Genomic DNA, 113,396 nt, shown 5'->3' with positions numbered 1-113,396 from the left:
CTCCCGCCCTCGAGCAGCAGCGAGGCGTCGATCATATGCTCCAGCACCTTGGGCCCGGCCAGGGTGCCATCCTTGGTCACGTGGCCCACCAGCAGCAGCACGGTGTTGCTCTGCTTGGCAAAGCGCGTCAGCGCTGCCGCGGATTCACGCACCTGCGCCACCCCACCCGGCGCCGACCCGATATCCTCCAGATGCATGGTCTGAATGGAGTCGATGATCAGCACTTCGGGGCGTTCACGCTCGACCACCGCGAGCAGCGTCTCGACGCTGGTCTCGGCGAGCATCTTGAGCCCCTGGGTGGGCAGCTGCAGCCGGTGGGCGCGCATCGCTACCTGCGACAGCGACTCTTCGCCGGTCACATAGAGTACCCGCTTGCTCTGGGCCAGGCGGCAGGCGGTCTGCAGCAGCAGCGTCGACTTGCCGGCGCCGGGATGCCCCCCGAGCAGTACCGCCGAGCCGGGCACCAGGCCACCGCCGAGGACACGGTCGAACTCTTCGAAGGTGGAGCTGAAACGCGGCACCTCGGTGAGATCGACGCCGGAGAGATCGACCACCTCCTTGGTCAATGCGCCGGCATAGCCGCCGCGCCCGGCGCCGCCCGAAGCCGCCGCGGCGCCGGGGCGTGCGCTGGTCAGCCGGATCTCGCTCAAGGTGTTCCATTCGCGGCAGTTGCTGCACTGCCCCTGCCACTTGCTGTACTCCGCACCGCACTCGGTACAGACAAAGGCACTCTTCGCTTTGGCCACGCGCGGGAATCTCCGTCATCGCGATGAAAATCGTCACGCCCATGGTGCCACAGCGGCCCCGGATCGCAGAGCCGAGGCGCCCCGCTCTGGAAGAACATCGGCATGATATCTGTCACCCGTGGGGGCGAGCGGACACAAAAAAGGCGGCCCGCAGGCCGCCTTGGCGATCGGTGCGAGTCGCTTACTGCTTGGTCAGGCGCAGCATCTGGCCGTTTTCGAATTGACGGCGCTGCGGGTCGATCAGCTCGAGGGTGTTGGGATCGATCTTCTGGAAGTAGTAGATCTGCCCCTCACCGTTGGGCGTCAGCTCGTAGACGGTGGCCTTGGGATCGGCGGCGGTCCCGGTCATCACGTCCCACTGGCCCTGATACTGCTCCGGCCCCGGGTTCTGCGGGTGGTTGATGTAGTCGGCTTCGAGCGTGAAGGTGCGCTCCGGCGCCGGCGACGACTCGCTGCCGCTGAGGTTGACGGTCAGGTCGATACCGTCGCAGCTACGGCAGGGCAGCGTGCCCTCGTAGGTCGTGGTGGTGGCGGAGGCGCCGGTGTCGGCCGCGCCAGACTGGGTCTGCGAGCCACCGCTGGCGCAACCTGCCAGCAAGGCTACCGTGGCGGCGCTGGCCAGCAACGTCCTGATCTGCATTTGGGTTCTCCTTACACTTCTGGGCCAAGCGGACCGCAGGGGCGGCCGCGTCACTACAGCGTGGTTGCTCTAATGTAGTCGCTACACCATAGCGGCTAGACGGCGATCACTAAAGTGTGGACGCCACCGCATCGCCGCTATCGGCGTATCGCCTAAGAATAGCGGCAAGCGCGCCGTGTGGCACCCCATCGGCACCACACGACCCCGCGTCAGTCGAGCGTGGGGTAATCGGTATAGCCCTCGGCGCCGCCCCCATAGAAGGTATTCGGATCAGGCTCGTTGAGCGCGGCATCGCGTCGGAAGCGCTCGACCAGATCCGGGTTGGCGATATAGGGCCGCCCATAGGCCGCGGCATCGCCCAGGCCGGCGTCGATCAGCGCCTCGCCACGCTCGGCGGTGTAGTGGCCGCAGTAGATCAGGGTGCCGCGGAAGCGCTCGCGCAGATCGCGGCGGAAAGCGTCACTCAACTGGGGGCCTTCGCCGGTCCAGTCCGGCTCGTTGATATGCAGATAAGCAATGCCCCGGCGGCCCAGCTCGTCGGCGAGGTAACGCATCATCGCCTCCGGCTCGTCGTCGGAGAGCCCGAAGATCTCGATGAACGGCGACAGCCGCACGCCGACACGCCCGGCGCCCAGCTCTGCGCTCACCGCATCGACCACCTCGAGCAGCAGTCGCGCGCGGTTGACCACGTTGCCGCCATAGCGGTCGCTGCGCTGGTTGCTGCCGGTGGCGAGGAACTGCTGCAGCAGATAGGCATTGGCGGCATGCACTTCGACCATGTCGAAACCGGCACGCTTGGCACGCTTGGCGGCTTGCCGATAATCCTCGATCAGCCCGGGGATCTCGTCGGTCTCCAGGGCTCGGGGCGTACTGGTCGGATGCTGGCCGGAGCTGCCATCGGCGAACTCGACGAAGCAGTTGGCACCCTCGGCGCGCAGTGCGCTCGGCGCCACCGGCTGCTGGCCTTCCGGCTGCACCATCTCGTGCGAGACGCGCCCCACGTGCCACAGCTGCAGGGCCATCTTGCCGCCCGCGCTGTGTACGGCCTCGACCACCTGGCGCCAGCCCGCCTCCTGGGCGTCGGTCCAGATACCCGGGGTGTAGACATAGCCACGCGCCGTGGGCGAGATATTGGTCGCCTCGCTGATGATCAAGCCGGCGCCGGCGCGCTGGGCGTAGTACTCCGCCTGCAGGCGGCCGGGAATGCTGTCCGGGGTGCGAGCGCGCGTCAGCGGCGCCATCAGCACCCGGTTGGCGAGTTCGATATCTCCGATCTGGAGCGGAGAGAGCAGTTTTTCGTAGGGCATGATGATCCTTATCACTCGATGCGAGTTCTCTAAGGAGATGAGGTCATTAGAGGACTAATCAACCCCTTGTGACGCCGCCGCCCCAGACTTGCGCCGTCCTGCGACAGCGGTCACTATGACAGGCGCCGCAGCGCCGAGTGCGCCAACGCTGGGTGCCCCGGCCCCGGAACCGCTCCACCCCCCTATCGCCAACCGCTTCCCGACACCGCCCAGACCCATCGCGAGAAATCATGAGCCAACTCTGGAGTCCTGCCGTCCGCGCCCTGACGCCCTACGTACCCGGCGAGCAGCCGCGTGAGAAACTGGTCAAGCTCAATACCAACGAAAATCCCTATCCGCCGTCGCCTGCGGTGGCCCAGGTGCTTCGCGATATCGACACCGAGCAACTGCGCCGCTATCCCGACCCCGACTCCCGCGCACTGCGCGAAGCGCTGGCCGAGGTTCATGGTGTGGCACCGGAACAGGTGTTCGTCGGCAACGGTTCGGACGAAGTGCTCGCGTTCGCCTTCCAGGCTTTCTTCTGCCAACCCCAGCCGCTGCTGATGCCGGCGATCAGCTACAGCTTCTATCCGGTCTACTGCAAGCTCTATGACATCGCCTATCGCACCGTGGCGCTGGATGACCGCTGGGAGATCGCCCTCGACGCCTTCGACGGCGACAACGGCGGCGTGGTCTTCGCCAACCCCAACGCCCCCACGGGGCATGGCCATCCGCGTGCCGAGATCGCGCGGCTGCTATCGCGTATTCAGGACAGCGTGGTGCTGGTCGACGAAGCCTACGTCGACTTCGGCGGCGAGAGCGCGGTGCCGCTGGTCGCGAATCACCCCAACCTGCTGGTCACCGGCACGCTCTCCAAGTCACGCAGCCTGGCAGGGTTGCGGCTGGGCTATGCGATCGGCTCACAGGAACTGATCGAGGGGCTGGAGCGGGTCAAGAACTCATTCAACTCCTATCCGGTCGACATGCTCGCCAGCGCGGTAGCGATCGCGGCGCTGAACGACCGTGAATACTTTAAGCGTTGCTGCCAGCAGGTAATGGCCACCCGCGAAGAGACACGTCGCTCACTGGTCGAGCTCGGCTTCGAGGTGCTGCCGTCGCAGACCAACTTCCTGTTCACCCGGCACCCGCGCTTCAATGGCGAGACGCTGTTTGCCGGGCTGCGTGAACGCGGGATTCTGGTACGTCACTTCAATCGCGATGGCCTCAGCGATTTCCTGCGCATCTCCATCGGTACCGATGAAGAGATGCGAGGGCTGATCGGCGCGCTCGAAGCGCTGATCTAGGGGACGCTTTCACCACGGCACAGGCTTGCCTGCCCAATCCCAGAAGGTGCCGCTCTCCTCGGGGCGGCGCTCACTGATCACCGTCAGCAGGCGCTCGGCGACGTACTCGGGGCTGAACAGCTTGCCCTCGGGCACGCGCCGTTGGAACGGTTGAGAGAGCGCGGTATCCGTCGTGCCCGGATGCAGGCAGAGCACGATCGCCCGCTTGTTGTAGCGCGCCAGCTCGATGGCCGCCGTCCGCAGCAGCATGTTGTGTGCCGCCTTGCTCGCCCGATAGCCGTACCAGCCGCCGAAGCCGTTGTCCTCGATCGAACCGACCCGCGCCGACAGACTCGCCACCAGCGTCGGATGTTGCCCCTTCAGTGACCCCAGCACAGCCTTGAGCAGCAGCGCCGGGGTGATCGCATTGACATGGAACAGCGTCGCCAGGGTATCGGCATCGAGCTCCTCGAGCCGCTTCTCCGGCGCAATGTCGCGCGCCGCGTCGTGCAGCATGCCCAGAGTATTGAACAGCAGATGCAGCGGCGCCCCGTCGAGTCGCTCGCCCAGACGCACCAGGCCCGCTTCCTGAGTGAGATCGGCTTCCAGTGTCTCGACCCGATCGTCACCGAAGGCCAGCGGCTGACGTGATACTGCCACGATGCGCCCCACCTGCGATGTTTCCAGCAGGCAGCGCACGACGGCCTGACCGATCCCACCACCGGCCCCGGTTACCACAGCAGTAAAATCGTCGGGTAATCGCTCCAGCATACCGCCCTCTCCCGTCATGATCGCTGGCTAGGCACTAAAGCCTTCCCGTCTCGACAGACTAGTTCAGCAGCAGGCCTGGCGCGCTCTACACCCACACACAAAAAGCCCCGGCGCGGGGGCGGGCCGGGGAAGTGGAGGTGTGAGGTCTGGCGCTCGCGGCTCCGGATGTTTTGAGAGAAGCGCCTCCTGAGAGTGGCGTCTTCTGTCCGTGGCGCCTTGTTTACGAGATGTCTGCTGGGAAAGGCACGAGCGCGACTCGTGCCGGGGCTCAGCGGTGCTCAGTCGAGGCTGGCGAAGCTCACCTCGACGCTGCCCTGATGACCAGCGTTGACGTTCTGCAGCGCCTGGGCGGCGGCGACGCTGTGCCCCTGGCCGACCAGGTCGGCGTCACCGGCGCGCAGATGGGTGCCGCGCTGGGTCTGCTCGGCGACCTGAACCAGCGCCTGATTGGCCGCGGTGCTATGACCACCGCTGACCGTATCGACGCTGTAGCGGGTCGGCAGCGCCTGGTAGTCGCTGACCACCTGGGTATTCAGCGGCTGGTGCAGCGAAGCGAAGGCAGCGTTCTCGGCGGCGCTGTTGGCCTGGGCCACGGCCGGCAGGGCGACGATCAGAGCGATGGCGGTAAGAAGACGAGTTTTCATGGTGAACCTCCAGTGACTGTCGGGTCTATCGATTCGAGGGTTGGGTCTTGGCCTCAACCGTTGATGACAGTATGGGGGCGTCACTGTTAGCGGGCTAATCGAATGCGCCGAAGGCGACTATCACGTGCATCGATGTATCAACGTCTCGATGCGTCATGCCAGACGAGGCAGAGACGGAGCACAGGCAGGACACCGGCCAACTATCCACAGGCGGTCACTGCGGACTCTCGATAAAGGGGGTGGGGATAAGTTAAGGGCAGCATGCCTGAGCCGCGTAGCGGGGAAAGGTTTCGAAGGACTCAGGTCCCAGAAACGAGTGAACCCCAGCCTCTGTCGAGACTGGGGTTCGGTGTAGGTGCCTGACGATGACCTACTCTCACATGGGGAGACCCCACACTACCATCGGCGCTAAGCGGTTTCACTTCTGAGTTCGGCATGGAATCAGGTGGTTCCCACTCGCTATGGTCGTCAGGCAAAACTGACGTCGACATGAACCTGTGACACGCTTTCACGCACCGGCTTCACATCGACCAATCTGGATCATGCTGATGATACGTCTCTTGCCTATCCGGCCATTGTCGCGATGTGATCGCCCGACCCAGACCCCTTGGGGTTATATGGTCAAGCCTCACGGGGCATTAGTACACGTTAGCTCAACGCCTTGCAGCGCTTCCACACCGTGCCTATCAACCAGCTCGTCTTGCTGGACCCTTTAGGAGACTCGAAGTCTCAGGGAGATCTCATCTTGAAGGGGGCTTCCCGCTTAGATGCCTTCAGCGGTTATCCCGTCCGCACATAGCTACCCGGCAGTGCCACTGGCGTGACAACCGGAACACCAGAGGTGCGTCCACTCCGGTCCTCTCGTACTAGGAGCAGCGCTTCTCAAATCTCCAACGCCCACGGCAGATAGGGACCGAACTGTCTCACGACGTTCTAAACCCAGCTCGCGTACCACTTTAAATGGCGAACAGCCATACCCTTGGGACCGACTTCAGCCCCAGGATGTGATGAGCCGACATCGAGGTGCCAAACACCGCCGTCGATGTGAACTCTTGGGCGGTATCAGCCTGTTATCCCCGGAGTACCTTTTATCCGTTGAGCGATGGCCCTTCCATACAGAACCACCGGATCACTAGAACCTACTTTCGTACCTGCTCGACGTGTCTGTCTCGCAGTTAAGCACCCTTATGCTCTTGCACTCAATGCACGATTTCCAACCGTGCTGAGGGTACCTTCGTGCTCCTCCGTTACTCTTTCGGAGGAGACCGCCCCAGTCAAACTACCCACCACACACTGTCCTTACACCGGATCACGGTGCGAAGTTAGAACGCCAATGATGCCAGGCTGGTATTTCAAGGTTGGCTCCACCGCAACTGGCGTCACGGTTTCCAAGCCTCCCAGCTATCCTACACAAGCAACATCAGCGTCCAGTGTGAAGCTATAGTAAAGGTTCACGGGGTCTTTCCGTCTAGCCGCGGGTACACAGCATCTTCACTGCGATTTCAATTTCACTGAGTCTCGGGTGGAGACAGCGTGGCCATCATTACGCCATTCGTGCAGGTCGGAACTTACCCGACAAGGAATTTCGCTACCTTAGGACCGTTATAGTTACGGCCGCCGTTTACCGGGGCTTCGATCAGGAGCTTCGCTTGCGCTAACACCATCAATTAACCTTCCGGCACCGGGCAGGCGTCACACCCTATACGTCCGCTTACGCGTTAGCAGAGTGCTGTGTTTTTAATAAACAGTTGCAGCCACCTGGTATCTTCGACCGGTTCGCGCTAGGAGAGCGAGTCTCTTCACGCTACGCCGGCGCACCTTCTCCCGAAGTTACGGTGCCATTTTGCCTAGTTCCTTCACCCGAGTTCTCTCAAGCGCCTTGGGATTCTCACCCTGACCACCTGTGTCGGTTTGGGGTACGGTCGCATGTGATCTGAAGCTTAGAGGCTTTTCCTGGAAGCGTGGCATCGATGACTTCCGGACCGTAGTCCGTTCGTCTCGTCTCTCGGCCTTGAGAGCCCGGATTTGCCTAAGCTCTCAGCCTACTGACTTTCACCAGGACAACCAACGCCTGGCTCACCTAGCCTTCTTCGTCCCCCCATCGCAATCACATCCGGTACGGGAATATTGACCCGTTTCCCATCGACTACGCTTTTCAGCCTCGCCTTAGGGGCCGACTCACTCTGCTCCGATTGACGTAGAACAGAAACCCTTGGTCTTCCGGCGGGGGAGGTTTTCACTCCCCTTGTCGTTACTCATGTCAGCATTCGCACTCGTGATACCTCCAGCATGCTTCTCAACACACCTTCGCAGGCTTACACGACGCTCCTCTACCGCTCATCCTGAGGATGAACCCGTAGCTTCGGCATCTGGTTTGAGCCCCGTTACATCTTCCGCGCAGGCCGACTCGACTAGTGAGCTATTACGCTTTCTTTAAAGGATGGCTGCTTCTAAGCCAACCTCCTAGCTGTCTATGCCTTCCCACATCGTTTCCCACTTAACCAGAATTTGGGGGCCTTAGCTGACGGTCTGGGTTGTTTCCCTTTTCACGACGGACGTTAGCACCCGCCGTGTGTCTCCCACGCTCTACTCACCGGTATTCGGAGTTTGCCTCGGGTTGGTAACCCGGGATGGGCCCCTAGCCGAAACAGTGCTCTACCCCCGGCGGTAATACGTGAGGCGCTACCTAAATAGCTTTCGAGGAGAACCAGCTATCTCCGAGCTTGATTAGCCTTTCACTCCGATCCACAGCTCATCCGAATCTTTTTCAACAGATCCCGGTTCGGGCCTCCAGTCAGTGTTACCTGACCTTCACCCTGGCCATGGATAGATCGCCCGGTTTCGGGTCTATATCCAGCGACTGGTCGCCCAGTTAAGACTCGATTTCTCTACGCCTCCCCTATACGGTTAAGCTCGCCACTGAATATAAGTCGCTGACCCATTATACAAAAGGTACGCGGTCACAGAACGTGTCTGCTCCCACTGCTTGTACGCACACGGTTTCAGGATCTATTTCACTCCCCTCTCCGGGGTTCTTTTCGCCTTTCCCTCACGGTACTGGTTCACTATCGGTCAGCCAGGAGTATTTAGCCTTGGAGGATGGTCCCCCCATGTTCAGTCAAGGTTTCACGTGCCCCGACCTACTCGATTTCACAGGATCAGGTTTTCGACTACGGGGCTATCACCCGCTATGGCCGGACTTTCCAGACCGTTCGTCTAACCAGTCACCTGCTTAAGGGCTACTCCCCGTTCGCTCGCCGCTACTGGGGGAATCTCGGTTGATTTCTTTTCCTCGGGGTACTTAGATGTTTCAGTTCCCCCGGTTCGCTTCCCAACACCTATGGATTCAGTGTGGGATACCCAGCTTATGCTGGGTGGGTTTCCCCATTCGGACATGCCCGGGTCACAGGTTGTTTGCCACCTCACCGAGCCTTTTCGCAGGCTACAACGTCCTTCATCGCCTCTGGCTGCCAAGGCATCCACCGTGTGCGCTTAATCGCTTGACCATATAACCCGAAGGAGTCTGGTCGCGCGATCACAACGACAATTGCCGGATACGCTTGAGACGTATCACTTTTCGTTCCTCTCTTGCGAGAAGAACTGTCAGCATGATCCACATTGTTAAAGAGCGTTTAGAGCAGAAGCTCTAAGCGATCGACTCGGTCGCAGTGTTAGCGACGAAGCGGATGGCTTAGAACTTGGTGACTGTGTGGCGTGTGCCAACGGGGAAAGATTTGGTGGAGCCAAGCGGGATCGAACCGCTGACCTCCTGCGTGCAAGGCAGGCGCTCTCCCAGCTGAGCTATGGCCCCAGATAATCCAGTTATCTGGATAATTTTCGTCATGACAAGGCGCTTTTTGCCGACGTGTAACCTGCTACACGAGGTGAAAAGCAACACGGTATCTGGCGAAATTCGTGGGTCTGGGCCGATTCGAAAAACCCCGCGACCTCACCCTCTCTTTCGACACCCCGGGGGTGCGCTCTAACCAACTGAGCTCGAGATGGTGGGTCTGGGCCGATTTGAACGGCCGACCTCACCCTTATCAGGGGTGCGCTCTAACCAACTGAGCTACAGACCCGTTGGTCACTGGGCGGCTTTCGAGAGCCTTTCCACAGTCTTTGCTCTTGGTCGATCAGGTAATTGATTGTGAGCGTTTATCTCGCGATCCGCTAATCGTTTAAGGAGGTGATCCAGCCGCAGGTTCCCCTACGGCTACCTTGTTACGACTTCACCCCAGTCATGAACCACACCGTGGTGATCGCTCCCCCGAAGGTTAAGCTAACCACTTCTGGTGCAGTCCACTCCCATGGTGTGACGGGCGGTGTGTACAAGGCCCGGGAACGTATTCACCGTGACATTCTGATTCACGATTACTAGCGATTCCGACTTCACGGAGTCGAGTTGCAGACTCCGATCCGGACTGAGGCCGGCTTTCTGGGATTCGCTCCACCTCGCGGTCTCGCAACCCTTTGTACCGGCCATTGTAGCACGTGTGTAGCCCTACCCGTAAGGGCCATGATGACTTGACGTCGTCCCCACCTTCCTCCGGTTTGTCACCGGCAGTCTCCCTAGAGTTCCCGACCGAATCGCTGGCAAATAGGGACAAGGGTTGCGCTCGTTACGGGACTTAACCCAACATTTCACAACACGAGCTGACGACAGCCATGCAGCACCTGTCTCAGAGTTCCCGAAGGCACCAAGGCATCTCTGCCAAGTTCTCTGGATGTCAAGGGTAGGTAAGGTTCTTCGCGTTGCATCGAATTAAACCACATGCTCCACCGCTTGTGCGGGCCCCCGTCAATTCATTTGAGTTTTAACCTTGCGGCCGTACTCCCCAGGCGGTCGACTTATCGCGTTAACTGCGCCACTAAGTCCTTAAAGGTCCCAACGGCTAGTCGACATCGTTTACGGCGTGGACTACCAGGGTATCTAATCCTGTTTGCTACCCACGCTTTCGCACCTCAGTGTCAGTGTCAGGCCAGAAGGCCGCCTTCGCCACTGGTATTCCTCCCGATCTCTACGCATTTCACCGCTACACCGGGAATTCTACCTTCCTCTCCTGCACTCTAGTCTGGCCGTTCCGGATGCCGTTCCCAGGTTGAGCCCGGGGCTTTCACAACCGGCGTGCCAAACCACCTACGCGCGCTTTACGCCCAGTAATTCCGATTAACGCTCGCACCCTCCGTATTACCGCGGCTGCTGGCACGGAGTTAGCCGGTGCTTCTTCTGCGAGTGATGTCCTTCTTGACGGGTATTAGCCGTCAAGCCTTCTTCCTCGCTGAAAGTGCTTTACAACCCGAGGGCCTTCTTCACACACGCGGCATGGCTGGATCAGGCTTGCGCCCATTGTCCAATATTCCCCACTGCTGCCTCCCGTAGGAGTCTGGGCCGTGTCTCAGTCCCAGTGTGGCTGATCATCCTCTCAGACCAGCTACGGATCGTCGCCTTGGTGAGCCATTACCTCACCAACCAGCTAATCCGACATAGGCTCATCCGATAGCGCAAGGTCCGAAGAGCCCCTGCTTTCTCCCGTAGGACGTATGCGGTATTAGCCTGGGTTTCCCCAGGTTATCCCCCACTACCGGGCAGATTCCTATGCATTACTCACCCGTCCGCCGCTCGCCACCAGGGAGCAAGCTCCCCGTGCTGCCGCTCGACTTGCATGTGTTAGGCCTGCCGCCAGCGTTCAATCTGAGCCATGATCAAACTCTTCAGTTAAAAGTCTGATAGTCCTTACCTCTTCTCTGCCCGAAGACAGAAGAAGCGAAGCGGACCAAACTTGGTTCAAGGTCAAACGAATCTTAGACGAGTCGCTTGCCTTGATATGCTGTGACTGGCGTCACGCAAGACAAGCGCCCACATCAATTACCTGATCGATTGTTAAAGAGCGTCCTTACTTGAAGTCTCGTCTCACGCAGAGTGTCGAGCCTTCTGCCGTGACCCGAAAGTGACTCAAGTGCTTGTCAGCGCTTGCTTTCTGGGTCGCCGTAAGGAGAGGCGTATTTTAAGGATCTTGGCGAAGATGTCAACGTCTTTCTTGTCGACCCTTGCCCGGTTCACGTTGCCGCCTGAGAACCGATCCTGGAAAAGCGAGGCGCGTATTCTGCTACCTCCGCGGCTAAGTGTCAATCGATTTTTTTCAATCTTTTCAACAGCTTAGCTAGCTTTTCCACCAACCCCGAGAACCTGTCTCGGCGTCAGCGGATGCGTACTTTACGGATCTACCCCGGACTTGGCAAGGGGAAATGTCGAAAAAGTGTCGCCGCGTTCCGACGCCGACGCTAGAGGCCACGTATGGCGGGACTTCTGAGGGCAAACCCATCCGGCCAGATACACCGACGCCCGCACGAGGCGGGCGTCGGTAGGCGTCGATGGCAGTCCTGCCTCAGTCGTCCTGGGCCTGCTGGTCACCAGAGGCACTGCGGCGCTTGTCCCGGCGCGCCTTGTTGAGCCGCCCCAGCGCGAACAGCGGCCCCGATACCACGTAGCAGCCAAAGAGCGCCAGCAGCATCACCGAGGGTTCGATCGAGATCAGCACGAACAGCAGCACGATCACCAGCAGGAAGACGAAGGGGACGGGGCCCTTGAAGTCGATCTCCTTGAAGCTGTGGTAGCGCACGTTGCTCACCATCAGTACGCCGGCGGCGGCGACGACGACCGTCATCAGTACCTTGAAGCCGATGGACTCGGCATCGAAGGTGTGGAAGACCCAGACGCAGCCGGCGACCACTGCGGCGGCCGAGGGGCTGGGCAGGCCGACGAACCACTTCTTGTCGGTACTGCCGATCTGCACGTTGAAGCGTGCCAGCCGCAGCGCCGCCCCGGAGACGAAGATGAAGGCAGCGATCCAGCCGATCTTGCCGATATCCTGGAGAATCCAGGTGAAGGCGACCAGCGCCGGCGCCATGCCGAAAGAGACCATGTCGGCGAGGCTGTCGAATTCGGCGCCGAAGGCGCTCTGGGTATTGGTCAGGCGCGCCACCCGGCCATCCAGACCGTCGAGCACCATGGCGATGAAGATCGCGATCGCGGCCTTGGCGTAGTCACCGTTGATCGCCGCGACGATCGAGTAGAAGCCGGCGAACAGCGCCGAGAGGGTGAACAGATTGGGCAGCAGATAGATGCCGCGACGGCGGATGCGCTTGCCGTTCTCCACCGTCTCCTCGATCACCTCGTCCTCGTCGTCGAACAGCGGCGAGGTCGCGCCGATGGTGATGGTTTCGGGCTCCTGCTCGTGGTGGCGTTCTTCCTGCGTCATGGCGGCGAGTCCTTTGATATCGAGAGCGTTCCGGTATGCAAGCCGGGCAATTCTACCCACAGCCTAGCGGCAATCGCGACACATACCCTACCCGAGCGAGCAAACTCTCACCCGGGCAGACAAGCGGACATACACGCAAAAGGGGCGCGACCTCGGTCGCGCCCCTCGTTGCATACCGCGTTTGATGCGGTTCAGTTCTTGCTCTTGTCGACCAGCTGATTGGCGGTGATCCACGGCATCATGCCGCGCAGCTTCTCACCCACCTGCTCGATCGGGTGCTCGGCGGTCTGGCGCCGGCGGGCGTTGAGCGAGGCGTAGTTGCATGCGCCTTCGGCGATGAACATCTTGGCGTATTCGCCATCCTGGATGCGCTTGAGCGCCTTGCGCATCGCTTCTTTCGAGCTCTCGTTGATGATCTCGCGGCCGGTCACGTACTCACCGTACTCGGCGTTATTGGAGATCGAGTAGTTCATGTTGGCGATGCCGCCTTCGTACATCAGGTCGACGATCAGCTTGAGCTCGTGGAGACACTCGAAGTAGGCCATCTCGGGGGCGTAGCCCGCTTCGGTCAGGGTCTCGAAGCCAGCCTTGACCAGCTCGACCGCGCCGCCGCAGAGAACCGCCTGCTCGCCGAACAGGTCGGTTTCGGTCTCGTCCTTGAAGGTGGTCTCGATGATCCCGCTGCGGCCACCGCCGATCGCCGCGGCGTAGGAGAGTGCGATCTCCTTGGCCTGGCCGGAGGCGTTCTGGTGGATCGCGATCAGGTCGGGGATACCACCGCCACGCACGAACTCGGAACGTACGGTATGGCCCGGCGCCTTGGGTGCCACCATGATCACGTCGAGATCGGCACGCGGCTGGACCTGGCTGTAGTGGATGTTGAAGCCGTGGGCGAAGGCAACGGTGGCGCCCTCTTTCAGGTTCGGCTCGATCTCCTGCTCGTAGATCACCTTCTGGTTCTCGTCCGGCGCCAGGATCATGACCACGTCGGCGCTCTTGCACGCCTCGGCGACGCTGGCCACCTTGAGGCCGGCACCTTCGGCCTTGGCGGCGGAAGAGGAACCCTTGCGCAGCGCCACGGTCACGTCGACACCGGACTCCTTGAGGTTATTGGCGTGGGCGTGGCCCTGGGAGCCATAACCCACGATGGTGACCTGCTTGGATTGGATCAGCGCGAGGTCACAGTCCTTGTCGTAATACACGTGCATGGCAAACTCCGATATCGATGCGAGCAGTCTGAAAAGTGTCGGGGCGGCGTAGCGATCGCGCCGGCCGCCGGAGCGGGCGGTGATCGTCGAACCGTGCAGCCACGATAAGGCAAGCGTCTCGTTGCGTAAAACGCTATATTTGCAATGCGACATTTCACATTCAGCAACGAGCACGCTCCATGGACTATCGCCCGCTCACCCACTTTCTGGCCCTGGCCGACCATCTCCACTTCGGCCGCGCCAGCGACGCCTGCCATGTCAGCCCCTCGACCCTGAGCCGCTCTCTGCGCCAGCTCGAGGAGAGCCTGGGCGTGACCCTGTTCGAGCGCGACAATCGCCATGTCGAGCTGACCCGTGAGGGGCAGCTTTTCCACACCTATGCGCGGGAGACGCTGGAGCAGTGGCAGACGCTGCAGCGCGAGCTGATGGCAGAGACTCGGGAGCTTGCCGGCGAGCTCAGCATCTACTGTTCGGTCACCGCCAGCTACAGCTTCCTTTACCGCCTGCTGAGCGAATTCCGTCAGCGCCATCCGCGCATCGAGATCAAGTTGCACACCGGCGACCCGGCGGATGCGATTGCCCGGGTCCAGGCCGAGCAGGAGGAGATGGCGATCACCGCGCGCCCGCGCAGCCTGCCGGACGCGGTGGCGTTCAAGCCGCTGGCGACGTCGCCGCTGGTGTTCATCGCCCCGCGTGACGGCGCCGCCTGGCTGCCGGCGACACCGGAGGTGCCAACGCCTGCCCAGTGGCGCGACGTGCCGATGATCCTGTCGGAGTCGGGGCTCTCCCGCGATCATGCCGACACCTGGTTCCGCGCCCTCGGGGTACGCCCGCGCATCTACGCCCAGGTCGCCGGCAACGAAGCGATCGTCAGCATGGTCGGGCTCGGCTTCGGCGTGGGCATCGTGCCGCGCATCGTGCTCGACAACAGCCCGCTGCTCGACCGTATCGCCATTCTGCCGGTCAAGCCCGAGCTGCCCCACTACGACGTTGGCCTGTGCGTGCTCAAGCGCCGCCTCAAGAGCGCCCTGATCGAAGCGCTCTGGACGCAATTGCCGGGCTGAACCACGTTCTACCGTGCCACTCCGGCGCGCCCCGCGAGCCACGCCACCATGAAAAAATGAAAAACGCCCGGCGGAATCGCTTCCGCCGGGCGTCATACCGTTGCCGTCGACGTGGCTACAGCGACAGCAGCTTGTCGCCGCGAGCGATACCGGAAACCCCGGTCCGCGCCACTTCAAGAATGCCGATCGGCGCCATCGCCTGGACGAAGGCGTCGAGCTTGCCGGCATCCCCGGTGATCTGCACGGTATAGACGCTCGGCGTCACGTCCACGATCTGCGCCCGGAAGATGTCCGCGGTGCGCTTGACCTCGTCACGGCTGGCGCCCAGCGCCTTGACCTTGACCAGCATCAGCTCGCGCTCGATATGGTTGCCCTCGGTCAGGTCGACCAGCTTGACCACGTCGATCAGCTTGTTGAGGTGCTTGGTGATCTGCTCGATCACCCGGTCGTCGCCCACCGTGGTGACGGTCAGCCGCGACAGCGAGGGATCTTCCGTCGGCGCCACGTTCAGCGTTTCGATGTTGAAGTTGCGCTGGGAGAACAGCCCCACCACGCGGGACAGGGCGCCGGGTTCGTTTTCCAGCAGAATCGAGATGATATGGCGCATCAGGTCCGCTCCGTCTTCGACAGCAACATGTCACGCATGGAGCCCAGCGGCACCTGCATCGGATAGACGTGTTCGAAAGGATCGACGTAGATATCGAGGAACACGAGCTCATTGGTGTCGGCGAAGGCACGCTCCAGCGCCGGCTCCAGCTCATCGAAGGTCGTCACCTTGATCGCGGTGAAGCCGTAGGCCTCGATCAACTTGGCGAAGTCCGGCAGCGACTCCATGTAGGAGTGGGCGTGGCGAGACTTGTAGTTGAGATCCTGCCACTGGCGCACCATGCCCAGCGACTGGTTGTTGAGGTTGACGATCTTGACCCCGACATCGAACTGCTTACACGTCGACAGCTCCTGCATCATCATCTGGAAGCTGCCTTCACCGGTGAAGCAGACCACGTCGTCCTGCGGGAAATTGAGCTTGACGCCCATCGCCGCCGGGAAGCCGAAGCCCATGGTGCCGAGGCCACCGGAGGTGATGAACCGGTTGGGCTTGGCGAACTTGTAATACTGGGCCGCGAACATCTGGTGCTGCCCCACGTCGGTGGTGACGAAGGCTTCGCCGCGGGTGGCGCGGTAGACCGCCTCGATCACCTCCTGCGGCTTGAGCGCCTCGCCCGGCTTCGACGGCTCGTAGAGCTTGCCTTCGCGCTCGGCGCGCCAGCCGTCGATGGTTTTCCACCACTCGGTAAGCGCATCGGGGCTGGCCGGCTCGCGGTCCTGCAGCAGGCTGATCATCTCGTCGATCACGCTGCCTGCGGCACCGACGATGGGCACGTCCGCGCGCACCGTCTTGGAGATCGAGCTGGGGTCGATATCGACATGCACGATCTTGGCGGTGGGGCAGAACTTCGAGGTGTTGTTGGTGACGCGGTCATCGAAGCGCGCGCCGATGGCGATGATCAGATCGGCGTGGTGCATCGCCATGTTGGCTTCATAGCTGCCATGCATGCCGAGCCAGCCGAGGGAGCAGCGATCACCCTGGGGGAAGCCGCCGATCCCCATCAGCGTGGTGGTGATCGGAAAGCCCAGACGCTGCACCAGATCGGTCAGCGCTTCGGAGGCGCGCCCGGTGATGATGCCACCGCCGGTATAGAACACCGGTCGCCGCGCCTTGAGCATCATGTCGACCGCTTTCTTGATCTGGCCGGTATGCCCGCGCGTGACCGGATTGTAGGAGCGGATCTTGACCTTCTTCGGATAGACGTACTCGTAGCGCTCGGTGGGCGCCGTCATGTCCTTGGGAATGTCCACCAGCACCGGGCCGGGGCGTCCGGTGGCGGCGAGGTAGAACGCCTTCTTCAGCACCTCGGGGATCTCGCTCGGGTGCTTGATCGAGAAGCTGTGCTTCACCACCGGGCGCGTCACGCCGACGATATCGGTCTCCTGGAAGGCGTCCTCGCCGATCAGGTGGCTCATCACCTGGCCGCACAGCACCACCATGGGAATCGAGTCCATGTAGGCGGTGGCGATGCCGGTGACGGCATTGGTGGCGCCGGGGCCGGAGGTGACCAGCACCACGCCGGGCTTGCCGGTGGCACGGGCATAGCCGTCGGCGGCGTGGGTCGCGGCCTGTTCGTGGCGAACGAGAATGTGCTTGACGCTATCCTGGCGAAAGAGGGCATCGTAGATGTGCAATGCCGCACCGCCCGGGTAGCCGTAGATATGCTCCACCCCTTCGTCTTTCAGGAAGCGGGCGATCATATCGGCGCCGGAAAGTAATTCCACTGGTGAGTCTCCCCTGGAGGTTCGAGTGCCACTGCGCGATTTCCGCGATCGCGTAGCGTTAATGCGGCGGTACGCCGCTACCGACATGCCGTCGGCGCCTGATGCCATAATCCTGGCTATGGGCCCTGGGTGGGGACCCGCACTCATGGGAACCGTCACGACCGGCAGGTCGACGCGGCTCCCGGCACGGCAGATCGCCGTGTGGGGTTGGCGGGGACGAGCGGGTGGCCCGTTCCCCTCTTTCCTGAGAAAGAGTTCCTTCGACAGGCGGGTAGAGGTCACGCAGAACCTACCCTTCACGCAGCGGCCAGGGGTCGCCCGACAATGGCTGCGCCCGCAATCAGGAGTCGCCTAGATTCTCCCAGCGCTCCCGGAGTGTCAACCTTGGCGGGCACCCGGCGTCAGCACCGGCCATCGGCGCCCGACACGCGCCCCCTCCGTTTACCGAAGCGCGACGAAAGTCTACCGACGAACGCTCGCATCTGCGTCGATCCCTTGCTGTAATGCGCAAGCTGAATCGATTCATCTCATGCATACCGCGTCGCTCGACCCGGAGAAGGAGGAGTTCCATGTCGCGTATCGTCCAGTGGTCGATCACGGTAGCCCTGGCCGGGTTTCTATTCGGCTTCGATACCGCGGTCATCTCCGGCGCCGACAAGCCCATCCAGGCGCTGTGGGGGCTGAGCGACCTGCAGCACGGCCTGCTGGTGATGTCGATGGCGCTGTGGGGCACGGTGATCGGCGCCATCTGGGGCAACTACCCCACTGACCGCCTGGGCCGGCGCGCCACCCTGCTGCTGATCGGCGGGCTCTATATGGTCTCGGCGGTGGGCTCGGCGCTGGCCAGCGACCCTTACTGGTTCTCGTTCTTCCGCCTGATCGGCGGTATCGGCGTCGGCGTCTCCTCGGTGGCGGCCCCCACCTATATTTCCGAGATCGCGCCGAGCGAGCGCCGTGGCCTGCTGGTGGGGCTCTATCAGTTCAACGTGGTGTTCGGCATCCTGATGGCGTTCGTTTCCAACTATGTGATCGGCGCGCTGGTCGACGGCCAGGCGTGGCGCTGGATGCTCGGCGTCGAGGCACTCCCGGCGCTGATCTATACCCTGATGGTGCTGCGCATTCCGCGTAGCCCGCGCTGGCTGATCCTGCACCGCAACGACCCTCAGGGGGCCGCCGCGGTACTGCGTCAGCTCGACCCGCAGGCCGACGTCGACGCCCAGGTCGCCGCCATTCGCGCCGCCGACGACAGCGACGGTCAGCAGGCACGGCCGGCGTTCTTCTCCGGGCGCTATCGCCTGCCGATCCTGCTGGCGTTCCTGATTGCTTTCTTCAATCAGCTCTCGGGCATCAACTTCATCATCTACTACGCCCCACGGGTGCTCGAAGCGGCCCAGCTCGGCAGCAGCGCGGCCCTGCTCTCGACCGTGGGCATCGGGGTGATCAACCTGCTGTTCACCATGCTCGGCATGGCGCTGATCGACCGCCTGGGACGGCGCACCCTGCTTTATATCGGCTCGGTGGGGTATATCGTCTCGCTGGTGCTGATCTCACGCGCCTTCTTCTCGAATGATCTGGGCGGCCTCGACGTGCCCCTGCTGCTGTGCCTGTTCATCGCCGCCCACGCCATCAGCCAGGGGGCGATCATCTGGGTCTTCATCGCCGAAATCTTCCCCAATCAGGTACGCGCCCGCGGCCAGTCCTTCGGCAGCTCGGTGCACTGGATCTGTGCTGCCTGCATTGCGCTAGTGATGCCCACGGTGTTGGGGCACTTCAACGGCGGGCCGGTATTCGCCTTCTTCGCCGTGATGATGGTGCTGCAGGTGCTGTTCGTGATGTTCCTGATGCCCGAGACCAAGGGCGTCTCGCTGGAGGCGCTGCAGCGCCGCCTGGTGCGCGGCGCGAGCGACCCGACGGCGCCCCGGCGCCAGCCCGCCCGCGCCTGAGCAACCTGGGCTCCCGGAAAGCCCCACCCCAGAAAAGACAAGAGCCCCGCCTGTCGGCGGGGCTCTGTCATGGTCACTCACCGTACAGCGAACGTCCGGCGAGGTCAGGTCTCGAACACCAGGTGGTCGCCCTCGGCGCGGACCCGGATGGTGTCGCCCGGAGCAAAGCGCCCCGCCAGCAGATCCTGGGCCAGCGGGTTCTCGATCCGGTTCTGGATCGCGCGCTTGAGCGGACGCGCTCCGTAGACCGGATCGAAGCCCACCACCGCCAGCTGGGCCATGGCGTCGCTGCTGACCTCGAGCCCGAGATCGCGCTCGGCGAGCCGCCGGCGCAGACGCTCGAGCTGGATCGAGGCGATCGCCTGGATCTGCTCCTGGCCGAGGGCGTGGAAAACCACCACTTCGTCGATGCGGTTGATCAGCTCGGGGCGGAAGTGGTTGCCCACCACGGCCATCACCGCATCGCGCATCGCCGCGTAGTCGGACTCCTCGCCGCCCATGCGCTGGATCACATCGGAGCCCAGGTTGGAGGTCATCACGATCACGGTGTTGCGGAAATCCACCGTGCGCCCCTGGCCATCGGTCAGGCGCCCATCCTCGAGTACCTGCAGCAGGATGTTGAAGACATCCGGATGCGCCTTCTCGACCTCGTCGAGCAGCAGCACCGAGTAGGGCTTGCGGCGAACGGCCTCGGTCAGGTAGCCGCCCTCTTCGTAGCCGACGTAGCCCGGCGGCGCCCCGATCAGCCGCGCCACCGAGTGCTTCTCCATGAACTCGGACATGTCGATGCGCACCATCGCTTCCTCGGTGTCGAAGAGGAAACTGGCCAGCGACTTGCACAGCTCGGTCTTGCCCACCCCGGTGGGACCGAGGAACAGGAACGAACCGTTGGGCCGGTTGGGATCGGAGAGCCCGGCCCGCGAACGGCGCACGGCGTTGGCCACCGCAGTGACCGCTTCGTCCTGGCCGATCACCCGCTCGTGCAGCGCCTCCTCCATGCGCAGCAGCTTTTCACGCTCACCCTCGAGCATCTTGGCCACCGGAATCCCGGTCCAGCGCGACACCACTTCGGCAATCTCCTCCTCGGTCACGTTGGAGCGCAGGAGCTGGTGCTCCGCCACGCCGCTGGCCTCGCTCTCGCTGCTCTCGGCGATCTGCTGCTCCAGCTTGGGGATGACCCCGTACTGCAGCTCGGACATGCGTCCGAGATCGCCCTGCCGCCGCGCCGCTTCGAGGTCGATACGCGCCTGTTCGAGATCGGCCTTGTACTGGGCCGCACCCTGGATGCTGGCCTTCTCCGCCTTCCACACCTGCTCGAGGTCGGCGTATTCGCGCTCGAGCTCATCGATCAGGCTTTCGAGATTCTCCAGGCGCTTGCGCGAGGCCTCGTCGGTCTCCTTCTTCAGCGCCTCACGCTCCATCTTGAGCTGGATCAGACGCCGTTCGAGACGATCCATCTCCTCCGGCTTGGAGTCGAGCTCCATGCGGATGCGCGAGGCAGCCTCGTCGATCAGGTCGATCGCCTTGTCGGGCAGCTGACGGTCGGTGATGTAGCGGGTCGAGAGCTTGGCCGCGGCGATGATCGCGCCGTCGGTGATGTCGACCCCGTGGTGGACCTCGTAGCGCTCCTTGAGCCCGCGCAGGATGGCGACGGTGTCCTCTTCGCTGGGCTCGTCCACCAGCACCTTCTGGAAGCGCCGCTCCAGCGCCGCATCCTTCTCGATGTACTGGCGGTACTCGTCGAGGGTGGTCGCCCCCACGCAGTGCAGCTCACCGCGGGCCAGCGCCGGCTTGAGCATGTTGCCGGCATCCATCGAGCCCTCGGCCTTGCCCGCGCCGACCATGGTGTGCAGCTCGTCGATGAACAGGATCACCCGGCCCTCTTCCTTGGCCAGCTCGTTGAGCACCGCCTTGAGCCGCTCCTCGAAGTCGCCGCGGAACTTGGCACCGGCCAGCAGCGCGCCCATGTCCAGCGACAGCACGCGCTTCTCCTTGAGCCCCTCCGGCACCTCGCCATTGACGATGCGCTGAGCCAGCCCTTCGACGATCGCGGTCTTGCCCACGCCCGGCTCGCCGATCAGCACCGGGTTGTTCTTGGTCCGCCGCTGCAGTACCTGGATGGTGCGGCGAATCTCGTCGTCGCGCCCGATCACCGGATCGAGCTTGCCGTCGCTGGCACGAGCGGTCAGATCGAGGGTGTACTTTTCCAGCGCCTCGCGCTTCTCTTCGGCGTTGGCGTCGTCGACCTGAGCGCCACCGCGCACCTCGCTGATCGCCGTGGCCAGACGCTTGCGCTCCAGCCCGGCCTGGGTCAGTACCTTGGCCACGCCGCCCTTGAGATCGAGCGCGGCGAGCAGCACCAGCTCGATCGCGATGTAGTGGTCACCGCGGCTCTGGGCCTCGCGGTCGGCCAGATTGAACAGCCGCCCCAAGTCCTGGCTCATGCTGACGTTGCCGTCGAACTGGCCGACTTCGGGCAGCTTGTCGAGATAGCTCGTCAGCCCCTCGCGCAGACGGCTGACGTCGCCGCCTGCCTTCTGCACCAGGCCCTTGACGCCGCTGTCGCGCATCTCCAGCAGCGCCATCAGCAGATGGCCCGGGTCGAGCTGGTTGTGGCCGCGGCCAACCGCCAGCGATTGCGCCTCGGCCAGGGCGTTCTGCAACTTCGTGGTCATGCGATCCATACGCATCGGATTCCCTCCAGAGCCGGCCGACCGGGTCGGCGGCGAATCAGTTCATCAGTTGACAGCTAGATGGAGGTATGTTTGCACAATTCAAGCGCTGCGCATGAAAAATTCGCCTGCGCCAAATGGACGCAGACGAATCTCATTCATGTGAGAGTCTGATACTGGGGAGCAGGAAAGCGCGCCTCAGCGCAGCCAGATCACGCTGGCCATATGCCCGGTGCGGCCCTGATCACGGCGGTAGGAGTAGAAGCGGGTCTCGTCGCAGGCGGTGCAGAAGTGACCACCGCTGATCGAGTGGATGCCCAGGCGTTCGAGACGCAGGCGCGCCAGCTTGTAGAGATCGGCCATATGGTGGCCGAGCCGGTAGGGGCTGCGATCGAAGGCGCTCTCGGCCTCCGGCTGGACCGCGACGAAGGCTTCGAACACTTCCGGGCCGACCTCGAACTGGGCATTCGAGATCGCCGGCCCGAACCACACCAGGATCTCGCTCGGATCGACGCCCAGCGCGGCCACGCTGGCCTCCAGCACGCCACCGGCGAGCCCGCGCCAGCCGGCGTGGGCCACGCCCACCCGGGTCCCCGCACGATCACAGAAGAACACCGGCAGGCAGTCGGCGGTGAGCACCACGCAGGCGTAGTCACGCCCGCTGGTGACCGCCGCATCGGCCTCGGGCGGCGTCTCTCGGTACTCGGGCTGATAGCTCTGCATCACCCGCGCCCCGTGGACCTGCTTGAGCCAGAACAGCGGGCGCCCATCGCCCACCTCCAGCGATAGCAGCTCACGGCAGCGCGCCACCGTCTGCGGGTCGTCGCCCTTGAAGCCCTGGGGATTGAAGGCGGCGAAGTGGCCGCGGCTGGGGCCGGTCTGGCGCGTGGTGACAAAGGCACCGACGGTGCTCGGCGCCGCCCAGTCAGGCAGGATCAGCGTCGGCGCGTCGCTGGCCGGCGGGGTCATGCCCGGCAATCCGGCATCTTCGCTCAGACTCATGCCTCACCCTCCCGGTCCTGACGCAGCGCATCCAGCAGCAGGAACATGTCATCGGGCAGCGGCGCGCGGCACTCCACCGGCTCGCCGCTGACGGGATGCGTGAAGCGCAGCTTGTGCGCATGCAGCGCCTGGCGCGGGAAATCGCGCAGCAGCGTCTTGAGCGACTCGCCGGCGCCGGCGGGCAGCTTGAGCCGCCCGCCGTAGACCGGGTCCCCGACCAGCGGATAGCGCACGTGGGCCAGATGCACGCGGATCTGGTGGGTGCGTCCGGTCTCCAGCCGACAGCGCACGTGGGTGTGCCCGCGGAAGCGCTCCTGGACCCGATAGTGGGTCACCGCCGGCTTGCCCCCCGCGGTGACCGCCTGACGCTGACGATCCTTGGGGTGGCGCCCGATCGGCGCATCCACGGTGCCGCCGGCGGTCATGGTGCCGACCACGATGGCGTCGTACTCCCGCGACACGCTGCGCGCCTGCAGCTGCTCGACCAGCGCAGTCTGGGCCTCCAGCGTCTTGGCCACCATCATCAGCCCGGTGGTGTCCTTGTCGAGACGGTGCACGATGCCGGCACGGGGGATGCCGGCCAGCGCCGGAAAGTGGTGCAGCAGGGCATTGAGCAGGGTGCCGTCGGGGTTGCCGGCGGCGGGGTGTACCACCAGCCCGGCGGGCTTGTCGATCACCACCACCGCGTCGTCCTCGTGGACGATGGTCAGCGGGATATCCTGCGCCTCCCAGCGGGTCTCGGCTTCCAGCTGCGCGTCGAGCGCCAGCCGCTCACCGCCGAACACCTTGTCCTTGGGCCGCGCCGTGCGCCCGTCGAGGCTCAGCTCGCCCTGCTGGATCCAGCTCTTGAGCCGCTCGCGGGAGAACTCGGGGAACATTTCGGCCGCCGCCTGGTCCAGACGTCGTCCGGCCAAATGCTCGGGTATGCGCTCGTCACGCTTGAGGATGTCGGCCATACGTCGGGAAGGGTTCCGTTTCGCCGGTACATTTCGCCGCTACCGGGGTTTGCTTTATAGTGAGCGGATTCGGCGGATTCTATCACGGCCGCCAGGGATTGGTTGATACGAGGATGACGATGCGATTTTCAGCGCGATTTCCCGCACTGGGCGCCCTGCTGATGTCGGGCGCGCTGCTCGCCGGGTGCGCCAGTAACGAGCCCGCCCCCGATCTGCAGGAGCAGGAGCTCTACCAGCAGGCCCAGAGCTCGCTCGATGCCGGCCGTTTCTCTACCGCGGTGACCCAGCTGGAAGCGCTCGATACCCGTTTCCCCTTCGGTCGCTACGCCGAGCAGGCACAGTTGGAGCAGATCTACGCCTACTACAAGGTGGAGAACTGGGAGCAGGCGCGCGCCGCCGCCAGCCGCTTCATTCGCCTGCATCCGGATCATCCGCAGGTCGACTACGCCTACTACATGCGTGGGCTGGCCGCCTATCAGGCGGGCCGCTTCAGCCTCGAAGGGCTGGAGCTGATCGACATCTCCAAGCGCGACCTGGGCGCCTCGCGTGACGCCTACGTCGACTTCGGCGAGCTGGTTCGGCGCTTCCCCGACAGCGCCTACGCCCCGGACGCGCGCCAGCGCATCATCTATCTGCGCAACGTGATGGCGCGCCACGAGCTGCAGGTGGCCGACTTCTACCTGCGCAAGGGCGCCTATGTCGCCGCGATCGAGCGCGGGCGCTGGGTGATCGAGCACTACCCCAAGTCCACCGCGACCCGCGATGCCCTGGCGGTGATGGTCGAGGGCTACCTGGGTCTGGACATGCGCGGTCGCGCCCAGAGCGTGCTCAAGACGCTGATCGCCAACGACCCCGACAACGCCCAGCTCGATGGAAACACTTTCGAGCCCAGGCACGTCAAGGTGAACCCGCCGCTCACCGCCAACGGCTGAGCCGGGACCCAAAAAAACCGCGACCCCGTCGCGGTTTTTTTATGCCTTGAATTGGCCTAATCAGAGGCCTGACTAGGCGCCGGGCTGCCACCCATTGACGATCGGATAGCGCCGGTCGCGGCCGAAGCCACGCAGCGTCACCCGCACGCCCACCGGCGCCTGGCGCCGCTTGTACTCGTTGCGGTCGACCAGCTTGACCACCTTGTAGACGTCGTCGCGATCATAACCGGCGGCGATGATCGCCTCGGCGCTCATGTCGCCTTCGATATAGCGTTCGAGAATGGCGTCGAGCACGTCGTAGCCCGGCAGTGAGTCGCTGTCCTGCTGGTCGGGGGCCAGCTCGGCGGAAGGCGGTCGGGTGATCACCCGCTCGGGGATCGCCGGGGACTGGGCATTACGCCACTTGGCCAGCCGATAGACCCAGGTCTTGTAGACATCCTTGAGCGCGTTGTAGCCGCCGACCATGTCACCGTAGAGCGTGGCGTAGCCCACCGCCATCTCGCTCTTGTTGCCGGTGGTCTGAACCATCAGCCCCTTCTTGTTGGAGATCGCCATCAGCAGCACACCGCGCACCCGCGACTGCAGATTCTCCTCAGTGGTATCCGCCCCCAGGCCGCTGAAGCTCTCGGCCAGGGTGGCGCTGAATGCCTCGACCATCGGCGCGATCGGCATCACCTCGTAGCCGACACCGAGCAGTCGGGCCTGTTCGGCGGCGTCGGCGCGGGAGATCTCGGCGGTGTAGTGATACGGCATCATCACCGCATGCACCCGTTCGGGGCCAAGCGCATCGACCGCGATCGCCAGCGACAGCGCCGAGTCGATGCCCCCGGAGAGCCCCATCACCACGCCCTGGAAGCCGCTCTTGTTGACGTAGTCGCGCAGCCCGGTGACCAGCGCGCAGTAGAGATTCTCCTCGCTCTCCGGCAGCGCCTCGCGCTCACCCGACTCGGGGTGCCAGCCGGCGTCTGCGGCGACGAAGCGCACCGGCATCAGCCCGGCCTGCCAGAACGGTGCGCGTACCGCGACCTCACCCCGAGCATCCAGCACCAGCGAGCCGCCGTCGAACACCAGCTCGTCCTGACCGCCGATGGCGTTGACGTAGACCACCGGCCGGCCCGCCTCGCGGGCGCGGGTGGCGAACAGCCGCTCGCGCTCGGCAGGCTTGTCGAGATGGAACGGCGAGGCGTTGAGCGTGATCAGGATATCTGCACCGGCCTGCGCCGACTGCCGGACCGGGGCGCCGTCCCACAGGTCCTCGCAGATCAGGATGCCGAGGCGCGCACCGGCATGCTCGATCACCAGCGGCTGGGTGCCGGGTTCGAAGTAGCGATCCTCGTCGAACACCTGGTAGTTGGGCAGCGCCTGCTTGGCGTACTCGCCGCGCCACTCGCCCCCCAGCAGCACGCCGGCGAGATTGTAACGCTTGCCGTCGCGCAGGCCGGGATACCCCATCACCACCAGGGTCTGCGGCGCGAACTTGGCGATCTTCTGCGCCATCTCCGCCAGCGCCTCGGCCAGGCGCGGCTCCATCGCCTCGCGCAGCAGCAGGTCTTCGGGTGGATAACCGGTGAGATAGAGCTCGCTGAACACCACCACGTCGGCGTCGTGCTCGAGCTTCGCCTCGCGCACGGCCTCGATCGCCGCTGCGGTATTGCCGGCGATATCGCCGACCAGCGGGTCGAGCTGTGCCATTACCAGGGTCAGGTCTTGCATGGGTCCACTCTTCTCCAGACAGCTACGACAGGGTTGGCTGGCGCCGCACAACCGGCCTCGGCGACGTCACGATCATTTTCGCCCATGGTCGCGGCCAGGGCAAAATCCGCACTCAGCGCGGCAGGTAAGGGGTCGGGTCGACGATCGGCGCGCAGCCGATCAGCTGATCCACCAGCAGCCGGGTCGAGGCCGGCGCCAGCACCAAGCCGTTGCGGTAGTGTCCGGCATTGATATGCAGCCCGTCGAACCCCGGCACCGCACCGATGGTCGGTATGCCCTCGGGCGAGCCGGGGCGCAGCCCGGCCCAGTGGTGCTCGACCTCGCACTCGGCCAACGCCGGCACGATACTGCAGGCGCTGGCGTGCAGCGAATCGAACGCCGCGGCCGTGGTCTGCTTGTCGAAGCCCACCTCTTCGAGGGTCGAGCCGGCCAGCACGCGGCCATCGGCGCGCGGAATGACGTAGCGGCCATCCTTGAGTACCACCCGCTCGACCAGCCCCGGTGGCGCCTTGAACAGAATCATCTGCCCGCGCACCGGGCGCACCGCCAGGGTAACGCCGACCGACGCCAGCAGCGCGCTCGACCAGGCCCCGGCGCAGACCACGGTGTGACCGGCGTGCAGCCCGCCGGTGTCGGTCTCGACCCCGCGGATGGCCGCGCCCTGGCGGATCAGCCCGCGCACCTCACGCCCCTCGTGCAGCGTGACCCCAGGGCTGGCGGCGAGGCGCGCGCGCAGCGCCTGGCCCAGGCGCGGGTTGCGAATGCTGCCCAGGGTCGGCATCCACAGTGCACCGTCGAATCCCGGTGCCGCCTGCGGCTCCTTGGCATACAGGGTCGCGGCATCGATGCGCGACAGCGGCTTGGCCACCTCGCGCGCCCAGTCGAGGGCGGCGGCGACATCCTCGACGCGCAGGTAGAGCAGCCCCTTCTGGCGGAACTCGGGGTCGATGCCGGTCTCTTCGAGCAGCCGCCCGGCGAGCTCCGGGTAGCGCCCCTCGGACCAGCTCGACAGCGCCGAGATCGGCCGCGAATAGCGCCAGGGGTAGAGCGGCGAGACGATGCCACCGCCGGCCCAGGATGCCTCGCGGCCGCAGCGGCCGCGCTCCACCAGCGCCACCGAGTGCCCGGCATCGGCCATCTGCAGCGCCGTCAGCATGCCGATGACGCCCCCGCCCACGATCAAGAAATCCTGCTGCATGTCGATATCCCGACAAAAGCCCGATGTTACCATCCGCACCGCCGCCCGTGCCCGACCTCGCCCGAGGAGATACCGCTATCGCCCCGCGTACCGCTCACCGCCCGTCGCGTGCGCCCACCGCCTCATCCCGATCGAGCGGCAGCCGCCAGGGCGGTTTTACCCTGATCGAGCTGCTGGTCACCCTGGTGATCATCGGCATACTCGCCGGTATCGCGATCTCCACCAGTGGCTGGCTGGAGCGCCGCCGCCTGGCCAGCGAGACCGAGGCCCTGCACCAGCGGCTGGAGGCGCTGCAGCAGCTCGCCATCGCCACGCGCCAGCCGTGGCAGCTCTGTGCCCTCGGCCCTGCCGGCGCCAGTGGCCAGTGCGGCAAGAATTGGAACCGGGGTTATCAGTGGGCTCAGGCCGACGGTGGCGGAGGGCGCCTGGCGGGGGAGCATCCGCTGACGGGCATCAGCCTGAGCTGGAATCGCGGCAGCCGGCTCACTTTTCCCAGTACACCGTGGCGCTTCAATACGTCACTCGGCAGCTTCTGGGTCTGCACGGCCAGTGACGGCAACAAGCTGACGCTCAACGATGCCGGCCGGGTGACGCTGACCCATGGTGAGCGCAGCGGCTGTCCTCCCTGAGCCGCCCGGACACGGCTCAGCGTGGGGCGCTGCGATCCGCGGCACGCGCCTGGGCACTGGGGAAGATCTGCCGCGCGCCGATACAGCGCTCGACCTGGCGCCCCTCACCGGGGGCTTCGTGATCGAGGAAACGTTGCAGCGCACGCTGGGCCTCACGCATCTCGTCGATCTCGATCCAGCGGATGCGCAGGGTGCCGTCGGCCTGACGCACCGCACACTTGGCCACCTCGCGCTCATCCGCCAACGCAGGTGACCACAGGCCGAGCAGACAGAGCCCGAGCCCCGCCAGTCCCGCGACCGGTTTCATTGTCTGCATGCCCTTGACTCGCATCACCATGCCCCCTGCTCGGTGCCATTCAGCCGCCGCCCGGTATTGCCCTGGGAGTCGATCCACAGCACGCCATCGCCCTGCTGCGGACTGCCCGCCTGGGGCGTCGCGGTCATGCGCACATACTGGCCCGCCGGCGGCGTCTGGCCCGAGCCCCCGCCGCTGCAACCCGCCTGATTGCCGCAGACCGCCAGCTGATAGTCGCTGTTGCCCAGGGTGCCGCCCCCGGTTAGGGTCGCCACGTCGGGAGCGTATTGCAGAAACTGGCCGTAGTAGCTCTCCTGGCGCGCCATCGCGCTCTGCAGCAGCGCCTCGCCGTCGCCGCGCCGAGAACGCTCGACATACTGCTGATAGCTGGGAATGGCGATCGCGGCGAGGATGCCGACGATCGCCACCACGATCATCAGCTCGATCAGGGTGAAACCACGCTGGCGCTGAGTCATGAAATCTCCGTTCGCGGACTGGTAGGAAAAAGAGGTAGGAAAAAGAGAGTGCCGTCGCGATCGACGGCGGTTCGGGACTAACGCCAGCGGGATCACGGGACCGGTTCATACCAGTAGGTGCGGCGCACGCGGTAAGGCAGCTGCATGCCACCACCGGCGCTCCCGGCCCCCGCTTTTACCAGCCCCGCCAGAGAGGCGGCACCGATCCCCTGGAGGTAGAGTTCGTCGCCACGCACCAGTACCGCCGGACGCCCCAGCAGATATTCACCCGCCACCACCGCACGCCGCCCCTTCTTTAGCTCGGCATCGCTCTCATCGGCACCACCGATGCCCAGGCCGGTGAGCAGATCGATGCCGAACAGGTAGCTGCGCCCCACCACCGGCACGCAGATCGAGTCGGGCTTGTCGGGCACATAGGCGGAGAAGTAGACGCCACCATCGAGAGTGACGCTCGGCGAGAGCACCTTGGCCCCGGTCAGCGGCAGACTATAGCCGCGATCGAGATAGAGCACCCAGCCCGCTCCGGATTGCCACGCCGGCAGGCAGGCCCGTGCGTCGTCACCGCGCTTGTCGGCACCCGCCTCGGCGCTGTCGGCCTGGGGATCGCAGAAGCGCTGGTCGCTGATATCGGTCAACTGATCGAGGCTGACCGGCTTGATCTTCCCCCCCTCCGCCGCCGCCACGCTGACCGGGTCACGCACGGCGAAGAAGGCATCATTCACCGCCGGCGCCTGGCTGCCCTCCCCGCCCGCCTTGGGGTTGGCGCGATCACCGCTGCCCAGCAGCAGCAGGTCCTGGCGGCGGCCCTCGACGTCGAGCCCGACGAAATCCACGCTGGTGAAAAAACGTCGATTATCCTGCCCCGTACCACCGAGTGCCGCAATCTTGCGCACCCGCCAGTCATCGGGATCGCTGCCGGCGAGATCGAGCCGCCACAGATTGCCGCCCACGTCGGCGAGATAGATACGATCGGCGACGCCATCGTTGTTGCTGTCGACCACCCGCGGCGCGGCGGGCAGCGCCTGGCGAAACGTCTCGCCGCCGACGAAGCGTCCGGACGTGCTGGGGTCGGCACGATAGACGAGCTCGCCGCTCAGGGCATCGACGATATAGAGCGCACGCCCCTGACCATCCGCCTGGCTGGCATCGCGTTCGGGGTCGTCACGCCCGGGGTCGTAGCCACCGCTGATTACGAACACCGGGTTGGCGTGGCCGGGCACCCGCGCCGGGATCGGCGCCGCCCAGCTCTGGCCGAGTTCGGCGAAGTCACCGCTGGCGCTCAGCTGCCAGGCCAGGCGCGGCTTCGCCGGGTCGGTGACGTCGAGCGCATAGTAGTCACGCCCGCCGCGGCGCAGCCCGAAGGCCAGCAGCATACGGTCGCCGCCACCGGGTGTGATGCGCCCGTCACGATCGGCATCGATGCGCACGAAGGCGGCCGGACCATCGACACCGTAGGGGTGACGCGGCTCATCATCGGTCGCCTCCTGGTTATCACGCAGCGTCGGCTGCAGCGGGGCCAGGGGGCGCGGCATGAAGGCCCACTGCTCCTGGCCACTGTCACCGTCGATGAAGTGGAGGAAGCCGGCGTTGGTGCCGAAGGCGAGATAGAGTTTCTCCCGGGTCTCACCACGATCGGCACCGTCGAGACGGCCGTAGTTCAGCGCAATGGGGTCGCTGTGCAGGATATCGCCGAGAATCCACGGGCGTGCCTGGTTGCGCACGCCGTCACCATTTTCATCGTCGATGTCCACACCACGCGCCCAGGCGATCAGCCGGGCGATCTCGGTCTCCGAGGTCTGCGGCGGCAATCCCCAGCTGGCCGGATCGTTCATCCAGGCGGGTTGCGACGTGAGCGCCAGCGGACGCAACGCGCCCTGCGCCTGGGTAAAGACGTGACGCCCGTCAGCGCCCGTTTCCTCGGCGAGCGAGCGTCCCACGGCCTGACGTAGCAGTGCCCCCACGCCGCCGGCCTCGACTGTGTTGCCATCCGGCGCATCGAGATCGAGCATGTCACTGCCGGACCACCAGGTGTAGGCACTCTTGCGGATATCGCCGGTCTGGGTGTCGAACGCCTGATTGCCGCGTACGTCCTCCCAGTGCTGCTGCGAGACGAAGCGGAGCCGCTTGACGTTGCCGCTCCAGCGCGGCGTGTTGCGCGGCAGAAAGCGCGGCAGGTAGAGCCGGTCCAGGCTCTGGGTGTTATTGGTGAAGGCCGCGGAGACCGCCGGCGCCGAGAAGGTGGTGCTGCGCGAGAGCACGTCGTCGATCGCGCCCTGGAAGGCGGCGTAGAGCTGGGCCGAATTGGCCGCGGTGAAATAGCCCACACAGGCGTCGCGGCCATGGTAACGGGTGTCCCGGCGCGGCGTGGGGCAGGTCTGGCCCGGCGCCAGGTTGAGCGGGCTGGCGCTGTCGACCAGCAGCCGCTGGTCGGTATCGAAGCCGATGGTATAGGTGGTCACCGGCCCGCGCGGGGTCTCGCCCTGGCTGAAAGTCTCCAGTTGCTGCATATAGTAGGCCAGCTCCGGCATGCAGTTGCGCTCGTGCGTTGGCCGCGAGAAGTCGTCGATCGCAGCGTAGTCATCGCAGCCGTGATAGAAGCCGCTGCCGGCCACCAGCCGGGCAATGGCGGCATTGGCAGCGGTATCGTGCTGCGGCACACCGTCGGTCATGTAGATCAGATAGAGCGGCTCACACGGGCGCAGCGGCGAGCGATACGGCGAGTAGCGGCCGTTGCCCTCGAGTGCGTCGCGGCTGTAGGGCGGGTTGCTGTCATAGTAGGCGCGTGGCTGAGTGCCGTAGAGCGGCCGATCGCCGTTCAGGTAGCGGAATATCTCGTAGTAGGTCTCGCACAGAGGCGTCGAGGTCACCGGGTCGAGATCACCCAGCGTTTGCCGTAGCGCCGAGCGCTGCTCGTCGCCCCCGCTCATTCCCCTGCCGGGCAGCGGATAGATGACCCGCCCACCGTCCGGCGAATAGGCGTTGTAGTTGAAGATCGTCAGCCCGAAATCGACCTGGGGATTGTTGCGCACCAGCGCGTCGATCACCGTCTTGGCGATGTTGATCTTGCTGCCGTTGCCGCCGCTGCTGGCGACCACGTCGTTCATGCTGCCGGAGGTGTCGAACAGGATCATCACCTGCGGCTTGGTACCGCGCGACTCGATATCGTAGAGACTGCGGTAGATATCGGTATCGTCGGCGCCTGCCGGCAGCGCCAGACACAGCGCGGTCAGCATCACCCAGCACAGCGCCCGCCGTGCCAGCGTCGCCGCGCCGGACCGGCTGCGAATGGCATGCTTAGAAGATACCGGCACGGCCATCCCCTCCCGATGTCACATCCACTGTCTCGATCCGCAGCCCCAGCACCTGGCGGGCGTTGACCTCGGAGGCGCCGCGGGTGCCGCTGGCGTCGAGCTCCAGCGGCAGGCAGCTACCGCTGGAGTAGCCGGGCACCAGGCAGGTATGGGCGGCGCGCAGCAGTTCGACCCCGAGCCGGTCACCCGTGGGGAGAGTAGGGTGACTGCCCTGCCATGCCTGCGGCGTGCCGGGCTGGGCGCTCTGGGACTGCGCGCGTAGCGCTGCCTGCTCGTGGCTGGCCGCGTCGAGCACACCGTGCAGTGACTGAAACAGCACTCGCGCCTGCTGATGCGCCACGCCTAGACGGTTCTGGGTGGCCAGGGTCTCGGCCAGCGCCGCCGCCACGATCGCCAGCAGCAGCAGAAAGATCAGACTCATGAGCAACACCACGCCGCGCTGATGGTGGGGTCCGCAACGCTCAGCCATTGCCGCCTCCCGGCCGATGCATCTCCAGCGGCACCACGAAGGCGAGTTCCCGATAGCGCCGGCCGCGTGCAGGCGCGACCTGAGTGCCGTCGCTCAGCGTGTACTGGCGCGAATCCTGATAGGTGGCGCGGGTGGCCACCGAGACCACCGCTTCGATCTGTGCCGCCTGGATTCGCGACACCATCGCCGCGTTCAGATCGGCGCTGCTCTGCCAGCTCCCCCCACTCCCACCGACGTTGGCCACGTACCAGCGGTAGGCCAGCGCCTCGACCCCCTCCAGCACCTCCTGGTTACTCAAACGCGAACCGGAGAGTCGCAGCCGCCGCAGCGCGGTGTCGCCATCGTTTTGGCTGAGGTAGTAGAGACTGCCGCCATAGCGCCACAGGTCATTGGCATCTCCGCGCGCCGGCTCGGCGGGCGGCGTGCCGCTGAAGAAACTCGCGAAAGGGTCGAAACTCTTCAGCCCCGGACCACCGCAGCCAGCGGCCGCGCACGGCTCGGCGGCGTAGCGGATGACCACAAAGGTCTGGTTGGCCAGCGGGTGCTGCAGCGAGCAGTCCGAGGGCGGCGTGGTCGACGCCCACACCCCCAGCGGCCGGTCGGACGCGGCCTGGGCACTGCGTCCGAAGGCGAAGTCGCCGCCGCAGTCGCCGCCCAGGGTGAGCGTGCCCCGGCGCTCGGCGTCGGCAGGCACGCGCCCCCAGAAGTCGGCGCGGCGGAACTCGGTGTTGAAGCGCTCCTGGAGCAGGCGCGCCTTGTCCATCAGGCTGGCCTGCGCGGTCGCGTCACGGGCGCTTTCGGCGCTGGCGAGATAGACCCGCGTCAGCGCCAGGATCATCACCAGGCCGATCGCCATCGCAATCATCAGCTCGATCAGCGTCGCCCCGGCCTGACGCCTCGCGCCGCCACGTCTTTCGCCAGGCCACGCCATCAGGCGCTCACCCAGGCCGCGAGTGTCACCCAGCGCTGATGGTTTCGGTCGCCCCGCGCGCTGACACACGCCGGTAGCTGTGACGGCGCGGTCAGCGCGGTACGCGAGTACCACACCAGGGTGACGGCGACGTCGCCGGCGGCCCCCGCCGCCGGCGCGCTGACACACACACGCGGGTCGGGCAGCGCGGCGCGTGGCGTCCAGGCCGCCATCCAGGACTGGAGGCCGGCGGGCACCGCGTTCTGCTGAGTACTCCCGCTGGGGTTGCCCGGCTCATAGCTACCTGCGAAGCGCTGGTTGCGGTCCGGGTCGAGCTTGGCACGTTCGAGCAGGTCCTCCGCCATGATCGTCGCCATGGCGCGATGGCTGGCCTCCTGCCCCAGCCGCTGCTGCTGTGCCAACAGCTGCGCGGTCCCCAGCAGACCGATGCTGAAGACCAGCATGGCGACGAGGACTTCGATGAGCGATAGGCCGCGCTGTTGGCGCAAGCCGTGAGGACACTGGGACACACCCGGCTCCGCGGAGAGCCGTCGGACAAGCGACGGCCGAAAGGGTAACGACCACCGGCACTGCCAGTGGTTACATTTGTTTACCCTGTATCGGCCAGAAAGAGAGGGAGTTTAGGGCGTGATCACGCTTCGCTGACGATGACCTGCTCGCGCAGCTCGCGCGGCATGGAGAAAGTGATGGTCTCGGCGCGCCCGTCGAGCTCCTCGGGCGGTGCGGCACCGAGCTCGGTGAGGCGCTCGATGACCCCCTTCACCAGCACCTCGGGTGCGCTGGCGCCGGCGGTGATGCCGATACTCGCCACGCCCTCGAGCCAGGCGGCATCGATCTGGCTGGCGTCATCGATCAGATGCGCCGGGGTACCCATGCGCTCGGCCAGCTCGCGTAGACGGTTGGAGTTGGAGCTGTTGACGCTGCCCACCACCAGTACCAGTTCACTGCCCTGGGCCAATTCACGCACCGCGTCCTGTCGGTTCTGGGTGGCGTAGCAGATGTCATCCTTGCGCGGCCCCTGGATCTCGGGGAAGCGCTCGCGCAGGGCATCGATCACCTTGGCGGTATCGTCCATCGACAGCGTGGTCTGGGTGACGAAGGCCAGCCGCGAGGGGTCGCGCACCGGCAGCTCGCGTACGTCCTGCTCGTCCTCGACCAGATAGATGGCACCGCCGTAACGGGTGTCGTAGCGCCCCATGGTGCCCTCGACCTCGGGGTGGCCGGCGTGACCGATCAGAATGCACTCCTGGCCACGCTTGGCGTAGCGCAGCACTTCCATGTGCACCTTGGTCACCAGCGGGCAAGTGGCATCGAACACCTTGAGTCCGCGCTGCTCGGCCTCCTGCTGTACCGCCCGTGATACCCCGTGGGCGGAGAAGATCACGATCACATCGTCGGGCACCTCATGGAGCTCCTCGACGAAGATCGCCCCGCGCTCACGCAGGCTGTCGACCACAAAGCGATTGTGAACCACCTCGTGGCGCACGTAGATCGGCGGCCCGAACACGTCGAGTGCGCGATTGACGATATCGATGGCACGGTCGACCCCGGCGCAGAACCCGCGGGGATTGGCCAGCTTGATCTGCAGCGGGGGCCGCGCCGATGGCTGGGTAGTGGGCTGATCCTGTGTCATGGAAACCTCGCGCCGGAGCGCTGACTCGGGGGTAACACCGGCCGCCCGCGATCGGACGCGCCGGGCTGCCTCAATGGGTGGTGGCCGGACGCACGTCGAGGATCTCGACGTCGAAGGTCAGGGTACGCCCCGCCAGCGGATGATTGAAGTCCACCTCGACATGGCGCTCGTCGACACTGGCGATCACCCCCGGCAGCTCGCCGCCGGCGGGATCGGCGAAAGACATCACCATGCCCGGCTCGACCGCCTCCTCGAAGCTGTCGCGGGCCAGACGCTGGACGTTCTGCGGATTGTGCTGGCCGAAGGCGTGCTCCGGCGACACCGTATAGCTGCCGCTCTCGCCCGCCGCCAGCCCGCTCATCGGCGCCTCGAAGCCCGGCGGCAGGTTGCCGTCGCCGACCTGGAAGGTCGCCGGCTGCTTGTCGCGGGTGGAGTCGACCACCTGGCCATCCTCGAGCTTCACCGTGAAGTGCAGGGTCACTTCCATGCCCTCGCCGACCCGGTAACGGCCGTCGGCAGGCTGATCATCGCGTGTCATCGGGTGTTCTCCTCGTCGGTCCCCGCCGCGCCCGCCTTGGCCCCGCGCCGGGATTCGAACAGCGACTGCAGGATCAGGCCGATGGCGCCGAGGGTGATGGCGCTGTCGGCCAGGTTGAAAGCCGGAAAGTAGTAGCCGCCCCAGTGGAACGACAGATAGTCGACCACGTAGCCGTGGACCAAGCGGTCGTAGAGGTTGCCGATGGCGCCACCGATCACCAGCGCCAGCGAGATCGCGGTGAGCGTCTCGTCACGCTTGAGCCGGGTCAGCCACAGCGTCAGGCCGACGCTGGCGCCGATCGCGATCAGCGCGAACAGCCAGCGCTGCCAGCCGGCGTGCTCGGCGAGAAAGCTGAAGGCGGCGCCGGTGTTGTGCAGAAGCGTCAGGTTGAATACCGGCAGCACCTTGAGCGGCCGGCCGTAGTCGAGGTGCGCCGTGGCCAGCGCCTTGACGCCCAGGTCGAGCACGATGACCAGCAGCGACAGCCACAGCCAGCGCAGCGGACGCCGCATGCGCGCGGCGTCGGCGCTATGACCGGAACGGGAGGTAGCGTTGACGTCAGGCAAAACGGCGTACCTCACCCGGGCCACCCGGCAGGTTGGCGATGGAGCGGGCCGAGAGCGTCGGGTGCTCAGGATCGGCCCCCACGTCGGGACGCCGCTCCCAGCTGCGCTCGTCCTTGTCGTAAGGGCTCAGACGCACCGCCAGCTTGAGCCCGTCGAGCTCGGTCGGCTGGGCATCGCCACCTTCGACCAGCGGCGCCAGGGTCGCCTCGGAAGTGATCAGCACGAAACGCAGCTCGTCCTCGAAGCGCGACAGCAGCGCATGCAGCGCGTCGTCAACGTAGAGCGTCACCTCGCTGTCCAGAGCGCCCTTGATCACGCCCTCGTTGCGCGCCGCTTCGAGCTGCTTGTTGACCGCCTGCTTGACCTGGATCACCCGCTCCCAGAAGTCGCGGTCCATCCCCGCCTGCTCGGACGGCAGATTGGCGGCGTCCGCCGGCAGCGTGAACAGGCCGCTGTAGTAGGTCTCCAGATGCACGCTCTCGCCGCGGGCGCCGGGGATGTTCTCGTAGATCTCCTCGGCGGTGAAGGCGAGGATCGGCGCGATCCAGCGCGCCAGCGCCTCGACGATATGGTAGAGCGCGGTCTGGCAGCTGCGCCGTGCCAGCGAGTCGGGCTGGGTGGTGTACTGGCGATCCTTGATGATGTCGAGATAGAAGCCGCCCATGTCACGCGCACAGAAGTCGTGCACCTGCTGGTAGACGTCACGGAAACGGTACTCGGCATAGGCGCGCTCGATGCGTGCCTGCAGCACCGCGGCGCGGTCCACCGCCCAGCGGTCGAGCGCCAGCATGGCATCGCTTTCGACCGCGTGTTCCGCCGGATCGAAGCCATTCAAGTTGGCCAGCAGGAAGCGCGAGGTATTGCGGATACGCCGGTAGACGTCGGCGGTGCGCTTGAGGATCTCGTCGGAGACCGCCATCTCGCCGGAGTAGTCGGTGGAAGCGACCCACAGGCGCAGGATATCGGCGCCCAGCTTGTCCATCACCTGCTGCGGCGCGACCACGTTGCCCAGCGACTTGGACATCTTGCGGCCCTTCTCGTCGACGGTGAAGCCGTGGGTCAGCAGCGCCTTGTAGGGGGCGTGGCCGTCGATGGCACTGCCGGTGAGCAGCGACGAATGGAACCAGCCGCGGTGCTGATCCGACCCTTCGAGATAGAGATCCGCCCGCGGCCCTTGATCGTGGCCGAGCGGGTGCGAGCCGCGCAGCACGTGCCAGTGGGTGGTACCGGAGTCGAACCACACGTCGAGCGTGTCAGTGACCTTGTCGTAGTCGGCGGCCTCGTCACCCAGCAGCTCACTGGGGTCGAGCTTGAACCAGGCATCGATCCCCTCGACCTCGACACGGCTTGCCACCGCCTCCATCAGCTCGACGGTACGCGGGTGCAGCTCACCGCTCGCCTTGTGCAGGAAGAACGGGATCGGCACGCCCCAGTTGCGCTGGCGCGAGATGCACCAGTCGGGGCGGTTGGCGATCATGCTATGCAGCCGCGCCTTGCCCCAGGCGGGAATGAAATCGGTCGCCTCGACGCCCGCCAGCGCCGTTTCGCGCAGCGTGCGGCCGTCAGGCCCCTGGCGATCCATGCCGACGAACCACTGCGCCGTGGCGCGGTAGATCACCGGCGTCTTGTGGCGCCAGCAGTGCATGTAGCTGTGGGTGATCTTCTCGTGGCCGAGGAGCGCGCCCGCCTCATCGAGGGCGGTGACGATCTGCGGATTGGCCTTCCAGATCATCTGGCCGCCGAACAGCGCGAGATCATCGACATAGACGCCGTTGCTCTGCACCGGATTGAGAATCTCGTCGAATGCCATGCCGTAGGCGCGGCAGGTGACGAAGTCATCCTCACCGTAGGCCGGCGCCGAGTGCACGATACCGGTGCCCGCGCCCAGCTCGACGTAGTCGGCCAGATAGAGCGGCGAGCGGCGCGCATAGCCTGCGTCGACCGCGGCCAGCGGATGCTCGAAGGCGATGTTTTCCAGGCTCGCCCCGGGCGCGGTGGCGAGCGTCTCGCCCGCGAGCGCATAGCGCGCCAGGCAGCTCTCCACCAGCTCCTCGGCCAGCAGCAGCAGGCGCTCACCGGTATCGACCAGGGCGTAGGTGAACTCCGGGTGCACGTTCAGTGCCTGGTTGGCCGGGATGGTCCAGGGCGTGGTGGTCCAGATCACCGCGCTGGCCGGCTTGGGCAGCGCGTCGAGGCCGAAGGCCGCGGCCAGCGCCTCGGGCTGGGCGCAGGGGAAAGCGACGTCGATCGCATCGGACTGCTTGTCCTGATACTCGACCTCCGCCTCGGCCAGCGCCGAACCGCAGTCGAAGCACCAGTTGACCGGCTTGAGCCCCTTGAACACATAGCCCCCCTTGACCATCTCGGCCAGGGCGCGGATCTCGCCCGCCTCGTTGGCGAAGTTCATGGTCAGGTAGGGGTGGTCCCAGTCGCCCTGGACGCCCAGGCGCACGAAGCCCTCCTTCTGCACCTCGACCTGTGCCGCGGCATACTCGCGGCACAGCGCGCGGGCCTGATCGGCGGGCAGATGCTTGCCGTGGGTGGTCTCGACCTTGTGCTCGATGGGCAGGCCGTGGCAATCCCAGCCGGGCACGTAGGGGGCGTCGAAACCGGCCAGGTTCTTCGATCTGACGATGAAATCCTTGAGCAGCTTGTTGACCGCATGACCGATATGAATGCTGCCGTTGGCGTAGGGAGGGCCATCGTGGAGCACGAAGCGCTCGCGGCCGCGGCGCGCTTCACGCAGCTTGGCGTAGAGGCGCAGATCGTTCCACTGCGCGATACGAGTCGGCTCGCGGGCCGGCAGATTGCCGCGCATGGGGAAGTCGGTCGAGGGCAGATTCAGCGTGTGCTTGTAGTCGCTCATGGTGTTTTCGGTTCGCTCAGGGCTGTGTGCGTGTCGCTCGGGCTGTTTTCATACCGCTCAGGGCTGTGTCTATACCGCTCAGGGCTGTTTTCATACCGCTCAAGGCTGTCTCTATACCGCTCAAGATCGTCGCCGTACCGCTGGGATGACGGGCCGTTCACTCATCCGTGCGCGTATCGCGGCTCGGGCCCGGGGGCGAATCGGCTGCCGCGGTTTCGTGGGGCAGCGGCGCCGAGGCCAGCGGGAAGCGTGCCGGCGGCGGTGCCAGACTGGCCAGACCGCCGCTGACGCTTGACGTATCGCCCGGGTTTTCCGTCGTCGCCGTCTGCAGCGCATCCGGCGCGGCGGGCGCCTGGATAGCTGGCGCGGCCTCGGGCGCCTGATCGCTAGCTGGCGCGGTTTCGGGCGCCTGAAAATAGCGCCGCGCCTGGTCCAGGTCATGATGAATCTGTGTCACCAAGGTGTCGAAGTCGGCGAACTTGGTCTCGCCGCGCAGCCGCGCGCAGGGCACCACGCTGAGCGACTCGCCGTAGAGTTCGAGCTGGCGATCGAGCACATGGACCTCGAGCATCGGCTGATGGGCGCCAACGGTCGGCCGCCAGCCGATATTGGCCACACTCGGCACCCAGCTGCCGTCGGGCAGCCGGGTGGCGCAGGCGAACACCCCGCGCAGCGCCAGCGGGCGCCGGGTCAGCGGGATGTTGGCGGTGGGCACGCCGATGGTGCGACCGAGCTGCCGGTCACGCACCACCCGCCCCTGAAAGGCAAAGGGACGCCCCAGCATGCGCGCCGCCTGGCAGAAGTTGCCGCTGGCCAGCAGGGTGCGCACGCGGGTGCTCGAGACGCGCTCGTCGTCGAGGGTGAAGGTGCGGGTATGCTCGACGGCAAAGCCGCGCTCGCGCCCGACCGCTTCGAGCAGGGCGAAATCGCCGGCCCGGTCGCAGCCGAAGCGGAAGTCGTCCCCCACCACCAGATGGCGTACGCACAGCCCCTCGATCAGCACGCGTTCGATGAACTGACGCGCGGTGAGGCTGCGCAGGGCGTCGTTGAACGGCAGGCAGAGGATGCGATCGGCGCCGTGGGCAGCCAGCAGCTCGACCTTGTCGCGCAGCCGGGTCAGCCGCGGCGGCGCCTGGTCACCGGCGAAGTACTCCCGCGGCTGGGGCTCGAAGATCACCACCGTGACCGGCAGCCCGGCACTGCGCGACAGCGACTTCAGCTGCTCGAGAATCGCCTGGTGGCCGCGGTGCACGCCATCGAAGTTGCCGATGGTGGCGACACACTCGCGCGGCGCCCCGCTGCGGGTGGCGCCCCCGGCGGGCAGATTGTGCAAGCCTCGAATCAGTTCCATAGAGTCCCTTCCCGTGTCAACGCGGGCCGCGCGGCGGCGGTATGCGACAGCGCGCCGGCCGCCGACGCCAGGCGCTTCATTATACCCGCCCCGCGCCGGCCCATCAGCCGCGCAGCCGGAAGTGTCTCAGGCGCACGCCGGTCAGCGCCAGCCACACGAAGTAGAGCGTCGCACCGCCGCCCACCAGGGCCAGCAGACAGCCCACGCGACGCGGCGCATGCCAGGCGGTCCACTGGTGCCAATCGGGGGTCAGCCACCATAGCCCGAGTGCCATCAGCGTGCAGCCACCGACCACCTGGAACGCGTAGCGTCCCCAGCCCGGCTGGAAGCGCAGCACGCCCTGGCGGTGTAGACCACGCCCCAGCAGCCCGGCGTTGAGAAACGCCGACAGCGCCGTGGCCAGCGCCAGCCCGGCATGCGCCAGCGGCACGATCAGGGCCAGGTTCATCACCATGTTGGCGACCATCGCCACGATCCCGATCTTGACCGGGGTCTTGGTATCCTGGCGGGCAAAGTAGCCCGGCGCGAGCACCTTGATCAGCATGAACGCAAGCAGCCCCAGGGCGTAGGCGCGCAGGCTACGCGCCGCCATCACCACGTCGTGATCGGTCATCGCCCCGTAGTGAAACAGGCTCACCAGCAGCGGTTCGGCCAGCAGCACCAGCGCCAGCGCCGCCGGCAGCCCGATCAGCAGCACCATGCGCAGCGCCCAGTCGAGCATGCGCGCGAAGTGCTCGCGCGACTCCTCGGCGTGGCGCTTGGAGAGCGCCGGCAGGATCACCGTGGCGATGGCAATGCCGAACACCCCCAGCGGCAGCTCCACCAGGCGGTCAGAGTAGTAGAGCCAGGAGACGCTGCCGGAGACCAGGAAGGAGGCCAGCACGGTATCCAGCAGCAGATTGATCTGCGACACCGAGACCCCGAACAGCGCCGGTGTCATCAGCCGCAGGATGCGCCGGACCCCGGGGTGACGAAAGCCCAGCCGCGGCCGTGGCATCAGCCCCAGCCGGAACAGGAACGGCAGTTGGAACAGCAGCTGCGCGGCGCCGGCGATCAGTACCCCCCAGGCCAACCCCAGCGCCGGGTCGCTCATCCATGGCGTCAGCCACAGCGCGGCGCCGATCAGACACAGGTTGAGCAGTACCGGGGTGAAGGCGGGGACCGCGAAGCGCTCCCAGGTGTTGAGCACGCTGCCGGCGAAGGCGGTCAGCGAGATCAGCAGCAGATAAGGAAAGGTCAGCCGCAGCATCTCAGCGGTGAGCGCGAGCTTGCCCGGGTCGGCCTTGAAGCCCGGTGCGAACAGCCACACCAGCCAGGGCGCGGCAGCGATCGCCAGTGCAGTGATCAGCGCCAGCACCACGCTCAGACTGCCGGACACCGCATCCAGCAGCTCGCGCACCTCGGCCCGGGTACGCTGGGTGGCATACTCCGAGAGCACCGGCACGAAGGCCTGGTTGAAGGCGCCCTCGGCGAACAGCCGGCGCATGAAGTTGGGGATCTTGAAGGCGACGAAGAACGCATCCGCCCCGCTACCGGCCCCCAGCAGCGTGGCGATCACCACGTCGCGCACCAGCCCCAGCACCCGGGAGAGCAGTGTCATCACGCTCACCACCATCCCCGAGCGCAGCAGGCCACCGCGGGTGACCGGCGTGGCCGTGCCGGCGGTGGCCGCTTCCGCCAGCGCCTCGGATTCACGCTTGCGCGTCTGTCTACTCATGCCGCCTCGTCATGCGCTCGCGCCCGTGATATTCACCCTATCCAGCCACCGCGACGGCCCGCAGGGTGACCGCCAGGATGGCCGGTCACTGCAAACTGCCGGGAGCCGGTTGCGACGTCGCTCCGCGACGGCCCGAAGGGTGACCGCCAGGGATGGCCGGTCACAAAAAAACCGGCCGAAGCCGGTTTTTTTCATCAAGCGCGTCCGGCTCAGGCAGCCAGCGCCTTAATTCGCTTGTTCAAGCGGCTCTTGATGCGCGCAGCCTTCTTCTTGGAGAAGGCGTCCTTGTCGGCGATGCGGTCGATGACCGGCTGTGCGGCCTTGAACTCGCTGTTGGCCTGTGCCTGGTCGCCGGCCTGGATCGCCTTGATCACGCGCTTGATGTAAGTGCGGACCATGGAACGCTGACTGGCGTTGTGCTTGCGGCGGTCTTCCGCCTGACGTGCGCGCTTGCGCGCTTGCTTGGTATTCGCCACCGTCGACTCCTTGGAGATGTTGACAGTCAATTCTGTAAGTAGATCACCCAGGACAGCCTCGAAACCGCTTCAGGCAATCCTGAATGAGTCGGCCGAATCTTGCTGCTGCGCTTCGTGAGAAGCGAAGCCGACCGTCGTTTCCGACAGTCTTTCACGGGCCATGTCTGAGAGGATGCGGGATTCTATCACAACGACTTTGCGTGACACCAGCCTCACAGCACCACGAGATTGTCGCGGTGAATCAGCTCCGGGGCCTCGACATAGCCCAGAATCTCGCCGATGCGCTGGCTCGGCTGGCCCACCAGACGCTGGGCGTCGTCGCTTGCGTAGTTGACCAGGCCCTTGGCCACCCGCGCGCCCTGCTCATCGACGCAGACCACCATGTCACCGCGCCGGAACTGGCCCTCGACCCGCTTCACCCCCACCGGCAGCAGGCTCGAACCGTGGCTGCGCAGCACCTTGACCGCACCGGCATCGAGGGTCAGCGTGCCGCGCACCTGCAGCTGCCCGGCGAGCCAACGCTTGCGCGCCGCCAGCGGCGCATGCAGCGGCTTGAGCAGCGTGCCCAGCGCTTCGCCCTCGAGCAGCCGGGTCAGCACCTGCGGCTGGCGCCCGCTGGCAATGGCGGTCACCGCGCCGGAGCGCGCCGCCAGCCGCGCCGCGCGCAGCTTGGTCGCCATGCCGCCGCGCCCCAGCACGCCGCCACCGCCAGCCACCGCATCGAGCGCGGCGTCGTCGGCCTCGGCCTCGGCGATCAGCCGGGCTGAGGGATCGTGGCGCGGATCGGCATCGTAGAGCCCCTCCTGATCGGTCAGGATCAGGAGCGCATCGGCCTCGAGCAGATTGGCGACCAGCGCCCCCAGGGTGTCGTTGTCACCGAAACGGATCTCGTCGGTGACAACGGTGTCGTTCTCGTTGATCACCGGAACCACGTCGAGCGCCACCAGGGTGCGCAGCGCCGAGCGCGCATTGAGATAGCGCTTGCGGTTGGAGAGGTCGTCATGGGTCAGCAACACCTGGGCGCTGCGCAGGCCGTGGCGGGCAAAGTGGTTCTCGTAGCACTGCGACAGCCCGCTCTGCCCCACCGCGGCGGCGGCCTGCAGCTCGTGCACCGCGCTCGGCCGGGTATGCCAGCCGAGCCGCACCATCCCCTCGGCGATCGAGCCCGAAGAGACCAGCACCACCTCGACCCCGCGCTGGTGCAGCGCAGCCATCTGGTCGACCCAGCCACCGATGGCGGCATCGTCGAGGCCACGCCCGTCGTTGGTCAGCAGGGCGCTGCCGATCTTGACCACGACCCGCCGCGCCGTCGCCAGCGATGCTCGCCCCAGTTCCCGCTCCGCCGCCATCACTTCGCCCTCCGACTCTCGTTGGCAACACGCCGCATGCCCGCTCAGCGGGTGTATTCGACCTCGACGTCATAGTCGTCATCGTCGAAGTCGTCATCCTCGGCGGCGACTTCGCCGCGCTTGACCCGCAGCCGCGCCTGGTGCGCCTCGACCCGCGCCACCGACTCCGCTTCCATGCGTGCGCGCATCTCGCGCTCGCGCTCAGCGACCGCTTCGTCCTCGTGCTCCAGCTGGCGCTGCTCGGTGAGCCAGCGGTGGGCCGCCTGCACCAGCGCATCGGTGCCTTCACCAGCGATCGCCGCGATGCGGTATACCGGCCCCTGCCACGCCAGCCGCGCGAGAATGTCTTCGACGCGCGCCTCACGCTCGGCCTCGGGCAGCAGATCGAGCTTGTTGATCACCAGCCAGCGCGGCAGCTCCGACAGGGCCGGCGAGAAACGTTCGAGCTCCTCGGCGATCGCCGTCACCGCCGCCACCGGATCGGACTCGTCGAACGGCGCCGCATCCACCACGTGCAGCAGCAGCCGCGTGCGGGTGAGGTGCTTGAGGAAGCGCAGGCCCAGCCCGGCACCGTCCGAGGCGCCCTCGATCAACCCGGGCACGTCGGCCATCACGAAATGCTCGTGAGTCCCCAGCTTGACCACCCCCAGATTGGGCACCAGGGTGGTGAAGGGGTAGTCGGCGACCTTGGGCTTGGCCGCCGAGACCGAGCGGATCAGGGTCGACTTGCCGGCATTGGGCATGCCCAGCAGGCCGACGTCGGCCATCACCTTCATTTCCAGGCGCAGCTTGCGCCGCTCACCCTCGGTCCCCGGCGTGGTGCGCCGCGGAGCGCGGTTGGTGGAGGACTTGAAGTGAATATTGCCGAGCCCGCGCCGGCCACCCTGGGCGACCAGCACCACCTGCCCCTCGGCGGTCACGTCGGCGATCACCTCGAGGGTGTCCTCGTCGATCACCGTGGTCCCCACCGGCACCTTGACGTGCAGATCCTCGCCCGCCTTGCCGCTCATCTGGCGGCCCTGACCGGGCTGGCCGTTCTGCGCCTTGTAGAAGCGCTGGAACTTGAAGTCGATCAGGGTGTTGAGCGACTCGTCGCCGATCAGGTAGACGCTGCCGCCGTGACCGCCATCGCCGCCGTCGGGGCCACCCTTGGGCACGAACTTCTCACGCCGGAAGCTGAGGCAGCCGTTGCCCCCCTTGCCAGCCTCGACGGTGATCGATGTCTCGTCGACGAATTGCATGATTCTCTCCCGGCGACGACCTGCCGCCTCTTATGTCCCGAACGCGCTTACCACTGCGAACACCCTGGTCGCTGCCGATACCGAGACGCCTCGACGCCCTGAACGACCCGACAGGTGCCGCCATTGCCGGCAGGGATACAAAAAAGCCCCGCCTGAGCGGGGCTTTTTCAGCAGCGTTCGTGAGGTCTCAGGCGGAGACTACGCTCACGAACTTGCGGTTCTTCGGGCCTTTCTGTTCGAACTTGATCACACCATCGGTGAGCGCGAACAGGGTGTGGTCCTTACCGATGCCCACACCGGTACCGGCGTGGAACTTGGTGCCGCGCTGGCGCACGATGATGTTGCCGGGGGTGGCTTTCTGCCCGCCGAACAGCTTGACGCCCAGGCGTTTCGATTCTGAATCGCGACCGTTACGCGTACTACCAGCGGCCTTTTTATGTGCCATGGTGAATACCTCTCTCTGGGGGAACGATCCGCTTAGGCGGAGATTCCGGTGATCTTGACTTCAGTGAACCACTGACGGTGGCCCTGACGCTTCATGTGGTGCTTGCGGCGACGGAACTTGATGATGTGAACCTTCTCGCCGCGGCCGTGGGAGACGATCTCCGCGGCCACCTTGGCACCCTCGACCAGCGGCGCGCCAACCTTGACGTCGTCGCCGTCGGCGACCAGCAGAACCTGGTCGAACTCCAGGGTCTCGCCAGTTGCGATCTCGAGCTTCTCGAGCTTCAGCGTCTGGCCTTCCTGGACGCGGTATTGCTTACCGCCACTCTTGATTACAGCGTACATGGAATCTCTCCGGGGCCCGCGTCGGGCTAACAGCGCAGTCGGGCTACAAACTTCGGTCCGGCCCCAACCGTTGGGCCAAGTGCGTCGACTCGTCGAAGACAGTGGTGAAACCGTGTCCTCACCAGCGGCTCATCGCGGACGGGCACATGACCCATGAACGTGAAACCGGTGCTCTTCGAGACCTGCGTCGAGTGGTGCCCCTTCCGGCAACCATCTAACAGGGAGCGTGACGAGTCGGGTCGCGGATTATAGCGATTGCCCGTGCCTGGGGCAAGCACCCGCCCGGGCGCGGCTTGACGCACTTCGGGGCGCCACCTAGCATAGCCGCTCACGTCGCCTCTCGGCCCCGGGGCTTCGAGCGGCCCACCCGAATCCCCCTGTGACAAGCCGACCATGCAATCCAACGCTGCATCCATTCATGCGGCGGTGGCTGAGGACTTCGCCGCCGTCAACCGCACGATCCTCAGTCAGCTGGCATCGCGCATCCCGCTGGTCGAGACCATCGGCCAGTACATCATCGAGAGCGGTGGCAAGCGCCTGCGCCCGCTGTTAGTGCTGCTCGCGGCACGCGCCCTCGACTACCGCGGCGACCGCCACATCACCCTGGCCACCCTGATCGAGTTCATGCACACCTCGACCCTGCTGCACGACGACGTGGTCGATGAGTCGAGCCGGCGGCGCGGCAAGGCCACCGCCAACGAGACCTGGGGCAACGCACCTTCGGTGCTGGTCGGCGACTTCCTCTATTCGCGCTCGTTCCAGATGATGGTGGAAGTCGGTTCGATGCGCATCATGCAGGTGCTCTCCGGGGCGACCTGCGTGATCGCCGAGGGCGAAGTCCAGCAGCTCACCAATATCGGCAACGCCGACATCGAGGAGTCGGACTACTTCGATACCATTCAGGGCAAGACCGCCATGCTGTTCGAGGCCGCCTCCCACAGCGGCGCGATCCTGGCCGAAGCGGACCCCGACGCCGAACGCGCGCTCAAGCTCTACGGCCGCTATCTCGGGCTGGCCTTCCAGTTGATCGACGACCTGCTCGACTACCAGGGCGATGCCGAGACCATGGGCAAGAACGTCGGCGACGATCTCGCCGAGGGCAAGCCGACACTGCCGCTGATCCACGCCATGCGCCAGGGCACCCCGGCACAGGCGGCTCTGATTCGTCAGGCAATCACCGATGGCGGCCTCGAGCGGCTCGACGAGGTGCTGGCGATCGTGCGCGAGACCGGCGCACTCGAATACACCCAGCGCCGTGCCGAAGAGATGGCCGCCAAGGCCCGCGATCAGCTCGCACTGCTCGCGCCCAGCCCCTACCGCGAGAGCATGGAGACGTTGACCCGCATCGCCGTCGAACGCCAGGTATGATCCGCCCGCTTCGAGGGAGCGTGACCCGCCGCTGCGGCGGCCGTTAGCACCCGTTCGTCGCTCCCTCGGCGGGCGTCTGGAAAGACAGCGGTGAACGCCGTGATCGTGCCAGAGAGAGTTGCAAAAGAAGGGGTTGCGCACGCGCCACGGATGCGTATAATTCAGCTCCGTCGAGTTTGGCTCGACGCAGAAGTCGGAGTGTAGCTCAGCTTGGTAGAGCGCTGCCTTCGGGAGGCAGAGGTCGTAGGTTCGAATCCTGTCACTCCGACCATCGTATTGAAAAATGCCCGCTTCGGCCCTGCCGAAGCGGGCATTTTGTTTGTCGGGCTGCCGCCGGCCAGGCAAAAGGCCAATGGGCAGGGCTGTCGGGTAACGCTACAGTGACAGAGCATCGCGCATATCGCGATGCCCGCCTCGCCCTCGCCAGGAGACCCGCCATGCCACGTTCTACCCGTCTCGCTGCGCTCGGCCTCGGTCTGCTGCTGCTGGCCGGCAGCGCAGGCGCCAATGAGCCCCCCACACCGCCGCCGTGGTCGACGCAAGAGGTCGCCAGCGCCCAGTCCCAGTGTCGTGCCAACCTCACCGCCACCGGCATCGATGGCCCCAAGGTGGCGCGCTACTGCGAATGCGTGACCACCGCACTGCAGGCGCGCTTCAGCGCCGCCGAGGTGCGCCGCATGAAACGCGCCCATGATCCCGGCGCCGATGGCGACAACCGCCCGCCGGCGCTGGCCAAGACGCTGGAGCAGTGCTCGCCGGTGCTCGAGTCCCCCTGAGCTCCCACTGCACGATGCGGTCGCGCACTCGAACCGCCACGGGCAGAACGCCGATCCTGTGCCATGCTGGAGAGAATGCTGGAGAGAATCGCCCCGGCTGGCCCCCGGGCGAGCCTTCGAAGGAGATCGCGCATGCCCGATACGCTCTCGCCCCCGGCTTCGGCCTCCCGCGGCCGTCGGCGCCATCCGCTGCCGGTCAGGCTCTGGCACTGGGTCAATCTATGGTGCCTGGTGGTGATGCTGATGAGCGGCCTGCAGATCTTCAACGCCCATCCTGCGCTCTACTGGGGCAGCGCTTCCGATTTCGACGCCCCCTGGCTGGAGCTCTACGCCATCCGCGCCCCGGACGGCGACATTCGTGGCCAGACCGCCCTCGGCCCCTGGGTCTTCGATACCACCGGGGTACTCGGCTACTCCACGGCCAACGGCCAGGAACAGGTGCGCGGCTTCCCCGCCTGGAGCACCCTGCCCAGCTATCAGTACCTCAGCATGGGCCGGCTGTGGCACTTCTTCTTCGCCTGGCTGTTCGCAGGAGCGGGGGCGCTGTTCGTCCTCTACGCCCTGCTCAGCGGCCATCTGCGCCGCGACCTGTGGCTCTCCGGCGCCCAGTGGCGAGGGCTGGGCCGCGACCTGCTGGATCACCTGCGCCTGCGCTTCCACGGCCCCCACGGCGGCTACAACGGTCTGCAGAAGCTCAGCTACCTGGGCGTGCTGCTGGTGGCGCTGCCGCTGATGATCGTCACCGGCCTGTGCATGTCGCCCACCTTCAACGCCGCCGCGCCCTGGCTATTGGAGCTGTTCGGTGGGCGCCAGAGCGCGCGCTCGATCCACTTCATCGTCGCCGCCGCGCTGGTGCTGTTCTTCCTGGTGCATATCGCCATGGTGCTGCTGAGCGGCCCGTGGCGTCAGCTCAAGGACATGCTCACCGGCGGGCCAAGGGTCATCGATGAGCCCGCTGCTACGTCCACTACAGCAACCACGCCAACCACCCGCGGCGGGAGAGACCAGCATGATGCGTCGTGATTCCGGCCGCCGCGACACCTCGCGGCGGCGCTTCCTCCAGCGCTCGGCGCTGGGTGCCGCCGCGCTCGGTCTCACCGGCTGCGATCGCCTGTCGCAGAGCGAGCAGGTCGCCGGCACCCTGAATCTGGCCCAGCGCCTCAACCTGCGCGTGCAGCGCTTCCTCGCCGGCGAGCGAGGGCTGGCACCGGAGTATCCGGCAGCGATGATCGACCCGGTGTTCCGCCCCAACGGCTCCACCGACCCGCAGACAGCGCGCTACCGGGAGCTGGCGGTCAACGGCTTCGCCGACTGGCGGCTGACCCTGGATGGCCTGGTGGAGACACCGCTGTCGTTGTCGCTCGACGAGATCTGCGCGCTCCCGGCGCGCACCCAGATCACGCGCCACGACTGCGTCGAGGGCTGGAGCGCGATCGGCCAGTGGACAGGGCCGGTGCTCGGCGACCTGCTGGCACGCGCCGGGGTCAAGCCACAGGCGCGATACGTGGTGTTCCACTGCATGGATCAGTTGAATGGCAAGGACTTCTACTACGAGAGCCTCGACCTGGTGGAGGCGCGCCACCCGCAGACGATTCTTGCCCACTCGCTCAACGGCGCCCCGCTGCCCACCGCCAACGGCGCGCCACTGCGCCTGCGCGCCGAGCGCCAGCTGGGTTACAAGATGGCCAAGTATCTCTCGGGCATCACGCTGGTCACCGACTTCGACGACCTCGGCGGCGGCAAGGGCGGCTACTGGGAGGACCGCGGCTACACCTGGTACGCCGGTATCTGAGACCTGGCGATGAAGCGCGCCGCCCGGCAATGCGCGGGCGAGCCAGCGGTCGCCGACTTGACAATCCCGCGCCATGGTCTGCACTCAAGTCCACGCCGTGACGCATCGATACACACCATGACACATCGATCCTAGCCATGGCGCGAGCACACCCAACCCCGATACGGAAGGATTCGTTCATGGCTATCCCCCGCTCCACTTTCATCGCCCTGCGTCGCACCCTGGCCGGGCTGGCGCTCGGCTGCGTCGCCGCCACCGCCCTGGCGGCCCAGAACGGCGAGGTGCCCCAGCATCTGCGCGGCACCATCACCGAGGTCGGCGATCACGCCTTCAGCGTCGAGTCGCATCCGGACGGCAAGATCCACCGGGTCACCTTCGACGACGCCACACGCCTCGCCGCGGTCGACCGCAGCAGCCTCGACCAGATCGAAGAGGGCACCTTCATCGGCACCGCCAACGTGCCTGGCACCGACGGCAAGCCGTCACAGGCGCTGGAAGTGGTGGTCTTCCCCGACGCCATGCGTGGCACCGGCGAGGGCGACTACCCCTGGGACACCCCGCGCGGGGCCATGTCAGAGGGCTCGGTCGACGCCAAGGCGGGCGCTGAAAAACTGGGCGGCGCCAGCAGCGGCTCGACCATGACCAATGGCACCGTCTCCAGCACCAGCGGCCAGGCGATGGGCGCGGGCGAGAAGCTCGGCGGCGCCGCCAGCGGCTCGACCATGACCAACGGCACGGTCGACAGCTCCCAGGCCCAGGATGGCACCCTGACCCTGACGGTGGACTACGGCAACGGTAGCAAGCAGATCCAGGTGCCTAGCGACGTGCCGGTGGTCAAGGTGCGCAAGGGGCAGAGGGACGATCTGAAAAGCGGCGCGGCGGTGTTCGTCGCCGGTGACATGAACCAGGACCCGATCCCGGCCAAGGTGGTGATCGTGGGTATCGATGGCACCGTGCCGCCGATGTGACGCGCTGGCACCGGGCCAGGATCGGACGACGGCGGGTGCGCGAGCGCTCGCCGTCGTTCTCTATGGGGCGCACGCCCGGAAAGCGTGCCTCCGTAATACGACATCAAGTGCCCTCAGACGTCCTCGCGGGCAGCGTCGCGCCGGCGCCGCTCGCGGTTGCGCCGGTAGCGCCGTACCAGTGCCAGCCAGCCCGCGGCCAGCAGCATCAGCACCAGGGTCAGCCCCTGCCACGGGCGCGCCGCGTCGCCGAGCCAGGTCTCGAGGGCGATGATCGCGACGAAGCCTACCGCCTGTGAGGCGATCGCCATGCGTCGCAAACCGTCACGCTGTTTCGTCGTCGCCATCCTGCCTCCCGCTACCGCTGAATCGATCATCACGCCCGCGTCACCTGCCCTCGGACGACTGCCGAACGCGGCAGCAGTGTAGCATCGCCGCCTGCCGAGATGCGCAGCGCTTAAGACTGCCTCGCCTTTACGCTAGAATGCGTCGCCCACTCCCCCCGCAGCTGAGCATACCGAGGCATCATGAGCGACTTCACCCCCGGCCAGCGCTGGATCAGCGACGGCGAAACCGAGCTGGGACTAGGCACCATTCTCAGCGTCGACGCCCGCAGCGTGACCGTGCTCTTCACCGCCAGCCAGGAGACGCGCACCTACAGCTCGCGCCAGGCACCGCTGACCCGGGTCATCTTCGCCGCGGGGGATCGCATCGTCGATGCCGAGGGCCACACCCTCACGGTCGACGACGTCGAGATCGACGCCGGCTGCATCGTCTACCACGGCCACGACGAACAGGGCACCCCGGCGACTCTGCCCGAGGCGCGCCTCTCCGACAGCATGCGCTTTCATCAGGCCCAGGATCGCCTGCTCACCGGCCAGGTCGACCGCAACGACTGGTTCGAGCTGCGCTACCGCTCGCTGCACCACCATCAGCGCCTCTCGCGCAGCCCGGCGCTGGGTCTGGCCGGCCCGCGTATCGACCTGATCGCGCACCAGCTCTACATCGCCGACGAGGTCTCCCGGCGCCATGCCCCGCGCGTCCTGCTGGCCGACGAGGTGGGCCTGGGCAAGACCATCGAAGCCGGCCTGATCCTGCACCGGCTGCTGCTCACCGGGCGCGCCAGCCGCGCCCTGATCCTGGTGCCGCCGAGCCTCACCCACCAGTGGCTGATCGAGCTGCTGCGCCGCTTCTCGATCTCGGTGACCCTGCTCGACGAGGCGCAGAGCGAGGCGTGGGGCGACGACAATCCGTTCGACAGCGGCCAGTGCATTCTCGCCAGCCAAGCGTGGCTGTTCGCCAATCCGCAGCGCCAGCGCCAGGCCGAGGAGAGCCAGTGGGATCTGATGATCGTCGACGAGGCGCACCACCTGGACTGGACGCCCCAGGCAGAGGGGCCGGGCTACGCCTGCGTGGCACGCCTCGCCGCGCGCATCCCGGGGCTGCTGCTGCTCACCGCGACGCCGGAACAGATGGGGCTGGAGAGCCACTTCGCACGGCTGCGCCTGCTCGATCCGGATCGCTACCAGGATCTAGAGCGCTTCAGCGCCGAAGAGGCCGGCTATGCCGCGGTGGCTGACGCCATCGATGCCCTCGAGCGGCTGCCGGGCGAGGCGGCGGCACGGGACGCGGTCAGCGCGGTGATCGGTGCGGGCGACGGCGACAGCCAGGCGCTGCTCGCCACCCTCGCCGATGCCGAAAGCGACGACACCCAGCGCGCCAGCGCCCGCCGCCAGCTGCGCGAACAGCTGCTCGACCGCCACGGCACCGGACGCGTGATGTTCCGCAACAGCCGGCGCCATGTCGGCGGCTTCCCCGAGCGCCACCTGCACAGTGCCGAGCTCGACATGCCAGCAGCCTATCAGGCCCAGCTCGACGAGCTCGTCGCCGGCAACGACCATGTCGCCGCGCAGCTGAACGCCGCCGAACTCGGCCAGCGGGAGGCGCGCCTCTACCCCGAGGCGACCTACCGCGCCGTGCAGGAGGCTGCACACCAGGCCGACACGCCGTGGTGGCAGCAGGACCCCAGGGTCACCTGGCTGCTGGCGCTGCTGGAATCACTCGGCCGCCAGACCAAGGTGCTGCTGATCGTCCACTATCGCCAGAGCGCCATCGACCTGGCCGAGGCCCTGCGCGTGCGTGCCGGCATTCAGGCGCCGGTGTTCCACGAGGAGATGAGCCTGGTCGAGCGCGACCGCGCCGCCGCCGCCTTCGCCGACGACGAGGCCGGCTGCCAGCTGCTGATCTGCTCGGAGATCGGCTCCGAGGGGCGCAACTTCCAGTTCTGTCACCATCTGGTGATGTTCGACCTGCCATGGCATCCCGATCTGCTCGAGCAGCGCATCGGCCGCCTCGACCGTATCGGCCAGCTCCACCCCATCGATATCCACGTGCCGGTGATCGCCCACAGCCCTACCGCCACCCTGCTGCGCTGGTATCGCGAAGGGCTCGACGCCTTCACCGCGCCGCACGCCGCCGGCGGCGACGTGCTCGACGCCTTCGGCGAAGCGCTGCGCGAGAGCCTCGACGACGAGAGCGGCGTTGACACGCTGATCGACGAGACCCGCACCTTCAACGCAGACCGCCTGGCCCAGCGCGAGGCCGGGCGCAACCGCCTGCTGGAGTGGAATGCCTGCCGCCCCGAGCGCGCCGAGGCGGTGATCGCCGCCGTACTCGAGCAGGACAACGATCCCGCCCTGCCGCGCTATGTCGATCAGGCGCTGGATATCTTCGGCGTCGACAGCCGCGAGCTGGGCAACGCCCTGACCCACCTGGCCCCCGGCTCGCACATGCTCGACAGCCTGCCCGGGCTCACCCAGGGCGACGAGGGCTTCACCGTCACCTACTCGCGCACCCAGGCGCTGGCGCGGGACGACGTTCAGCGGCTCTCCTGGGAGCATCCGCTGGTCACCGCGCTGCTCGAGCGTGTGCTCGACTCGAGCCTCGGTAATACCGCCCTGGCACTGCTCAAGCACCCCAGCATTCCCGGTGGCCGGCTGATGCTGGAGCTGGTCTACCGCACCCACTGCCCGGCACCCAAGCAGCTCCAGCTGGGGCGCTTCCTGCCCGACACCGGCGTTCGCGTACTGCTCGACGAGAGCGGCGCCAACCTCTCGGACAAGGTCAGCTTCAGCGGCCTGTCGCGCAATCTGCAGCGGGTCAAGAAGGGGGTGGCGCGGGAGCTGTTGAAGTCGCGCCACGAGCAGCTGCGCGCCCTGCTGAAGAGCGGCGAGCAGGAGGCACTGCGCGAGCTGCCGACGCTGGTCGAGCGTGCCCAGACCGAGATGCGCGCGACCCTCGATGGCGAGCTGGCCCGGCTCAAGGCGCTGGCCCGGCGCAGCGGCGCGATCCGTGCCGACGAGCAGGCCGCCCTGAGCCAGGAGCGCGCCGATCTGGATGCGGCGATCGAGAGCGCCGCCCTGCGTCTCGACGCGGTGCGGGTTATCGTCACCGTAGACAACGAGCAGCGCTAGGCCTCAGCGCGGCAGAATCGCCGCCAGCGCGGTGTCGAGCGTGGGATAGGTAAAGCGGAACCCCGCTGCTTCGAGCCGCGCCGGGCGCATGCAGGCGCCGGTCAGCAGCAGCCGCGACATCTCCCCCAACCCCAGCTTGAGCAGCGTCGCCGGAACCCGGAAGGGGGTCGGCCGATGCAGCTGGCGACCCAGCGCGCGGGTGAATTCGGCATTGGTCACCGGCGCCGGCGCCGAGGCGTTGAACGGCCCGGCGAGCGACGGCTCGGCGAGCAAAAACTCGATCGCTGCGACCAGATCCTCGCGATGGATCCACGGCATGTACTGGCGACCGTCACCCAGACGCCCACCGAGCCCCAGCTTGAACACCGGCAGCAGCCGCGCCAGAGTGCCGCCATCCGCATCGAGGACCAGCCCGATGCGCACGCAGGCGACCCGGGTGCCGGCCTCGGCGGCCTTGTTGGCCTCGCGCTCCCACTCCTCGCACAGCCGGTGGGCGAACTCGTCGTGAGGCGGCGTCGACTCGGTGACGTCGCGCTCGCCCTGGTCGCCGTAGAACCCCATTGCCGACCCCGAGACCAGCACCTCGGGGGCGTCGCCGGTCTGCGCCAGGTGCTCGCACAGCTCCACTATCTCGCGGGTGATATGCCGGCGCGACTCGATCAGGCGCGTCTTCTGGGAGTCGCTCCAGCGTTTGTCGGCGATCGGCTCGCCGGCCAGGTTGACGATGCCTTGAGGGCGCTGGTCGGCGAACGCCGCCACCGAGTCGCCCACCGACACGCCTGCGGGAAGCTGGCGCCGCGCACGCTGCGGCTGGCGCGACACCACCATGACCTGGTGGCCGGCCGCCAGGGCGCGCTCGACCAGATGTTGGCCGACGAAACCGGTACCGCCGGTGATCAGAAGTCGCATGGCACTGACCTCAGTTATACGAGTGTTATACAATGTGTTCAGCATAGTAGCGCCGCTGACACGCTGCGTCATTCCGCGGACGCCTCGGCGCCCTTCCAAGCCGAGGCGACAGCAAACCACGCCGGTGTGCCCACGAAGATCGTATCGCACGCATTGGCAAGCCGGTGCAGTCTCGGCGCAAGGCCGGAAATCCGCGCTCTCCGGCGGGTATGAAGCGCTTTCGTATTACATTAAAATTGTACAAAGAACTTGAAGCGTACAATGTATTCACCCATGCTTGATCCATGGACATCAATGTCGTCTCGCCGGAGCCGATGAATCCGAGAGATCGCGCCCCCGCATCATAGAGGCCATGACCGATTCATCGGCGAACCCAGGTGACGTCGCCGGAGCAGCAAGGCAGAATTGGTAAACAGTGTTTCAGCAATCAATTAGCGTAAGTGGACCCGAAGCTCCGTGGTGACGACCTGCAGTATCGATAAGCGTTCGATTCGACGAGATGGCGCACGCAGAGACCTCGTAGGAGGACTTGCATGAGTTACAAGGCTATGGAATCCAACGCCGCGCCGCTCTACCCCATTCGCGAAGTGTCGCGTCTCACCGGCGTCAACTCTGTGACGTTGCGCGCCTGGGAGCGTCGCTATGGCCTGATTCGGCCACAGCGCACGCCCAAGGGCCACCGTCTCTATGCCCGCGACGACATCGAGCGCGTCGAACGCATTCTGCAGTGGCTCAATCGCGGCGTCCCCGTGAGTCAGGTGCGCGAGCTGCTCGACCAGCCCGAGACAGTCGAAACCCCGGCTCCGCAGATGGGGGACTGGTCGAGCCAGCGCCAGCACGTGATCCATGCGGTCGATGCCCTCGACATGGGGCGGCTGGAGACGCTGTTCAATCAGAGCCTGGCGCTCTATCCGGTGGGGTTGTGTATCGCCGAGCTGTGGCAGCCCACCATCCAGCAGCTGGAGGAGCGCTGGGGAGACCAGTTCGGAGCCACCCTGCAGCGGCGCCTGCTCGAGACCTTCCTGCGTACGCGCATCGGCACCCGTATTTACCATGCCAACCAGACCAACAGCGGCGGCGAGCTGCTGATCGCGCGTCTGCCCGACGACACCAGCGGCTTCTGGGCGATGCTGATGGCCTTGGCGGCCTCGGCGGCGGGTTACCGCATTCAACTGATCGACGGCGAAGTCGCCTTGAGCGAGCTGCCGATGGCGGTCGACCGCCTCGGCATCAAGGCGGTGCTGCTCGCCAGCGGTCAGGCCGAGCGTAGCGATCTGGTGCGCCGCCAGCTGCCGCGACTCGCAGAGCAGAGCGACGTGCCGGTGTGTCTGGTGGGGCCGGTGGCGCGCATTCGTGTCAGCGACTTCGAGAACACCGAGGTCGCGGTGCTGGGCGAGGACACCACCCAGGCGCTCAGCCGGCTGCGCTCGATCGTCGACAACGAAGACTGAGCGCGGTCTCCCCAGCGACCGCTCCCCCGAGATGGCCACAAGGAAGTGCCCATGTCCGATCTGCAGCTGGTGTGGTTCCGTAACGATCTGCGCACCCTGGACAACACCGCGCTGAGCGCCGCCGCCCAGCGCGGTCCGGTGATCGGCGTGTTTCTCGCCAGCCGCGAGCAGTGGCGCCGCCACCAGCACGGTGCCAACAAGATCGAATTCATCCATCGTGGTGTGCGCGCCCTCAGCGACGCCCTGGATGCACTCAATATCCCGCTGCTATACCGTGATATCGGCGACTTCTCCCGGGCGCCCGAGGTGCTCGAAGCGATCGTGCGCGAACACGATGTTTCCACCCTGCACTTCAATCGCGAATACCCTCTCGACGAGCGTCAGCGCGACGCCGCAGTGAGCGAGCGCTTACATCAGGCCGGTATCGTGGTCCACGACTACACCGACCATATCGCCTTCGAGCCGGGCGAGCTGCTGACCGGCCAGGGCGACTACTACAAGGTATTCACGCCTTTCGCCAAGGCCTGGCATCAGCGGGTCAGCGCCGAGCAGTTGGCCCTGCGCGAGACGCCGAGGCGCCAGAGCGCGCTCTCGCTGACCCGCAACGCCATTCCGGCACTCCCCGACGCGGACCGCTCCGCGGTGGTCGACGCGCATACCTGGGTTGCCGGGCAGGACGCCGCGGCCGACAAGCTGGAGCGATTTCTCGACGTGCGTGCCCGCCGCTACGCCACCGACCGCGACTTTCCCGCCCTCGAGGGTACCAGCGAGCTCTCGGCCTACCTCGCCACCGGCATGATCTCGCATCGCCAGTGCCTGCAGGCGGTGATGGCCAACAACGGCGGCCATCTGGCCGACGGCGACGCCGGCCTCAAGAGCTGGACAAGCGAACTGATCTGGCGCGAGTTCTACCAGCATGTCGCAGTGGGCTTCCCTTATATCTGCCAGCATCAGCCGTTCCAGCCCCATACCGCCAAACTCAAGTGGCGTCACAGCGACGCCGACTTCGAGGCCTGGTGCGAGGGCAAGACCGGTTTTCCGCTGGTCGATGCCGCGATGCGTCAGCTCCTGGCCACCGGCTGGATGCACAACCGTCTGCGCATGCTCACGGCCATGTTCCTGAGCAAGCATCTGCTGCTCGACTGGCGCCGCGGCGAGGCGTTCTTCATGGCACACCTGGTCGATGGCGACTTCGCCTCCAATAATGGCGGCTGGCAGTGGGCGGCCTCCACCGGCACCGACGCTGCGCCCTATTTCCGGATCTTCAACCCGATTACCCAGTCAGAGCGCTTCGACCCGGAGGCCGAGTTCATCGCTCGCTGGGTCCCGGAACTGGCCGACCTGCCGGTCAAGTCACGTCATCAGCCCAGCACCCAGGAACGCCAGGACACCGGCTACCCCCCAGCCATCGTCGATCACAAGCGTGCCCGCCAGCGCGCTCTGGACGCGTTCAAGGAGCTCGACTGAGCGCCCGCCGGCAGCGCCCCAGGCAGGGCCTGACGCGCCGGCGGGCGGCCTTACCACCGACCGGGAGCGTGTCATGAGTTCATCATCCGCCGGCGCCAGCGCCGAAGCGATCGCTCACTTTCGTAGCCTGTTCCAGCCGCTGACTCAGGAGGGGCTGACGGCACTCGCCGAGTGCTACAGCGACGACGTGGACTTCACCGATCCGCTGCATCACCACGTCGGCCGGCGCGCGATCATGGCCTACTACCGCGAGCTGATGACCGAGGTCAGCCACTGCCACTTCGACTTTCACCAGCAGCACGTCCTGGACCAGCGCTGCTTTCTCGAGTGGACGATGCACTATTCGCATCCAAGCGTGCGTGGCGGACGTACCTTGAGCGTGGCCGGCTGTTCGCACCTCACCTGGCGCGACCAGCGAGTGTGCCGCCACCGCGACTACTATGACGTCGGCGAGATGCTCTACGAGCAGCTGCCGCTGATCGGCTGGGTCGTGCGCCGGATCAAGCAGCGCCTCTAGACTCGCGGGTACGAGGCGAGAACGTCGCACCGGTGCCACATCGATGATTGAAGAGAGCAGGGAGAGACCATGGCCAGCTTACCCGGAACCCGACGCATCTGGTTGACCGGCGCCACCTCCGGTATCGGCGAGGCGCTGGCCAAGCGTCTGCTCGCCGACGGCCACCGGGTGGCGCTCACCGCGCGCCGTGAAGAGGCGCTCCAGGCGCTGGCCTCGGGTCACCCCAACGCCCTGGTGGTGCCCGCCGATCTCACCGATCGCGCCGCGACCCGGCGCGCCGGTGCGGCGATCGAGGAGGCCTTCGGTGGGCTCGACATCGCCCTGCTCAACGCCGGCACCTGCGAATATGTCGATGTGCGCGAGTTCGATGTCGAGCTGGTCGAGCGCGTCTTCGCCACCAACTTCCAGGGCACCCTCTACGCCATCGACGCGGCGCTGCCGCTGCTGCGCCGTGGCGAGGGGCGCACCCAGGCACCGCTGCTCGCCGCGGTCTCCAGCGCTTCCGCCTATCTGCCGCTGCCGCGCGCCGAGGCCTATGGCGCCTCCAAGGCGGCGATCTCGCACTTCCTGGAGTCGCTGCGCCTCGATCTGGCCGCGGAACGGATCGATGTCAGCGTGATCCACCCGGGCTTCGTCGAGACGCCGCTGACCGCGCGCAACGACTTCTCGATGCCGATGCAGATCAGCGCCGAGCGCGCCGCCGAATACATCATCGAGGGGCTGGCCAAACGACGGCTGGACATTCACTTCCCGCGCCGCTTCACCTATCTGGTCAAGGCGCTGGGCGTACTACCGCCGGCCCTGCGGCGCCGCTTCGGTCTGCGTATCGCCGGCCGCGGGCGTGATGGAGGCGAGGCATGAGCGGGCTGGATATCCCTCTCGCGTCACCGGGCCAGGCAGGGCAGCGCATCGCCGTGATCGGCGGCGGCATCGCCGGCATGGCTGCGGCCCACTATCTGTCGCGGCGCCACCAGGTAACGCTCTACGAGGCCGGTGCGCGCCTGGGCGGCCACACCGCCACCATCGACGTCGAGCACGCCGGGAAGGCGTATGCCATCGACACCGGGTTCATCGTCTTCAACGACCGCACCTACCCCCACTTCCAGGCGCTGCTGGCATCGCTCGGCGTGGCCGCCCAGCCCACCGAGATGAGCTTTTCGGTGCACGAGAGCGGGCGCGACTTCGAGTACAACGGCCACACCCTGGCCACCCTGTTCGCCCAGCGGCGCAACCTGCTGCGCCCGCGCTTTCATCGCATGCTGGCGGATATCCTGCGCTTCAATCGGCGTGCCATCCGCGACTTCGAACAGGACCGCCTGCCCCCCGCGCTGAGCCTGGACGAGTACCTCAAGCGCGGCGGCTACGGCGAGGACTTCCGCCGCCGCTATCTGCTGCCCATGGGCGGGGCGATCTGGTCCGCCAGCGAGGCCGGCATGCGCGCCTTTCCCGCGCGCTTCTTCATTCGCTTCTTTCATCACCACGGCCTGCTGTCGGTCAACGACCGCCCGCAGTGGTACACCGTCAGCGGCGGCTCGCGGCGCTATATCGAACCGCTGATCGCGCCCTACCGCGAGCGGGTCCACCTGCACAGCCCCGTGACCGCGCTGCGCCGCGATGCCGACGGCGTGACGCTGACCAGCTCCCGGGGCGAGGCGCGCTTCGATCAGGTGGTGCTCGCCTGCCACAGCGATCAGGCACTGGCGATGCTGGGCGACACGGCCTCCCCAGCCGAGCGCGAGATCCTCGGTGCCATCGGCTACGCCAGCAACCGCGTGGTGCTACACACCGACACCCGTCTGCTGCCACGTCGGCGCCGCGCCTGGGCGAGCTGGAACTACCGCCTCGATGGCCGCGATGCCGAAGCCTGCGTACCGGTGACCTATAACATGAATATCCTCCAGCGGCTGGAGAGCGAGACCACCTTCTGCGTCACGCTCAACGACGAGGCGCGGATCGACCCGGCGCAGATCCTGGCGCGCTTCGACTACGCCCACCCGCAGTTCACCCTGGCCGCACAGCACGCCCAGACACGCTTCGCCGAGATCTCCCAGCCGGCGCGCCGGACCCACTTCTGCGGCGCCTACTGGCGCAACGGCTTCCACGAGGACGGGGTGTGGAGTGCCTGGCGCGTGGCCCAAGCGATAGACGGTGCCGCACCGGCGCCGAGCGCTGCCCGCCCTGCCGGTAGCGAGGTTGCCTGATGGCGTCCGTCCCGCGCCGCTGGCACAGCCGGCTCGCCACCGGGCAGCTGCGCCACCGCCGTTTCGTCCCTACTCAGCACCGTTTCGACTACCGGGTGTGGATGCTGTGGCTCGATCTCGACGAGCTGCCGGCGCTGCTGGCCCGCACCCCCGGCTTCGGCACCCGACGCTACGCTCCGGCACGCTTTCGCCGCGAGGATTACCTGGCACCGCACGCGCTGCCGCTGGCGGCGGCCGTGCGCCAGCGGCTACGCGAAGAACTGGGCGAAGAGCTGGGCGAAGAGCTGGATGAGATCACGGACGGCCCGATTCGCATGCTGACCCAGCTGCGTCTGTTCGGGGTGCTGTTCAATCCGCTGACGCTCTATTACGTCTACGATCGCCACGAGCGTCTGCGTGCCGTGCTCGGCGAGGTCACCAACACGCCCTGGGGCGAGCGTCAGGTCTACGCCTGCCGGGTCGACGACACGCGCCACCTGTGTCAGGCGCAGTTCGACAAGCGCCTGCACGTGTCACCGTTCAACCCGATGGCAATGACCTATCGCTGGCGCTTCAACCGCCCCGACGAGCGCCTGCTGATGCATATGGAGACCTGGGCCGAAGCGGCCCGGCATTTCGATGCCACCCTGACCCTGAGCCTGGCGCCGGCGACCCGCCGCGCGCTGGTCGGCGAGCTGCTGCGCCATCCACTGATGACGCTGAAGACGATCGCCGCGATCCACTGGCAGGCGCTCAGGCTGTGGCTCAAGCGTACCCCCATCCACGATCACCCAGGACGAGAGCAGAATTCGCCATGACCACCGCCCCCTCCTCGACCGTCGACCGGCGCCGCGACGCGCCGCGTCTGTCGCGCTGGCTGCGGCCGCGCATCCTGAAGGCGCTGGACGCGCTCGATGGCGGCGTGATCACGCTGCACGAAGGCGGCCAGCGCCACCGCCTGGGGCGCGGTGATCCCGCCGCAGCCAATACGCTGACGCTCTGCGTGCGCGTACACAGCGCCGCGGTGTGGCGGCGCTTCGCCCTCGGTGGCACCGTCGGCGTGGCCGAGTCCTACATGGACGGCGAATGGGAGGTCGACGACCTGGTGGGGCTGGTGCGCCTGTTCGCACGCAACGTCGAACGCGTCAACGCCGGCATGGAGAATGGCACCGCACGCTTCAGCCGCTGGGCGCTGGCCGCGCTCTACGCCCTGCAGCGCAATACCAGTACGCGCGCACGGCGGCATATCGCCGCCCATTACGATCTCGGCAACGCGCTGTTCGCGACCTTCCTCGACCGCGACCACTGGATGTACTCCAGCGCCGTCTTCCCGCATCCGACCGCGACCCTGGAGGAGGCCTCGACCCACAAGCTCGATCTCATTCTCGACAAGCTCGCGGTCGAACCCCACCACCACCTGCTCGAGATCGGCACCGGCTGGGGCGGCCTGGCGATCCACGCCGCGCGCACCCGCGGCTGCCGGGTGACCACCACCACCATCTCCGAGGCCCAGTACGCCTACACCGCCGAGCGCGTGCGCGAGGCCGGGCTGGAGGGGCAGATCACCCTGCTGCGCGAGGATTACCGCGCGCTCACCGGGCGCTACGACCGCCTGGTCTCGGTGGAGATGGTCGAGGCGGTGGGGCACCAGTATCTCGATACCTATCTCGGCTGCGTCGACCGTCTGCTCACCGACGATGGCCTCGCGCTGCTGCAGTGCATCACCATCCGCGATCAACGCTTCGAGGCGGCCAAGCGCGAGATGGACTTCATCAAGCGCTACATCTTCCCGGGCGGCTTCCTGCCCTCGCACACCGCCATCCTCAGCGCGCTGAGCCGCCACACCCAGCTCAACCTGCTCGACCTGGACGAGATCGGCCTACACTACGCCCGCACCCTGCGTGAGTGGCGCCTGCGCTTCGAGGCGAGTCTCGAACGGGTGCGCGAGCTGGGCTACGACGAACGCTTCATCCGCATGTGGCGCTACTATCTGTGCTACTGCGAGGGCGGCTTCGTCGAGCGCGCCATCGGCACCTGCCACCTGCTGCTGGCCAAGCCCGGCGCACGCCGGGCGCCCCTCAGCGGGCAGCCGTGAGGCGCCTGCCGGTAGCGTGGCCATGAGCCAGCGCCGCCCGCTCGCCCTGGTACTCAACGCCCTGGCCTTCCAGGTCGGCTGGTTCGTCTGCGTGCTGGGCGGCTCGCTGCCGGCACTGCTCACCCTGGGGCTGATTGTGAGCGCCCACTGGCGCTGGCTGGCGCGCCCCGGCGAGTGGCGCTGGTGGCTGGGCTTTGCGCTACTCGGGGTAGTGGTGGACGGCAGCCTGGTGGCCCTGGGCGGCATCCGCCTGACCACGGGCTGGCCACTGTGGCTGTGGGCGCTGTGGCCGCTGTTCGCCACCACCCTGCACCACTGTCTGGCGTGGCTGTGGCCGCATCGTTGGCTGGCGCTGCTGTGTGGCGCCGTGGGCGGGCCGCTGAGCTACCTCTCGGGCGCAGCGCTGGCCGGGGCAGAGATCGCCACCTGGGCGCTGGTCGTGGAAGCGCTGGTGTGGGCGGGGCTGTGCGTCGGGGTCAGCTGGCGGCTGGGCGGGGCCGACGCGGCTCAGGCGTAGGTCGCGCTGGCCGGCTTCAAGCGCTGAGCCACGGCGCTGGCGGGCTGCGGGCGGGCATAGAGGAAGCCCTGGACGTGACGGCAGCCACGCGCCATCAGGAAACTGCGCTGGGCTTCGGTTTCCACCCCCTCGGCGATCACGTCGAGGTTGAGCCCCTGGGCCATCGCCAGCACCGCCGAGGTGATCGCGGCATCGGCGTGGTCATGGGGCAGCGCGCGGATGAACTCGCGGTCGAGCTTGAGCTTGTCGATCGGCAGCCGCTTGAGATAGGCCATCGAGGAGTAGCCGGTGCCGAAATCGTCGATCGCGATCTGCAGCCCTTCGCGCCGCAGCGCTTCGAGCCGGGGCGAGATATCGCCGGCGCGCTCGTCGAGCAGTACCGACTCGGTGAGTTCGAGGCCGAGATAACTCGGCGCCACCCGATACTGGCTCAAGGTCGAGATCAGGCGCGACTCGAGATCGCCCTGGATCAGCTGCAGCGCGGAGATATTGACCCACACCGGCACCACCGTCAGCCCCTGGTCGCGCCAGTTGGCGAGCTGCGCCACCGCCTGATCGATGACCCAGGCGCCGAGGGCCGGCATCAGCCCGTGGCGCTCCGCCAGCGGAATGAAGTCGCCGGGCGGGATCATGCCCTCCTTGGGATGGTGCCAGCGCAGCAGCGCCTCCATGCCGATCAGCTCGCCATCGTCGAGACGGTGCTGGGTCTGGTAGTAGACCTCGAGCTGATCGTTCTGTGCCAGCGCCTGGCGCAGCTCGTTGATGATCGCCAGCTGGCGGTCGCCCTCGACCTCCAGCGAGGGGCGAAAGCGGCGGTCGTGGTTGCGACCGTGGCGCTTGGCGCTGTAGAGCGCCGATTCCAGCCGCTGGAACAGCACCCCCGCCTCCTTGCCATCCTCCGGCGCGCGGCAGCTGCCGATGGTCAGCCCCAGGCGCAGGGTATTGTCGTCGATCTCGAACGGCTCGCTCAGGTGGCGGCGCAGCCCCGCCACCCACTTCTCGTGATCGTCGAAGGTGGTGGTCCGGATCACCATGAACTCGTCGCCGCCGAGCCGCCCCACGATGCCTCCGGCGACCTGTGCCGCCAGCCGCTGGCCGAAACGCGCCAGCAGGCGGTCGCCGCTGTCCACACCCAGGCCGTCATTGATCGCCTTGAAGCCATCGATATCGATCAGCGCCAGGTCCAGCCCCTCGCCGGCGCGCAGGTGGCGCAGCCGGGAGGCGAGTAGATCGTGCAGCCGCCGCCGGTTGGGCAGCCCGGTCAGCGGGTCCTCGAAGCCGATCCGGCGCAGATCCTGTTCGCGTGCCTTGTGGCGGCTGATATCGGTGAACAGACCGACGTAGTGCGACACCCGCCCCTTGCTGTCGTGGCAGGCACGCACGCGCAGCCACTCGGGGTACTGGTCGCCATGCTTGCGCTGGTTCCAGATCTCGCCCTCCCAGCGCCCGGTGGCCGCGAGCGCCTGCCAGTAGCGGTCATAGAAGGCCTTGTCATGGCGCCCGGAGGAGAGCGCGGAGGGGTCGAGTCCCTCGATCTCGTCGAGGGTATAGCCGGTGATCTGGGTGAAGGCGGGGTTGATGGTGATCAGACGATTGGCGGCATTGGTGATCATGATGCCGTCCTGGGAGAGTTCGAGCGCCTGCTCGCTGAGCCGGCGGCGCTGATGCTCGAGACGGATCTGGCGCCAGCCATCGGCCAGACCGACCACGACCAGCGCCAGCGCCGCGAGGCGAAGCATCAGAAAGGGCAACAGACTGGCGGCGGCCAGCGCCGCGAGTCCCAGCCAGACCAGCGGTCGATTCAGCGAAAAAGAAGGCCACATAGATCTTCGGTTATGGTCGTTATACGAATCGACTCAGGTCGATACTCACCCACTCGCTCCCGCCTCGCATCATGCCCCCTCGGCGCGCGCCAGGGCAAGCGCGGCCGGCGCCACTCTCCGGGCACGGCGCCAAGCGGGCGGCGATTGCACGCAAAAGCGCACAAGACTAGCCTTTGGGCCACGTGCATTCGCTGCCCACAGCCATTAGACTGGCCCCGCCTCGCAACCCATGCAGGCACACTCTTTTTCGATTCTCGGAACGATCTAGTGACCAGACAGCACTCTTTCAGCCACGACGATCTGCTGAAATGCAGCCGGGGCGAACTGTTCGGCCCCGGCAACGCCCAGCTCCCCGCGCCCAACATGCTGATGCTCGATCGCATCACGCAGATCAACGAGGATGGCGGCAAGTACCACAAGGGCGAGATCATCGCCGAGTTGGATATCCACCCCGACCTGTGGTTCTTCCAGTGCCATTTCCCCGGTGACCCGGTGATGCCTGGCTGCCTCGGCCTCGACGCCATGTGGCAGCTGGTCGGCTTTCACCTCGGCTGGCTGGGCAACCCGGGGCGCGGTCGGGCACTGGGTTGCGGCGAGGTCAAGTTCTCGGGCCAGATCCTGCCCGACGCCGGCCAGGTCTCCTACCACATCGAGATCAAGCGCGTGATCACGCGTCGCCTGGTCCTGGGGATCGCCGACGGCACCCTGGCGGTGGACGGCAAGGACATCTATCAGGCCAAGGATCTGCGCGTCGGCCTTTTCACCAACACTGAGACTTTCTGAGCGGGAGGCTTCCATGAAACGAGTGGTAGTCACCGGACTGGGTATCGTGTCCTGTCTGGGCAATGACGCCCGGCAGGTACTGGATGCCCTGCGCCAGGGACGCTCCGGCATTCGCTACAAGCCGGAATACGCCGAGCTCGGTTTCCGCAGTCAGGTGGCGGGGAGCGTCGAGATCGATATCGACGCGCTCGTCGACCGTAAACAGCTGCGCTTCATGGGCGACGCCGCGGCCTATGCCTATATCGCCATGCAGCAGGCGATCGACGACTCGGGCCTGGCCGCCGATGCCATCTCGAATCCGCGCACCGGCCTGATCGCCGGCTCCGGTGGCGCCTCCAGCGCCAACCAGGTCGAGGCGGCGGACATCATGCGCCAGAAGGGCCTGCGCCGTGTCGGCCCCTATCGTGTCACCCGGACCATGGGCAGCACCGTCTCGGCGTGCCTGGCGACGCCGTTCCAGATCAAGGGGATCAACTACTCGATCTCCTCGGCCTGCGCCACCTCGGCACACTGCATCGGCAGCGCGGTGGAGCAGATCCAGCTGGGCAAGCAGGACGTGGTCTTCGCCGGTGGCGGCGAGGAGGAACACTGGACGCTGTCGTGCCTGTTCGACGCCATGGGTGCGCTGAGCACCGGCTACAACGACACGCCGGAAAAAGCCTCGCGCCCCTACGACACCGATCGCGACGGTTTCATCATCGCCGGCGGTGGCGGCATGCTGGTGGTCGAGGAGCTGGAGCACGCCAAGGCACGCGGCGCCAAGATCTATGCCGAGATCACCGGCTACGGTGCCACCTCCGACGGCCACGACATGGTCGCCCCCTCGGGTGAAGGCGCGGCGCGCTGCATGCGCCAGGCGCTCGCCGGCCTCGACGGTAGCGTCGACTACATCAACACCCACGGTACCTCGACGCCGGTGGGCGATGTCGCCGAGCTCAAGGCGATCCGTGACGTGTTCGGCGACACCACGCCGGCGATGAGTTCGACCAAGTCGCTCACCGGCCACTCGCTGGGTGCCACCGGGGTCCAGGAAGCGATCTACTCGCTGCTGATGATGGAAAACCGCTTCCTGTGCGCCTCGGCCAACATCGACAACCTCGATGAACAGGCCAGCGGTTTCGACATCGTGCGCCAGCGCCGCGACGACGTCGACATCAAGCGCGTGCTCTCCAACAGCTTCGGCTTCGGCGGCACCAACGCTTGTCTGGTGTTCGACCGCTACGACGGCTGAACCCAGGACGGCCGAACCCAGGTAAGCTCGATCGCAAAAAGGCGCCCCGCGGGGCGCCTTTTTCGTGGCCGGTCTCTTTCCTAGCCGACTTCTCTCATAGCCAACCTCTACCGTAGCCGCGGCTCTGCCCTGCCCCACCTGCCGTCAGGCTGGCTGGCGTGGGAGACGCGCTCAGGAGGGCAGCTTGGTGGGCGCCTCCTGCACACCCTGCGGTGGCCGCGGCACCTCGGAGATCTCTCCCAGCCGCGCCTCGATCCACTGCTCCACATCCGCCAGCACGGCGTCCGGTGTGCGCCCTTCGGTAGCGATCGGCTCGCCCACCACCACCCGCAGCTCGCCGGGCTGCTTGACCCAGTGACGCCCCCAGCGCTCGCCGGCATTGTGTGCCACCGGCAGCACCGGCACCCCGGCGCGGCAGGCGATCACCGCACCGCTCTTGTTGAAGCGCCGCCGCTGCCCCGGCGCCACCCGCGTCCCCTCGGGGAAGATCAACACCGAGAGCCCCTCATCCAGCCGCTGCTTGCCGTGGGAGAGCACCTGACGCATGGCGGTGGACGGTTTGGAGCGATCCAGCGGAATCGGCTTGAGCAGGCGCACCCCCCAGCCGAACAGCGGGATGCTCAGCAGCTCCTTCTTGAGCACCGTGCAGATCGGCGTCTTCAGCAGCTGCAGATAGACTGTCTCCCACTCGCTCTGATGGTTGGCCAGCACCACGCAGGGCCCCTCAGGCACACGTTCGCGCCCTTCGATGCGATAACGCACGCCGCAGGTCAGCGACAACCAGCGCATGATGAAGCGATTGTGGCAGTTGAACAGGCGGAAGCGGCCACGCAGTGGCAGCATCAGTCCCAGCGGCAACATCAACAGCCCCGAGACCAGAATCGCCAGAAAATAGCCGGCGTAGAAGAGCAGACTGCGAATCACGTTCATGTCTCGGCCACCGTTTCCTGGCTTCCGTAGTGCTGCTGACACCAGCTATCCAGCATCAGCCCGAGTTCCACCCGCCACGCCTTCTGGTGGATGCCGAAGACATCGAGCAACCGGCGGCAGTCGAGTACCCGCCGCAGCGGCGTATCGTGGTGCTGATTGAGCGCCTTGATTTCGCCCAGCTCGGCGGTCTGGCCGACCCCTTCCAGGCGCGTCGCCAGCTGGGTCCTGACCACCGAGACGAAGGTGTAGCGGCTGATCGGCTCGACCCCGCAGAGGTGGTAGGTGCCCCAGGCGCTGGCGCCGCTGTCGAGCTGCAGCAGGATACCGCACAGCGCCCGCGCCACCGCGCTGACCGAGGTCGGACAGACGATCAGGTCCTGGGCCGAGCGGGTCGTCTCGCCGCCTTGGAGTGCCGCGATCAGCGGGCCGAGCCAGCTATCCTCGCCGTCGAGCCCGAACAGCGGCCCCAGGCGCAATACCAGGTGGCGCGGATGACGACGCAGCCGCTCACCGGTGGTGACCAGCCGGCGTAGGGTCTCGTCGCGTGGCGCTGGCATCGCGGTCTCGTCGATCGGGATGTCGGCGCCATCCTCGAACAGGGTATCCGAGACGCACCAGATCAACGCGATCTGCTGCTGCCGGCACAGGTCGATCAGCGCCTCGAGATGATCGCAGTGGGCGTAGACATCGGCCGGTTCGGCCTGCCCCGGGTCCGACAGCGGCGGTACGATCACCGCAGCCGGCGCCAGCGAGGCAAGGGTAGCCGCATCCGGCAACCGCTCGAGCGGAGCAAAGGTGATGTCGCTGCGGCTGTCGGCGAGACGCGTCAGCGCCACGCCGAGACAGTGGCGGGGATGGGCGATCAGGCACTTCACGCTGCCACCTCGATGGCTGGTGACTGGATAGCGGGTGATGCGATGACTTGTGGCTCGATGGCGCCCACCTCGATAGCTTCCACGCTGTTCTCTCCTTGATCTGTGGAACCACTGCCTAAAGGCCTGCACGGACTCGGCGTCCCCAGCGCCTGACTGCGTTGCGCGGTACCGCTGCGCCAGCCCGCCGCGCGGCAATCCGGGGCCCCCCGGGCCTGTCGAGCGGCTTCACGCACGCCGAGACGAGAATCTCACCCGGCCCTGCGGACTCGGGCTATGCTGGAGATCACCGCCCATCGACAGGAGAACCCCATGTCCCGAGACGCCACCGCGCTGTGGGAAGTCAACGCCCAGCTGGGCGAAGGTCCCGTCTGGTCACAGGCCCACGGCGCGCTGCTGTTCGTCGATATTCTCGGCGCCCGCCTTCACGCCTGGCGCCCGGCGGACGACACCCGGCGCAGCTGGACACTCAGCGAGGCGTGCTGCTGGCTGCTGCCGCGCGATACCGGCGGTTTCGTCGCCGGGCTGCGCTCGGGCGTGGTCGAGCTCGACTTCGATCTCGAGCAGGGGCCGCGCCCGGGCAAGCGGCTGACGCCGATCGAGTGGCTGCCGGAGGGCGATCGCCTCAACGACGCCAAGAGCGATAGCCACGGCCGGCTCTGGTTCGGCTCGATGGACGATGCCGAGGTCCACGCCGGCGGCTATCTCTATCGTCTCGATGGCCGCGGTCTGGTCGAGATGGATCGCGACTACCACATTACCAACGGCCCGACGATCTCACCCGACGGGGCCACACTCTATCACAACGACAGCGCCCGCCAGACCGTCTTCGCTTTCGATCTGAGCGACTCGGGCGAGCTCTCGCGCAAGCGTGAGCACATTCGTCTCGCCCCCGGTAGCGGCTACCCCGACGGCATGACCTGCGACCGCGAGGGCGGCCTGTGGCTGGCACTCTGGGATGGCCAGCGCGTGGCCCGCTATCACCCCGACGGCAGCCTCGACCGCGAGGTCGCGCTGCCGGTATCGCGCCCCACCTCTTGCGCCTTCGGCGGCGAGGCGTTCGATCGTTTGTTCGTCACCTCGGCGGCGGTGGGCTGCGCCGACGAGCCGCTTGCCGGGGCGCTGTTCGAGATCCCGGTCGAGATCGGCGGCAGCGCGCCGACCCCACTCTCACTGCCGGTATGACCCGCAGCGGGCGCCATCCTCAGGCGCCCTGCGGACGTAGCACGCGGCGATAGAAGCCGAGGCAGACCACGACGAAGACAATCAAACCCAGCCACTGGGCAGTGCCGGCGAATCCGTCACCAACCAGTGCCAGCGGCGCCGGCGAACCGCTCAGCCCGATCACCCCGGCCAGCAGAACACCCACCAGGCTCTCGCCGACGATCAGCCCCGACGCGAGCAGGACCGCACGCCGCCGTGGACGCTCGGCATAGACCGCCAGCTCGACACCCCTGGCCCGGGCGCGGGCACGCAGACGCCGCTCGATCAGCCAGCCGATCACGGCACCGATCACCAGTGGCATGATGATGCTCGGCGGCAGGTAGATGCCGATCCCCACCGCCAGCACCGGTAGCCGTGCGCCGCCGCCGCGCCGGCGCAGCAGCTCGTCGATGCCGATCAGCGCCGCCCCCAGGGCCAGGCCGATGCCGAGCATGCCCCACTCGAGATCGTGGTCGAAGACACCGCGCACGATCGCGGTCATCAGGGAGGCCTGCGGCGCCCCCAGCGCCTGGGACGGGTCCATACCCGGCCGCGGCATGGCACCGGCGAAGCCGTAGGCGTGGTAGAGCAGCGAGAGCACCGGCGGGATCACCAGCGCCCCCACCACGCAGCCGATGATCAGCGCCACCTGCTGACGCCATGGCGTGGCCCCGACCAGGTAGCCGGTCTTGAGATCCTGCAGATTGTCATTGGCGATCGCCGCCACTGCCAGGATCACCGAGGTGACGAACAGCGCCAGCGCCGTCGGCAGGCGCTGGGCGACCGCCGGATCCAGGCTGGCGAGGGCATCGCTGACGGCGCCGAAGCCCAGCAGCATCAGCGAGACCAGGATCACCGCGACGATACCGATACCCGAGATCGGGCTGCTCGAAGACCCCACCAGGCCCGCCATGTAGCCGCAGGCGGCGGCGATCAGAAAGCCGAACACACCGGCGAACAGCACGCAGCCCAGTGTCAGCGTCCAGAGTGGTGCCGCCGCCAGCGTCGGCGCCGCCTGGTGCAGAAAGTGCGCGAACACCAGCGTCAATAGCACCAGCAGCACGGCGGTCAGCCCCAGCAGCAGGCCGGCGGGCAGGTCGCGTTCGGTGCGCGGCGGGCGCGCGTCACCGCCACCGCGCATCGCCCCGAAGGAGGCGCGGATGCCCTGGAGCATCGGCTTGAACAGCGTCGCCAGGGTCCACAGCGCGGCGATGCCGATGGTCCCGGCGCCGATGAAGCGCACCTTCTCCGACCATAGCGCCATCCCCGCCGCCGCCGGGCCCTGCCCCGCCGCCGGCGTGATCGCGGTGAGCCAGGGGACGGCGACGCCCCAGGCGATCAGCGTACCGATCAGCATCGCGAGGCCGCCGACGATCCCCACCAGGTAGCCGGCTCCGACCAGCGCCAGCGAAAAGCCGGTGGCGAGCTGAACGGCGCTGCGCCCCACCGCAAACCACACGCTGATGCTCTCCGCCAGCAGTCGCAGCCCGCCGCTGGCAAAGGCGAACGCTGCCGCCACGCCGGCGCCGAGGGCGATCTCGCCGGCCCCCGTTTTCTCGTGCCGGGCGCTCTCCGGCGTCGCTGCGTCACGCTGGGTCGCCTGGCTGCCGACCTCGAGGATTTCGGCCGCGGCGATCCCCTCGGGATAGGGCAGATCGCTCTGTACCACCATCACCCGGCGCAGCGGGATGGTGTAGAGCACCCCCAGAATGCCGCCGATGGCGCAGATCGCCGAAGTCTGCCAGAACGGAAACCCTTGCCAGTAGCCGATCATCAACAGCCCCGGCAGCACGAAGATGATCGCCGAGAGGGTCCCCGCCGCCGAGGCCTGGGTCTGCACCATGTTGTTCTCGAGCTTGTTGGCCCCGGGCAGGCGGCAGAGCACCGCCATCGAGATCACCGCCGCGGGGATCGCCGAGGCGAAGGTGAGGCCCACCTTGAGCCCCAGATAGACGTTGGAGGCGGTGAACAGCAGGGTGATAGCGGCACCCAGCAGGACGCCACGCAGCGTCAGTTCGGGCAGCCTGACGGCGTCGGGTATCCGGTGTGACATGACAAGAGACTCTCGAGCTGGAAGCGGGACCCGCCGGGCCCCAGCCTGGCGGCGACGCGGGCATCGGCACCGGGATGATCATTAGAAGGCTATCGAACCCGCCATTCTAATCCGCCGTCCACGGGGCGTCGAGCCACTCCACCGGCAAAACAAGAGTGGCCGCCAGGGACGGCGGCCACGACAGAAACGCCGGGAGCGGTTCTGGACGTCGCGCTGCGACGGCCCGAAGGGTGGCCGCCAGGGATGGCGGCCACGACAGAAACGCCGGGAGCGGTTCTGGACGTCGCGCTGCGACGGCCCGAAGGGTGGCCGCCAGGGACGGCGGCCACAAAAAACCCCGCCGAGGCGGGGTCATCGCATGCAGCGCGGGTGAATCAGAACGGGATTTCGTCGTCGAAATCGTCGAAGCTGCCCGGATTCGGCGCGCCGTAGTTGGCATTCTGCTGGTTGGGCTGCGGCGCCGGCTGGTTCTGCGGCGGACGCTGGGGCTGGTTACCGTAGCCGCCCTGCTGAGCCGGCGCCGGCTGCTGCTGGCCATAGCCACCCTGCTGGGCCGGGGCGGGCTGCTGCTGAGCATAGCCACCCTGGGGCTGCTGCGGCGCACCGCCATACTGGCTCTGGTTATAATCACCACCGCCCTGACCGCTGCGCGAGTCGAGCATCTGCATGTCGTTGCCGACGATCTCGGTGGAGTAGCGATCCTGGCCGTCCTGCCCCTGCCACTTGCGGGTCTGCAGGCGCCCTTCGATATAGATCCGCGAGCCCTTCTTGACGTACTGCTGGGCGATCTCCGCCAGCTTGTTGAACAGCACCACGCTGTGCCATTCGGTACGCTCCTGACGCTGGCCGCTCTGACGGTCGGTCCAGGTATCGGTGGTCGCGATGCGCAGGTTGCACACCGGATTGCCCGACGGCAGGAAGCGGACTTCCGGATCCTGTCCCAGGTTGCCGATCAGGATGACTTTGTTCACACCTCGGGCCATCGTTGTCTCCTTGCCTTACCTGCGTTTACGACGCCTTCAGGCGTCGGTTCGTTGCCATTGATTGCCGGTGATACGAGCCAGCGCTTCGGCGTCCAGGCGCTGGCGGTCGACCTTGAGATAGGCGACACGCTCTTCGGGCACGACCATCACGTCCTCGACCCCGGCGACCGAGGCGAAACGCTCGAGCAGTGTATCGAGCATGCCCATGGATTGCGCGTCCAGCGGTACGATTTCGCTCGACAGATGACGCGGCGCGGGCATCTTCCAGACCACCGCCAGCCAGATAGCACCCACCACCGCGGCGCCGAGGAACACGCTGTGGATCCCCAGTTCCTGGGACAGCGCGCCACCCAGGGTGCCGCCCAGGAAGGCGCCGAGGAACTGGCTGGTGGAATAGACCCCCATGGCGGTGCCCTTGGCCCCGGCCGGCGCCAGCTTGCTGATCATCGACGGCAGCGTCGCCTCGAGCAGATTGAACACCACGAAGAAGCCCCACAGCAGCGCCAGCAGCGCGATGCGGTCGTCGCCCAGCTCGCTGAAGCCGAGCAGGATCAAGGTCATCGCCGCCACCGCGCCGACGAACACCGGTTTCATCTTGCGATACTTCTCGGCCACGATCACCAGCGGCACCATGCCCACGAAGGCCAGCGCCATCACCGGTAGATATATCCAGCCGTGGTGCGCCGGGGCGAAGCCCAGAGCTTCGAGCTGGAACGGCAGCGCGACGAAGCAGGCGGTCAGGATCAGGTGCAGGGCGAAGATCGAGAAATCGAGCCGCAGCAGATCGCCCTGCATCAGGGTGGCACGCAGCTGGCGGCGGTCGAGCCCGACATCGCGGTGAGCCATGCGCTGTGGCGCCTTGGGCACCAGCTTCCACAGGATCAGCAGGCCACAGGCGGAGAGCACCGCAGTGAACCAGAACACCCCGGCCAGCCCGCCGATATCGGCGACCAGCGGCCCTACCACCATGGCTACGCCGAAGGCCACACCGATCGAGAGCCCGATGGTGGCCATCGCCGCGGTACGAATCTCCTCGCGGGTCTGGTCGGCGAGCAGCGCCATGATGGCGCCGGCGACCGCGCCGCTGCCCTGCAGGCAGCGACCGATGATGACGACATAGATCGAGGTGGCACTGGCCGCCACCACGCTACCGAGAATGAACAGCAGCAGGCCGCCGGCGATCACCGCCTTGCGCCCGAGCCGGTCGGAGAGCAGGCCGAAGGGGATCTGCAGGATCGCCTGGGTCAGACCGTAGCTACCCAAGGCCAGGCCGACGAGAAAGGGGGTGGCGCCATCGAGATGGTCGGTGTAGAGCGCCAGGATCGGCAGGACCATGAACAGCCCCAGCATGCGCGAGGCATAGAGGCTGGCCAGTCCCACGATCGAGCGCCGTTCGGTAAGGAGAAAACGAGATGTCATGGAAGTCACGGCTGGTGAACTCGGCAGAAGCGAGGATGAATGAGGGAACCAGTCATTTTACGCCTCGCCCGGGTCGAGTGAAAGCGCCGGGCGGCGCCAGGCGCGGCGTCAGCGTCGGCTCACCATTTCCAAGTCGACCACAGTGACCGGTCGCGCCCAACAGACTGCTATACTGGTCGTTTCCCGCTTCGCTGCACGAGGTAGTCATGGACAGCATTCTGGTCAGGGGTGCGCGTACCCATAACCTGAAGGATATCGATGTCGAACTGCCACGTGACAAACTGATCGTGGTCACCGGCCTGTCCGGGTCGGGCAAGTCTTCTCTGGCCTTCGACACCCTCTATGCCGAGGGCCAGCGCCGCTATGTGGAGTCGCTCTCCACCTATGCGCGGCAATTCCTGTCGATGATGGAGAAACCCGACGTCGACCATATCGAGGGGCTGTCGCCGGCAATCTCGATCGAGCAGAAGTCGACCTCGCACAACCCGCGCTCCACCGTCGGCACCATTACCGAGATCTACGACTACCTGCGCCTGCTGTTCGCCCGCGCCGGCACCCCGCGCTGCCCTGACCACGGCGAGGAGCTGGAGGCGCAGACGGTCTCGCAGATGGTCGACCAGGTGCTGGCGCTGCCCGAGGGCAGCCGCCTGATGCTGCTGGCGCCGGTGATCAAGGGGCGCAAGGGCGAGCATCAGCAGCTGCTCGGCGAGCTGCGTGCCCAGGGCTTCGTGCGCGCGGTGGTCGACGGCGAGACCGTCGAACTCGACGACCTGCCGACCCTGGACAAGAAGCGCAAGCACGACATCAGCGTGGTGGTCGACCGCATCAAGGTGCGCGCGGATCTGCAGCAGCGCCTGGCCGAATCGTTCGAGACCGCCCTCAATCTGGCCGACGGCACCGCGATCATCCACTTCATGGATGGCGAGCAGGCGGACCTGGCGTTCTCCTCGCGCTTCGCCTGCCCCATCTGTGGCTACTCGCTGGCCGAGCTCGAGCCGCGGCTGTTCTCGTTCAACAATCCGGCCGGCGCCTGCCCCACCTGCGATGGCCTCGGCGTCCGCCAGTACTTCGATCCGGACAAGCTGATCAGCCACCCGGAGCTGTCGCTGGCCGAAGGGGCGATCAAGGGCTGGGACCGGCGCAGCATCTACTACTTCAGCCAGCTGCAGGCGGTCGCCGAGCACTACCGCTTCACCCTCGACACCCCGTGGGAGGCGCTGGCCCGCCACGAGCGCGAGATCGTGCTCCACGGCAGCGGCAACGACGACATCGCCTTCAGCTACGTCAACGACCGCGGGCGCAAGGTGACCCGCGAACACCCATTCGAGGGCGTGCTGCCCAACCTGGAGCGGCGCTACCGCGAGACCGAGTCGTCGATGGTCCGCGATGATCTGGCCAAGTACCTGGCGGTGCGCCCCTGCCCCAGCTGCGACGGCAGCCGCCTCAAGCGCGAGGCGCGTCACGTCTTCGTCGACGACCACAATCTGCCGCAGATCACCCAGCTACCGGTGGGCGAGGCCTGGACCTACTTCCGTGAGCTGACGCTGCCCGGGCGCAAGGGCGAGATCGCGACCAAGATCGTCCATGAGATCCACGCCCGCCTGGAGTTTCTGGTCAACGTCGGCCTCGACTATCTGACCCTGGAGCGCAGCGCCGATACCCTCTCCGGGGGCGAGGCCCAGCGTATCCGCCTGGCGAGCCAGATCGGCGCCGGCCTGGTAGGGGTGATGTATATCCTCGATGAGCCCTCGATTGGCCTGCACCAGCGCGACAACGACCGTCTACTGCGCACCCTCACCCGGCTGCGCGATCTGGGCAATACGGTGATCGTGGTCGAGCACGACGAGGATGCCATCCGCGCCGCCGACCACGTGCTCGACATCGGCCCCGGCGCCGGTGTGCATGGCGGTACCATCGTCGCCCAGGGTACACCCAAGCAGATCGAGGCCGCCTCGCACTCGCTGACCGGGCAGTACCTCTCGGGCAAGCGCCGGATCGAGGTGCCGCCGCATCGGATTCCGGGCAATCCGGAGAAGCAGCTGCGGCTCACCGGCGCCAGTGGCAACAACCTGCACGACGTCGACCTGACGCTGCCGCTGGGGCTGTTCGTCTGCGTCACCGGGGTTTCCGGTTCGGGCAAGTCGACGCTGATCAACTCGACCCTGATGCCGATCGCGGCGCGCGAGCTCAATCGCGCCACCACGCTGTCGCCGGCGCCCTACCGCAGCATCGAGGGGCTCGACCAGCTCGACAAGATCATCGACATCGATCAGAGCCCGATCGGGCGCACGCCGCGCTCCAACCCGGCCACCTATACCGGGATCTTCACCCCCATCCGCGAGCTCTTCTCGGGCACTCAGGAGGCCCGCGCACGGGGCTACAAGCCGGGGCGCTTCAGCTTCAACGTCAAGGGCGGGCGCTGCGAGGCGTGCCAGGGCGAGGGGATGATCAAGGTGGAGATGCACTTTCTGCCGGACATCTACGTGCCCTGCGACGTGTGCAAGGGCAAGCGCTACAACCGCGAAACGCTGGAGATCCAGTACAAGGGCAAGAACATCCACGAAGTGCTGGAGATGACGATCGAAGAGGCGCTGGAGTTCTTCAGCCCGGTACCCGCGATCGCCCGCCGGCTACAGACGCTGATGGACGTGGGGCTCTCCTACGTGCGCCTGGGGCAGAGCGCGACCACCCTCTCCGGTGGCGAGGCGCAGCGGGTCAAGCTGGCCCGGGAGCTGGCCAAGCGCGACACCGGCCAGACGCTCTACATCCTCGACGAGCCCACCACCGGGCTGCACTTCGAGGATATCCGCCAGTTGCTCGGCGTGCTCCACCGCCTGCGCGACCACGGCAACACCGTGGTGGTGATCGAGCACAACCTGGATGTGATCAAGACCGCCGACTGGCTGATCGACCTCGGACCCGAGGGCGGCTCCGGCGGCGGGCGGATCATCGCCGAGGGTACCCCGGAGCAGGTCGCGGCCCAGGCTCACTCCCACACCGGGCGCTTCCTGGCGCCGCTGCTGCCCTCGCCCAAGACGAGCAAGGGCAAGGCCAAGCGCGCCTGAGCCCCCACCGGAGGCGCCTGCGGGCGCTTCCGCCCCTCCCTGATGGGTATTCCACGGCTGTCGCGTGCCGCGGCCGCTGCGCGTCGGGCGGCCGGGCACTGGAGCGTGAAACTCGCGCCCCTCGATACCCCCGACCTGCAGCGCCCGATCTCTGAGCAAAAAAGTGACGGCAAAAAGAGAGCGCCAAAAAAGAAAGCCGGCTGCCCGATCACTCGGACAGCCGGCTTTGGTGCCGTTCGGCGGAAACGAGGGGCGACTTACTCGTCGCCAGCAGCTTCCTGAACGGCCGGACGATCGACCAGCTCGATGTAGGCCATCGGCGCGTTGTCGCCAGCGCGGAAACCGCACTTGAGCACACGGACGTAACCGCCCGGGCGATTGGCGTAACGCGGGCCAAGCTCGTTGAAGAGCTTGCCGACGGCTTCCTTGGAGCGAGTGCGGCTGAACGCCAGACGGCGATTCGCCACGCTGTCCTGCTTGGCCAGGGTGATCAGCGGCTCGATATGACGACGCAGCTCCTTGGCCTTGGGCAGGGTAGTCTTGATCACTTCATGCTCGACCAGCGAGATGCACATGTTCTTGAACATGGCGTGCCGATGCGAGCTGGTCCGATTCAGATGACGACCACTCTTACGATGACGCATGATTGCTATTCCTTACCAAACTGGTGATTCGAGTCGGCACTCCGGCACCGCCGAGGGCGCGCCTCAGGCGGAGGCCTTGTCGTCCTTCAGACTCGCCGGCGGCCAGTTTTCCAGCCGCATGCCGAGGGAAAGACCGCGCGAAGCCAACACGTCCTTGATTTCGTTCAAGGACTTCTTGCCAAGGTTCGGCGTCTTGAGCAGCTCGACTTCCGTGCGCTGAATCAAATCGCCAATGTAGTAAATATTCTCGGCCTTCAAGCAGTTGGCGCTACGAACCGTGAGTTCGAGATCGTCCACGGGGCGCAGCAGGATCGGATCGATCTGATCCTCTTCCTCTTCGACTTCCTGCTCTCGGTCAGCTTCGAGATCGACGAAGGCGGCCAGCTGTTCCTGAAGGATGGTCGCACTACGACGAATCGCTTCTTCGGGGTCCAAGGTGCCGTCAGTTTCGAGATCGATGACCAGCTTATCGAGGTCGGTGCGCTGTTCGACACGCGCCGCTTCGACCGCGTAGGACACGCGACGAACCGGGCTGAAGGTCGCATCCAGCTGCAGACGACCGATGGCACGGGATTCGTCCTCGTCGGAGAGCCGCACGTCGGCGGGCTCGTAACCGCGGCCCCGCACGACTTTCAGCTGCATCTTGAGCTCGCTGCCGTCGTTGAGGTGCGCGATCACATGATCCGGATTGACGATCTCGACGTCGTGGTCGACGGCGATATCGCCTGCGGTCATGATGCCCGGGCCCTGCTTGTTCAGGGTGAGGAGCGCCTCGTCGCGGCCGTGCATCTTGATGGCCACGTCCTTGAGATTCAGAAGAATCTCGATGACGTCTTCCTGAACACCTTCGATGGCGCTGTATTCATGCAGCACGCCGTCGATTTCCGCTTCGACCACGGCACAGCCGGGCATCGAAGAGAGCAGGATGCGACGCAGCGCATTCCCCAGGGTATGGCCGAAACCACGCTCGAAGGGTTCCAGCACGATCTTGGCGTGATTCGCACTGACTTCTTCGACCTTGATGTCGCGGGGACGGAGAAACTCTGTCACTGAACGCTGCATATGAACACCTTCTCAGGCTGCCTAACGAATATCGGTACTCCAGCCGGTTCGGACCGCCGTGGCGGTCCGAACTCAGGCCTCACTTGGAGTACAGCTCGACGATCAGGTTTTCGTTGATGTCGGCAGACAGGTCGCCGCGTTCCGGGACAGCCTTGAAAGTGCCTTCCATCTTCTTCGCGTCGACGTCGATCCAGTTCACGTCGCCACGGTTGGCGGCGATGGACAGCGCCTGCTGGATACGGGCCTGGTTCTTGGCCTTCTCACGCACAGACACGACGTCGCCAGGACGCACCTGATAGGAAGCCACGTTGACGGTACGGCCGTTGACCGAGATCGCCTTGTGGCTCACCAGCTGACGCGATTCACTGCGCGTGGAGCCGAAGCCCATGCGGTAAACCACGTTGTCCAGCCGGGATTCCAGCAGCTGCAACAACACTTCACCGGTCGCCCCTTTCTGGCGCGCGGCTTCTTTGTAGTAGTTGCGGAACTGGTTTTCGAGGACGCCGTAGATACGACGCACTTTCTGCTTCTCACGAAGCTGCAAGCCGTAGTCGGAAAGACGCTGACGGCGCTGGCCGTGCACACCCGGGATCTGCTCGGATTTGCACTTCTTCTCGAAGGGGGTGACACCGCTCTTGAGGAAGAGGTCGGTACCCTCACGACGAGACAGTTTGCACTTGGGTCCTAGATAACGAGCCATGAGTCGTTCTCCTTAAACGCGGCGTTTCTTCGGCGGACGGCACCCGTTATGCGGGATGGGCGTCGCGTCAGTAATGCTCTGCACACGGAAGCCGGCGGCGTTGAGTGCACGCACGGCAGACTCACGGCCCGGGCCGGGGCCCTTGACCAGCACGTCGACGTTTTTCACACCATACTCGGCTGCAGCGGTCGCTGCACGTTCACTCGCTACTTGAGCTGCGAACGGGGTGCTCTTGCGAGAACCACGAAAACCCGAACCACCGGCAGTCGCCCAAGAAAGCGCGTTGCCCTGGCGGTCTGTGATCGTCACGATCGTATTGTTAAAAGAGGCGTGGATGTGCGCGACGGCGTCCACGACCTGCTTTTTAACCTTTTTACGGTTACTACGCGGGTTAGCCATGTTGATGTTTCCTGATAGTTAACGTCGAAACGTTAATTATTTACGAATCGGTTTACGCGGTCCCTTACGGGTACGCGCATTGGTCTTGGTACGCTGACCACGCAGCGGAAGACCACGACGATGGCGCAGACCACGATAGCAACCCAGATCCATGAGACGCTTGATGTTCAGCGTCACGTCACGGCGAAGGTCGCCTTCTACGGTGTACTTACCGACTTCGGTACGCAGGATGTCGAGCTCTTCGCCAGACAGTTCCTGAATCTTGGTCGTCGGTGCAATACCGGCCGCGGCACAGATCGCCTGTGCGCGAGTGCGGCCAATCCCGAAGATGTAGGTCAGCGAGATCGCCGCATGCTTGTTGTCCGGGATATTGACGCCTGCAATACGGGCCATCAGCTTACTCCGAATGTTGAGCGGCTTGCTCGTTTAGTCGTCCACAAAGGGCGCAATAGCATACCCCTTTGCCTCTCTCGAGGCAAGGGGCATGCCATGGCCCGCTTTCGTGCAGCTAGGGAATCAACCCTGGCGCTGCTTGTGACGCGGTTCCGTGCAGATGACACGGACCGCGCCGTTGCGCCGAATGATCTTGCAGTTACGGCACATTTTCTTTACAGAAGCTCGAACTTTCATCGTTCTCTCCAAATGCTCTCTCGCGGAGGCTCAGCGCATCACGCCGCCGCTACCGTAGCCCTTCAGGTTCGATTTCTTCATCACCGACTCGTACTGGTGCGACATCAGGTGCGATTGAACCTGGGCCATGAAGTCCATGATCACCACGACCACGATCAGCAACGACGTGCCGCCGAAGTAGAACGGCACCTGCCAGGCCACCACCAGGAACTGCGGCATCAGCGACACCAGGGTGATGTAGAGCGCCCCGAACAGGGTCAGCCGTGTCATCACCTTGTCGACGTAGCGCGCGGTCTGCTCACCCGGACGGATCCCCGGCAGGAAGGCGCCCGACTTCTTGAGGTTGTCGGCGACATCCTTGGGGTTGAACACCAACGCCGTATAGAAGAAGCAGAAGAACAGCACTGCCGCCGCAAACAGGATGATGTACAGAGGCGCACCCGGGGAGAGCTGCTGCGATGCCACCTGCAACCACTCGAAGCCGTCGCTCTGACCCAGCCACTGACCGATGGAGCCCGGGAACAGCAGGATACTGGACGCGAAGATCGGCGGAATCACACCCGCCATATTGACCTTCAGCGGCAGATAGCTGCTCTGACCGGCATACATCTTGTTGCCGACCTGACGCCGCGGATAGTTCACCGTGATGCGGCGCTGGCCGCGTTCGATGAACACCACGAACGCCACGGTCGCAATGGCCAGCAGCGACAGCGCGAGCAGCGGCAGTACGTTCCAGGCGCCATCGTTGCGCGCCAGCTCGAACGACTGACCGATCGCACTGGGCAGCCCAGCCACGATACCGGCGAAGATGATCAGCGAGATACCGTTGCCGATCCCCTTTTCGGTGATCTGCTCGCCCAGCCACATCAGGAACACGGCCCCAGCCACGAAGGTGACGACGGCGGTGAAGTAGAAACTGATGCCGCCGGTGTAGGCGACGCCCTGACTGACCAGACCAACTGACATGCCGCTCGCCTGGATCAACGCCAGTAGCACCGTGCCGTAGCGGGTGTACTGGTTGATCTTCCGGCGCCCGGCCTCGCCTTCCTTCTTCAGCGCTTCGAGCTGAGGCGATACCGCGGTCAGAAGCTGCATGATGATCGACGCGGAGATGTACGGCATGATCCCCAGCGCGAAGATACTCATGCGCTGCAGCGCACCACCCGAGAACATGTTGAACATGCCGAGGATGGTGCCCTGGTTCTCCCGAAACAGGGCAGCCAGCTGGTCAGGATCGATGCCGGGTACGGGAATGTGGGCACCGATGCGGTACACCACGATCGCGATGAAGACGAAACGCAGGCGCGCCCACAGCTCGCTGAGGCCACTACCCATGTTCGCCGGCACGTTTCCTGACTTAGCCATTTAGTCCTCTACCTTGCCACCGGCCGCTTCGATCGCAGCGCGTGCACCTTTGGTGACCTTGAGGCCACGCACGGTAATCGCCTTGGTCAGCTCGCCGGAGAGGATGACCTTGGCGTGCTCGGTTGCGTTCTTGAGCACGTTGGCCTTCTTCAGGCTGGCGAGATCGGCGACATCGCCTTCGACCTTGGCCAGTTCGCCGAGGCGAACTTCTTCGGACACCAGCGACTTGGCCGAGGTGAAGCCGAACTTCGGCAGACGGCGCTGCAGCGGCATCTGGCCGCCTTCGAAACCGGGCTTGACCGAGCCGCCGGAACGCGACTTCAGACCTTTGTGGCCACGGCCACCGGTCTTGCCCAGACCGGAGCCGATGCCGCGCCCGACGCGCTTCTCAGCGTGCTTGGAACCCGGAGCCGGGCTTAAGCTGTTGAGTTTCATGGATTACTCTCCCTCGATTCGAACAAGGTAACGAACCTTGTTGATCATGCCGCGAACGGCGGGGGTGTCTTCCAGCTCGACCGAGTGCCCGATGCGACGCAGGCCGAGGCCCGTCATGGTCGCTTTGTGCTTCTTCAGGACACCGATAGTGCTGCGGGTCTGAGTGATTTTGATCGTCTCTGCCATGGTCGCTTACCCCGCCAGTTCTTCGACAGACAGGCCACGCTTGGCGGCGATGTCTTCCGGAGACTGCATGGATGCGAGCCCCTTGATGGTGGCACGCACGACGTTCACCGGGTTGGTGGAGCCGTAGCACTTGGCCAGAACGTCATGGACACCGGCCAGCTCGAGGACGGAGCGCATGGCGCCGCCGGCGATGATGCCGGTACCTTCGGAAGCCGGCTGCATGAAGACCTTGGACGCACCGTGACGGGCGCGAACCGGGTACTGCAGCGTGCTGCCGCTGAGGCTGACCTTGACCATGTTGCGACGCGCCTGGTCCATGGCTTTCTGGATCGCGACCGGCACTTCACGCGCCTTGCCACGACCGAAACCGACCCGGCCGTTGCCATCGCCAACGACGGTCAGCGCGGTGAAGCCGAAGATACGACCACCTTTGACCACCTTGGCGACGCGGTTGACCTGCACCAACTTCTCTTGCAGATCACCGCCCTTCTGTTCGTTATTCGCCATCGTAAAACCCTTTAGAATTGCAGACCGCCTTCGCGTGCGGCATCCGCCAACGCCTTGACACGCCCGTGGTATTTGAAACCAGCGCGGTCGAAGGCAACCTGAGAGATGCCGGCATCCTTGGCGCGCTCAGCGATGAGAGCACCCACTTTGGCAGCCGCATCGGCGTTACCGGTCGTACCTTCGCGCAGGCTCTTGTCGAGCGTGGACGCGCTGGCCAGCACTTTGCCGCCGTCCGGCGAGATAATCTGCGCATAGATGTGACGCGGGGTGCGGTTGACGCACAGACGGTTCACACCCAGATCGCGGATCTTGGCGCGCGCGCGGCGGGCACGACGGAGACGAGATTCTTTCTTCGCGTTCATAACCCTGCCTTACTTCTTCTTGGCTTCTTTGCGGCGGACCTGTTCGTCGCTGTACCGAACACCTTTGCCCTTGTAGGGCTCCGGCGGACGGAAGGCGCGAATTTCCGCAGCCACCTGGCCGAGCTTCTGCTTGTCCGCGCTTTTCAGCACGATGACGGTGTTCTTCGGCGTTTCGGCCGTGACACCTTCAGGCAGCGTGTAGTCGATCGGGTGGGAGAAACCGAGTGTCAGATTCAGCGTCTTGCCACTTGCCTGGGCACGATAGCCGACGCCATTGATTTCCAGCGACCGAGTGAAACCCTCGGAGGCGCCGGTGACCATGTTCTGGACCAGGGCACGAGTCGTGCCGACCATGGCCCAGCTCTTGGCCTGCTCACTGGGAGCAAAGGTCAGTTGACCGTCTTCCTGAGCGATTTTCACGTCGGGATGGACAGTCAGTTCTAGCGTGCCCTGGCCGCCCTTGACGGACAGCTGGTCGCCGTCGAACTTGACCTCGACGCCGCTGGGCAGTTTAACCGGATACTTGGCTACGCGAGACATTTCTCACTCCTAGAATACGGTGCAGATGACTTCACCACCGACACCCGCCTGGCGTGCGGCGCGATCGGTCATGACACCCTGAGAGGTGGTGACGATCGCGATACCCAGACCATCTGCGACCTTGGGCATGGCACTCTTGCCCTTGTAGATCCGCAGCGACGGCTTGGATACACGCTGGAGGTGCTCGATGACCGGCTTGCCCTCGAAGTACTTGAGGGTCACGGTCAGCTCGGGCTTGGCGCCTTCGGAGACCGCGAAGTCGGTAATGTAGCCTTCCTGCTTGAGTACGCGGGCCACTTCCGTCTTGAGCTTGGAAGACGGCATGGTGACCGTCTCCTTGGTGGCCATCTGCGCATTGCGGATACGGGTACACATATCCGCCAGAGTATCTTGCATGCTCATTTACATTGCGCTCCTGAATTCCTCGACGTGGCTTACCAACTGGACTTCTTCAGCCCAGGGACATCGCCACGCATGGCCGCTTCGCGCAGCTTGTTACGGGCCAGACCGAACTTGTTGTAGTAACCGTGCGGACGACCGGTAATGCGGCAGCGGTTGCGGGCACGAACCTTGCTGGAGTCGCGCGGCAGCTGCTGCAGCTTCAGCTGAGCGTCGAAGCGCTCTTCGTCAGAAGCGTTGACGTCGTAGATCACGCTCTTGAGCGCGGCACGCTTGGCGGCGTATTTGTCGACCAGCTTCGCGCGCTTGAGCTCACGCTCAATCATGCTTTTCTTTGCCATGAATCCACCCTTATTGCTTGAACGGGAAGTTCAGCGCGCTGAGCAGCGCACGACCTTCTTCGTCGGTGTTGGCGCTGGTCGTGATGGTTACGTCCAGACCACGGATCCGGTCGATCTTATCATATTCGATCTCCGGGAAGATGATCTGCTCACGGACGCCCATCGAGTAGTTGCCGCGGCCGTCGAAGGACTTCGGGTTGAGACCACGGAAGTCACGCACGCGGGGGATCGCGATGTTGACCAGGCGATCCAGGAAGTCCCACATCCGCTCGCGGCGCAGGGTCACCTTGACGCCGATCGGCCAGCCTTCGCGGACCTTGAAGCCAGCGATGGACTTGCGCGCTTTGGTCACCATCGGCTTCTGACCGGAGAGCTTCTCCAGGTCGCCGATGGCGTTTTCGATCAGCTTTTTATCGCTGGTCGCTTCGCCGATGCCCATGTTCAGGGTCACTTTGGTGATCCGGGGCACCTGCATCACGTTGGCATAGCTGAACTGCTCCTGCAGTTTAGCCATGACCTCGCTTTGATAACGTTCTTTCAAGTTCGCCATTTTGCTACCCGACTCGCGTTAGGCGTCGATCTGCTTCTGCGTCGACTTGTAGATACGTACCTTGGTACCGTCTTCCTGCACTTGGAAGCCGACGCGATCCGCCTTGCCGGTCTCCGCGTTGAAGATGGCCACGTTGGACGCATGGATCGGAGCCTCACGCTCGACGATACCCCCCGGGTTGCCAGCCATCGGATTGGGCTTGGTGTGGCGCTTGATCATGTTGACGCCCGAGACGACATAACGGTCGTTCTCGAGGACGCGCTTGATCGTGCCACGCTTGCCCTTGTCCTTGCCGGCGATGACGATGACTTCGTCGTCACGTTTGATCTTGTGCATATCCGCCTCGCTCCTTACAGCACTTCGGGCGCCAAGGAAATGATCTTCATGAACTTCTCGTTACGAAGTTCACGAGTAACCGGCCCGAAGATACGGGTACCGATCGGCTGTTCGTTGGTGTTGTTCAACAGAACCGCCGCATTTCCATCGAAGCGAATCAGCGAGCCGTCGTTACGACGAACACCGCTGCGCGTACGCACCACGACGGCCTTGAGGACCTGGCCTTTCTTGACCTTGCCCCGCGGAATCGCTTCCTTGACCGTCACTTTGATGACATCACCCACGCGAGCGTAACGGCGGTGTGAACCGCCAAGCACCTTGATGCACTGCACCCGGCGCGCGCCGCTGTTGTCGGCGACATCCAGCATTGTCTGAGTCTGAATCATTGGTTTTCTCCAAACCTAATCTGACTGCACTGGTTCAGAAGGCGCTGTCGGGCTCAGCCCTTGGCCTGCTCGACCACCTCGACCAACGTCCAGGCTTTCTTCTTGGACAGCGGACGGCATTCCTGAATGGAAACCGTATCGCCAGTCCGTGCCTGATTCGCCTCGTCATGGGCGTGCAGCTTGGTGGAGCGCTTCATGTACTTGCCGTAGATCGGATGACGCTCGCGGCGCTCGATCAATACGACAATCGATTTTTCCATCTTGTCGCTCACGACCTTACCGGTGAGCGTACGGGCTTTATTCGCTTCAGCCATTATTGGTCACCTGCCTTCTGGTTGAGCACAGTCTTGACGCGAGCGATGTCGCGACGAACCTGCTTGAGCAGGTGCGTCTGGCTCAGCTGGCCGGTGGCCTTCTGCATGCGCAGGTTGAACTGCTCCTTGAGCAGTTCGAAGAGCTGCTCCTGCAGCGCATCGACTGATTTTTCACGCATTTCGTTGGCTTTCATCACATCACCGTCCGTTTCACAAAGGTGGTGGAGATGGGCATCTTCTGGGCCGCCAGGGAGAACGCTTCACGCGCCAGCTCCTCGGAGACGCCTTCGATTTCGTAGAGCACCTTGCCCGGCTGAATCTGGGCCACCCAGTACTCGACGGAACCCTTACCTTTACCCATACGAACCTCGAGAGGCTTGTTGGTAATCGGCTTGTCCGGGAATACGCGGATCCAGATCTTGCCACCACGCTTGACGTGACGGGTGATAGCACGACGACCAGCTTCGATCTGACGTGCGGTGATACGACCGCGATCGGTGGCCTTGAGACCGAAGTCTCCGAAGCTCACCTTGCTGCCGCGATGCGCCAGGCCACGGTTACGACCTTTCTGCACCTTGCGGAACTTTGTACGCTTGGGTTGCAACATCGATCAGTCTCCCCTTACCTGGAACCTTTCTTCTTCGGTGCAGGTGCCTGAGCCTGTTGCTTCTGCTTGGCACGCACCTCTTCGATGCCCCCGAGGATCTCGCCCTTGAAGACCCACACCTTGACGCCGATGACGCCGTAGGTGGTGTGCGCTTCATAGGTGGCGTAATCGATGTCGGCACGCAGGGTGTGAAGCGGCACGCGACCTTCGCGGTACCATTCGGTACGCGCGATCTCGGCACCACCGAGACGACCGGAGAGCTGCACCTTGATACCGCCGGCACCCAGACGCATGGCGTTCTGGACGGAGCGTTTCATGGCGCGGCGGAACATCACGCGACGTTCGAGCTGACCGGCGATGTTCTGCGCGACCAGGGCGGCGTCGAGTTCCGGCTTGCGGACTTCTTCGATGTTGACGTGCACCGGCACACCCATCATGCGGGTGACATCCTGGCGCAGACGATCGACGTCCTCACCCTTCTTACCGATCACGATGCCCGGACGGGCAGTGTGAATGGTGATACGGGCGTTGTTGGCCGGACGTTCGATGGTAATGCGGCTCACGGAGGCGTTCTTCAGACGCTCTTCGAGGAAGCGACGCACTTCCAGATCGTTGTTCAGCTTGTCGGCATAGGCACCGCGCTCTGCGTACCAGACCGACGAGTGATCTTTCACGATGCCGAGACGAATCCCGACTGGATTGACTTTCTGACCCATCTGGTCGACTCCTACTTCTCGGCTACCTTGACGGTGATGTGGCAGGTGCGCTTCAGAATGCGATCCGCCCGGCCTTTTGCGCGCGGCTGAATGCGCTTGAGCGTCATGCCCTCATCGACACAGATGGTCGAGACACGCAGCTCGTCGATGTCCATGCCGTTGTTTTCTTCCGCATTGGCAATCGCGGACTGCAGCACCTTCTTGACCAGCTTGGCAGCCTTCTTGGGGGAGAAGGTCAGCACGTCGAGCGCTTCGGCGACCGGCTTACCGCGCACCTGGTCAGCCACCAAACGGGCCTTCTGGGCGGACAAGCTAGCGCCACGCAACTTAGCAGCGACTTCCATCTCTTAATCCTCTTGGCTCAGCGTTTGGCTTTCTTGTCCGCCGCATGACCGCGATAGGTGCGGGTAGCAGCGAACTCGCCCAACTTGTGGCCGACCATTTCCTCGGAGACATGCACCGGGACGTGCTGGCGACCGTTATGTACCGCGATGGTGAGCCCGACCATGTTCGGCAGGATCATCGAACGACGCGACCAGGTCTTGATCGGTTTGCGATCGTTCTTTTCCGCGGCGACTTCGACCTTCTTCAACAGATGAAGGTCGATAAAGGGACCTTTCTTCAGTGAACGTGGCACAGCCGTTACCTCTTAATGTCTGTTACTTGGACTTGCGGCGACGAACGATGAGCTTGTCGGTACGCTTGTTCTTGCGGGTCTTGTGGCCCTTGGTGGGGATACCCCACGGGCTGACCGGATGACGACCACCGCTGGTGCGGCCTTCACCACCACCGTGCGGGTGATCCACCGGGTTCATCGCGACACCGCGAACGGTCGGGCGCACCCCTCTCCACCGTTTCGCACCGGCCTTGCCCAGTTGACGCAGGCTGTGCTCAGAGTTGCCGACTTCACCCAGCGTGGCGCGGCACTCGGACAGTACACGACGCATCTCGCCGGAGCGCAGACGCAGGGTCGCGTAGTTGCCTTCACGGGCGACCAGCTGAGCGCTGGCGCCGGCGCTGCGTGCAATCTGCGCACCCTTGCCCGGCTTCAGCTCGATGCAGTGCACCGTGGAACCGACCGGGATGTTGCGCAGCGGCAGCGCGTTGCCACGCTTGATGGAAGCGTTGACGCCGGACTCCACCACATCCCCGGCCACCAGGCCCTTGGGTGCGATGATGTAACGACGCTCGCCGTCCATGTACTTCAGCAGCGCGATGTTGGCGCTACGGTTCGGGTCGTACTCGATGCGCTCGACGACGGCGTTGATGCCATCCTTGGTGCGCTTGAAGTCGACCAGACGATAATGCTGACGATGGCCACCACCGACGTGACGCGTGGTGATGCGGCCATTGTTGTTACGACCACCGGACTTCGACTGCTTCTCGGTCAGCGCCGCGAACGGACGGCCCTTGTAGAGCTCGTCATTGACGACTTTGACGACGTGACGACGACCGGCGGACGTGGGTTTTGTCTTGACTACTGCCATGATCCGTACTCCTGCCTTACTCGGCGCCAGAGAAGTCTTCGAGCGTTTCGCCCGCAGCCAGAGTCACGTACGCCTTGCGGTAACCCTTGCGCAGACCCGTGCCGAAGCGCGTGCGTTTGGTCTTGCCCTTGACGTTGAGCACGGAAACACCGGCGACTTTCTTGCCGAACAGCGCTTCGACGGCCTTCTTGATCTCAGGCTTGGTCGCGTCCTGGGCCACTTTGAACACGTACTGATTGTTCTCGGCGGCGCGCGCGGCCTTCTCGGTCATGTGAGGTCCGAGCAGAACCTTGTATACGCGTTCCTGGTTCATCCCAGCTTCTCCTCGAATTTACGCAGAGCGGAGACGGTCATCAGCACCTTGTCGAAGGCGATCAGGCTGACCGGATCGGCGGCCGCAGCATCGACGACATCGACGTTGGGGATGTTGCGCGCGGCCAGGTAGAGCTTCTCGTCGAGCTCTTCGGTGACGATCAGCGCTTTCTCCAGATCCAGCTCCTTGAGCTTGCTGGCCAGCTGCTTGGTCTTCGGCGCGTCGACGGCGAACTCGTTGACCAGCACCAGACGCTCCTGACGCACCAGCTCGGACAGGATCGAACGCATCGCCGCACGGTACATCTTGCGGTTGACCTTCTGCGTGTAGTCCTGCGGACGGGCAGCGAAGGTCACACCGCCGCTACGCCACAGCGGCGAGCGGATGGTGCCGGCGCGAGCGCGGCCGGTGCCCTTCTGGCGCCACGGCTTCTTGCCGCCGCCACGCACGTCGGAGCGGTTCTTCTGGGCACGGGTGCCCTGACGGCCCGCCGCCAGATAGGCGGTGACGACCTGGTGCACCAACGCTTCGTTGAATTCTTTGCCAAAGGTCTCTGCGGACACTTCGACGGTGCCAGCGGCACCTGCGAGATTCAGATTCATCGGTCTCAGTCCCCTCAGCGAGCTTTCACGGCGCTGCGCACGACGACATCGCAGCCCGGAGCACCAGGCACGGCGCCTTTGATCAACAGCAGATTGCGCTCGGCATCGACACGCACCACTTCCAGGCTCTGGACGGTGACGCGCTCGTTGCCCATCTGGCCGGCCATCTTCTTACCTTTGAAGACGCGACCCGGGGTCTGGCACTGACCGATGGAACCCGGCGCACGGTGAGACAGCGAGTTACCGTGGCTGTTGTCCTGGGTACGGAAATTCCAGCGCTTGACAGCGCCCTGGAAGCCCTTGCCCTTGGAGGTACCGGTCACATCGACTTTCTGACCAGCTTCGAAGAGGGATACGGTGAAGGAACCGCCCACTTCCGGTGCTTCGTCGCTCTCGGCGAGACGAAACTCCATCAGGGAACGGCCAGCCTCGACCCCGGCCTTGGCGTATTGACCAGCAATCGCCTTGGTGAGGTGCTTGGCTTTGCGGGAGCCGGTTGTGACCTGCACCGCACGATAGCCGTCGGACTCGATGGTCTTGACAGCAGCGATACGGTTGGGCTCAACCTCGATCACGGTTACGGGCACGGATGCGCCATCTTCGGTGAAAACACGGGTCATGCCCGCCTTTTTACCGACCAAACCGATAGTCATGTTCAGTCTCCTATAGTGTACGGGGCTATCACCCGCTATGGCTGCCCTTTCCAGAGCATTCCACTAGCACATTGTGTGGCGTCTCACGACGCGGCGGTCGCTGCGAACTCAGCTCCCGCTAGTGTCTAGTGTTGGTTAGTCGAGTTTGATCTGCACGTCCACGCCGGCGGCGAGGTCGAGCTTCATCAGCGCGTCAACGGTCTTCTCCGTCGGCTCGACAATGTCGAGAACGCGCTTGTGCGTGCGAATCTCATACTGGTCGCGCGCGTCCTTGTTGACGTGCGGTGAGATCAGGATGGTGTAACGCTCGCGATTGGTCGGCAGCGGGATCGGACCACGCACCTGAGCGCCAGTGCGCTTGGCAGTGTCCACGATCTCCTGGGCCGACTGATCGATCAGGCGATGGTCAAACGCTTTCAGCCGGATGCGAATCTTTTGGTTCTGCATTGACGTTCTGCTCCAATGGATACTGACGGCGCGAGCCGTCGACCCACGCGTTCAAAGGACGCGCATTATAGGGGAGGCCCATTTGAGTGTCAAACACACCCCCTCCCGACAGCGACAGAAAAAGGGGCGCCGGAGCGCCCCTTCTCTATCCGATCAGCGAGACTTACTCGATGATCTTGGCGACCACGCCGGCGCCGACGGTACGACCGCCTTCGCGGATGGCGAAGCGCAGGCCGTCTTCCATGGCGATCGGAGCGATCAGGGTCACGACCATCTGGACGTTGTCGCCCGGCATGACCATCTCGACGCCTTCCGGCAGTTCACAGGTACCGGTCACGTCAGTGGTACGGAAGTAGAACTGCGGACGGTAGCCCTTGAAGAACGGGGTGTGACGACCACCTTCTTCCTTGGACAGCACGTAGACTTCGGCTTCGAACTTGGTGTGCGGGGTGATGGTGCCCGGCTTGGCCAGGACCTGACCACGCTCGACGTCGTCACGCTTGGTACCACGCAGCAGCGCACCGATGTTCTCGCCAGCACGACCTTCGTCGAGCAGCTTGCGGAACATTTCGACACCGGTAACGGTGGTCTTGGTGGTGTCGTGGATACCGACGATCTCGACTTCTTCGCCGGACTTGACCAGACCACGCTCGACACGACCGGTCACGACGGTACCGCGGCCGGAGATCGAGAACACGTCTTCGATCGGCATCAGGAACGGCTGGTCGATGGCACGCTCCGGCTCCGGGATGTAGTCGTCGAGCGACTTGATCAGGTTGGCAACGGCGGTGGTACCCATGCCGTTGTCATCCTTGCCTTCCAGCGCCATCAGCGCGGAGCCGATGATGATCGGGGTGTCGTCGCCCGGGAAGTCGTACTCGTTGAGGAGTTCACGCACTTCCATCTCGACCAGCTCGAGCAGCTCTTCGTCGTCGACCATGTCGGCCTTGTTCAGGAACACGACGATGTACGGAACGCCGACCTGACGCGACAGCAGGATGTGCTCGCGGGTCTGCGGCATCGGGCCGTCAGCAGCGGAACAGACCAGGATAGCGCCGTCCATCTGGGCAGCACCGGTGATCATGTTCTTGACGTAGTCAGCGTGTCCCGGGCAGTCGACGTGCGCGTAGTGACGCACTTCGGACTGGTACTCGACGTGAGCGGTCGCGATGGTGATACCGCGCTCGCGCTCTTCCGGAGCGTTGTCGATGGTGTCGAACTGACGCCATTCGCCGCCGAAGACTTCAGCGGAAACACGGGTCAGAGCCGCCGTCAGAGTCGTCTTGCCGTGGTCGACGTGACCGATGGTGCCGACGTTGACGTGCGGTTTGGAGCGTTCAAATTTTTCCTTAGCCACTGCTATAACCTCTTTACGTTAGCTAACGGTTAACCGTTCTGATTGATGACGGCATCAACGACGCTGGAGGGCGCCTCTTCGTAATTCGCAAACTCCATGGTGTAGCTTGCGCGTCCCTGGGTCTGAGAACGCAGATCGGTCGCGTAACCGAACATCTCAGCCAACGGAACCGTGGCGCGAATGACTTTGCCGGAGGAGGAGTCATCCATGCCCTGGACAAGGCCACGGCGGCGGTTAAGGTCGCCCATGACGTCACCCATGAAGTCCTCCGGGGTCACGACCTCGACCTTCATCACCGGCTCGAGCAGCACGGCCTTAGCCTTGCGAGCACCTTCCTTGATCGCCATGGATGAGGCGACCTTGAACGCGGTCTCGTTAGAGTCCACGTCGTGGTAGGAGCCGTCGAACAGCGTCACCTTGACGTCGATCATCGGGTAGCCCGCGATGACACCATTCTTGAGCTGCTCGTAGGCCCCTTTCTCGACGGCCGGCACGTACTCTTTGGGTACGACACCGCCGACGATCTCGGACGCGAACTTGAAGTGGACTTCTTCTTCGTCCTCGCCCTTGTCAGCGTCGGTCAGCGGCTCGATACGCAGCCAAACGTGACCGTACTGACCGCGACCACCCGACTGCCGCACGAACTTGCCTTCCTGCTCGACCGACTGACGAATGGTCTCGCGGTAGGCCACCTGCGGCTTGCCGATGTTGGCCTCGACCTTGAACTCGCGACGCATGCGGTCAACGATGATGTCGAGGTGCAGCTCGCCCATCCCGGAGATGATGGTCTGGCCGGTCTCTTCGTCAGTCTGCACGCGGAAGGAGGGATCCTCCTGCGCCAGCTTGCCGAGGGCGACGCCCATCTTCTCCTGGTCGGCCTTGGACTTCGGCTCCACGGCGACCGAGATGACCGGCTCCGGGAACTCCATGCGCTCGAGGATGATCTTGGCATCCAGGTCGCACAGGGTGTCACCGGTGGTCACGTCCTTGAGGCCGATACAGGCGGCGATGTCGCCGGCGTAGACCTCTTTGATCTCTTCGCGCGAGTTGGCGTGCATCTGAACGATACGGCCGACACGCTCTTTCTTCGACTTGACCGAGTTGAAGACGCTGTCACCCGACTTCAGAACGCCCGAGTAGACGCGCATGAAGGTCAGGGTACCGACGAACGGGTCGGTGGCGATCTTGAACGCCAGCGCCGCGAACGGGGCGTTGTCGTCAGCCTCACGCGTGGCGACGGTGCCGTCCTTGTCGTCGAGCTCACCTTCGATCGCCTTGACCTCGGTCGGCGACGGCAGGTATTCGATGACGCCGTCGAGCACGGCCTGAACGCCCTTGTTCTTGAACGCAGAGCCACAGGTCACGAGCACGATCTCGTTGGCGAGCGTGCGCGCACGCAGACCGGCCTTGATCTCGTCGATGGACAGGTCGCCCTCTTCGAGGTACTTGTCCATCAGCTCTTCGTTGGCTTCTGCGGCGGCTTCGACCATCTGCTCACGATAGGTCTCGGCGGTCTCCTGCAGATCAGCCGGGATGTCGACCAACTCGTAGTTCATACCGAAGTTGTCTTCGTCCCACAGGATCGCCTTCATCTGCAGCAGATCGATGACGCCCTTGAACTCTTCCTCGGCACCCCAGTTGATCTGGATCGGTACGACGTTGGCGCCCAGACGATTCTTGAGCTGATCGACGACCATGAAGAAGTCGGCGCCGGCGCGGTCCATCTTGTTGACGAACACCATGCGCGGGACTTCGTACTTGTTGGCCTGACGCCAGACGGTCTCGGTCTGCGGCTGCACGCCGGAAGAGCCACACAGCACGACGACCGCGCCATCGAGAACACGCAGGGAACGCTCGACTTCGATGGTGAAGTCAACGTGTCCCGGGGTGTCGATGATGTTGATGCGGTGCTCGTCGAACTGCTTGTTCATCCCCTGCCAGAAGCAGGTGGTAGCAGCAGAGGTGATCGTGATGCCACGCTCCTGCTCCTGCTCCATCCAGTCCATGACGGCGGCGCCCTCATGAACCTCACCCACCTTGTGGGACAGACCGGTGTAGAACAGGACACGCTCGGTAGTGGTGGTCTTGCCGGCGTCGACGTGGGCAACGATACCGATATTGCGATAACGCTTGAGTGGTGTCTTGCGTGCCACGATGGAAGTCCCCGTTGGTTAGAAGCGGTAGTGAGAGAAGGCCTTGTTGGCATCTGCCATGCGATGCACGTCTTCACGCTTCTTCACGGCAGCGCCCTTGCCTTCGGCGGCGTCGAGCATTTCGCCGGCAAGACGTTGAACCATGGTCTTCTCACCGCGGTTGCGTGCGGCGTCCACCAGCCAGCGCATGGCCAGCGCCTGACGACGGGACGGACGCACTTCGACGGGCACCTGATAGGTGGCACCGCCGACACGGCGGGATTTGACCTCGACCATCGGCTGGATCGCTTCCAGCGCCTTGTCGAAGATGTCCAGCGGCGCTTCTTTACCACGCTCGGCAACCCTGTCCAGCGCACCGTAAACGATACGCTCAGCTACGGACTTCTTGCCGCTGATCATCAGATGGTTCATGAACTTGGCCAGGCGCTCACTTCCGAACTTGGGATCGGGAAGGATCTCGCGCTTAGCGGCAACTCTTCTTCTAGGCATGATAAGCCCTCAATTGAAGGGTCGTTCAGGTAAACCCGGCACGCCGAGACGCCGTAACAGCGACTCCGGCCGACCTTACTCTTATCTGACCGATAAAAATGTTGGGAGACGTCCGGGCATCAAGCCTTGGGACGCTTGGTGCCGTACTTGGAACGGCCCTGCTTACGGTTCTGGACACCGGAGGTGTCAAGGGCACCGCGCACGGTGTGATAACGCACACCCGGCAAGTCCTTGACGCGGCCGCCACGGATCAGGACCACGGAGTGCTCCTGCAGGTTGTGACCTTCACCGCCGATATAGGAACTGACTTCGAAACCGTTGGTCAGGCGCACGCGGCACACCTTACGCAGAGCCGAGTTCGGCTTCTTGGGCGTGGTGGTGTAGACGCGGGTGCAGACCCCACGGCGTTGCGGGCAGGCCTGCAGCGCCGGCACGTCGCTAGTCTCGACGGGGCGCTTGCGCGGCTTGCGCACGAGCTGGTTGATCGTTGCCATAGTGTTTTAGCTGACTCCAATGGGTTGCCTTGCCTTACGCGCACGACGGTTGTACCGCCCCACACATAAAGGCTGCGCATTCTAATCAGTTGTCGCGAGAGCCGTCAAGGCCGCCCGCCCCGTACGGGGCGGGCGGCAGGCTGACGACTTAGAGGTCGTCGTCGTCGGCATCGAGCGCGGTGAGCTGGGCACCCAGCTCCTGCTCGACGTCGAACGCCGACGGTTGCAGCGTGCGCTCGGACTCTTCGCGCTTGCGACGCCGCTCTTCGTGGTGGGCGAGACCGGTCCCGGCCGGGATCAGACGACCGACCACCACGTTTTCCTTCAGGCCGCGCAGGTAGTCGCGCTTGCCGGTGACCGCGGCTTCGGTGAGCACGCGGGTGGTCTCCTGGAACGAGGCCGCAGAGATGAACGACTCGGTGGCCAGCGAGGCCTTGGTGATACCCAGCAGCAGACGCTCGTACTTGGCCGGGAACTTCTCCTCCTGCTCGAGGCGCGCGTTCTCTTCCAGCACCCGCACCAGTTCGACCTGGTCACCCGGGATGAAGGAGGAGTCACCGGCGTCGCTGATCTCGACCTTGCGCAGCATCTGACGCACGATCACTTCGATGTGCTTGTCGTTGATGCTCACGCCCTGCAGGCGGTAGACGTCCTGGATCTCGACCGTGATGTACTTGGCCAGCTCCGCCACGCCGAGCAGACGCAGGATGTCGTGCGGGTTGCTCGGACCGTCGGAGATCACCTCACCCTTCTCGACCGTCTCCCCTTCGAAGACGCCGATCTGACGCCATTTCGGGATCAGCATCTCGAGCGGATCGCCCTCTTTCGGGGTGATCGTCAGACGCCGCTTGCCCTTGGTCTCCTTGCCGAACGAGATCGTACCGGTGATCTCGGCCAGGATCGAAGGCTCTTTCGGCTTACGCGCCTCGAACAGGTCGGCGACGCGCGGCAGACCCCCGGTGATGTCCTTGTTACCGGACGCCTCCAGCGGGATACGCGCGATGACTTCACCCACACCGATCTCGGCACCGTTCTCCACCGAGACGATGGCACGGCCCGGCAGCAGGTACTGCACCGGCGTGTTGGAGCCCGGCAGCGTGACGTGCTTGCCGGCGTCGTCGGCGAGCATGATCATCGGGCGCTTGTCGCGACCGGAGGCCGGACGGTTGGCGCTCTCGATCACCTCGATCGAGGACAGACCGGTCATCTCGTCGACGTTGCGCGTGATGGTCAGGCCTTCGGTCATGTCGGTGAACTGGGCCTTACCCTTGACCTCGGCCACGACCGGGTGGGTGTGCGGATCCCACTTGGCCACGACCCGGCCACCTTCGACGTGGTCGCCATCCTTGACCGACAGCTCGGCGCCGTAGGGCAGCTTGTAGTACTCGCGCTCGCGACCGTGGTCGTCGGCGACGGCCAGGGCGCTGGAGCGGGAGACCACCACCAGCTTGCCGTCTTCGCGCTCGACCGACTTGATGTTGTGCAGACGCACGATACCGCCGTGCTTGACCTGCACGCTGTCGACCGCGGAGGCCCGCGATGCCGCCCCACCGATGTGGAACGTACGCATGGTCAGCTGGGTACCCGGCTCACCGATCGACTGGGCGGCGATGACACCCACCGCTTCGCCGATGTTGACCTGATGCCCACGGGCCAGGTCACGGCCATAGCAGGAGGAGCAGACGCCGTGCGCGGTCTCACAGGCGATGGCACTGCGCACCACGATCTCGTCGACACCCATGGTGTCGAGACGCTCGCACCAGGCTTCGTCGAGCAGGGTGCCGCGCGGGATCAGCACGTCGTCGGTCTGCGGGTCGATCACGTCCTGGGCGACCACACGGCCGAGCACACGCTGGGCCAGCGAGACGATGACGTCGCCGCCTTCGATCACCGGGTGCAGGGTCAGGCCATGCTCGGTGCCGCAATCGTGCTCGGTGATGACCAGATCCTGGGCCACGTCGACCAGACGCCGGGTCAGATAACCGGAGTTGGCGGTCTTGAGTGCCGTATCCGCCAGACCCTTACGCGCGCCGTGGGTCGAGATGAAGTACTGGAGTACGTTCAGACCTTCACGGAAGTTGGCGGTGATCGGGGTCTCGATGATCGAGCCGTCCGGCTTGGCCATCAGGCCACGCATCCCCGCCAGCTGACGGATCTGGGCGGCACTACCACGGGCACCGGAGTCGGCCATGATGAAGACGCTGTTGAACGAGTCCTGCTCGACCTGGTTGCCATCGCGGTCGGTGACGGTCTCCTTCGAGATACCCGCCATCATCGCCTTGGCCACCTTGTCGTTGGCCTTGGACCAGATATCGATGACCTTGTTGTACTTCTCGCCCGCGGTCACCAGACCGGAGGAGAACTGGTCTTCGATCTCCTTGACCTCGTCCTCGGCCGCATCGACGATCGCCTTCTTGTCATCGGGGATGACGAAGTCGTTGACGCCGATCGAGGCGCCGGACCAGGTCGCCAGACGGAAGCCGGTGTACATCAGCTGGTCGGCGAAGATGACCGCGTCCTTGAGACCGGCACGCCGATAGACTTCGTTGATCAGGCCGGAGATCGCTTTCTTCTTCATCGGCTTGTCGACCAGCTCGAACGGCATCCCCTTGGGCAGGATGCGGAACAGCAGCGCCCGGCCGACGGTGGTCTCCTTGATCGAGACGGTCTCGGTCAGCTCGGTGATCTCGCCATCCTTCTCGTCGGACAGCCACTCGGTCAGGCGTACCTTGACCCGGGCGTGCAGCGACACGTTCTGGGTCGCGAAGGCGCGATCCAGCTCGTTGAGGTTGGCGAACGCCTTGCCCTCGCCCTTGGCGCCGATACGTTCGCGGGTCATGTAGTAGAGACCCAGCACCACGTCCTGCGACGGCACGATGATCGGCTCGCCGTTGGCCGGCGACAGCACGTTGTTGGTCGACATCATCAGCGCGCGCGCTTCGAGCTGGGACTCCAGCGTCAGCGGCACGTGGACGGCCATCTGGTCACCGTCGAAGTCGGCGTTGTAGGCGGCACACACCAGCGGGTGCAGCTGGATCGCCTTGCCTTCGATCAGCAGCGGCTCGAACGCCTGGATACCCAGACGGTGCAGCGTCGGCGCACGGTTGAGCAGGACCGGGTGTTCGCGGATGACGTCGGCGAGGATGTCCCACACTTCCGGCAGCTCGCGCTCGACCATCTTCTTGGCGGCCTTGATCGTGGACGCCTGCCCGCTGCCCTGCAGCTTGGAGTAGATGAACGGCTTGAACAGCTCCAGCGCCATCTTCTTGGGCAGACCGCACTGGTGCAGACGCAGGGTCGGGCCCACGGTGATGACCGAACGGCCGGAGTAGTCGACGCGCTTGCCCAGCAGGTTCTGACGGAAACGCCCCTGCTTACCCTTGATCATGTCGGCCAGGGATTTCAGCGGGCGCTTGTTGGAACCGGTGATGGCACGACCGCGGCGGCCGTTGTCGAGCAGCGCATCGACCGACTCCTGCAGCATGCGCTTCTCGTTGCGCACGATGATGTCGGGCGCATTGAGGTCGAGCAGCCGCTTGAGGCGGTTGTTGCGGTTGATCACACGACGGTAGAGGTCGTTGAGATCGGAGGTGGCGAAGCGGCCACCGTCCAGCGGCACCAGCGGACGCAGGTCCGGCGGCAGCACCGGCAGCACTTCCATGACCATCCACGCCGGCGCGTTGCCGGACTTGTAGAAGGCCTCCAGCAGCTTGAGGCGCTTGGAGAGCTTCTTGATCTTGGTGTCGGAGTTGGTCTGCGGAATCTCCTCACGCAGACGCTCGATCTCCTCTTCCAGATCGATGTCCTTGAGCAGCGCCTGGATCGCCTCGGCGCCCATGCGCGCATCGAAGTCGTCGCCGAACTCTTCCAGCGCTTCGAAGTACTGCTCGTCGTTGAGCAGCTGGCCGCGCTCGAGGGTGGTCATGCCCGGGTCGATCACCACGAACGACTCGAAATAGAGCACGCGCTCGATGTCACGCAGGGTCATGTCGAGGAACATGCCGATGCGCGACGGCAGCGACTTCAGAAACCAGATGTGGGCGACCGGCGAGGCCAGCTCGATGTGGCCCATGCGCTCGCGGCGTACCGCTGCCTTGGTCACTTCGACGCCGCACTTCTCACAGATGATGCCGCGATGCTTCATGCGCTTGTACTTGCCGCACAAGCACTCGTAATCCTTGACCGGCCCGAAGATCTTGGCGCAGAACAGACCGTCACGCTCAGGCTTGAACGTACGGTAGTTGATGGTCTCCGGCTTCTTGACCTCGCCGTAAGACCAGGAGCGAATCATCTCCGGCGACGCGAGCGTGATCTTGATCGCGTCGAACTCGTCAGATTGCGCCTGTGACTTTAGGACTTTCACCAAATCTTTCATGGGATCGCTCCGTTGCGGAGTTGTCATGAGCGGGGCCGCGACTCTCTCGTCGGCCCCGCAACCCGTCGCTATCGATCGACTGTGCCGGTCTTAACTTTCCAATTCGATGTCGATACCCAGCGAGCGGATCTCCTTCACCAGCACGTTGAAGGATTCCGGCATACCGGCCTGCATGGTGTGGTCGCCGTCCACGATGCTCTTGTACATCTTGGTACGACCTTCGACGTCATCCGACTTGACGGTGAGCATCTCCTGCAGGGTGTAGGCGGCACCGTAGGCCTCGAGTGCCCACACCTCCATCTCACCGAAGCGCTGACCGCCGAACTGCGCCTTGCCGCCCAGCGGCTGCTGGGTGACCAGCGAGTAGGAGCCGGTGGAACGCGCGTGCATCTTGTCGTCGACCAGGTGGTTGAGCTTGAGCATGTACATGTAGCCCACGGTCACCGGACGGTCGAAGGACTCACCGGTACGCCCGTCGTAGAGCGTCATCTGGCCGGAGTCCGGCAGATCGGCGAGACGCAGCAGATGCTTGATCTCGTGCTCCTTGGCACCGTCGAACACCGGGGTGGCGATGGGCACGCCGCCGCGCAGGTTCTTGGCCAGGGTGATGATCTCCTCGTCGTTCAACGAGTCGATATCTTCCTGCCGCGTCTCCTGGGTGTTGTAGACCTGCTTGAGGAACTCGCGGATCTCGCCCACCTGCTGCTCGCGGGCATCACGCAGCATGCGCTCGATCTTGACCCCGAGGCCACGTGCGGCCATGCCCAGGTGGGTCTCGAGAATCTGACCCACGTTCATACGCGACGGTACGCCCAGCGGGTTGAGCACGACGTCGACCGGCTCGCCGTTGTCGTCGAACGGCATGTCCTCGATCGGCATGATCGCGGAGATGACACCCTTGTTACCGTGACGACCGGCCATCTTGTCGCCCGGCTGGATGCGACGCTTGACCGCCAGGTAGACCTTGACGATCTTGAGCACGCCCGGCGCCAGATCGTCGCCTTGGGTGAGCTTGCGCTTCTTGTCTTCGAAACGCTCGTCCATCTCCTTGCGACGGTTCTCGAGCTGTTCGTCGGCCTGGGCGAGGAGCTCGTTGAGCGCTTCGTCCTGCAGACGCAGCTTGAACCACTGCTGACGCGGCAGCTCGTCGAGATAGTCGGTGCTGAGGACATCGCCCTTCTTCAGCTTGGGCCCACCGTTGACCGCCTGACCGTCGAGGGTACGCTTGAGACGCTCGAAGGTGGCGTCCTCGGCGATCCGGTAGGTCTCCTGCAGGTCACGCCGCACTTCGTCGAGCTGCATCTGCTCGATGGAGAGGGCACGGGAGTCCTTCTCGACGCCATCGCGGGTAAACACCTGAACGTCGATGACGGTACCGCGCATGCCGGTCGGCGCGCGCAGCGAGGTGTCCTTCACGTCGGACGCCTTCTCACCGAAGATCGCGCGCAGCAGCTTCTCTTCCGGCGTCAGCTGGGTTTCGCCCTTGGGCGTCACCTTGCCGACCAGGATGTCGCCGGCGCCGACTTCGGCACCGATGTAGACCACGCCCGCTTCGTCCAGCTTGGCCAGCGCCGACTCACCGACGTTGGGGATGTCCGAGGTGATCTCCTCGGCGCCCAGCTTGGTGTCGCGGGAGACGCAGGTCAGCTCCTGGATGTGGATGGTGGTGAAGCGATCGTCCTCGACCACGCGCTCGGAGACGAGGATGGAATCCTCGAAGTTGTAGCCGTTCCACGGCATGAACGCGAGACGCATGTTCTGCCCCAGGGCCAGGTCACCCATGTCGACGGACGGACCGTCGGCGAGGATGTCGCCGCGCGCGACGATGTCGCCCGGACGCACGATCGGGCGCTGGTTCTGGCAGGTGTTCTGGTTCGAACGCACGTACTTGGTCAGGTTGTAGATGTCGACCCCGGCTTCACCGCCGATGATCTCGTCTTCGTTGATCCGGACCACGATACGCTTGGCATCCACCGAGTCGATCACGCCGCCGCGACGGGCCACGGCGCAGACGCCGGAGTCGCGCGCCACGAAGCGCTCCATCCCGGTACCCACCAGCGGCTTGTCGGCGCGCAGGGTCGGCACCGCCTGACGCTGCATGTTCGCCCCCATCAGGGCGCGGTTGGCGTCATCGTGCTCGAGGAACGGGATCAGCGCCGCCGCCACGGAGACGACCTGACGCGGCGACACGTCCATCAGGGTCACCTTGTCCGGTGCCATGAAGGTGGTCTCGCCCTTGTGACGTACCTGGACCAGGTCGTCGATCAGCTTGCCCGACTCGTCAACGGTCGCCGAGGCCTGGGCGATGATGAAGTCACCCTCCTCGATCGCCGACAGGTGCACCACCTCGTCGGTGACCTGGCTGTCCACGACCTTGCGGTACGGCGTCTCGAGGAAGCCGTAGCTGTTGGTCTTGGAGTAAGTCGCCAGCGAGTTGATCAGACCGATGTTCGGACCTTCCGGCGTCTCGATCGGACACAGGCGGCCGTAGTGCGTGGCGTGAACGTCACGCACCTCGAAGCCGGCACGCTCACGGGTCAGACCGCCCGGGCCGAGTGCGGAGACACGGCGCTTGTGGGTGACCTCGGAGAGCGGGTTGTTCTGGTCCATGAACTGGGACAGCTGCGAGGAGCCGAAAAACTCCTTGACCGCGGCCGCCACCGGCTTGGCGTTGATCAGATCCTGCGGCATCAGGCCTTCGCTCTCCGCCATGGAGAGGCGCTCCTTGACCGCACGCTCGACGCGCACCAGGCCGACGCGGAACTGGTTCTCCGCCATCTCGCCGACGCAGCGGATGCGGCGGTTGCCCAGGTGATCGATATCGTCGACTTCGCCGAAGCCGTTACGAATGTTGATCAGCTCTTTGAGGACATCGAGGATGTCCTGGTTGTCGAGCACGCCGGAGCCGGTGTCGGACTCGCGACGCAGACGACGGTTGAACTTCATCCGGCCGACGCCCGACAGGTCGTAGCGGTCTTCGGTGAAGAACAGGTTGTGGAACAGCGTCTCCGCTGCTTCCTTGGTCGGCGGCTCACCCGGACGCATCATGCGGTAGATCTCGACCAGCGACTCGAGGGCCGAGCGCGTGGTGTCGATCTTCAGCGTATCGGAGATGAACGAACCGGCATCCAGATCGTTGGTGTAGAGCGTCTCGAGCTGCGTCACGCCGCCCTGCCCCAGCTTCTCGACCAGCTCGGGGGTCAGTTCGGTGTTGCACTCGCAGATCAGCTCGCCGGTCTTGGCGTCGACCTGATCCTTGGCCAGCGTCTTGCCGAACAGGTAGTCCATCGGCACCTGCAGGCGCTCGAGCCCGGCACTCTCCATCTGACGGATGTGCTTCTGGGTGATGCGGCGACCTTCCTCGACGATGACGTTGCCGTCGTTGTCCTTGATGTCGAAGGTCGCGGTGTCACCACGCAGGCGCGACGGCACCAGCTCCACATAGATGCCATCCGGCTCGATGTGGAAGGTGCTGGTGTCGAAGAAAGTCTCGAGGATCTCCTCGGCGCTCATGCCCAGCGCGCGCAGCAGCACGGTCGCCGGCAGCTTGCGGCGACGGTCGATACGCACGAAGACGTTGTCCTTCGGGTCGAACTCGAAATCCAGCCAGGAGCCGCGGTAAGGAATGATGCGCGCGGAATAAAGCAGCTTCCCGGAGGAGTGGCTCTTGCCCTTGTCGTGATCGAAGAACACGCCCGGCGAGCGGTGGAGCTGGGAGACGATGACACGCTCGGTACCGTTGACGACGAAGGTACCGTTCTCGGTCATCAGGGGGATCTCCCCCATGTAGACTTCCTGCTCCTTGATGTCCTTGATGGCCTTGTTCGAGGACTCTTTGTCGTAGATGATCAGGCGAACCTTGACCCGCAGCGGTGCCGAATAGGTCACGCCGCGCAGCTGGCACTCCTTGACGTCGAACGCCGGGGTGCCGAAGCGGTAGCTTACGTACTCGAGCGCCGCGTTGCCCGAGAAGCTCTCGATCGGAAAGACGGACTGGAAGGCCGCGTGGAGACCGGTGTCGAGACGCTCTTCCGGCGCCCGGTCCTGCTGGAGGAAGTCGTAATAGGAATCAAGCTGGATGGCCAGCAGGTAGGGCACATCCATTACTTGAGGCAGTTTGCCGAAATCCTTGCGGATGCGTTTTTTCTCAGTGTATGAGTAAGCCATCTGTATTCCCCAGCTTGTTCACCATGGGTGACCGGTGCGTGGTCGGCGCTCCCCAACGGGGGTGACCCCGTTAGGCGCTGACGGCAAGCTGCCCGGAGGGAGCTCGCCGTCGGAATTCGTCTAGTGGCTTTAACCCTGATTCGGGGGATCCCAAGCCAGGTGGTCTAACGCCAGGCTAGCAACAACAGAAAAAGGCCGGCAGCGGGGAGGCCCGCCACCAGCCGTGGCGCTTACGCAGCGCGTGGAGCCGTGAACACAGAGTTACTTGAGCTCCACGGAGGCGCCAGCTTCTTCCAGCTTCTTCTTGGCTTCTTCGGCGTCGTCCTTGGACAGGCCTTCTTTCAGGGTAGCCGGAGCACCGTCGACGGCGCCTTTGGCTTCCTTCAGACCCAGACCGGTGATTTCGCGGACGACCTTGATGACGTTGACTTTCTTGTCACCGGCAGCGGTCAGAACCAGCGCGAACTCGGTCTGCTCTTCTTCAGCAGCGGCATCACCGCCACCAGGGCCAGCCACGACGGCTGCAGCGGCAGACACGCCGAACTTCTCTTCCATTGCAGAGACCAGTTCCGCAACTTCCATCACGGACATTTCAGCAACGGCGTTGATGATGTCTTCTTGAGTCAGTGCCATGTTACCTATTCCTAACTTTGCGGAGCGGCGGCCATGTGGCCTGCCCACTCGATGAGATTCAGTTCAACCTGGCGCAGGCGAGTCGGGAGAAGTGTCGGCTCAGGCCGCCTCTTCTTCCTTCTTCGCGCGCAGGGCTGCGAGGGTACGAACCAGCTTGCCGGCAGAAGCTTCCTTCATGACGGACATCAGCTTGGCCAGTGCTTCCTCGTAAGTCGGCAGCGTTGCCAGACGGTCGATATCGGCCGCCGGGATCATCTCGCCTTCGTAGGCCAGCGCTTTGACTTCGAACTCCTTCTGCGTCTTGCCGAACTCCTTGAACAGCCGCGCGGCAGCGCCGGGGTGCTCGTAGGAGAAGGCCAGAAGCGTCGGACCTGCGAAAGTCTCGTTCAGGCACTCCCAGGAAGTGCCTGCCAAAGCGCGGCGTGCCAGGGTGTTGCGGACAACACGAATCTGGACGCCATTCTCGCGAGCCTGTTTGCGCAGATCTGTCATTGCGCTAACGGTCACACCGCGAGAGTCGGCAACTACGACGGAAAGAGCGTCCTTAGCGGCTTCACTGACCTCGGCAACAATCGCTTTCTTGCCTTCGAGTGCTAGTGGCACAGTGGTTACTCCTTCGTGCCGGGGCGACGATGTCGCGACCCGGTGGTTACCATCTCTTCCGCTTGAACCGCGGCGGAAGTCTTGGATGATGGCTGCACACCTGAATTCGGCGAGCCACACCATCTGCGCAGGTCTCCATCCGGCGATGCCGGGTGCGGACATTAAGTCGGCCGCTGGCCGACACCTGCGGTCTTTGACGGTGCCCCGCCCCTTTCCGCCTCTCGCGAGACGGCGCACGGGGACCGCAAAGTTACTGCTCGGTGATCGATCACACGTAAGCGCTGTGATCGACGGTCAGACCCGGCCCCATGGTGCTGGAGAGGGTCAGTTTCTTGAGATAGATGCCCTTGGAGGTGCTCGGCTTCAGACGCTTGAGGTCGTTGACCAGCGCTTCCAGGTTGCCCTTGAGCGCGTCGGCGGAGAAGTCGACCTTACCGATAGAGGCATGGATGATGCCGTTCTTGTCGGTACGGAAACGCACCTGACCCGCCTTGGCGTTCTTGACCGCGGTGGCGACGTCCGGCGTCACGGTGCCGACCTTGGGGTTCGGCATCAGGCCGCGCGGGCCGAGGATCTGACCCAGCTGGCCGACCACACGCATGGCGTCCGGAGCAGCGATGACGACGTCGAAGTTCAGATTGCCCTTCTTCACGTCCTCGGCCAGGTCGTCCATGCCGACGATATCGGCACCGGCTTCCTTGGCGGCGTCGGCGGCGTTGCCCTGGGCGAACACGGCGACGCGCACGTCACGACCGGTACCGTTGGGCAGCACGGTGGCGCCACGCACGACCTGGTCGGATTTACGTGGATCGACGCCCAGATTGATGGCGACTTCCACCGCTTCCTTGAACTTGACGGTCGACAGATCGGACAGCAGGGAGACGGCTTCCTCGAGGGAGTAGACCTTGCCCGGCTCGACCTTCTCGCGAATCATCTGCGCGCGCTTGGAAAGCTTTGCCATGATCAGAGGCCCTCCACGTTGAGGCCCATGCTACGGGCGCTGCCAGCAATGGTACGAACGGCGGCGTCGAGATCGGCAGCCGTCAGATCCGGCTCCTTGGTCTTGGCGATCTCTTCGAGCTGCTCGCGGGTCACAGTGCCGACCTTGGTCTTGTTCGGCACGCCAGAACCGGATTTGATGCCTGCGGCTTTCTTCAGCAGCACGGCAGCCGGCGGCGTCTTGGTGACGAAGGTGAAGCTACGGTCGGAGTAGACCGTGATCACGACCGGCGTCGGCAGGCCCGGCTCGACATCCTGGGTTGCAGCGTTGAACGCCTTGCAGAACTCCATGATGTTGACACCGTGCTGACCCAGTGCGGGACCGACGGGCGGACTCGGATTGGCCTTGCCAGCTGCGACCTGCAGCTTGATATAGGCCTGGACTTTCTTAGCCATGTGGAACTCCTGTTGGGTATTAGCGCCTTGCGGCTCCCCGGTTTGGCCGGCGCATCACCGGCAACGACAACGCGACGCTTGAATAGCGCCGCGATGAAAAAAATGTCGACCCAGCCTTCGGCTCAGTCTTTGACCACCTGTACGAACTCGAGCTCGACCGGCGTGGAACGACCGAAGATCAGCACGCTGACCTGCAGACGGCTCTTCTCGTAGTTGACCTCTTCGACCACGCCGTTGAAGTCGGCGAACGGGCCATCGACCACACGCACGGTCTCGCCCGGCTCGAACAGCGTCTTGGGGCGCGGCTTGTCGGTGCCGTCCTGCACCCGACGCAGGATCGCCTCGGCTTCCTTCGGCGTGATCGGCGCCGGCTTCTCCGGCGTACCGCCGATGAAGCCCATGACGCGTGGCGTCTCGTTGACCAGGTGCCAGGTCTGCTCGTTCATCTCCATCTCGACCAGCACATAGCCGGGATAGAACTTGCGCTCGCTCTTGCGGCGCTTGCCGTCGCGCATCTCGACGACCTCTTCGGTCGGCACCAGGATCTCGCCGAACTGATCCTCGACCTCATACAGCTTCACGCGCTCGATGAGCGAGCGCATGACCTGCTTCTCGAACCCGGAATAAGCGTGAACGACGTACCAACGCTTGGACATGAAAACTCCTAGCCAATGATTCCGGACATCGCCCAGCCGAGGACGGTATCGATGAGCCACAGCAGCAGACCGACCACGAGCACTGCAGCGAGGACGATCAGGGTCGTCTGTACGGTTTCCTGACGAGTTGGCCAGACCACGCGCTGAATTTCGCGCTTGGAGCCCTTGGCCAGATCCATCAGCGCCTGCCCCTTGGCGGTGGTGAGCCCCACGGCAGCGGCGGCAGCACACAAGACGACGACGCCCAGGACACGATAGAGCAGCGCCTGATCGGCGAACCAGGCATTACCACCCACCGCGACGGCAAGCAGCAGCACGACAACGGCCCACTTGAGCGTGTCGTAGCGGGAGACTTGCACCTCGGCGTTGTGCTTCATGAAAACTCCTCAACTCAAGGCGCGATAACCGAACATGACAAGGTATCAAATATGAGCCAGCCTGGGGAAGACTGGCAGGCCAGGAGGGAATCGAACCCCCAACCTGCGGTTTTGGAGACCGCTGCTCTGCCAATTGAGCTACTGGCCTGTATCAAAACATCCGAGAAGCACCCGGAAATTTGGAGGGCGCTATGATAGCGAAAAAAGGAGGGCAAAAGCAACCCTTGGGATCTTTTTCTCTCGCCACCAAAAAAGCGAGCCTTCAGCTCGCCTTTCACAGCGTTCGACATCGAGCAATGGAGCTCATGGACGGATTTGAACCGTCGACCTCACCCTTACCAAGGGTGTGCTCTACCCCTGAGCTACATGAGCACTACACCACCACAACCTCGAACTGGAGCGGGTAGCGGGAATCGAACCCGCACCATCAGCTTGGAAGGCTGAGGTTCTACCATTGAACTATACCCGCCTACCCGCTCTGACTCCGATTTGCCGAAGCAGACCGGCCTTACTACCACTTCTTGCTGCCAACAGCGCAGCGATACTACTGAATCTGGTGGAGGGGGAAGGATTCGAACCTTCGAAGCTTTCGCGGCAGATTTACAGTCTGCTCCCTTTGGCCACTCGGGAACCCCTCCTAGCTGGCGACACATTCTAACCTGTCGCTTATCGATGTCAAGCCTCTGTTTTTATTCGACTAACAGAGCTGAGACTCGATCACCTTGTCCCCAAGGCGGGGCGCATTGTGTCAAAGCGATGGGGCGATTGCAAGCGCGGAACGCATTTTTTGTCAGCGCCCGGGGCGAATGCTGATCTCGCCCCCCATCAGCGTCAGATCGCCCTCCGCCGTGGTCACGACCAGATTGCCGCTGGCATCCACCGCCTTGGCCGTCGCGGGATACGTCTCCCGCGCCTGAATGACCTTGATCGGCTGCCCGGCAAAGGCGTGGCGCTGGTTCCAGCCCGCCTGCCAGGCCGCGAAACCGCGCTGCTCGAACTGTGGCAACAGCATCAGCAGCGCATCGATGATGGCGGCAGCGAGATGATTGCGCGAGGGTGCCGGCAGCCTGTCGGCCAGCGCACCGGCCGGCTGACCGGCGGCCTCGCGCCCGGCGGCGCTCAGTGACACGTTGAGGCCAATCCCGATCACCACCTCGCACGGCCCCTCCACGTCACCGGTCACCTCGAGCAGAATGCCGGCGAGCTTGCGCCACTCTCCGTCGACCGCAATCAGGATGTCGTTGGGCCACTTCAGGGCGATCTCCGCCCCTGCCGCTTCGAGCACCTCTGCCACAGCCACACCGACCGCCAGGCTCAGCCCCTCGAGTGCCCCCACGCCGGCATCGAAACGCCAGCCCAGGGACAGGATCAGGCTACGCCCCCAGCTGGTGCTCCACGCCTTGCCACGCCGTCCCCGCCCCGCCGTCTGACTCTCGGCGAGACACACCTCGCCATGCCCGGCGCCCTGCCGGAAGCGCTCACGCAGGTAAGTATTGGTGGAGTCGAGCACGTCCTCGACGAACAGTCGCTTGAGATGACGCCGCGGCTCGGCGCTCAGCTGCGCGACGATCGACTTGCCGTCCAGCGACTCGATAGCATCGACCAGCCGATAGCCACGCCCCTTGACCGCCTCCAGAGGCAGATCCATCGTCTCCAGCTTCTTCAGCTGCTTCCAGACCGCGGTGCGCGAGACGCCCAAGCGCTCGCCCAGCTGCTGTCCCGAGTGGAAATCACCATCCCCCAGCAGGCGTATCAGTTCACCGATGCTCATACCGATCGTCCAGCGTAAAAGAGAGCATTCTAACGAAATCGCTCGCCCACCGTTAACGGACCTTGCTGCCGCAGTCCGCCCACCGCCACCCGCCCCACCGATCCCTTACACACAAAAAGCCCCGGCGCGGGGGCGGGCCGGGGAAGTGGAGGTGTGGGGTCTGGCGCTCGCGGCTCCGGATGTTTTGAGAGAAGCGCCTCCTGAGAGAAGCGTCTCTGTCCGTGGCGCCTTGTTTACGATATGTCTGCTGGGAAAGGCACGAGCGCGACTCGTGCCGGGGCTCAGCGGTCCTCAGTCGAGGCTGGCGAAGCTCACCTCGACGCTGCCCTGATGGCCAGCGTTGACGTTCTGCAGCGCCTGGGCGGCGGCGACACTCTGCCCCTGGCCGACCAGGTCGGCGTCACCGGCGCGCAGATGGGTGCCGCGCTGGGTCTGCTCGGCGACCTGAACCAGGGCCTGATTGGCAGCGGTGCTGTGACCACCGCTGACCGTATCGACGCTGTAGCGGGTCGGCAGCGCCTGATAGTCGCTGACCACCTGGGTATTCAGCGGCTGGTGCAGCGAGGCGAAGGCAGCTTTCTCAGCGGCGCTGTTGGCCTGGGCCACGGCCGGCAGGGCGACGATCAGAGCGATAGCGGTAAGAAGACGAGTTTTCATGGTGAACCTCCAATGACTGTCGGGTCTATCGATTCGAGGGTTGGGTCTTGGCCTCAACCGTTGATGACAGTATGGGGGCGTCACTGTTAGCGGGCTAATCGAATGCGCCGAAGGCGACTATCACGTGCATCGATGTATCAACGTCTCGATGCGTCATGCCAGACGAGGCAGAGACGGAGCACAGGCAGGACACCGGCCAACTATCCACAGGCGGTCACTGCGGGCTCTCGATAAAGGGGGTGGGGATAAGTTAAGAGCAGCGGGCCTGGGCCGCGTAGCGGGGAAAGGTTTCGAAGGATTCAGGTCCCAGAAACGAGTGAACCCCAGTCTCTATCGAGACTGGGGTTCGGTATCGATGCCTGATTAGGACCCGGGCGGCGCTCCGCTACTCTCCAGGGAGAGACCCCAAAACGAATGAACCCCCGGCATGAGCCGGGGGTTCGGTATAGGTGCCTGACGATGACCTACTCTCACATGGGGAGACCCCACACTACCATCGGCGCTAAGCGGTTTCACTTCTGAGTTCGGCATGGAATCAGGTGGTTCCCACTCGCTATGGTCGTCAGGCAAAACTGACGTCGACATGAACCATGTGACGCGCTTTCACGCACCGGCTTCACATCGACCAATCTGGATCATGCTGATGATACGTCTCTTGCCTATCCGGCCATTGTCGCGATGTGATCGCCCGACCCAGACCCCTTGGGGTTATATGGTCAAGCCTCACGGGGCATTAGTACACGTTAGCTCAACGCCTTGCAGCGCTTCCACACCGTGCCTATCAACCAGCTCGTCTTGCTGGACCCTTTAGGAGACTCGAAGTCTCAGGGAGATCTCATCTTGAAGGGGGCTTCCCGCTTAGATGCCTTCAGCGGTTATCCCGTCCGCACATAGCTACCCGGCAGTGCCACTGGCGTGACAACCGGAACACCAGAGGTGCGTCCACTCCGGTCCTCTCGTACTAGGAGCAGCGCTTCTCAAATCTCCAACGCCCACGGCAGATAGGGACCGAACTGTCTCACGACGTTCTAAACCCAGCTCGCGTACCACTTTAAATGGCGAACAGCCATACCCTTGGGACCGACTTCAGCCCCAGGATGTGATGAGCCGACATCGAGGTGCCAAACACCGCCGTCGATGTGAACTCTTGGGCGGTATCAGCCTGTTATCCCCGGAGTACCTTTTATCCGTTGAGCGATGGCCCTTCCATACAGAACCACCGGATCACTAGAACCTACTTTCGTACCTGCTCGACGTGTCTGTCTCGCAGTTAAGCACCCTTATGCTCTTGCACTCAATGCACGATTTCCAACCGTGCTGAGGGTACCTTCGTGCTCCTCCGTTACTCTTTCGGAGGAGACCGCCCCAGTCAAACTACCCACCACACACTGTCCTTACACCGGATCACGGTGCGAAGTTAGAACGCCAATGATGCCAGGCTGGTATTTCAAGGTTGGCTCCACCGCAACTGGCGTCACGGTTTCCAAGCCTCCCAGCTATCCTACACAAGCAACATCAGCGTCCAGTGTGAAGCTATAGTAAAGGTTCACGGGGTCTTTCCGTCTAGCCGCGGGTACACAGCATCTTCACTGCGATTTCAATTTCACTGAGTCTCGGGTGGAGACAGCGTGGCCATCATTACGCCATTCGTGCAGGTCGGAACTTACCCGACAAGGAATTTCGCTACCTTAGGACCGTTATAGTTACGGCCGCCGTTTACCGGGGCTTCGATCAGGAGCTTCGCTTGCGCTAACACCATCAATTAACCTTCCGGCACCGGGCAGGCGTCACACCCTATACGTCCGCTTACGCGTTAGCAGAGTGCTGTGTTTTTAATAAACAGTTGCAGCCACCTGGTATCTTCGACCGGTTCGCGCTAGGAGAGCGAGTCTCTTCACGCTACGCCGGCGCACCTTCTCCCGAAGTTACGGTGCCATTTTGCCTAGTTCCTTCACCCGAGTTCTCTCAAGCGCCTTGGGATTCTCACCCTGACCACCTGTGTCGGTTTGGGGTACGGTCGCATGTGATCTGAAGCTTAGAGGCTTTTCCTGGAAGCGTGGCATCGATGACTTCCGGACCGTAGTCCGTTCGTCTCGTCTCTCGGCCTTGAGAGCCCGGATTTGCCTAAGCT

The 113,396-nt window shown here is 64.9% G+C and carries 104 protein-coding genes, 7 tRNA genes and 5 rRNA genes (2 of these 116 running past the window's edge); 24 read left to right on the top strand and 92 right to left on the bottom strand.

Annotated features, from left to right (window positions below; translation table 11 throughout):
* The 3 genes from radA to ABV408_RS02115 form a co-directional block, all read right to left on the bottom strand.
* Positions 1–746, bottom strand: the 5' portion of a protein-coding gene (gene radA, locus ABV408_RS02125) for a DNA repair protein RadA (protein WP_353980841.1). Its footprint begins 634 nt before the window's first position; 746 of the gene's 1,380 nt are visible here — the first part of the coding sequence; the start codon lies at positions 744–746; the stop codon falls past the left edge of the window.
* A 181-nt stretch (positions 747–927) separates the two neighbouring features.
* Positions 928–1,386, bottom strand: coding sequence for a copper resistance protein NlpE N-terminal domain-containing protein (locus ABV408_RS02120; protein ID WP_353980840.1), 459 nt, complete (start codon positions 1,384–1,386; stop codon positions 928–930).
* 209 nt (positions 1,387–1,595) lie between these two features.
* Positions 1,596–2,693 carry an alkene reductase gene (locus ABV408_RS02115; RefSeq protein WP_353980839.1) on the bottom strand — a complete coding sequence of 366 codons (1,098 nt, stop codon included), beginning with the start codon at positions 2,691–2,693 and terminating at the stop codon, positions 1,596–1,598.
* Positions 2,694–2,923: 230 nt separating this feature from the next.
* Between ABV408_RS02115 and hisC the strand changes: the two genes are divergently transcribed.
* Positions 2,924–3,976, top strand: a complete 1,053-nt coding sequence (gene hisC, locus ABV408_RS02110) for a histidinol-phosphate transaminase (protein WP_353980838.1) — start codon at positions 2,924–2,926, stop codon at positions 3,974–3,976.
* Positions 3,977–3,985: 9 nt separating this feature from the next.
* Here the strand turns inward: hisC and ABV408_RS02105 are convergent, their stop codons facing one another.
* From ABV408_RS02105 to ilvC, 9 genes are all read right to left on the bottom strand, one after another.
* On the bottom strand, positions 3,986–4,726 hold the full coding sequence (locus ABV408_RS02105; RefSeq protein ID WP_353980837.1) for an SDR family NAD(P)-dependent oxidoreductase: 741 nt from the start codon (positions 4,724–4,726) through the stop codon (positions 3,986–3,988).
* A gap of 278 nt (positions 4,727–5,004) precedes the next feature.
* The gene (locus ABV408_RS02100) at positions 5,005–5,370 is read right to left on the bottom strand and encodes a hypothetical protein (RefSeq protein WP_353980836.1); all 366 of its coding nucleotides are present in this window, start codon (positions 5,368–5,370) and stop codon (positions 5,005–5,007) included.
* 357 nt (positions 5,371–5,727) lie between these two features.
* Positions 5,728–5,843: ribosomal RNA gene (gene rrf / locus ABV408_RS02095) — 5S ribosomal RNA — on the bottom strand.
* 144 nt (positions 5,844–5,987) lie between these two features.
* Positions 5,988–8,876: ribosomal RNA gene (locus ABV408_RS02090) — 23S ribosomal RNA — on the bottom strand.
* A 229-nt stretch (positions 8,877–9,105) separates the two neighbouring features.
* Positions 9,106–9,181: transfer RNA gene (locus ABV408_RS02085), tRNA-Ala, on the bottom strand.
* 191 nt (positions 9,182–9,372) lie between these two features.
* Positions 9,373–9,449: transfer RNA gene (locus tag ABV408_RS02080), tRNA-Ile, on the bottom strand.
* 100 nt (positions 9,450–9,549) lie between these two features.
* A 16S ribosomal RNA gene (locus ABV408_RS02075) occupies positions 9,550–11,089 on the bottom strand.
* The 16S, 23S and 5S rRNA genes sit together here with 2 tRNA genes alongside, the layout of an rRNA operon.
* A gap of 667 nt (positions 11,090–11,756) precedes the next feature.
* Entirely contained in the window at positions 11,757–12,629 is an 873-nt protein-coding gene (gene pssA, locus ABV408_RS02070) for a CDP-diacylglycerol--serine O-phosphatidyltransferase (protein WP_051895614.1), read from the bottom strand.
* 191 nt (positions 12,630–12,820) lie between these two features.
* A complete protein-coding gene (gene ilvC, locus ABV408_RS02065) occupies positions 12,821–13,837 on the bottom strand; it encodes a ketol-acid reductoisomerase (protein WP_035470454.1) in 1,017 nt (338 codons plus the stop codon).
* Between the two features lie 179 nt (positions 13,838–14,016).
* Between ilvC and ilvY the strand changes: the two genes are divergently transcribed.
* Positions 14,017–14,901, top strand: coding sequence for an HTH-type transcriptional activator IlvY (gene ilvY, locus ABV408_RS02060; RefSeq protein ID WP_207037202.1), 885 nt, complete (start codon positions 14,017–14,019; stop codon positions 14,899–14,901).
* Positions 14,902–15,016: 115 nt separating this feature from the next.
* Here the strand turns inward: ilvY and ilvN are convergent, their stop codons facing one another.
* Together ilvN and ABV408_RS02050 are read right to left on the bottom strand one after the other, a co-directional pair.
* Positions 15,017–15,508, bottom strand: coding sequence for an acetolactate synthase small subunit (ilvN, locus tag ABV408_RS02055; RefSeq protein ID WP_035470452.1), 492 nt, complete (start codon positions 15,506–15,508; stop codon positions 15,017–15,019).
* The gene (locus tag ABV408_RS02050) at positions 15,508–17,232 is read right to left on the bottom strand and encodes an acetolactate synthase 3 large subunit (protein WP_353980835.1); all 1,725 of its coding nucleotides are present in this window, start codon (positions 17,230–17,232) and stop codon (positions 15,508–15,510) included. The genes ilvN and ABV408_RS02050 overlap by 1 nt, the downstream gene beginning before the upstream one ends.
* 569 nt (positions 17,233–17,801) lie before the next feature.
* Here ABV408_RS02050 and ABV408_RS02045 point away from each other — a divergent pair.
* Positions 17,802–19,175 (top strand): sugar porter family MFS transporter, encoded by a 1,374-nt coding sequence (locus tag ABV408_RS02045; protein WP_353980834.1) that lies wholly within the window; start codon positions 17,802–17,804, stop codon positions 19,173–19,175.
* 104 nt (positions 19,176–19,279) lie between these two features.
* Here the strand turns inward: ABV408_RS02045 and clpB are convergent, their stop codons facing one another.
* From clpB to rluD, 3 genes are all read right to left on the bottom strand, one after another.
* Entirely contained in the window at positions 19,280–21,865 is a 2,586-nt protein-coding gene (gene clpB, locus ABV408_RS02040; RefSeq protein WP_353980833.1) for an ATP-dependent chaperone ClpB, read from the bottom strand.
* Between the two features lie 180 nt (positions 21,866–22,045).
* Entirely contained in the window at positions 22,046–22,849 is an 804-nt protein-coding gene (gene pgeF / locus ABV408_RS02035) for a peptidoglycan editing factor PgeF (RefSeq protein WP_405049923.1), read from the bottom strand.
* On the bottom strand, positions 22,846–23,805 hold the full coding sequence (rluD, locus tag ABV408_RS02030) for a 23S rRNA pseudouridine(1911/1915/1917) synthase RluD (protein WP_353980832.1): 960 nt from the start codon (positions 23,803–23,805) through the stop codon (positions 22,846–22,848). Before rluD ends, pgeF begins: the two co-directional genes overlap by 4 nt.
* A 119-nt stretch (positions 23,806–23,924) precedes the next feature.
* Between rluD and ABV408_RS02025 the strand changes: the two genes are divergently transcribed.
* On the top strand, positions 23,925–24,737 hold the full coding sequence (locus ABV408_RS02025) for an outer membrane protein assembly factor BamD (RefSeq protein ID WP_353980831.1): 813 nt from the start codon (positions 23,925–23,927) through the stop codon (positions 24,735–24,737).
* 72 nt (positions 24,738–24,809) lie between these two features.
* On the opposite strand, the gene ABV408_RS02020 is transcribed toward ABV408_RS02025, so the two are convergent.
* Together ABV408_RS02020 and thiO are read right to left on the bottom strand one after the other, a co-directional pair.
* Positions 24,810–26,450 (bottom strand): NAD+ synthase, encoded by a 1,641-nt coding sequence (locus ABV408_RS02020; RefSeq protein WP_353980830.1) that lies wholly within the window; start codon positions 26,448–26,450, stop codon positions 24,810–24,812.
* Between the two features lie 112 nt (positions 26,451–26,562).
* Complete coding sequence (gene thiO, locus ABV408_RS02015) at positions 26,563–27,648, bottom strand: glycine oxidase ThiO (RefSeq protein WP_353980829.1); 1,086 nt, start codon at positions 27,646–27,648, stop codon at positions 26,563–26,565.
* 23 nt (positions 27,649–27,671) lie between these two features.
* On the opposite strand from thiO, the gene ABV408_RS02010 reads away from it, so the two are divergent.
* Positions 27,672–28,277, top strand: coding sequence for a GspH/FimT family pseudopilin (locus ABV408_RS02010; protein WP_353980828.1), 606 nt, complete (start codon positions 27,672–27,674; stop codon positions 28,275–28,277).
* Between the two features lie 16 nt (positions 28,278–28,293).
* Here the strand turns inward: ABV408_RS02010 and ABV408_RS02005 are convergent, their stop codons facing one another.
* The 17 genes from ABV408_RS02005 to rplU form a co-directional block, all read right to left on the bottom strand.
* Positions 28,294–28,593, bottom strand: a complete 300-nt coding sequence (locus ABV408_RS02005) for a hypothetical protein (protein WP_353980827.1) — start codon at positions 28,591–28,593, stop codon at positions 28,294–28,296.
* 14 nt (positions 28,594–28,607) lie between these two features.
* Positions 28,608–29,048, bottom strand: a complete 441-nt coding sequence (locus ABV408_RS02000; protein WP_353980826.1) for a type IV pilin protein — start codon at positions 29,046–29,048, stop codon at positions 28,608–28,610.
* A gap of 92 nt (positions 29,049–29,140) precedes the next feature.
* Positions 29,141–32,359, bottom strand: coding sequence for a PilC/PilY family type IV pilus protein (locus tag ABV408_RS01995; protein WP_353980825.1), 3,219 nt, complete (start codon positions 32,357–32,359; stop codon positions 29,141–29,143).
* Positions 32,343–32,780: a hypothetical protein gene (locus tag ABV408_RS01990; RefSeq protein ID WP_353980824.1), complete on the bottom strand. Its 438-nt coding sequence runs from the start codon at positions 32,778–32,780 to the stop codon at positions 32,343–32,345. Before ABV408_RS01990 ends, ABV408_RS01995 begins: the two co-directional genes overlap by 17 nt.
* Positions 32,781–32,820: 40 nt before the next feature.
* Positions 32,821–33,759, bottom strand: a complete 939-nt coding sequence (locus ABV408_RS01985) for a prepilin-type N-terminal cleavage/methylation domain-containing protein (RefSeq protein WP_353980823.1) — start codon at positions 33,757–33,759, stop codon at positions 32,821–32,823.
* The gene (gene pilV / locus ABV408_RS01980) at positions 33,759–34,268 is read right to left on the bottom strand and encodes a type IV pilus modification protein PilV (protein WP_353980822.1); all 510 of its coding nucleotides are present in this window, start codon (positions 34,266–34,268) and stop codon (positions 33,759–33,761) included. The genes ABV408_RS01985 and pilV overlap by 1 nt, the downstream gene beginning before the upstream one ends.
* Positions 34,269–34,390: 122 nt before the next feature.
* Positions 34,391–35,392 (bottom strand): 4-hydroxy-3-methylbut-2-enyl diphosphate reductase, encoded by a 1,002-nt coding sequence (gene ispH / locus ABV408_RS01975; RefSeq protein WP_353980821.1) that lies wholly within the window; start codon positions 35,390–35,392, stop codon positions 34,391–34,393.
* A 70-nt stretch (positions 35,393–35,462) separates the two neighbouring features.
* Complete coding sequence (gene fkpB, locus ABV408_RS01970) at positions 35,463–35,930, bottom strand: FKBP-type peptidyl-prolyl cis-trans isomerase (protein WP_051895604.1); 468 nt, start codon at positions 35,928–35,930, stop codon at positions 35,463–35,465.
* Positions 35,927–36,442: a signal peptidase II gene (lspA, locus tag ABV408_RS01965; RefSeq protein WP_353982192.1), complete on the bottom strand. Its 516-nt coding sequence runs from the start codon at positions 36,440–36,442 to the stop codon at positions 35,927–35,929. The genes fkpB and lspA overlap by 4 nt, the downstream gene beginning before the upstream one ends.
* Positions 36,443–36,488: 46 nt before the next feature.
* Positions 36,489–39,362, bottom strand: coding sequence for an isoleucine--tRNA ligase (gene ileS / locus ABV408_RS01960; protein WP_353980820.1), 2,874 nt, complete (start codon positions 39,360–39,362; stop codon positions 36,489–36,491).
* A gap of 157 nt (positions 39,363–39,519) precedes the next feature.
* Positions 39,520–40,713 carry a bifunctional riboflavin kinase/FAD synthetase gene (ribF, locus tag ABV408_RS01955; RefSeq protein WP_353980819.1) on the bottom strand — a complete coding sequence of 398 codons (1,194 nt, stop codon included), beginning with the start codon at positions 40,711–40,713 and terminating at the stop codon, positions 39,520–39,522.
* A 103-nt stretch (positions 40,714–40,816) separates the two neighbouring features.
* Positions 40,817–42,328 (bottom strand): murein biosynthesis integral membrane protein MurJ, encoded by a 1,512-nt coding sequence (murJ, locus tag ABV408_RS01950; protein WP_353982191.1) that lies wholly within the window; start codon positions 42,326–42,328, stop codon positions 40,817–40,819.
* A gap of 311 nt (positions 42,329–42,639) precedes the next feature.
* The gene (gene rpsT, locus ABV408_RS01945; RefSeq protein WP_035470436.1) at positions 42,640–42,906 is read right to left on the bottom strand and encodes a 30S ribosomal protein S20; all 267 of its coding nucleotides are present in this window, start codon (positions 42,904–42,906) and stop codon (positions 42,640–42,642) included.
* Between the two features lie 212 nt (positions 42,907–43,118).
* Positions 43,119–44,255 carry a glutamate 5-kinase gene (proB, locus tag ABV408_RS01940; RefSeq protein ID WP_353980818.1) on the bottom strand — a complete coding sequence of 379 codons (1,137 nt, stop codon included), beginning with the start codon at positions 44,253–44,255 and terminating at the stop codon, positions 43,119–43,121.
* 44 nt (positions 44,256–44,299) lie between these two features.
* Positions 44,300–45,496 carry an Obg family GTPase CgtA gene (gene cgtA, locus ABV408_RS01935; RefSeq protein WP_035470434.1) on the bottom strand — a complete coding sequence of 399 codons (1,197 nt, stop codon included), beginning with the start codon at positions 45,494–45,496 and terminating at the stop codon, positions 44,300–44,302.
* 187 nt (positions 45,497–45,683) lie between these two features.
* Entirely contained in the window at positions 45,684–45,941 is a 258-nt protein-coding gene (gene rpmA / locus ABV408_RS01930) for a 50S ribosomal protein L27 (RefSeq protein ID WP_110674029.1), read from the bottom strand.
* A gap of 32 nt (positions 45,942–45,973) precedes the next feature.
* Positions 45,974–46,285, bottom strand: a complete 312-nt coding sequence (gene rplU / locus ABV408_RS01925) for a 50S ribosomal protein L21 (protein ID WP_035470431.1) — start codon at positions 46,283–46,285, stop codon at positions 45,974–45,976.
* A 393-nt stretch (positions 46,286–46,678) separates the two neighbouring features.
* Between rplU and ispB the strand changes: the two genes are divergently transcribed.
* The 6 genes from ispB (at position 46,679) to ABV408_RS01895 (ending at position 51,189) form a co-directional block, all read left to right on the top strand.
* Positions 46,679–47,653, top strand: coding sequence for an octaprenyl diphosphate synthase (ispB, locus tag ABV408_RS01920; protein WP_285951370.1), 975 nt, complete (start codon positions 46,679–46,681; stop codon positions 47,651–47,653).
* A 194-nt stretch (positions 47,654–47,847) separates the two neighbouring features.
* Positions 47,848–47,924, top strand: a tRNA-Pro gene (locus ABV408_RS01915).
* Between the two features lie 166 nt (positions 47,925–48,090).
* Positions 48,091–48,429: a hypothetical protein gene (locus ABV408_RS01910; RefSeq protein ID WP_353980817.1), complete on the top strand. Its 339-nt coding sequence runs from the start codon at positions 48,091–48,093 to the stop codon at positions 48,427–48,429.
* Positions 48,430–48,561: 132 nt separating this feature from the next.
* Complete coding sequence (locus ABV408_RS01905) at positions 48,562–49,452, top strand: cytochrome b/b6 domain-containing protein (RefSeq protein ID WP_353980816.1); 891 nt, start codon at positions 48,562–48,564, stop codon at positions 49,450–49,452.
* Positions 49,439–50,221, top strand: coding sequence for a molybdopterin-binding protein (locus tag ABV408_RS01900; protein WP_353980815.1), 783 nt, complete (start codon positions 49,439–49,441; stop codon positions 50,219–50,221). Before ABV408_RS01905 ends, ABV408_RS01900 begins: the two co-directional genes overlap by 14 nt.
* A 179-nt stretch (positions 50,222–50,400) precedes the next feature.
* Entirely contained in the window at positions 50,401–51,189 is a 789-nt protein-coding gene (locus ABV408_RS01895; protein ID WP_353980814.1) for a hypothetical protein, read from the top strand.
* A 113-nt stretch (positions 51,190–51,302) separates the two neighbouring features.
* Here ABV408_RS01895 and ABV408_RS01890 read toward each other — a convergent pair whose 3' ends face one another.
* Entirely contained in the window at positions 51,303–51,533 is a 231-nt protein-coding gene (locus ABV408_RS01890; RefSeq protein ID WP_353980813.1) for a hypothetical protein, read from the bottom strand.
* A 180-nt stretch (positions 51,534–51,713) separates the two neighbouring features.
* On the opposite strand from ABV408_RS01890, the gene rapA reads away from it, so the two are divergent.
* Positions 51,714–54,659: an RNA polymerase-associated protein RapA gene (gene rapA / locus ABV408_RS01885; RefSeq protein ID WP_353980812.1), complete on the top strand. Its 2,946-nt coding sequence runs from the start codon at positions 51,714–51,716 to the stop codon at positions 54,657–54,659.
* Positions 54,660–54,662: 3 nt separating this feature from the next.
* On the opposite strand, the gene ABV408_RS01880 is transcribed toward rapA, so the two are convergent.
* Entirely contained in the window at positions 54,663–55,568 is a 906-nt protein-coding gene (locus ABV408_RS01880; RefSeq protein ID WP_353980811.1) for a TIGR01777 family oxidoreductase, read from the bottom strand.
* Between the two features lie 533 nt (positions 55,569–56,101).
* Here ABV408_RS01880 and ABV408_RS01875 point away from each other — a divergent pair.
* The 8 genes from ABV408_RS01875 (at position 56,102) to ABV408_RS01840 (ending at position 63,795) form a co-directional block, all read left to right on the top strand.
* The gene (locus ABV408_RS01875) at positions 56,102–57,019 is read left to right on the top strand and encodes a MerR family transcriptional regulator (protein ID WP_353980810.1); all 918 of its coding nucleotides are present in this window, start codon (positions 56,102–56,104) and stop codon (positions 57,017–57,019) included.
* A gap of 51 nt (positions 57,020–57,070) precedes the next feature.
* Positions 57,071–58,486 (top strand): deoxyribodipyrimidine photo-lyase, encoded by a 1,416-nt coding sequence (gene phrB / locus ABV408_RS01870; RefSeq protein WP_353980809.1) that lies wholly within the window; start codon positions 57,071–57,073, stop codon positions 58,484–58,486.
* 73 nt (positions 58,487–58,559) lie between these two features.
* On the top strand, positions 58,560–59,003 hold the full coding sequence (locus ABV408_RS01865; protein ID WP_353980808.1) for a nuclear transport factor 2 family protein: 444 nt from the start codon (positions 58,560–58,562) through the stop codon (positions 59,001–59,003).
* A gap of 69 nt (positions 59,004–59,072) precedes the next feature.
* Positions 59,073–59,864 carry an SDR family NAD(P)-dependent oxidoreductase gene (locus tag ABV408_RS01860; RefSeq protein ID WP_353980807.1) on the top strand — a complete coding sequence of 264 codons (792 nt, stop codon included), beginning with the start codon at positions 59,073–59,075 and terminating at the stop codon, positions 59,862–59,864.
* Positions 59,861–61,204, top strand: coding sequence for an FAD-dependent oxidoreductase (locus ABV408_RS01855; protein ID WP_353980806.1), 1,344 nt, complete (start codon positions 59,861–59,863; stop codon positions 61,202–61,204). Before ABV408_RS01860 ends, ABV408_RS01855 begins: the two co-directional genes overlap by 4 nt.
* Positions 61,204–62,001, top strand: coding sequence for a DUF1365 domain-containing protein (locus tag ABV408_RS01850; RefSeq protein ID WP_353980805.1), 798 nt, complete (start codon positions 61,204–61,206; stop codon positions 61,999–62,001). The genes ABV408_RS01855 and ABV408_RS01850 overlap by 1 nt, the downstream gene beginning before the upstream one ends.
* Complete coding sequence (locus ABV408_RS01845; protein ID WP_353980804.1) at positions 61,998–63,278, top strand: cyclopropane-fatty-acyl-phospholipid synthase family protein; 1,281 nt, start codon at positions 61,998–62,000, stop codon at positions 63,276–63,278. The genes ABV408_RS01850 and ABV408_RS01845 overlap by 4 nt, the downstream gene beginning before the upstream one ends.
* A 22-nt stretch (positions 63,279–63,300) precedes the next feature.
* The gene (locus ABV408_RS01840; RefSeq protein ID WP_353980803.1) at positions 63,301–63,795 is read left to right on the top strand and encodes a DUF2878 domain-containing protein; all 495 of its coding nucleotides are present in this window, start codon (positions 63,301–63,303) and stop codon (positions 63,793–63,795) included.
* On the opposite strand, the gene ABV408_RS01835 is transcribed toward ABV408_RS01840, so the two are convergent.
* Positions 63,786–65,618: an EAL domain-containing protein gene (locus ABV408_RS01835; protein ID WP_353980802.1), complete on the bottom strand. Its 1,833-nt coding sequence runs from the start codon at positions 65,616–65,618 to the stop codon at positions 63,786–63,788. The genes ABV408_RS01840 and ABV408_RS01835 overlap by 10 nt on opposite strands.
* Before the next feature lie 267 nt (positions 65,619–65,885).
* Between ABV408_RS01835 and fabA the strand changes: the two genes are divergently transcribed.
* Both fabA and fabB read left to right on the top strand, forming a co-directional pair.
* Entirely contained in the window at positions 65,886–66,401 is a 516-nt protein-coding gene (gene fabA, locus ABV408_RS01830) for a 3-hydroxyacyl-[acyl-carrier-protein] dehydratase FabA (protein ID WP_106418797.1), read from the top strand.
* Between the two features lie 13 nt (positions 66,402–66,414).
* Positions 66,415–67,632, top strand: a complete 1,218-nt coding sequence (fabB, locus tag ABV408_RS01825) for a beta-ketoacyl-ACP synthase I (RefSeq protein ID WP_035470410.1) — start codon at positions 66,415–66,417, stop codon at positions 67,630–67,632.
* A 171-nt stretch (positions 67,633–67,803) separates the two neighbouring features.
* Here the strand turns inward: fabB and ABV408_RS01820 are convergent, their stop codons facing one another.
* Positions 67,804–68,562, bottom strand: a complete 759-nt coding sequence (locus tag ABV408_RS01820) for a 1-acyl-sn-glycerol-3-phosphate acyltransferase (RefSeq protein ID WP_207037167.1) — start codon at positions 68,560–68,562, stop codon at positions 67,804–67,806.
* Positions 68,559–69,437 carry a sugar nucleotide-binding protein gene (locus tag ABV408_RS01815; protein WP_353980801.1) on the bottom strand — a complete coding sequence of 293 codons (879 nt, stop codon included), beginning with the start codon at positions 69,435–69,437 and terminating at the stop codon, positions 68,559–68,561. The genes ABV408_RS01820 and ABV408_RS01815 overlap by 4 nt, the downstream gene beginning before the upstream one ends.
* A gap of 309 nt (positions 69,438–69,746) precedes the next feature.
* Here ABV408_RS01815 and ABV408_RS01810 point away from each other — a divergent pair, with 309 nt between their 5' ends.
* Positions 69,747–70,619: an SMP-30/gluconolactonase/LRE family protein gene (locus tag ABV408_RS01810; RefSeq protein WP_353980800.1), complete on the top strand. Its 873-nt coding sequence runs from the start codon at positions 69,747–69,749 to the stop codon at positions 70,617–70,619.
* A 19-nt stretch (positions 70,620–70,638) separates the two neighbouring features.
* Here ABV408_RS01810 and ABV408_RS01805 read toward each other — a convergent pair whose 3' ends face one another.
* The 3 genes from ABV408_RS01805 to ABV408_RS01795 form a co-directional block, all read right to left on the bottom strand.
* On the bottom strand, positions 70,639–72,690 hold the full coding sequence (locus tag ABV408_RS01805) for an OPT family oligopeptide transporter (RefSeq protein ID WP_353980799.1): 2,052 nt from the start codon (positions 72,688–72,690) through the stop codon (positions 70,639–70,641).
* Positions 72,691–73,064: 374 nt separating this feature from the next.
* The gene (locus ABV408_RS01800; RefSeq protein WP_353980798.1) at positions 73,065–73,673 is read right to left on the bottom strand and encodes a single-stranded DNA-binding protein; all 609 of its coding nucleotides are present in this window, start codon (positions 73,671–73,673) and stop codon (positions 73,065–73,067) included.
* A 36-nt stretch (positions 73,674–73,709) separates the two neighbouring features.
* A complete protein-coding gene (locus ABV408_RS01795) occupies positions 73,710–75,092 on the bottom strand; it encodes an MFS transporter (RefSeq protein WP_353980797.1) in 1,383 nt (460 codons plus the stop codon).
* A gap of 206 nt (positions 75,093–75,298) precedes the next feature.
* Between ABV408_RS01795 and uvrA the strand changes: the two genes are divergently transcribed.
* Positions 75,299–78,157, top strand: coding sequence for an excinuclease ABC subunit UvrA (uvrA, locus tag ABV408_RS01790; protein WP_353980796.1), 2,859 nt, complete (start codon positions 75,299–75,301; stop codon positions 78,155–78,157).
* Between the two features lie 257 nt (positions 78,158–78,414).
* Here uvrA and rplQ read toward each other — a convergent pair whose 3' ends face one another.
* The 48 genes from rplQ to ABV408_RS01550 all read right to left on the bottom strand — a co-directional run.
* On the bottom strand, positions 78,415–78,801 hold the full coding sequence (gene rplQ / locus ABV408_RS01785; protein ID WP_207037160.1) for a 50S ribosomal protein L17: 387 nt from the start codon (positions 78,799–78,801) through the stop codon (positions 78,415–78,417).
* A gap of 63 nt (positions 78,802–78,864) precedes the next feature.
* The gene (locus ABV408_RS01780; RefSeq protein ID WP_035470400.1) at positions 78,865–79,863 is read right to left on the bottom strand and encodes a DNA-directed RNA polymerase subunit alpha; all 999 of its coding nucleotides are present in this window, start codon (positions 79,861–79,863) and stop codon (positions 78,865–78,867) included.
* A gap of 79 nt (positions 79,864–79,942) precedes the next feature.
* Positions 79,943–80,563: a 30S ribosomal protein S4 gene (rpsD, locus tag ABV408_RS01775; protein ID WP_035470399.1), complete on the bottom strand. Its 621-nt coding sequence runs from the start codon at positions 80,561–80,563 to the stop codon at positions 79,943–79,945.
* A gap of 12 nt (positions 80,564–80,575) precedes the next feature.
* Positions 80,576–80,962 (bottom strand): 30S ribosomal protein S11, encoded by a 387-nt coding sequence (gene rpsK, locus ABV408_RS01770; RefSeq protein WP_009723883.1) that lies wholly within the window; start codon positions 80,960–80,962, stop codon positions 80,576–80,578.
* Positions 80,963–80,998: 36 nt separating this feature from the next.
* Positions 80,999–81,355 (bottom strand): 30S ribosomal protein S13, encoded by a 357-nt coding sequence (gene rpsM / locus ABV408_RS01765; RefSeq protein ID WP_035470398.1) that lies wholly within the window; start codon positions 81,353–81,355, stop codon positions 80,999–81,001.
* A 123-nt stretch (positions 81,356–81,478) separates the two neighbouring features.
* Positions 81,479–81,592, bottom strand: a complete 114-nt coding sequence (rpmJ, locus tag ABV408_RS01760; protein ID WP_031384759.1) for a 50S ribosomal protein L36 — start codon at positions 81,590–81,592, stop codon at positions 81,479–81,481.
* Positions 81,593–81,622: 30 nt separating this feature from the next.
* Positions 81,623–82,957 (bottom strand): preprotein translocase subunit SecY, encoded by a 1,335-nt coding sequence (gene secY, locus ABV408_RS01755; protein WP_035470397.1) that lies wholly within the window; start codon positions 82,955–82,957, stop codon positions 81,623–81,625.
* Entirely contained in the window at positions 82,958–83,392 is a 435-nt protein-coding gene (gene rplO / locus ABV408_RS01750) for a 50S ribosomal protein L15 (RefSeq protein ID WP_110678673.1), read from the bottom strand.
* A gap of 3 nt (positions 83,393–83,395) precedes the next feature.
* A complete protein-coding gene (rpmD, locus tag ABV408_RS01745; protein ID WP_035470395.1) occupies positions 83,396–83,578 on the bottom strand; it encodes a 50S ribosomal protein L30 in 183 nt (60 codons plus the stop codon).
* Positions 83,579–83,584: 6 nt separating this feature from the next.
* Positions 83,585–84,085, bottom strand: a complete 501-nt coding sequence (rpsE, locus tag ABV408_RS01740) for a 30S ribosomal protein S5 (protein ID WP_035470394.1) — start codon at positions 84,083–84,085, stop codon at positions 83,585–83,587.
* An 11-nt stretch (positions 84,086–84,096) separates the two neighbouring features.
* Positions 84,097–84,447, bottom strand: a complete 351-nt coding sequence (gene rplR / locus ABV408_RS01735; protein ID WP_035470393.1) for a 50S ribosomal protein L18 — start codon at positions 84,445–84,447, stop codon at positions 84,097–84,099.
* 9 nt (positions 84,448–84,456) lie between these two features.
* Entirely contained in the window at positions 84,457–84,987 is a 531-nt protein-coding gene (gene rplF / locus ABV408_RS01730; RefSeq protein WP_035470392.1) for a 50S ribosomal protein L6, read from the bottom strand.
* A 9-nt stretch (positions 84,988–84,996) separates the two neighbouring features.
* Complete coding sequence (rpsH, locus tag ABV408_RS01725) at positions 84,997–85,389, bottom strand: 30S ribosomal protein S8 (protein ID WP_035470391.1); 393 nt, start codon at positions 85,387–85,389, stop codon at positions 84,997–84,999.
* 32 nt (positions 85,390–85,421) lie between these two features.
* Positions 85,422–85,727, bottom strand: a complete 306-nt coding sequence (rpsN, locus tag ABV408_RS01720) for a 30S ribosomal protein S14 (protein ID WP_035470390.1) — start codon at positions 85,725–85,727, stop codon at positions 85,422–85,424.
* Positions 85,728–85,737: 10 nt separating this feature from the next.
* Positions 85,738–86,277, bottom strand: coding sequence for a 50S ribosomal protein L5 (gene rplE, locus ABV408_RS01715; protein ID WP_035470389.1), 540 nt, complete (start codon positions 86,275–86,277; stop codon positions 85,738–85,740).
* A gap of 18 nt (positions 86,278–86,295) precedes the next feature.
* A complete protein-coding gene (gene rplX / locus ABV408_RS01710; protein ID WP_035470388.1) occupies positions 86,296–86,613 on the bottom strand; it encodes a 50S ribosomal protein L24 in 318 nt (105 codons plus the stop codon).
* A 14-nt stretch (positions 86,614–86,627) separates the two neighbouring features.
* Complete coding sequence (gene rplN, locus ABV408_RS01705) at positions 86,628–86,999, bottom strand: 50S ribosomal protein L14 (protein WP_035470387.1); 372 nt, start codon at positions 86,997–86,999, stop codon at positions 86,628–86,630.
* A 53-nt stretch (positions 87,000–87,052) separates the two neighbouring features.
* Positions 87,053–87,313: a 30S ribosomal protein S17 gene (rpsQ, locus tag ABV408_RS01700; RefSeq protein WP_035470386.1), complete on the bottom strand. Its 261-nt coding sequence runs from the start codon at positions 87,311–87,313 to the stop codon at positions 87,053–87,055.
* Positions 87,313–87,507, bottom strand: a complete 195-nt coding sequence (gene rpmC, locus ABV408_RS01695; RefSeq protein ID WP_035470384.1) for a 50S ribosomal protein L29 — start codon at positions 87,505–87,507, stop codon at positions 87,313–87,315. The genes rpsQ and rpmC overlap by 1 nt, the downstream gene beginning before the upstream one ends.
* Positions 87,507–87,920, bottom strand: coding sequence for a 50S ribosomal protein L16 (gene rplP, locus ABV408_RS01690; protein WP_035470382.1), 414 nt, complete (start codon positions 87,918–87,920; stop codon positions 87,507–87,509). Before rplP ends, rpmC begins: the two co-directional genes overlap by 1 nt.
* A 14-nt stretch (positions 87,921–87,934) precedes the next feature.
* The gene (rpsC, locus tag ABV408_RS01685) at positions 87,935–88,636 is read right to left on the bottom strand and encodes a 30S ribosomal protein S3 (RefSeq protein WP_035470380.1); all 702 of its coding nucleotides are present in this window, start codon (positions 88,634–88,636) and stop codon (positions 87,935–87,937) included.
* An 11-nt stretch (positions 88,637–88,647) separates the two neighbouring features.
* Entirely contained in the window at positions 88,648–88,980 is a 333-nt protein-coding gene (rplV, locus tag ABV408_RS01680; protein WP_035470378.1) for a 50S ribosomal protein L22, read from the bottom strand.
* A 17-nt stretch (positions 88,981–88,997) separates the two neighbouring features.
* A complete protein-coding gene (gene rpsS / locus ABV408_RS01675) occupies positions 88,998–89,273 on the bottom strand; it encodes a 30S ribosomal protein S19 (protein ID WP_035470375.1) in 276 nt (91 codons plus the stop codon).
* A 22-nt stretch (positions 89,274–89,295) separates the two neighbouring features.
* Positions 89,296–90,123, bottom strand: a complete 828-nt coding sequence (gene rplB / locus ABV408_RS01670) for a 50S ribosomal protein L2 (RefSeq protein WP_353980795.1) — start codon at positions 90,121–90,123, stop codon at positions 89,296–89,298.
* Positions 90,124–90,139: 16 nt separating this feature from the next.
* Positions 90,140–90,436: a 50S ribosomal protein L23 gene (gene rplW, locus ABV408_RS01665; RefSeq protein ID WP_035470371.1), complete on the bottom strand. Its 297-nt coding sequence runs from the start codon at positions 90,434–90,436 to the stop codon at positions 90,140–90,142.
* Positions 90,433–91,038 (bottom strand): 50S ribosomal protein L4, encoded by a 606-nt coding sequence (gene rplD / locus ABV408_RS01660; protein WP_035470369.1) that lies wholly within the window; start codon positions 91,036–91,038, stop codon positions 90,433–90,435. Before rplD ends, rplW begins: the two co-directional genes overlap by 4 nt.
* A 14-nt stretch (positions 91,039–91,052) precedes the next feature.
* Positions 91,053–91,691, bottom strand: coding sequence for a 50S ribosomal protein L3 (rplC, locus tag ABV408_RS01655; RefSeq protein ID WP_207037159.1), 639 nt, complete (start codon positions 91,689–91,691; stop codon positions 91,053–91,055).
* A gap of 135 nt (positions 91,692–91,826) precedes the next feature.
* On the bottom strand, positions 91,827–92,138 hold the full coding sequence (gene rpsJ / locus ABV408_RS01650; protein WP_035470365.1) for a 30S ribosomal protein S10: 312 nt from the start codon (positions 92,136–92,138) through the stop codon (positions 91,827–91,829).
* Between the two features lie 163 nt (positions 92,139–92,301).
* Positions 92,302–93,495 (bottom strand): elongation factor Tu, encoded by a 1,194-nt coding sequence (gene tuf / locus ABV408_RS01645; protein ID WP_035470363.1) that lies wholly within the window; start codon positions 93,493–93,495, stop codon positions 92,302–92,304.
* A 29-nt stretch (positions 93,496–93,524) separates the two neighbouring features.
* On the bottom strand, positions 93,525–95,648 hold the full coding sequence (fusA, locus tag ABV408_RS01640) for an elongation factor G (RefSeq protein ID WP_207037158.1): 2,124 nt from the start codon (positions 95,646–95,648) through the stop codon (positions 93,525–93,527).
* An 18-nt stretch (positions 95,649–95,666) separates the two neighbouring features.
* Positions 95,667–96,137, bottom strand: coding sequence for a 30S ribosomal protein S7 (gene rpsG / locus ABV408_RS01635; RefSeq protein WP_035470359.1), 471 nt, complete (start codon positions 96,135–96,137; stop codon positions 95,667–95,669).
* A 119-nt stretch (positions 96,138–96,256) separates the two neighbouring features.
* Positions 96,257–96,631: a 30S ribosomal protein S12 gene (gene rpsL, locus ABV408_RS01630; RefSeq protein ID WP_035470357.1), complete on the bottom strand. Its 375-nt coding sequence runs from the start codon at positions 96,629–96,631 to the stop codon at positions 96,257–96,259.
* Positions 96,632–96,779: 148 nt separating this feature from the next.
* Positions 96,780–101,006 carry a DNA-directed RNA polymerase subunit beta' gene (gene rpoC, locus ABV408_RS01625; RefSeq protein WP_353980794.1) on the bottom strand — a complete coding sequence of 1,409 codons (4,227 nt, stop codon included), beginning with the start codon at positions 101,004–101,006 and terminating at the stop codon, positions 96,780–96,782.
* Positions 101,007–101,096: 90 nt separating this feature from the next.
* Entirely contained in the window at positions 101,097–105,173 is a 4,077-nt protein-coding gene (gene rpoB, locus ABV408_RS01620; RefSeq protein WP_353980793.1) for a DNA-directed RNA polymerase subunit beta, read from the bottom strand.
* Between the two features lie 261 nt (positions 105,174–105,434).
* Positions 105,435–105,806 carry a 50S ribosomal protein L7/L12 gene (rplL, locus tag ABV408_RS01615; RefSeq protein ID WP_035470351.1) on the bottom strand — a complete coding sequence of 124 codons (372 nt, stop codon included), beginning with the start codon at positions 105,804–105,806 and terminating at the stop codon, positions 105,435–105,437.
* A 99-nt stretch (positions 105,807–105,905) separates the two neighbouring features.
* Positions 105,906–106,409: a 50S ribosomal protein L10 gene (rplJ, locus tag ABV408_RS01610; RefSeq protein WP_035470349.1), complete on the bottom strand. Its 504-nt coding sequence runs from the start codon at positions 106,407–106,409 to the stop codon at positions 105,906–105,908.
* 268 nt (positions 106,410–106,677) lie between these two features.
* Complete coding sequence (gene rplA, locus ABV408_RS01605; RefSeq protein ID WP_035470347.1) at positions 106,678–107,370, bottom strand: 50S ribosomal protein L1; 693 nt, start codon at positions 107,368–107,370, stop codon at positions 106,678–106,680.
* A gap of 2 nt (positions 107,371–107,372) precedes the next feature.
* Complete coding sequence (gene rplK, locus ABV408_RS01600; protein WP_035470345.1) at positions 107,373–107,804, bottom strand: 50S ribosomal protein L11; 432 nt, start codon at positions 107,802–107,804, stop codon at positions 107,373–107,375.
* A 122-nt stretch (positions 107,805–107,926) separates the two neighbouring features.
* Positions 107,927–108,460, bottom strand: a complete 534-nt coding sequence (nusG, locus tag ABV408_RS01595) for a transcription termination/antitermination protein NusG (RefSeq protein WP_035470343.1) — start codon at positions 108,458–108,460, stop codon at positions 107,927–107,929.
* Positions 108,461–108,468: 8 nt separating this feature from the next.
* Positions 108,469–108,837, bottom strand: coding sequence for a preprotein translocase subunit SecE (secE, locus tag ABV408_RS01590; RefSeq protein WP_353980792.1), 369 nt, complete (start codon positions 108,835–108,837; stop codon positions 108,469–108,471).
* Between the two features lie 72 nt (positions 108,838–108,909).
* Positions 108,910–108,985: transfer RNA gene (locus tag ABV408_RS01585), tRNA-Trp, on the bottom strand.
* A 149-nt stretch (positions 108,986–109,134) separates the two neighbouring features.
* Positions 109,135–109,209, bottom strand: a tRNA-Thr gene (locus ABV408_RS01580).
* Positions 109,210–109,232: 23 nt separating this feature from the next.
* A tRNA-Gly gene (locus ABV408_RS01575) sits at positions 109,233–109,306 on the bottom strand.
* An 85-nt stretch (positions 109,307–109,391) separates the two neighbouring features.
* Positions 109,392–109,475 (bottom strand) — tRNA-Tyr (locus ABV408_RS01570).
* Positions 109,476–109,627: 152 nt separating this feature from the next.
* Positions 109,628–110,608: a biotin--[acetyl-CoA-carboxylase] ligase gene (locus tag ABV408_RS01565; RefSeq protein WP_353980791.1), complete on the bottom strand. Its 981-nt coding sequence runs from the start codon at positions 110,606–110,608 to the stop codon at positions 109,628–109,630.
* Between the two features lie 291 nt (positions 110,609–110,899).
* Positions 110,900–111,265: a hypothetical protein gene (locus ABV408_RS01560; RefSeq protein WP_353980790.1), complete on the bottom strand. Its 366-nt coding sequence runs from the start codon at positions 111,263–111,265 to the stop codon at positions 110,900–110,902.
* 451 nt (positions 111,266–111,716) lie between these two features.
* A 5S ribosomal RNA gene (gene rrf / locus ABV408_RS01555) occupies positions 111,717–111,832 on the bottom strand.
* A gap of 145 nt (positions 111,833–111,977) precedes the next feature.
* A 23S ribosomal RNA gene (locus tag ABV408_RS01550) occupies positions 111,978–113,396 on the bottom strand (it continues 1,470 nt past the right edge of the window).

The sequence above is a fragment of the Salinicola endophyticus genome, from assembly GCF_040536835.1.
Taxonomy (GTDB): domain Bacteria; phylum Pseudomonadota; class Gammaproteobacteria; order Pseudomonadales; family Halomonadaceae; genus Salinicola; species Salinicola endophyticus_A.
Note: the sequence above shows the minus strand (reverse complement) of the source record. Positions and strands in the feature narration are given on the sequence as shown.

What these genes read in the sequence shown, in the direction of transcription:
- rplL (WP_035470351.1), bottom strand. Translation starts at nt 105,806, where the DNA reads ATGGCACTGACTCAAGAAGACATCATCAACGCCGTTGCTGAAATGTCC.
- ABV408_RS01900 (WP_353980815.1), top strand. Translation starts at nt 49,439, where the DNA reads ATGATGCGTCGTGATTCCGGCCGCCGCGACACCTCGCGGCGGCGCTTC.
- rplU (WP_035470431.1), bottom strand. Translation starts at nt 46,285, where the DNA reads ATGTACGCTGTAATCAAGAGTGGCGGTAAGCAATACCGCGTCCAGGAA.
- rplB (WP_353980795.1), bottom strand. Translation starts at nt 90,123, where the DNA reads ATGGCAGTAGTCAAGACAAAACCCACGTCCGCCGGTCGTCGTCACGTC.
- rpsJ (WP_035470365.1), bottom strand. Translation starts at nt 92,138, where the DNA reads ATGCAGAACCAAAAGATTCGCATCCGGCTGAAAGCGTTTGACCATCGC.
- ABV408_RS02000 (WP_353980826.1), bottom strand. Translation starts at nt 29,048, where the DNA reads ATGACTCAGCGCCAGCGTGGTTTCACCCTGATCGAGCTGATGATCGTG.
- ABV408_RS02105 (WP_353980837.1), bottom strand. Translation starts at nt 4,726, where the DNA reads ATGCTGGAGCGATTACCCGACGATTTTACTGCTGTGGTAACCGGGGCC.
- rpsM (WP_035470398.1), bottom strand. Translation starts at nt 81,355, where the DNA reads ATGGCCCGTATTGCAGGCGTCAATATCCCGGACAACAAGCATGCGGCG.
- ABV408_RS01860 (WP_353980807.1), top strand. Translation starts at nt 59,073, where the DNA reads ATGGCCAGCTTACCCGGAACCCGACGCATCTGGTTGACCGGCGCCACC.
- rluD (WP_353980832.1), bottom strand. Translation starts at nt 23,805, where the DNA reads ATGGCCGACATCCTCAAGCGTGACGAGCGCATACCCGAGCATTTGGCC.
- ABV408_RS01875 (WP_353980810.1), top strand. Translation starts at nt 56,102, where the DNA reads ATGAGTTACAAGGCTATGGAATCCAACGCCGCGCCGCTCTACCCCATT.
- rpmC (WP_035470384.1), bottom strand. Translation starts at nt 87,507, where the DNA reads ATGAAAGCCAACGAAATGCGTGAAAAATCAGTCGATGCGCTGCAGGAG.
- rpsD (WP_035470399.1), bottom strand. Translation starts at nt 80,563, where the DNA reads ATGGCTCGTTATCTAGGACCCAAGTGCAAACTGTCTCGTCGTGAGGGT.
- rpsN (WP_035470390.1), bottom strand. Translation starts at nt 85,727, where the DNA reads ATGGCAAAGAAAAGCATGATTGAGCGTGAGCTCAAGCGCGCGAAGCTG.
- ABV408_RS02010 (WP_353980828.1), top strand. Translation starts at nt 27,672, where the DNA reads ATGTTACCATCCGCACCGCCGCCCGTGCCCGACCTCGCCCGAGGAGAT.
- rplW (WP_035470371.1), bottom strand. Translation starts at nt 90,436, where the DNA reads ATGAACCAGGAACGCGTATACAAGGTTCTGCTCGGACCTCACATGACC.
- ABV408_RS01805 (WP_353980799.1), bottom strand. Translation starts at nt 72,690, where the DNA reads ATGTCACACCGGATACCCGACGCCGTCAGGCTGCCCGAACTGACGCTG.
- ABV408_RS01840 (WP_353980803.1), top strand. Translation starts at nt 63,301, where the DNA reads ATGAGCCAGCGCCGCCCGCTCGCCCTGGTACTCAACGCCCTGGCCTTC.
- rpsL (WP_035470357.1), bottom strand. Translation starts at nt 96,631, where the DNA reads ATGGCAACGATCAACCAGCTCGTGCGCAAGCCGCGCAAGCGCCCCGTC.
- ABV408_RS02100 (WP_353980836.1), bottom strand. Translation starts at nt 5,370, where the DNA reads ATGAAAACTCGTCTTCTTACCGCCATCGCTCTGATCGTCGCCCTGCCG.
- ABV408_RS01990 (WP_353980824.1), bottom strand. Translation starts at nt 32,780, where the DNA reads ATGAGTCTGATCTTTCTGCTGCTGCTGGCGATCGTGGCGGCGGCGCTG.
- rplP (WP_035470382.1), bottom strand. Translation starts at nt 87,920, where the DNA reads ATGTTGCAACCCAAGCGTACAAAGTTCCGCAAGGTGCAGAAAGGTCGT.
- thiO (WP_353980829.1), bottom strand. Translation starts at nt 27,648, where the DNA reads ATGCAGCAGGATTTCTTGATCGTGGGCGGGGGCGTCATCGGCATGCTG.
- ispH (WP_353980821.1), bottom strand. Translation starts at nt 35,392, where the DNA reads ATGACACAGGATCAGCCCACTACCCAGCCATCGGCGCGGCCCCCGCTG.
- fabB (WP_035470410.1), top strand. Translation starts at nt 66,415, where the DNA reads ATGAAACGAGTGGTAGTCACCGGACTGGGTATCGTGTCCTGTCTGGGC.
- ABV408_RS02020 (WP_353980830.1), bottom strand. Translation starts at nt 26,450, where the DNA reads ATGCAAGACCTGACCCTGGTAATGGCACAGCTCGACCCGCTGGTCGGC.
- rplO (WP_110678673.1), bottom strand. Translation starts at nt 83,392, where the DNA reads ATGAAACTCAACAGCTTAAGCCCGGCTCCGGGTTCCAAGCACGCTGAG.
- rplF (WP_035470392.1), bottom strand. Translation starts at nt 84,987, where the DNA reads ATGTCTCGCGTAGCCAAGTATCCGGTTAAACTGCCCAGCGGCGTCGAG.
- rplQ (WP_207037160.1), bottom strand. Translation starts at nt 78,801, where the DNA reads ATGCGTCATCGTAAGAGTGGTCGTCATCTGAATCGGACCAGCTCGCAT.
- lspA (WP_353982192.1), bottom strand. Translation starts at nt 36,442, where the DNA reads ATGCGGCGTCCGCTGCGCTGGCTGTGGCTGTCGCTGCTGGTCATCGTG.
- rplN (WP_035470387.1), bottom strand. Translation starts at nt 86,999, where the DNA reads ATGATTCAGACTCAGACAATGCTGGATGTCGCCGACAACAGCGGCGCG.
- ABV408_RS02115 (WP_353980839.1), bottom strand. Translation starts at nt 2,693, where the DNA reads ATGCCCTACGAAAAACTGCTCTCTCCGCTCCAGATCGGAGATATCGAA.
- rpsE (WP_035470394.1), bottom strand. Translation starts at nt 84,085, where the DNA reads ATGGCGAATAACGAACAGAAGGGCGGTGATCTGCAAGAGAAGTTGGTG.
- uvrA (WP_353980796.1), top strand. Translation starts at nt 75,299, where the DNA reads ATGGACAGCATTCTGGTCAGGGGTGCGCGTACCCATAACCTGAAGGAT.
- ABV408_RS01820 (WP_207037167.1), bottom strand. Translation starts at nt 68,562, where the DNA reads ATGAACGTGATTCGCAGTCTGCTCTTCTACGCCGGCTATTTTCTGGCG.
- rplV (WP_035470378.1), bottom strand. Translation starts at nt 88,980, where the DNA reads ATGGAAGTCGCTGCTAAGTTGCGTGGCGCTAGCTTGTCCGCCCAGAAG.
- ABV408_RS02120 (WP_353980840.1), bottom strand. Translation starts at nt 1,386, where the DNA reads ATGCAGATCAGGACGTTGCTGGCCAGCGCCGCCACGGTAGCCTTGCTG.
- rpmA (WP_110674029.1), bottom strand. Translation starts at nt 45,941, where the DNA reads ATGGCACATAAAAAGGCCGCTGGTAGTACGCGTAACGGTCGCGATTCA.
- ABV408_RS01880 (WP_353980811.1), bottom strand. Translation starts at nt 55,568, where the DNA reads ATGCGACTTCTGATCACCGGCGGTACCGGTTTCGTCGGCCAACATCTG.
- ABV408_RS01905 (WP_353980816.1), top strand. Translation starts at nt 48,562, where the DNA reads ATGCCCGATACGCTCTCGCCCCCGGCTTCGGCCTCCCGCGGCCGTCGG.
- rpsH (WP_035470391.1), bottom strand. Translation starts at nt 85,389, where the DNA reads ATGAGCATGCAAGATACTCTGGCGGATATGTGTACCCGTATCCGCAAT.
- rapA (WP_353980812.1), top strand. Translation starts at nt 51,714, where the DNA reads ATGAGCGACTTCACCCCCGGCCAGCGCTGGATCAGCGACGGCGAAACC.
- rplE (WP_035470389.1), bottom strand. Translation starts at nt 86,277, where the DNA reads ATGGCGAACTTGAAAGAACGTTATCAAAGCGAGGTCATGGCTAAACTG.
- secY (WP_035470397.1), bottom strand. Translation starts at nt 82,957, where the DNA reads ATGGCTAAGTCAGGAAACGTGCCGGCGAACATGGGTAGTGGCCTCAGC.
- pssA (WP_051895614.1), bottom strand. Translation starts at nt 12,629, where the DNA reads ATGACGCAGGAAGAACGCCACCACGAGCAGGAGCCCGAAACCATCACC.
- phrB (WP_353980809.1), top strand. Translation starts at nt 57,071, where the DNA reads ATGTCCGATCTGCAGCTGGTGTGGTTCCGTAACGATCTGCGCACCCTG.
- murJ (WP_353982191.1), bottom strand. Translation starts at nt 42,328, where the DNA reads ATGGTGGTGAGCGTGATGACACTGCTCTCCCGGGTGCTGGGGCTGGTG.
- hisC (WP_353980838.1), top strand. Translation starts at nt 2,924, where the DNA reads ATGAGCCAACTCTGGAGTCCTGCCGTCCGCGCCCTGACGCCCTACGTA.
- rpmJ (WP_031384759.1), bottom strand. Translation starts at nt 81,592, where the DNA reads ATGAAAGTTCGAGCTTCTGTAAAGAAAATGTGCCGTAACTGCAAGATC.
- rplC (WP_207037159.1), bottom strand. Translation starts at nt 91,691, where the DNA reads ATGACTATCGGTTTGGTCGGTAAAAAGGCGGGCATGACCCGTGTTTTC.
- rpsQ (WP_035470386.1), bottom strand. Translation starts at nt 87,313, where the DNA reads ATGGCTGAAGCGAATAAAGCCCGTACGCTCACCGGTAAGGTCGTGAGC.
- rpsG (WP_035470359.1), bottom strand. Translation starts at nt 96,137, where the DNA reads ATGCCTAGAAGAAGAGTTGCCGCTAAGCGCGAGATCCTTCCCGATCCC.
- fkpB (WP_051895604.1), bottom strand. Translation starts at nt 35,930, where the DNA reads ATGACACGCGATGATCAGCCTGCCGACGGCCGTTACCGGGTCGGCGAG.
- ABV408_RS02005 (WP_353980827.1), bottom strand. Translation starts at nt 28,593, where the DNA reads ATGCAGACAATGAAACCGGTCGCGGGACTGGCGGGGCTCGGGCTCTGT.
- proB (WP_353980818.1), bottom strand. Translation starts at nt 44,255, where the DNA reads ATGGCGGCGGAGCGGGAACTGGGGCGAGCATCGCTGGCGACGGCGCGG.
- ABV408_RS02025 (WP_353980831.1), top strand. Translation starts at nt 23,925, where the DNA reads ATGCGATTTTCAGCGCGATTTCCCGCACTGGGCGCCCTGCTGATGTCG.
- ABV408_RS01845 (WP_353980804.1), top strand. Translation starts at nt 61,998, where the DNA reads ATGACCACCGCCCCCTCCTCGACCGTCGACCGGCGCCGCGACGCGCCG.
- ABV408_RS01560 (WP_353980790.1), bottom strand. Translation starts at nt 111,265, where the DNA reads ATGAAAACTCGTCTTCTTACCGCTATCGCTCTGATCGTCGCCCTGCCG.
- ribF (WP_353980819.1), bottom strand. Translation starts at nt 40,713, where the DNA reads ATGGAACTGATTCGAGGCTTGCACAATCTGCCCGCCGGGGGCGCCACC.
- rplK (WP_035470345.1), bottom strand. Translation starts at nt 107,804, where the DNA reads ATGGCTAAGAAAGTCCAGGCCTATATCAAGCTGCAGGTCGCAGCTGGC.
- ilvN (WP_035470452.1), bottom strand. Translation starts at nt 15,508, where the DNA reads ATGCGCCATATCATCTCGATTCTGCTGGAAAACGAACCCGGCGCCCTG.
- rplD (WP_035470369.1), bottom strand. Translation starts at nt 91,038, where the DNA reads ATGAATCTGAATCTCGCAGGTGCCGCTGGCACCGTCGAAGTGTCCGCA.
- ABV408_RS01910 (WP_353980817.1), top strand. Translation starts at nt 48,091, where the DNA reads ATGCCACGTTCTACCCGTCTCGCTGCGCTCGGCCTCGGTCTGCTGCTG.
- rplR (WP_035470393.1), bottom strand. Translation starts at nt 84,447, where the DNA reads ATGAACGCGAAGAAAGAATCTCGTCTCCGTCGTGCCCGCCGCGCGCGC.
- clpB (WP_353980833.1), bottom strand. Translation starts at nt 21,865, where the DNA reads ATGCGTATGGATCGCATGACCACGAAGTTGCAGAACGCCCTGGCCGAG.
- cgtA (WP_035470434.1), bottom strand. Translation starts at nt 45,496, where the DNA reads ATGCAATTCGTCGACGAGACATCGATCACCGTCGAGGCTGGCAAGGGG.
- secE (WP_353980792.1), bottom strand. Translation starts at nt 108,837, where the DNA reads ATGAAGCACAACGCCGAGGTGCAAGTCTCCCGCTACGACACGCTCAAG.
- ABV408_RS01850 (WP_353980805.1), top strand. Translation starts at nt 61,204, where the DNA reads ATGGCGTCCGTCCCGCGCCGCTGGCACAGCCGGCTCGCCACCGGGCAG.
- ABV408_RS01855 (WP_353980806.1), top strand. Translation starts at nt 59,861, where the DNA reads ATGAGCGGGCTGGATATCCCTCTCGCGTCACCGGGCCAGGCAGGGCAG.
- ilvY (WP_207037202.1), top strand. Translation starts at nt 14,017, where the DNA reads ATGGACTATCGCCCGCTCACCCACTTTCTGGCCCTGGCCGACCATCTC.
- pgeF (WP_405049923.1), bottom strand. Translation starts at nt 22,849, where the DNA reads ATGAGTCTGAGCGAAGATGCCGGATTGCCGGGCATGACCCCGCCGGCC.
- ABV408_RS01835 (WP_353980802.1), bottom strand. Translation starts at nt 65,618, where the DNA reads ATGTGGCCTTCTTTTTCGCTGAATCGACCGCTGGTCTGGCTGGGACTC.
- rpmD (WP_035470395.1), bottom strand. Translation starts at nt 83,578, where the DNA reads ATGGCAGAGACGATCAAAATCACTCAGACCCGCAGCACTATCGGTGTC.
- ABV408_RS01565 (WP_353980791.1), bottom strand. Translation starts at nt 110,608, where the DNA reads ATGAGCATCGGTGAACTGATACGCCTGCTGGGGGATGGTGATTTCCAC.
- ABV408_RS01895 (WP_353980814.1), top strand. Translation starts at nt 50,401, where the DNA reads ATGGCTATCCCCCGCTCCACTTTCATCGCCCTGCGTCGCACCCTGGCC.
- rplX (WP_035470388.1), bottom strand. Translation starts at nt 86,613, where the DNA reads ATGCACAAGATCAAACGTGACGACGAAGTCATCGTCATCGCCGGCAAG.
- rplA (WP_035470347.1), bottom strand. Translation starts at nt 107,370, where the DNA reads ATGGCAAAGCTTTCCAAGCGCGCGCAGATGATTCGCGAGAAGGTCGAG.
- rpoB (WP_353980793.1), bottom strand. Translation starts at nt 105,173, where the DNA reads ATGGCTTACTCATACACTGAGAAAAAACGCATCCGCAAGGATTTCGGC.
- ABV408_RS01865 (WP_353980808.1), top strand. Translation starts at nt 58,560, where the DNA reads ATGAGTTCATCATCCGCCGGCGCCAGCGCCGAAGCGATCGCTCACTTT.
- rpoC (WP_353980794.1), bottom strand. Translation starts at nt 101,006, where the DNA reads ATGAAAGATTTGGTGAAAGTCCTAAAGTCACAGGCGCAATCTGACGAG.
- nusG (WP_035470343.1), bottom strand. Translation starts at nt 108,460, where the DNA reads ATGTCCAAGCGTTGGTACGTCGTTCACGCTTATTCCGGGTTCGAGAAG.
- ispB (WP_285951370.1), top strand. Translation starts at nt 46,679, where the DNA reads ATGCAATCCAACGCTGCATCCATTCATGCGGCGGTGGCTGAGGACTTC.
- rpsK (WP_009723883.1), bottom strand. Translation starts at nt 80,962, where the DNA reads ATGGCTAACCCGCGTAGTAACCGTAAAAAGGTTAAAAAGCAGGTCGTG.
- ileS (WP_353980820.1), bottom strand. Translation starts at nt 39,362, where the DNA reads ATGAGCGACTACAAGCACACGCTGAATCTGCCCTCGACCGACTTCCCC.
- ABV408_RS01985 (WP_353980823.1), bottom strand. Translation starts at nt 33,759, where the DNA reads ATGGCGTGGCCTGGCGAAAGACGTGGCGGCGCGAGGCGTCAGGCCGGG.
- ABV408_RS01810 (WP_353980800.1), top strand. Translation starts at nt 69,747, where the DNA reads ATGTCCCGAGACGCCACCGCGCTGTGGGAAGTCAACGCCCAGCTGGGC.
- ABV408_RS01795 (WP_353980797.1), bottom strand. Translation starts at nt 75,092, where the DNA reads ATGACATCTCGTTTTCTCCTTACCGAACGGCGCTCGATCGTGGGACTG.
- ABV408_RS01800 (WP_353980798.1), bottom strand. Translation starts at nt 73,673, where the DNA reads ATGGCCCGAGGTGTGAACAAAGTCATCCTGATCGGCAACCTGGGACAG.
- ABV408_RS02045 (WP_353980834.1), top strand. Translation starts at nt 17,802, where the DNA reads ATGTCGCGTATCGTCCAGTGGTCGATCACGGTAGCCCTGGCCGGGTTT.
- rpsC (WP_035470380.1), bottom strand. Translation starts at nt 88,636, where the DNA reads ATGGGTCAGAAAGTCAATCCAGTCGGGATTCGTCTCGGCATCGTGAAA.
- ABV408_RS01890 (WP_353980813.1), bottom strand. Translation starts at nt 51,533, where the DNA reads ATGGCGACGACGAAACAGCGTGACGGTTTGCGACGCATGGCGATCGCC.
- ilvC (WP_035470454.1), bottom strand. Translation starts at nt 13,837, where the DNA reads ATGCACGTGTATTACGACAAGGACTGTGACCTCGCGCTGATCCAATCC.
- ABV408_RS01780 (WP_035470400.1), bottom strand. Translation starts at nt 79,863, where the DNA reads ATGCAGCGTTCAGTGACAGAGTTTCTCCGTCCCCGCGACATCAAGGTC.